General features: G+C 66.3%; 105 protein-coding genes, 1 tRNA gene and 5 pseudogenes (2 of these 111 running past the window's edge). 66 read left to right on the top strand and 45 right to left on the bottom strand.

Annotation, left to right across the window (positions count from 1 at the left end; genetic code table 11):
• A protein-coding gene (gene queE, locus B9N43_RS14950; RefSeq protein ID WP_186453849.1) for a 7-carboxy-7-deazaguanine synthase QueE crosses the window boundary here: on the top strand, positions 1–460 show its 3' portion. 209 nt of this gene lie to the left of the window's left edge; only the last 460 of its 669 coding nucleotides appear in the window; its start codon lies beyond the left edge, outside the window; it ends in the stop codon at positions 458–460.
• Between the two features lie 485 nt (positions 461–945).
• On the top strand, positions 946–1,659 hold the full coding sequence (gene queC / locus B9N43_RS14945) for a 7-cyano-7-deazaguanine synthase QueC (protein ID WP_145842988.1): 714 nt from the start codon (positions 946–948) through the stop codon (positions 1,657–1,659).
• A 147-nt stretch (positions 1,660–1,806) separates the two neighbouring features.
• Here queC and trmB read toward each other — a convergent pair whose 3' ends face one another.
• From trmB to thiS, 4 genes are read right to left on the bottom strand one after another with little or no spacing between them, the layout of a single operon-like run.
• Positions 1,807–2,499, bottom strand: coding sequence for a tRNA (guanosine(46)-N7)-methyltransferase TrmB (gene trmB, locus B9N43_RS14940; protein WP_145842987.1), 693 nt, complete (start codon positions 2,497–2,499; stop codon positions 1,807–1,809).
• The gene (locus B9N43_RS14935) at positions 2,496–3,290 is read right to left on the bottom strand and encodes a hypothetical protein (RefSeq protein ID WP_145842986.1); all 795 of its coding nucleotides are present in this window, start codon (positions 3,288–3,290) and stop codon (positions 2,496–2,498) included. The genes trmB and B9N43_RS14935 overlap by 4 nt, the downstream gene beginning before the upstream one ends.
• Entirely contained in the window at positions 3,283–4,074 is a 792-nt protein-coding gene (locus B9N43_RS14930) for a thiazole synthase (protein WP_145842985.1), read from the bottom strand. Before B9N43_RS14930 ends, B9N43_RS14935 begins: the two co-directional genes overlap by 8 nt.
• A 7-nt stretch (positions 4,075–4,081) precedes the next feature.
• On the bottom strand, positions 4,082–4,285 hold the full coding sequence (gene thiS / locus B9N43_RS14925; RefSeq protein WP_145842984.1) for a sulfur carrier protein ThiS: 204 nt from the start codon (positions 4,283–4,285) through the stop codon (positions 4,082–4,084).
• A gap of 66 nt (positions 4,286–4,351) precedes the next feature.
• Here thiS and B9N43_RS14920 point away from each other — a divergent pair.
• Positions 4,352–4,425 (top strand) — tRNA-Gly (locus B9N43_RS14920).
• Positions 4,426–4,499: 74 nt separating this feature from the next.
• On the opposite strand, the gene B9N43_RS14915 is transcribed toward B9N43_RS14920, so the two are convergent.
• The 3 genes from B9N43_RS14915 to B9N43_RS14905 are packed head-to-tail and all read right to left on the bottom strand — an operon-like array spanning position 4,500 to position 6,776.
• A complete protein-coding gene (locus B9N43_RS14915) occupies positions 4,500–5,138 on the bottom strand; it encodes a nuclear transport factor 2 family protein (protein ID WP_145842982.1) in 639 nt (212 codons plus the stop codon).
• On the bottom strand, positions 5,131–5,784 hold the full coding sequence (locus B9N43_RS14910; RefSeq protein ID WP_186453848.1) for a TetR/AcrR family transcriptional regulator: 654 nt from the start codon (positions 5,782–5,784) through the stop codon (positions 5,131–5,133). Before B9N43_RS14910 ends, B9N43_RS14915 begins: the two co-directional genes overlap by 8 nt.
• Positions 5,785–5,786: 2 nt before the next feature.
• Positions 5,787–6,776: an LLM class flavin-dependent oxidoreductase gene (locus B9N43_RS14905; RefSeq protein ID WP_145842980.1), complete on the bottom strand. Its 990-nt coding sequence runs from the start codon at positions 6,774–6,776 to the stop codon at positions 5,787–5,789.
• A 194-nt stretch (positions 6,777–6,970) separates the two neighbouring features.
• On the opposite strand from B9N43_RS14905, the gene B9N43_RS14900 reads away from it, so the two are divergent.
• From B9N43_RS14900 to B9N43_RS14890, 3 genes are all read left to right on the top strand, one after another.
• Positions 6,971–7,381 carry an Hsp20/alpha crystallin family protein gene (locus tag B9N43_RS14900; RefSeq protein ID WP_145842979.1) on the top strand — a complete coding sequence of 137 codons (411 nt, stop codon included), beginning with the start codon at positions 6,971–6,973 and terminating at the stop codon, positions 7,379–7,381.
• Between the two features lie 122 nt (positions 7,382–7,503).
• Positions 7,504–8,388: an acetylglutamate kinase gene (gene argB, locus B9N43_RS14895; RefSeq protein WP_145842978.1), complete on the top strand. Its 885-nt coding sequence runs from the start codon at positions 7,504–7,506 to the stop codon at positions 8,386–8,388.
• Between the two features lie 2 nt (positions 8,389–8,390).
• Positions 8,391–9,035, top strand: coding sequence for a pyrimidine 5'-nucleotidase (locus B9N43_RS14890; protein ID WP_145843600.1), 645 nt, complete (start codon positions 8,391–8,393; stop codon positions 9,033–9,035).
• A gap of 24 nt (positions 9,036–9,059) precedes the next feature.
• Here the strand turns inward: B9N43_RS14890 and hemB are convergent, their stop codons facing one another.
• Together hemB and yihA are read right to left on the bottom strand one after the other, a co-directional pair.
• The gene (hemB, locus tag B9N43_RS14885) at positions 9,060–10,073 is read right to left on the bottom strand and encodes a porphobilinogen synthase (protein WP_145842977.1); all 1,014 of its coding nucleotides are present in this window, start codon (positions 10,071–10,073) and stop codon (positions 9,060–9,062) included.
• Positions 10,074–10,291: 218 nt separating this feature from the next.
• Positions 10,292–10,945, bottom strand: a complete 654-nt coding sequence (yihA, locus tag B9N43_RS14880) for a ribosome biogenesis GTP-binding protein YihA/YsxC (RefSeq protein ID WP_145842976.1) — start codon at positions 10,943–10,945, stop codon at positions 10,292–10,294.
• Positions 10,946–11,059: 114 nt separating this feature from the next.
• Here yihA and B9N43_RS14875 point away from each other — a divergent pair, with 114 nt between their 5' ends.
• From B9N43_RS14875 to B9N43_RS14835, 10 genes are all read left to right on the top strand, one after another.
• Positions 11,060–11,704, top strand: a complete 645-nt coding sequence (locus B9N43_RS14875) for a c-type cytochrome (RefSeq protein ID WP_145842975.1) — start codon at positions 11,060–11,062, stop codon at positions 11,702–11,704.
• A 326-nt stretch (positions 11,705–12,030) separates the two neighbouring features.
• Complete coding sequence (locus tag B9N43_RS14870) at positions 12,031–12,846, top strand: SDR family NAD(P)-dependent oxidoreductase (RefSeq protein ID WP_145842973.1); 816 nt, start codon at positions 12,031–12,033, stop codon at positions 12,844–12,846.
• A gap of 75 nt (positions 12,847–12,921) precedes the next feature.
• Complete coding sequence (locus B9N43_RS14865) at positions 12,922–14,661, top strand: thiamine pyrophosphate-binding protein (protein ID WP_145842972.1); 1,740 nt, start codon at positions 12,922–12,924, stop codon at positions 14,659–14,661.
• Between the two features lie 4 nt (positions 14,662–14,665).
• The gene (locus B9N43_RS14860; protein WP_145842971.1) at positions 14,666–15,676 is read left to right on the top strand and encodes a zinc-dependent alcohol dehydrogenase; all 1,011 of its coding nucleotides are present in this window, start codon (positions 14,666–14,668) and stop codon (positions 15,674–15,676) included.
• A gap of 39 nt (positions 15,677–15,715) precedes the next feature.
• On the top strand, positions 15,716–17,071 hold the full coding sequence (locus tag B9N43_RS14855) for a serine/threonine protein phosphatase (protein ID WP_145842970.1): 1,356 nt from the start codon (positions 15,716–15,718) through the stop codon (positions 17,069–17,071).
• A gap of 106 nt (positions 17,072–17,177) precedes the next feature.
• On the top strand, positions 17,178–17,810 hold the full coding sequence (gene gstA / locus B9N43_RS14850; protein WP_145842969.1) for a glutathione transferase GstA: 633 nt from the start codon (positions 17,178–17,180) through the stop codon (positions 17,808–17,810).
• A gap of 160 nt (positions 17,811–17,970) precedes the next feature.
• The gene (locus tag B9N43_RS17235) at positions 17,971–19,080 is read left to right on the top strand and encodes an NAD-dependent dehydratase (protein ID WP_186453847.1); all 1,110 of its coding nucleotides are present in this window, start codon (positions 17,971–17,973) and stop codon (positions 19,078–19,080) included.
• A gap of 29 nt (positions 19,081–19,109) precedes the next feature.
• Complete coding sequence (locus tag B9N43_RS14845; RefSeq protein WP_186453846.1) at positions 19,110–20,306, top strand: CaiB/BaiF CoA transferase family protein; 1,197 nt, start codon at positions 19,110–19,112, stop codon at positions 20,304–20,306.
• 242 nt (positions 20,307–20,548) lie between these two features.
• A complete protein-coding gene (locus B9N43_RS14840) occupies positions 20,549–20,965 on the top strand; it encodes a Zn-ribbon domain-containing OB-fold protein (RefSeq protein ID WP_186453845.1) in 417 nt (138 codons plus the stop codon).
• A 2-nt stretch (positions 20,966–20,967) separates the two neighbouring features.
• Positions 20,968–22,137: a lipid-transfer protein gene (locus tag B9N43_RS14835; protein WP_145842967.1), complete on the top strand. Its 1,170-nt coding sequence runs from the start codon at positions 20,968–20,970 to the stop codon at positions 22,135–22,137.
• Between the two features lie 45 nt (positions 22,138–22,182).
• Here the strand turns inward: B9N43_RS14835 and hemW are convergent, their stop codons facing one another.
• From hemW to rph, 3 genes are read right to left on the bottom strand one after another with little or no spacing between them, the layout of a single operon-like run.
• Positions 22,183–23,397, bottom strand: coding sequence for a radical SAM family heme chaperone HemW (gene hemW / locus B9N43_RS14830; protein WP_222428751.1), 1,215 nt, complete (start codon positions 23,395–23,397; stop codon positions 22,183–22,185).
• Positions 23,394–23,984 carry an RdgB/HAM1 family non-canonical purine NTP pyrophosphatase gene (rdgB, locus tag B9N43_RS17435; protein WP_222428905.1) on the bottom strand — a complete coding sequence of 197 codons (591 nt, stop codon included), beginning with the start codon at positions 23,982–23,984 and terminating at the stop codon, positions 23,394–23,396. Before rdgB ends, hemW begins: the two co-directional genes overlap by 4 nt.
• Positions 23,984–24,703 (bottom strand): ribonuclease PH, encoded by a 720-nt coding sequence (gene rph, locus B9N43_RS14820; RefSeq protein ID WP_145842963.1) that lies wholly within the window; start codon positions 24,701–24,703, stop codon positions 23,984–23,986. The genes rdgB and rph overlap by 1 nt, the downstream gene beginning before the upstream one ends.
• 176 nt (positions 24,704–24,879) lie before the next feature.
• Between rph and B9N43_RS14815 the strand changes: the two genes are divergently transcribed.
• From B9N43_RS14815 to B9N43_RS14795, 5 genes are all read left to right on the top strand, one after another.
• Entirely contained in the window at positions 24,880–25,203 is a 324-nt protein-coding gene (locus tag B9N43_RS14815) for a chaperone NapD (protein WP_145842962.1), read from the top strand.
• Positions 25,184–27,733, top strand: a complete 2,550-nt coding sequence (gene napA / locus B9N43_RS14810; RefSeq protein WP_145842961.1) for a nitrate reductase catalytic subunit NapA — start codon at positions 25,184–25,186, stop codon at positions 27,731–27,733. Before B9N43_RS14815 ends, napA begins: the two co-directional genes overlap by 20 nt.
• A gap of 107 nt (positions 27,734–27,840) precedes the next feature.
• Positions 27,841–28,752: a ferredoxin-type protein NapG gene (gene napG / locus B9N43_RS14805; protein ID WP_145842960.1), complete on the top strand. Its 912-nt coding sequence runs from the start codon at positions 27,841–27,843 to the stop codon at positions 28,750–28,752.
• Positions 28,753–28,758: 6 nt separating this feature from the next.
• On the top strand, positions 28,759–29,661 hold the full coding sequence (gene napH / locus B9N43_RS14800; RefSeq protein WP_145842959.1) for a quinol dehydrogenase ferredoxin subunit NapH: 903 nt from the start codon (positions 28,759–28,761) through the stop codon (positions 29,659–29,661).
• Between the two features lie 13 nt (positions 29,662–29,674).
• Positions 29,675–30,118 carry a nitrate reductase cytochrome c-type subunit gene (locus tag B9N43_RS14795; RefSeq protein ID WP_145842958.1) on the top strand — a complete coding sequence of 148 codons (444 nt, stop codon included), beginning with the start codon at positions 29,675–29,677 and terminating at the stop codon, positions 30,116–30,118.
• A gap of 181 nt (positions 30,119–30,299) precedes the next feature.
• Here B9N43_RS14795 and napF read toward each other — a convergent pair whose 3' ends face one another.
• Positions 30,300–30,779: a ferredoxin-type protein NapF gene (gene napF, locus B9N43_RS14790; protein WP_145842957.1), complete on the bottom strand. Its 480-nt coding sequence runs from the start codon at positions 30,777–30,779 to the stop codon at positions 30,300–30,302.
• 50 nt (positions 30,780–30,829) lie between these two features.
• The gene (locus tag B9N43_RS14785) at positions 30,830–31,762 is read right to left on the bottom strand and encodes a serine/threonine protein kinase (protein WP_145842956.1); all 933 of its coding nucleotides are present in this window, start codon (positions 31,760–31,762) and stop codon (positions 30,830–30,832) included.
• 75 nt (positions 31,763–31,837) lie between these two features.
• On the opposite strand from B9N43_RS14785, the gene B9N43_RS14780 reads away from it, so the two are divergent.
• From B9N43_RS14780 to B9N43_RS14760, 5 genes are read left to right on the top strand one after another with little or no spacing between them, the layout of a single operon-like run.
• Positions 31,838–32,704 (top strand): YicC/YloC family endoribonuclease, encoded by an 867-nt coding sequence (locus tag B9N43_RS14780; protein WP_145842954.1) that lies wholly within the window; start codon positions 31,838–31,840, stop codon positions 32,702–32,704.
• A gap of 6 nt (positions 32,705–32,710) precedes the next feature.
• Entirely contained in the window at positions 32,711–33,328 is a 618-nt protein-coding gene (gene gmk / locus B9N43_RS14775; protein ID WP_145842953.1) for a guanylate kinase, read from the top strand.
• A gap of 14 nt (positions 33,329–33,342) precedes the next feature.
• Positions 33,343–33,549: a DNA-directed RNA polymerase subunit omega gene (gene rpoZ, locus B9N43_RS14770; RefSeq protein WP_145842952.1), complete on the top strand. Its 207-nt coding sequence runs from the start codon at positions 33,343–33,345 to the stop codon at positions 33,547–33,549.
• Between the two features lie 29 nt (positions 33,550–33,578).
• On the top strand, positions 33,579–35,762 hold the full coding sequence (locus B9N43_RS14765; RefSeq protein ID WP_145842951.1) for a RelA/SpoT family protein: 2,184 nt from the start codon (positions 33,579–33,581) through the stop codon (positions 35,760–35,762).
• A 36-nt stretch (positions 35,763–35,798) separates the two neighbouring features.
• The gene (locus B9N43_RS14760) at positions 35,799–35,987 is read left to right on the top strand and encodes a DUF3460 family protein (protein WP_145842950.1); all 189 of its coding nucleotides are present in this window, start codon (positions 35,799–35,801) and stop codon (positions 35,985–35,987) included.
• A gap of 16 nt (positions 35,988–36,003) precedes the next feature.
• Here the strand turns inward: B9N43_RS14760 and xerC are convergent, their stop codons facing one another.
• The 10 genes from xerC to B9N43_RS14715 form a co-directional block, all read right to left on the bottom strand.
• Positions 36,004–36,891, bottom strand: a complete 888-nt coding sequence (gene xerC / locus B9N43_RS14755) for a tyrosine recombinase XerC (protein ID WP_261379345.1) — start codon at positions 36,889–36,891, stop codon at positions 36,004–36,006.
• A gap of 2 nt (positions 36,892–36,893) precedes the next feature.
• Complete coding sequence (locus B9N43_RS14750; protein WP_145842948.1) at positions 36,894–37,568, bottom strand: DUF484 family protein; 675 nt, start codon at positions 37,566–37,568, stop codon at positions 36,894–36,896.
• Positions 37,565–38,410, bottom strand: coding sequence for a diaminopimelate epimerase (gene dapF / locus B9N43_RS14745; RefSeq protein ID WP_145842946.1), 846 nt, complete (start codon positions 38,408–38,410; stop codon positions 37,565–37,567). The genes B9N43_RS14750 and dapF overlap by 4 nt, the downstream gene beginning before the upstream one ends.
• A 19-nt stretch (positions 38,411–38,429) precedes the next feature.
• A complete protein-coding gene (locus tag B9N43_RS14740; RefSeq protein WP_145842945.1) occupies positions 38,430–38,840 on the bottom strand; it encodes a CoA-binding protein in 411 nt (136 codons plus the stop codon).
• A gap of 50 nt (positions 38,841–38,890) precedes the next feature.
• Positions 38,891–39,754, bottom strand: a complete 864-nt coding sequence (locus tag B9N43_RS14735) for a lysophospholipid acyltransferase family protein (protein WP_145842944.1) — start codon at positions 39,752–39,754, stop codon at positions 38,891–38,893.
• 2 nt (positions 39,755–39,756) lie between these two features.
• Positions 39,757–40,602 carry a lysophospholipid acyltransferase family protein gene (locus tag B9N43_RS14730; protein ID WP_145842943.1) on the bottom strand — a complete coding sequence of 282 codons (846 nt, stop codon included), beginning with the start codon at positions 40,600–40,602 and terminating at the stop codon, positions 39,757–39,759.
• A 151-nt stretch (positions 40,603–40,753) separates the two neighbouring features.
• Positions 40,754–41,287 carry a flagellar transcriptional regulator FlhC gene (gene flhC, locus B9N43_RS14725; protein ID WP_145842942.1) on the bottom strand — a complete coding sequence of 178 codons (534 nt, stop codon included), beginning with the start codon at positions 41,285–41,287 and terminating at the stop codon, positions 40,754–40,756.
• Between the two features lie 8 nt (positions 41,288–41,295).
• Positions 41,296–41,613: a flagellar transcriptional regulator FlhD gene (flhD, locus tag B9N43_RS14720; protein ID WP_145843598.1), complete on the bottom strand. Its 318-nt coding sequence runs from the start codon at positions 41,611–41,613 to the stop codon at positions 41,296–41,298.
• Between the two features lie 299 nt (positions 41,614–41,912).
• Positions 41,913–42,041, bottom strand: coding sequence for a diguanylate cyclase domain-containing protein (locus tag B9N43_RS17635; protein WP_261379344.1), 129 nt, complete (start codon positions 42,039–42,041; stop codon positions 41,913–41,915).
• Positions 42,038–43,807 (bottom strand): HDOD domain-containing protein, encoded by a 1,770-nt coding sequence (locus B9N43_RS14715; protein WP_261379343.1) that lies wholly within the window; start codon positions 43,805–43,807, stop codon positions 42,038–42,040. Before B9N43_RS14715 ends, B9N43_RS17635 begins: the two co-directional genes overlap by 4 nt.
• Before the next feature lie 135 nt (positions 43,808–43,942).
• Here B9N43_RS14715 and B9N43_RS14710 point away from each other — a divergent pair, with 135 nt between their 5' ends.
• From B9N43_RS14710 to B9N43_RS14685, 6 genes are all read left to right on the top strand, one after another.
• Positions 43,943–44,476 carry an NUDIX hydrolase gene (locus B9N43_RS14710; protein WP_145843597.1) on the top strand — a complete coding sequence of 178 codons (534 nt, stop codon included), beginning with the start codon at positions 43,943–43,945 and terminating at the stop codon, positions 44,474–44,476.
• A gap of 75 nt (positions 44,477–44,551) precedes the next feature.
• Positions 44,552–45,130: an HNH endonuclease gene (locus B9N43_RS14705; protein WP_145842941.1), complete on the top strand. Its 579-nt coding sequence runs from the start codon at positions 44,552–44,554 to the stop codon at positions 45,128–45,130.
• 16 nt (positions 45,131–45,146) lie between these two features.
• Positions 45,147–45,908: an SDR family NAD(P)-dependent oxidoreductase gene (locus tag B9N43_RS14700; protein WP_145842940.1), complete on the top strand. Its 762-nt coding sequence runs from the start codon at positions 45,147–45,149 to the stop codon at positions 45,906–45,908.
• A gap of 224 nt (positions 45,909–46,132) precedes the next feature.
• Positions 46,133–48,265 (top strand): YgiQ family radical SAM protein, encoded by a 2,133-nt coding sequence (locus B9N43_RS14695; RefSeq protein WP_145842939.1) that lies wholly within the window; start codon positions 46,133–46,135, stop codon positions 48,263–48,265.
• A gap of 159 nt (positions 48,266–48,424) precedes the next feature.
• Entirely contained in the window at positions 48,425–48,784 is a 360-nt protein-coding gene (locus B9N43_RS14690) for a hypothetical protein (protein WP_145842937.1), read from the top strand.
• On the top strand, positions 48,778–49,608 hold the full coding sequence (locus tag B9N43_RS14685) for an HDOD domain-containing protein (RefSeq protein WP_145842936.1): 831 nt from the start codon (positions 48,778–48,780) through the stop codon (positions 49,606–49,608). Before B9N43_RS14690 ends, B9N43_RS14685 begins: the two co-directional genes overlap by 7 nt.
• A 19-nt stretch (positions 49,609–49,627) precedes the next feature.
• On the opposite strand, the gene B9N43_RS14680 is transcribed toward B9N43_RS14685, so the two are convergent.
• Positions 49,628–49,969 carry a zinc ribbon domain-containing protein YjdM gene (locus B9N43_RS14680; RefSeq protein ID WP_145842935.1) on the bottom strand — a complete coding sequence of 114 codons (342 nt, stop codon included), beginning with the start codon at positions 49,967–49,969 and terminating at the stop codon, positions 49,628–49,630.
• A 263-nt stretch (positions 49,970–50,232) separates the two neighbouring features.
• On the opposite strand from B9N43_RS14680, the gene B9N43_RS14675 reads away from it, so the two are divergent.
• From B9N43_RS14675 to B9N43_RS14660, 4 genes are all read left to right on the top strand, one after another.
• Positions 50,233–52,080 (top strand): potassium transporter Kup, encoded by a 1,848-nt coding sequence (locus B9N43_RS14675; protein ID WP_145843596.1) that lies wholly within the window; start codon positions 50,233–50,235, stop codon positions 52,078–52,080.
• A 91-nt stretch (positions 52,081–52,171) separates the two neighbouring features.
• On the top strand, positions 52,172–53,950 hold the full coding sequence (locus B9N43_RS14670) for an FAD-dependent oxidoreductase (RefSeq protein ID WP_145842934.1): 1,779 nt from the start codon (positions 52,172–52,174) through the stop codon (positions 53,948–53,950).
• Entirely contained in the window at positions 53,947–55,797 is a 1,851-nt protein-coding gene (locus B9N43_RS14665; RefSeq protein ID WP_145842933.1) for a 2-oxoacid:acceptor oxidoreductase subunit alpha, read from the top strand. Before B9N43_RS14670 ends, B9N43_RS14665 begins: the two co-directional genes overlap by 4 nt.
• Complete coding sequence (locus tag B9N43_RS14660; RefSeq protein WP_145842932.1) at positions 55,794–56,849, top strand: 2-oxoacid:ferredoxin oxidoreductase subunit beta; 1,056 nt, start codon at positions 55,794–55,796, stop codon at positions 56,847–56,849. Before B9N43_RS14665 ends, B9N43_RS14660 begins: the two co-directional genes overlap by 4 nt.
• A gap of 65 nt (positions 56,850–56,914) precedes the next feature.
• Here the strand turns inward: B9N43_RS14660 and B9N43_RS14655 are convergent, their stop codons facing one another.
• Entirely contained in the window at positions 56,915–57,460 is a 546-nt protein-coding gene (locus B9N43_RS14655) for a helix-turn-helix domain-containing protein (protein WP_145842931.1), read from the bottom strand.
• Between the two features lie 144 nt (positions 57,461–57,604).
• Here B9N43_RS14655 and B9N43_RS14650 point away from each other — a divergent pair, with 144 nt between their 5' ends.
• From B9N43_RS14650 to B9N43_RS14625, 6 genes and pseudogenes are all read left to right on the top strand, one after another.
• Entirely contained in the window at positions 57,605–57,928 is a 324-nt protein-coding gene (locus tag B9N43_RS14650; protein WP_145842930.1) for a helix-turn-helix domain-containing protein, read from the top strand.
• Between the two features lie 102 nt (positions 57,929–58,030).
• Entirely contained in the window at positions 58,031–59,035 is a 1,005-nt protein-coding gene (locus tag B9N43_RS14645) for an HD domain-containing phosphohydrolase (RefSeq protein ID WP_145842929.1), read from the top strand.
• A 52-nt stretch (positions 59,036–59,087) separates the two neighbouring features.
• Complete coding sequence (locus B9N43_RS14640) at positions 59,088–60,281, top strand: PleD family two-component system response regulator (protein WP_186453844.1); 1,194 nt, start codon at positions 59,088–59,090, stop codon at positions 60,279–60,281.
• A 44-nt stretch (positions 60,282–60,325) separates the two neighbouring features.
• On the top strand, positions 60,326–63,028 hold the full coding sequence (locus B9N43_RS14635; RefSeq protein ID WP_186453843.1) for a PAS domain S-box protein: 2,703 nt from the start codon (positions 60,326–60,328) through the stop codon (positions 63,026–63,028).
• A gap of 104 nt (positions 63,029–63,132) precedes the next feature.
• Complete coding sequence (locus B9N43_RS14630) at positions 63,133–63,798, top strand: OmpW/AlkL family protein (protein ID WP_315904548.1); 666 nt, start codon at positions 63,133–63,135, stop codon at positions 63,796–63,798.
• A 352-nt stretch (positions 63,799–64,150) separates the two neighbouring features.
• Positions 64,151–64,545: pseudogene (locus B9N43_RS14625) on the top strand (Arm DNA-binding domain-containing protein); the annotation flags it as partial.
• Positions 64,546–64,594: 49 nt separating this feature from the next.
• Here B9N43_RS14625 and B9N43_RS17805 read toward each other — a convergent pair.
• The 7 genes and pseudogenes from B9N43_RS17805 to B9N43_RS14590 form a co-directional block, all read right to left on the bottom strand.
• Positions 64,595–64,741 (bottom strand): annotated as a pseudogene (locus B9N43_RS17805) (arsenical resistance protein ArsH); the annotation flags it as partial.
• Positions 64,742–64,805: 64 nt separating this feature from the next.
• Positions 64,806–65,228: an arsenate reductase (glutaredoxin) gene (gene arsC, locus B9N43_RS14615; RefSeq protein ID WP_145842925.1), complete on the bottom strand. Its 423-nt coding sequence runs from the start codon at positions 65,226–65,228 to the stop codon at positions 64,806–64,808.
• Between the two features lie 14 nt (positions 65,229–65,242).
• Entirely contained in the window at positions 65,243–66,322 is a 1,080-nt protein-coding gene (arsB, locus tag B9N43_RS14610; RefSeq protein WP_021204056.1) for an ACR3 family arsenite efflux transporter, read from the bottom strand.
• A gap of 29 nt (positions 66,323–66,351) precedes the next feature.
• A complete protein-coding gene (gene arsA, locus B9N43_RS14605) occupies positions 66,352–68,118 on the bottom strand; it encodes an arsenical pump-driving ATPase (RefSeq protein WP_145842924.1) in 1,767 nt (588 codons plus the stop codon).
• Positions 68,119–68,131: 13 nt separating this feature from the next.
• Entirely contained in the window at positions 68,132–68,491 is a 360-nt protein-coding gene (gene arsD / locus B9N43_RS14600) for an arsenite efflux transporter metallochaperone ArsD (protein WP_145842923.1), read from the bottom strand.
• Positions 68,492–68,539: 48 nt separating this feature from the next.
• Positions 68,540–68,605, bottom strand: a pseudogene (locus B9N43_RS14595) (glyoxalase/bleomycin resistance/dioxygenase family protein); the annotation flags it as partial.
• A 12-nt stretch (positions 68,606–68,617) separates the two neighbouring features.
• Positions 68,618–68,947 (bottom strand): ArsR/SmtB family transcription factor, encoded by a 330-nt coding sequence (locus B9N43_RS14590; RefSeq protein WP_145842922.1) that lies wholly within the window; start codon positions 68,945–68,947, stop codon positions 68,618–68,620.
• Positions 68,948–69,320: 373 nt separating this feature from the next.
• On the opposite strand from B9N43_RS14590, the pseudogene B9N43_RS14585 reads away from it, so the two are divergent.
• From B9N43_RS14585 to B9N43_RS17430, 4 genes and pseudogenes are all read left to right on the top strand, one after another.
• Positions 69,321–69,672 (top strand): annotated as a pseudogene (locus B9N43_RS14585) (DUF2958 domain-containing protein).
• A 65-nt stretch (positions 69,673–69,737) separates the two neighbouring features.
• Positions 69,738–70,015, top strand: a pseudogene (locus B9N43_RS14580) (hypothetical protein).
• 21 nt (positions 70,016–70,036) lie between these two features.
• Positions 70,037–70,513, top strand: coding sequence for a group II intron maturase-specific domain-containing protein (locus B9N43_RS14575; RefSeq protein ID WP_222428750.1), 477 nt, complete (start codon positions 70,037–70,039; stop codon positions 70,511–70,513).
• Positions 70,514–70,537: 24 nt separating this feature from the next.
• On the top strand, positions 70,538–70,684 hold the full coding sequence (locus tag B9N43_RS17430; protein ID WP_222428749.1) for a hypothetical protein: 147 nt from the start codon (positions 70,538–70,540) through the stop codon (positions 70,682–70,684).
• A gap of 78 nt (positions 70,685–70,762) precedes the next feature.
• Here the strand turns inward: B9N43_RS17430 and ribD are convergent, their stop codons facing one another.
• The 3 genes from ribD to glyA all read right to left on the bottom strand — a co-directional run bounded on the left by ribD (position 70,763) and on the right by glyA (position 73,986).
• On the bottom strand, positions 70,763–71,863 hold the full coding sequence (gene ribD / locus B9N43_RS14570; RefSeq protein ID WP_222428748.1) for a bifunctional diaminohydroxyphosphoribosylaminopyrimidine deaminase/5-amino-6-(5-phosphoribosylamino)uracil reductase RibD: 1,101 nt from the start codon (positions 71,861–71,863) through the stop codon (positions 70,763–70,765).
• A gap of 192 nt (positions 71,864–72,055) precedes the next feature.
• The gene (gene nrdR / locus B9N43_RS14565; RefSeq protein WP_145842920.1) at positions 72,056–72,520 is read right to left on the bottom strand and encodes a transcriptional regulator NrdR; all 465 of its coding nucleotides are present in this window, start codon (positions 72,518–72,520) and stop codon (positions 72,056–72,058) included.
• A gap of 221 nt (positions 72,521–72,741) precedes the next feature.
• Positions 72,742–73,986: a serine hydroxymethyltransferase gene (glyA, locus tag B9N43_RS14560; protein ID WP_145842918.1), complete on the bottom strand. Its 1,245-nt coding sequence runs from the start codon at positions 73,984–73,986 to the stop codon at positions 72,742–72,744.
• 107 nt (positions 73,987–74,093) lie between these two features.
• Between glyA and B9N43_RS14555 the strand changes: the two genes are divergently transcribed.
• Positions 74,094–74,657 (top strand): TRAP transporter small permease subunit, encoded by a 564-nt coding sequence (locus tag B9N43_RS14555; protein WP_145842917.1) that lies wholly within the window; start codon positions 74,094–74,096, stop codon positions 74,655–74,657.
• Entirely contained in the window at positions 74,654–76,111 is a 1,458-nt protein-coding gene (locus B9N43_RS14550; protein ID WP_145842916.1) for a TRAP transporter large permease subunit, read from the top strand. The genes B9N43_RS14555 and B9N43_RS14550 overlap by 4 nt, the downstream gene beginning before the upstream one ends.
• Before the next feature lie 4 nt (positions 76,112–76,115).
• Here the strand turns inward: B9N43_RS14550 and B9N43_RS14545 are convergent, their stop codons facing one another.
• Complete coding sequence (locus B9N43_RS14545) at positions 76,116–77,201, bottom strand: TRAP transporter substrate-binding protein (RefSeq protein ID WP_145842915.1); 1,086 nt, start codon at positions 77,199–77,201, stop codon at positions 76,116–76,118.
• A 6-nt stretch (positions 77,202–77,207) separates the two neighbouring features.
• Entirely contained in the window at positions 77,208–78,545 is a 1,338-nt protein-coding gene (pmbA, locus tag B9N43_RS14540; protein WP_145842914.1) for a metalloprotease PmbA, read from the bottom strand.
• A 41-nt stretch (positions 78,546–78,586) separates the two neighbouring features.
• Here pmbA and yjgA point away from each other — a divergent pair, with 41 nt between their 5' ends.
• Complete coding sequence (gene yjgA, locus B9N43_RS14535; RefSeq protein ID WP_261379341.1) at positions 78,587–79,138, top strand: ribosome biogenesis factor YjgA; 552 nt, start codon at positions 78,587–78,589, stop codon at positions 79,136–79,138.
• Positions 79,131–79,712 (top strand): molybdopterin adenylyltransferase, encoded by a 582-nt coding sequence (gene mog / locus B9N43_RS14530; RefSeq protein WP_145842912.1) that lies wholly within the window; start codon positions 79,131–79,133, stop codon positions 79,710–79,712. Before yjgA ends, mog begins: the two co-directional genes overlap by 8 nt.
• 194 nt (positions 79,713–79,906) lie before the next feature.
• Here the strand turns inward: mog and B9N43_RS14525 are convergent, their stop codons facing one another.
• A complete protein-coding gene (locus B9N43_RS14525) occupies positions 79,907–81,367 on the bottom strand; it encodes a M17 family metallopeptidase (protein ID WP_145842911.1) in 1,461 nt (486 codons plus the stop codon).
• 58 nt (positions 81,368–81,425) lie between these two features.
• Here B9N43_RS14525 and B9N43_RS14520 point away from each other — a divergent pair, with 58 nt between their 5' ends.
• From B9N43_RS14520 to B9N43_RS14510, 3 genes are all read left to right on the top strand, one after another.
• Positions 81,426–82,241, top strand: coding sequence for a thymidylate synthase (locus tag B9N43_RS14520; protein WP_145842909.1), 816 nt, complete (start codon positions 81,426–81,428; stop codon positions 82,239–82,241).
• 265 nt (positions 82,242–82,506) lie between these two features.
• Positions 82,507–83,451, top strand: coding sequence for a glucokinase (gene glk / locus B9N43_RS14515; RefSeq protein ID WP_186453842.1), 945 nt, complete (start codon positions 82,507–82,509; stop codon positions 83,449–83,451).
• 149 nt (positions 83,452–83,600) lie between these two features.
• Positions 83,601–83,906: a DUF2934 domain-containing protein gene (locus B9N43_RS14510; protein WP_145842907.1), complete on the top strand. Its 306-nt coding sequence runs from the start codon at positions 83,601–83,603 to the stop codon at positions 83,904–83,906.
• Here B9N43_RS14510 and glgB read toward each other — a convergent pair.
• Positions 83,896–86,055 (bottom strand): 1,4-alpha-glucan branching protein GlgB, encoded by a 2,160-nt coding sequence (gene glgB, locus B9N43_RS14505; RefSeq protein ID WP_261379340.1) that lies wholly within the window; start codon positions 86,053–86,055, stop codon positions 83,896–83,898. The two genes, B9N43_RS14510 and glgB, sit on opposite strands and share 11 nt — an antisense overlap.
• 266 nt (positions 86,056–86,321) lie before the next feature.
• Here glgB and glgC point away from each other — a divergent pair, with 266 nt between their 5' ends.
• The 8 genes from glgC to B9N43_RS14465 all read left to right on the top strand — a co-directional run bounded on the left by glgC (position 86,322) and on the right by B9N43_RS14465 (position 98,560).
• Positions 86,322–87,629, top strand: coding sequence for a glucose-1-phosphate adenylyltransferase (glgC, locus tag B9N43_RS14500; protein WP_409994720.1), 1,308 nt, complete (start codon positions 86,322–86,324; stop codon positions 87,627–87,629).
• Positions 87,630–87,764: 135 nt separating this feature from the next.
• Positions 87,765–89,444, top strand: coding sequence for a glycoside hydrolase family 57 protein (locus B9N43_RS14495; RefSeq protein WP_145842905.1), 1,680 nt, complete (start codon positions 87,765–87,767; stop codon positions 89,442–89,444).
• The gene (locus tag B9N43_RS14490; RefSeq protein WP_145842904.1) at positions 89,441–91,489 is read left to right on the top strand and encodes an alpha-amylase/4-alpha-glucanotransferase domain-containing protein; all 2,049 of its coding nucleotides are present in this window, start codon (positions 89,441–89,443) and stop codon (positions 91,487–91,489) included. The genes B9N43_RS14495 and B9N43_RS14490 overlap by 4 nt, the downstream gene beginning before the upstream one ends.
• Positions 91,490–91,512: 23 nt before the next feature.
• Complete coding sequence (gene glgP, locus B9N43_RS14485; RefSeq protein ID WP_145842903.1) at positions 91,513–94,071, top strand: alpha-glucan family phosphorylase; 2,559 nt, start codon at positions 91,513–91,515, stop codon at positions 94,069–94,071.
• Complete coding sequence (pgi, locus tag B9N43_RS14480) at positions 94,068–95,705, top strand: glucose-6-phosphate isomerase (RefSeq protein WP_145842902.1); 1,638 nt, start codon at positions 94,068–94,070, stop codon at positions 95,703–95,705. Before glgP ends, pgi begins: the two co-directional genes overlap by 4 nt.
• Before the next feature lie 93 nt (positions 95,706–95,798).
• Positions 95,799–96,530 carry a hypothetical protein gene (locus B9N43_RS14475; RefSeq protein WP_145842900.1) on the top strand — a complete coding sequence of 244 codons (732 nt, stop codon included), beginning with the start codon at positions 95,799–95,801 and terminating at the stop codon, positions 96,528–96,530.
• 25 nt (positions 96,531–96,555) lie between these two features.
• Positions 96,556–98,025, top strand: coding sequence for a glycogen synthase GlgA (gene glgA, locus B9N43_RS14470; RefSeq protein ID WP_145842899.1), 1,470 nt, complete (start codon positions 96,556–96,558; stop codon positions 98,023–98,025).
• Between the two features lie 16 nt (positions 98,026–98,041).
• Positions 98,042–98,560 (top strand): dihydrofolate reductase, encoded by a 519-nt coding sequence (locus tag B9N43_RS14465; protein ID WP_145842898.1) that lies wholly within the window; start codon positions 98,042–98,044, stop codon positions 98,558–98,560.
• Here the strand turns inward: B9N43_RS14465 and B9N43_RS14460 are convergent.
• The 3 genes from B9N43_RS14460 to apbC form a co-directional block, all read right to left on the bottom strand.
• Positions 98,533–100,776, bottom strand: a complete 2,244-nt coding sequence (locus B9N43_RS14460; protein ID WP_145842897.1) for an arginine/lysine/ornithine decarboxylase — start codon at positions 100,774–100,776, stop codon at positions 98,533–98,535. The two genes, B9N43_RS14465 and B9N43_RS14460, sit on opposite strands and share 28 nt — an antisense overlap.
• Positions 100,777–100,919: 143 nt before the next feature.
• Positions 100,920–101,486: a dCTP deaminase gene (gene dcd, locus B9N43_RS14455; RefSeq protein ID WP_145842896.1), complete on the bottom strand. Its 567-nt coding sequence runs from the start codon at positions 101,484–101,486 to the stop codon at positions 100,920–100,922.
• A 91-nt stretch (positions 101,487–101,577) separates the two neighbouring features.
• The gene (gene apbC / locus B9N43_RS14450) at positions 101,578–102,666 is read right to left on the bottom strand and encodes an iron-sulfur cluster carrier protein ApbC (protein ID WP_145842895.1); all 1,089 of its coding nucleotides are present in this window, start codon (positions 102,664–102,666) and stop codon (positions 101,578–101,580) included.
• A 117-nt stretch (positions 102,667–102,783) separates the two neighbouring features.
• Between apbC and metG the strand changes: the two genes are divergently transcribed.
• The 5 genes from metG (at position 102,784) to B9N43_RS14425 (ending at position 110,666) form a co-directional block, all read left to right on the top strand.
• Positions 102,784–104,967 (top strand): methionine--tRNA ligase, encoded by a 2,184-nt coding sequence (gene metG / locus B9N43_RS14445; protein WP_145842894.1) that lies wholly within the window; start codon positions 102,784–102,786, stop codon positions 104,965–104,967.
• Between the two features lie 97 nt (positions 104,968–105,064).
• Positions 105,065–107,998 carry an EAL domain-containing protein gene (locus B9N43_RS14440; protein ID WP_145842893.1) on the top strand — a complete coding sequence of 978 codons (2,934 nt, stop codon included), beginning with the start codon at positions 105,065–105,067 and terminating at the stop codon, positions 107,996–107,998.
• Between the two features lie 185 nt (positions 107,999–108,183).
• The gene (locus B9N43_RS14435) at positions 108,184–108,468 is read left to right on the top strand and encodes an acylphosphatase (RefSeq protein WP_145842892.1); all 285 of its coding nucleotides are present in this window, start codon (positions 108,184–108,186) and stop codon (positions 108,466–108,468) included.
• 162 nt (positions 108,469–108,630) lie between these two features.
• Positions 108,631–109,230 (top strand): peroxiredoxin, encoded by a 600-nt coding sequence (locus B9N43_RS14430; protein ID WP_145842891.1) that lies wholly within the window; start codon positions 108,631–108,633, stop codon positions 109,228–109,230.
• Between the two features lie 287 nt (positions 109,231–109,517).
• Entirely contained in the window at positions 109,518–110,666 is a 1,149-nt protein-coding gene (locus B9N43_RS14425; RefSeq protein ID WP_186453841.1) for a porin, read from the top strand.
• 127 nt (positions 110,667–110,793) lie between these two features.
• Here B9N43_RS14425 and B9N43_RS14420 read toward each other — a convergent pair whose 3' ends face one another.
• Entirely contained in the window at positions 110,794–111,261 is a 468-nt protein-coding gene (locus B9N43_RS14420) for a WbuC family cupin fold metalloprotein (protein ID WP_145842888.1), read from the bottom strand.
• Positions 111,258–112,689, bottom strand: the 3' portion of a protein-coding gene (dnaE, locus tag B9N43_RS14415) for a DNA polymerase III subunit alpha (RefSeq protein ID WP_145842887.1). It continues 2,036 nt past the right edge of the window; the window shows 1,432 of its 3,468 coding nt (coding positions 2,037–3,468); its start codon lies off the right edge, out of view; its stop codon occupies positions 111,258–111,260. Before dnaE ends, B9N43_RS14420 begins: the two co-directional genes overlap by 4 nt.

Below are 112,689 nucleotides of genomic sequence, written 5' to 3'. Positions count from 1 at the left end.
CGTCGCGGCCTGCCCCACGGTCTGCGTCACCGGCGGCGAACCGCTGGCCCAGAAGGGCTGTCCGGATCTTTTGAGCGCGCTTTGCGACGCGGGCTACTCGGTGTCCCTGGAGACCAGCGGCGCGCTGGACATCGCCGCAGTGGATGCACGGGTCTCCCGCATCATGGACCTCAAGGCGCCGGGCTCCGGCGAGGCGGCGCGCAACCGCTGGGAGAATCTCGAATCGCTCACCCCGCGCGACGAGCTGAAACTGGTGCTGGCCTCGCGCGAGGATTACGACTGGGCCAAGCGGCAGCTGGCCGAACATCGGCTGGCGACCCGCTGCCCGGTGCTGTTCTCGCCGGTCCAGGGTCGATTGGCGCCCGCGCAACTGGCCCAGTGGATACTCGACGACCGGCTGCCGGTGCGCTTCCAGCTGCAATTGCACAAGATTCTCTGGCAAGACGCCAAGGGCCGCTGACGCATGAAGACTCGCCCCCCTTCGCCCCCCTCCGGGGGGTTCGATACAGCTCGCTGCGCTCGGATGTTTGGGGGCGCTTCGTGGGAACACCGATGCGTTGCGGCTTCACCGCGTGCCGCTTTTCCTTGGGACGGCCCGGCGGAAAAGCTTTGTTGGGCTCGCTCACCTTCGCTCCCCTCCGGGGGGTTCGATACGGCCCGCTGCGCTCGGATGTTTGGGGGCGCTTCGTGGGAACACCGATACGTTGCGGCTTCGCCGCGTGCCGCTTTTCCTTGGGACGGCCCGGCGGAAAAGCTTTGTTGGGCTCGCTCACCTTCGCTCCCCTCCGGGGGGTTCGATACGGCCCGCTGCGCTCGGATGTTTGGGGGCGCTTCGTGGGAACACCGATGCGTTGCGGCTTCGCCGCGTGCCGCTTTTCCCCATCGTGGCCATCGTGGGAGAGGCGGCCCGGCGGAAAAGCTTCATTTTCACGTCAAGGCATCGTCATGAAACCTGCCGTCATCCTGCTGTCCGGCGGACTCGACTCCGCCACCGTGCTGGCCATCGCCCGCCAGCAGGGTTTCGTCTGCCACTGCCTGTCGGTCGATTACGGCCAGCGCCACAGTGTCGAGCTGGCCGCCGCGCGGCGTGTGGCCGACGCCCTGGGCGCGCGGGAGCATCGGGTGCTGCATCTGGACATGAACCAGTTCGGCGGCTCCGCGCTGACCGATCCCGGCATCGGCGTGCCCACCGACGGCGTCGAGGCCGCGGGCATCCCGATCACCTATGTGCCTGCGCGCAACACCATCATGCTGGCGCTGGCCATGGGCTGGGCCGAAGTGCTGGGCGCGGACGACCTGTTCGTCGGCGTCAATGCGGTGGACTACTCCGGCTACCCGGACTGCCGGCCGGAATTCATCCGCGCCTTCGAGACCATGGCCAATCTGGCCACCAGGGCCGGCGTCGAAGGCCGGCGCCTGCACATCCACGCGCCGCTGATCGACATGACCAAGGCGGAGATCATCCGCGCCGGCCACGACCTGGGCGTCGACTACGCCCTCACCGTTTCCTGCTACCAGGCCGACGATCAGGGGCGGGCCTGCGGCCTGTGCGACTCCTGCCGGCTGCGCCGCGCCGGTTTCACCGCCGCCGGCCTGCCCGACCCGACGCCCTATGCCGGCCAAGCCGGAACCCTCCAGGAAAGCTCCGATAAGAGATAGCACCGGTTGGCCGGAAAAGCAGCAGGAAGGCCCGCCCCCTCCCTGCCTCCCCCTCTCCGGGGGAGGTGACTGAACCGGGCTCGCTTCGCTCGCAGAGCCTGCCAAAATTCCGGCCAGGGACGGCCGCTAGCGCTGGCCGCTGTGGCGTCAAGCCTTGCGCCGGAACACCACGTCCCAGACGCCGTGCCCCAAGCGCAGGCCGCGCTGCTCGAACTTGGTCAGCGGCCGGTACTCGGGGCGGGGCGCGAAGCCCGGCGCCGTGTTTTCCAGCAGCGCTTCGCCGGACAGCACCTCCAGCATCTGCTGGGCATATTCCTCCCAGTCGGTGGCGCAGTGGAAATAGCCGCCCGGCGCCAGGCGCTGGCTCAATAGATGGACGAAGGCCGGCTGGATCAGGCGCCGCTTGTGATGGCGCTTCTTGGGCCAGGGGTCGGGAAAGAACACGTGGATGCCGGCCAGGCTGGCGGGAGCGATCATCCGGCTCACCACTTCCACGGCATCGTGCTGGATCAGACGCACGTTGCTCAGTCCCCGCTCGGCGATCTGCTTCAACAGCGCGCCGACGCCGGGCGTGTGCACCTCGATGCCGAGGTAGTCGTTTTCCGGGTGGGCGGCGGCGATGGCGGCCGTGGTCTCGCCCATGCCGAAGCCGATCTCCAGGATCTTCGGCGCTGCGCGGCCGAACACCGCCGCCAGGTCGACCGGGCCGGGGGCGTAGGGCAGGCTCCAGCGCGGCATGCCTTCGTCGTAGTAACGCTGCTGCGCCGCCGACACGCGGCCCTGGCGCAACACGAAACTGCGGATATGGCCCGACTGCGGGCTTTGCTGTTCTTCGCTCATGGATTCACTTTGAAAGGTTGGTCGGGATCGGCCGCAGCGGTCGACAGCCAGGTTTCCAGCCCGGCGCACTCCCCGGCCAGCGTCGAGCGCGCCACCGCCTTGCGGATGCCTTGCAGCCAATCCTCCAGCGGGCGGTCGAGGCCGGCCTCCTGCCAGCGCGGCGCAACGGCGGCGCGGGCTTCGGCCAGGCCCGCCAGATGCTCGGTCTGCCACTTCGTCAGCGCGGCATCCAGCGCCTGCGCGGCGGGCCGCTCCAGCCGCCGGCGGCAATAGGCAGCCCGCCCCTCTGTCGCGGCCGCGCTGGAGAGGCGATTCAGCAGAGCCTGCATGCGGAATTGGGCCTTGAGATCGTAGCGCGGCTTGTCCAGCGCCTCCGGCAAGGTCGCGCAGGCGGCATCGAGTTCGCCCGGCGCGACATCCAGCGCCGGCTTCAGGCCGAGGGCCTGGACCAGTTGCTCGTCGCTGGCCTCCGCGCCGAAGCCGCCGAAGTAATGGCGCCCCACATCGGCACGGGCCGCGGCGATCGCCTCTTCCTGCGTCTCGCGCCAGTGGCGGTAGGCGTCGCCCGCCGCCGCCGTGCCGGCATTCTCTCTTTCCGCGCAGGCCCGGGCGAGCAGGGTCACGCCGTGATAGAGGCCGAACAGGCGCTGCTGCAACAACACGCGCGGCTTGTCGAAGGCATAGCCGCTACGGCCCGGAAACTTGGGCAGCGCCGTGACGCCCGCCTTGACGTCCCCTGCCAGCGCCAGCGGTGCCGCCAGCAGGCAGGTCAGCGCCAGCAGCCTACGCACGGGGGGCGATGAGCCCTTCGGCGGGGGAACTGGGCGACGCCGAGTAATACTTGCGCGGCATCCGCCCCGCCAGGAAGGCCTCGCGTCCCGCCTCGACCGCCTTTTTCATCGCGCCGGCCATCAGCACCGGATCCTGCGCCTGGGCGATGGCGGTGTTCATCAGCACGCCGTCGCAGCCCAGTTCCATCGCCACGGCGGCGTCCGACGCGGTGCCCACGCCGGCATCCACCAGCACCGGCACCTTGGCCTGATCGACGATCAGGCGCAGGTTCCACGGGTTGAGGATGCCCATGCCGGAACCGATCAGGGACGCCAGGGGCATGATCGCGACGCAGCCGATCTCTTCGAGCAGCTTGGCCTGGATCGGGTCATCGGAACAATAGACCATCACCTTGAAGCCGTCCTTCACCAGGGTCTCGGCCGCCTTCAGGGTTTCCGGCATCTGCGGGAACAGGGTGTGGGGATCGCCCAGCACCTCCAGCTTGACCAGATCGTGGCCGTCGAGCAGTTCCCGCGCCAGGCGCAGCGTGCGCACCGCGTCGTCCGCCGTGTAGCAGCCGGCCGTGTTGGGCAGATAAGTGAATTCGGCGGGCGGCAGCGCGTCCAGCAGCGAAGGCTGGCCCGGCTCCTGGCCGATGTTGGTGCGGCGGATGGCGACGGTGACGATCTCGGCGCCGGACGCCACGATCGCCTCGCGGGTCTGGGCGAAATCCTTGTACTTGCCGGTGCCCACCAGCAGCCGGGAACGGTAGGCCTTGCCTGCGATAACGAGGGAGTCTGTCATGATCTTCTCAGCCGCCGCCGACGGCGGACACAATTTCAACAACGTCGCCCGGCGCCAGCCGGGTCTCGCCATGCAGGCTGCGCGGCACGATCGCGCCGTTGCGTTCGATGGCGACGCGCTTGCCCGCCAGGCCCATGCTGGCCAACAGGTCGGAGAGGGTGGCGCCGGGCGCCAGTTCTCGGGCCGCGCCATTCAGATTGATGGTGATCATCGGGCCGAATTTTATCACGCGAGGAATTGCCAGCCCGGCAACGACCGCCTACAATCCGGGCCTCCTGCGGGCGTCGTATAACGGCATTACCCTTGCTTCCCAAGCAAGAGACGAGGGTTCGACTCCCTTCGCCCGCTCCAGTTTCGAGAAGCCCAGCGCCTTCGCGTTGGGCTTTTTGTTTGGGTGCGGCGCCAATTGACCGCAGCCCGTGGACTCAGCGCACCCGGATCTTCGGGATCGGCGCGCCGCGGCGCATGGTTTCCAGGAACTTGTCCAGCGGCGCGGGCTCGGCCACCTCGGGCAGGCCCTCGGAAGGATTGGCCCAGAACTCCTTCCACGACGGCCACAGCTCGTGCCAGGCACCGCTGTAGGGCTCGCGCCCCGGCCAGCGCATCTTCATGTCGCCGATCGGCGGTTTGTTCAAGTCGCTGGCATACCAGTAGCAGGGCAGGCGGCGGCGGAAGTACCAGCGGCCGTCGATGCGCTCGTAGTCGTCCCAGTAGAGCATCTGCATGATCACCCACTCGGGACCGGTCTCGTGTTCGTTCTTGGAATAAACGACGCCGCTGGCGTGGTCGAGGTCCTTGAACTCGATGATGTGGCCGCCGATGTGATGCGAGGTGCCGGTGAACTGGTTGCGCAGGGTGTCGTCCACCCAGGCCTTCATGTGCTGGCGGCCCGCCTTGTCCTTGCTGATGCGGATGTCGGGTGCAAAGAGGTTCACATGCGCGTCGAGATCCCGCATATCCAGGGACAGCGCGTATTTCGCCGGCAACTGGCGAATCGCGTCGAGGGACTCGAGGCGGTCGATGCGGGCGGCCAGGCTGGCCAGGTCGAGGTTTTGCTCAGTCATGGGTCGGGCTTCCTGTGACGAAAATTTTCGGGCTGAACGCGCCGGTCCCGCGGTGCCACTGCTCCAGATCCAGGAGCACCTGCTCGCAGGCCTGGATCAGGTAGCGCCGGTTGTAGAGCCGGGGCGACAGCAGGGCGTTGATGCTGACGCCGGTGGCGAAATGGACCAGCATCTGTCCCGCCTGGGTGACGTCCAGTTCGGGCGCCGCCTGCCCCAGCGCGATCGCCTCCTGGAGATCGCGAGCAAAGCGCCGGTAGGTCGCCTGGGAGCGCTGTTCCAGCAAAGCCTGCCAGTCGGGGCGGGTGGTGGCCAGGCCCCAGTAGTTCAGGCGCACCTTCCAGTGCAGCGTCGCCGCGGGACTCAGCGGCAGCGTGCAGGTCAGTCGGGCGCAAACGGCGTCCAGCCCCTGCTTGCCGCGGGTCAGGCGCTGCTCGTGCTTCAGGTAGCGCTCATCCACCCAGTCCAGGGCTTTGCTGACGATGTGCTCCTTGTCGTCGAAATAATGCTCGATGACGCCCTTGGAGAATCCGGTATGGGCGGCGATCTCGCGGAAGGTGGCGGCCGCCAGGCCTTTCTCCGCGATCAGTTCTGCGGCGGCGCGGGCAATCACCTCGCGGCGCTGGTCATGGTCAACTATTTTGGGCACGATCAGATCAGATTGAGTTTCACATGGGGAGCGATCCGCTCGAAGAATACCCGCAGTCCCTCCCAGCTCAAATCCTTGTCCAGTCCCGACATCAGCGGATGCAGCACAAAGGCGTCGTTGTCGGCCATCGTCGCCGCCCCCGCCAATACCCGCTCCGGTGTGACCACCTGGTAGATGCCGGTGGCGCGCAGTGCGTCCGCGTCGGTGGCTTCCTGGTACATGGCGTCCAGGGCGGCGCTGGCCTGCCAGCGGGCATAGGTGTTGGTCTCGTAGAGGCAATAGGGCGCGATGCCCTGCCAGGTGCGCTCGGGGTCCTCGCTGGCGAACAGGTAGGAAAACGGCATGCGTCCCTGGAACCGCGGCGTCTTGCCCTGGGCTTGGCATTCCCGCACGTAAATGTCATTCAGCTCGGGCAGGCCGCCGATGAAGGCGTCGCCCAGCCGAGCCGCGCGCCGGGCGGCGGGGGCGCTGGTGCCGCCCATGAAGATGGGTGGATGGGGCTGCTGCAAGGGGCGTGGCCGGATGCGGCAGGGGCGGCCCCGATGCTGGAAGGGTTCGCCGCTCCAGGCCGCCTTCAGGGTGGTCACGCACTCCTCCATCAGCACGCCGCGGCGGTGCGGATCGACGCCGAACATGGCCATCTCGTCGGGCACGTAGCCGCCCAGCAAAAGCACCTCGGCCCGGCCGCCGCTCAACTGGTCCAGCACCGCCACGTCTTCGGCGATGCGCAGCGGGTCGTGGAAGGGAACGATGACGTTGACCTGAATGCGCACATTGCGGGTCATCCGCGCGGCGGCGGCGGCCAGGATGATGGGACTGGGCAGGTAGTCGTCGGTCGAGCCGTGGTGCTCGCAGAAATTGACGGTGATCGGATAGCCCAGGGTATCCAGCCAGGCCACCTGAGCCAGCGCGGTATCGTAGATCTCCGCCAGGGACATCGGAGAAACACCCGCGGGAGCACGGCAGTCGTATTTGATCGAAATGTAGGCCATCGGCTTTCTCGTTGCTCAGCGACAGATCGACATCACTATACCGGACGAACGTCCCATTTCAGCGCCGTGGCCATCATGCGCGGGGTGGCCGGAGGGCAAGCGGCAGCCCCTTGAAATCCCCGGCACCCCCACCTATATACGGGTCATGGCGGATGGACCGCCCGGCAAAATACCCACCACACAAGGAGAAAAGCATGGCCAATGTCACGCGTTACGACCCGTTCGATGACTTTTTCCGCGGCTTCCTGGTACGCCCGGTGGAAATGGGGCAAGGGGACGTGCCCTCGGTCAAGATCGACGTCAAGGAACAGGAAAAGGCTTACCTGGTTCACGCCGAACTGCCCGGCATGAAGAAGGAGGACATCCACGTCAATATCGACGGCCCGATGGTTTCCATCACCGCCGAGCGCAAGCAGGAAAAGGAGGTCAAGGAGGGTGAGCGGGTACTGCGCACCGAACGCTACTTCGGCAAGGTATCACGCAGCTTCCAACTGGGGCAGGACGTCGACGACGAGAAGGCGAGCGCCAAGTTCACGGACGGCGTACTGGAACTGACCCTGCCCAAGAAGGCCGCCACCCAGGCCAAGCGCCTGACGATCGACTGAAGCGCAGCATCCCGGTCCCGTAAGGTTTCGAACGAAAGGGCGCCGTTTCTCCGAAACGGCGCCCTTTCGCCTTCCTGGATCGCTAAAATGCGCGCGTTCATTCACTTACCGCCCCCACCCCCATGAGCGACAAGCCCTCACCCCACCTGAAGGCCGGCATCCTGGCCGAGGCCCTGCCCTACATCAAGCGTTTCCACGGCCGCACCATCGTCGTCAAGTACGGCGGCAACGCGATGACCGACGAGCATCTGAAACAGTGCTTCGCCCGCGACGTGGTGCTGCTGAAGCTGGTGGGCATGAACGTGGTGGTGGTCCACGGCGGCGGGCCGCAGATCGAGAACCTGCTGACCCGGGTGGGCAAGAAGGGCGAGTTCATCCAGGGGATGCGCGTCACCGATGCCGAGACCATGGAACTGGTGGAGATGGTGCTGGGCGGCCAGGTCAACAAGGACGTGGTGAACCTGATCAACCAGGCCGGCGGCAAGGCGGTCGGCCTCACCGGCAAGGACGGCAACTTCATCCGCGCCAAGAAGTTGATGATGGCAGATCTCAGCAAACCCGGCGATCTGATCGACGTCGGCCAGGTGGGCGACATCGTCTCCATCGACCCCTCGCTGATCGCGCTGCTCGACACCGGCGCCTTCATTCCGGTGATCGCCCCGATCGGCGTGGGCAGCGAAGGCGAGACCTACAACATCAACGCCGACGTGGTGGCGGGCAAGATCGCCGAGGTGCTGAAGGCCGAAAAGCTGGTGCTGCTCACCAACACGCCGGGCGTGCTGGACAAGGACGGCAGGCTGCTGACCGGCATCACGCCGCACGACATCGACGACATGGTGGCCGACGGCACCCTCTCCGGCGGCATGCTGCCCAAGATCGGCTCGGCGCTGGACGCGGCCCGCAGCGGGGTGAAGAGCGTGCATATCATCGACGGCCGGGTGGAGCACGCGCTGCTGCTGGAGATCCTGACCGACGAGGGCGTCGGCACCCTGATCAAGTCCAAGTGACCATGAACCAGGGCGGACGCGTCTGGCTGTTCGATCTCGACAACACGCTCCACGACGCCACGCCCCACATCTTCCCCCACATCAACCGGGCCATGACGACCTATGTGGCGGGGACCCTGGACCTGCCCGAGGACGAGGCGAGCCGCTTGCGGGTGGATTACTGGCAGCGCTACGGCGCCACCCTGAGCGGCATGATGCGCCACCACGACACGAATCCGCATCATTTCCTCTGGCACACCCACCAGTTCCCGGACCTGGGACGCATGGTGGTGTTCCGCCGCGCGCTCGGCGCCGCGCTGGACGCGCTGCCGGGCCGCAAGATCGTGTTCTCCAACGCGCCCGCCCACTACGCGGCCGCGGTGCTGGACATCATGGGCGTGCATCGGCACTTCGACGCGATCTGGTCGATCGAGCGCCTGCGTTTCACCCCCAAGCCATTCCGGGCCGGTTTCCAGCGCCTGCTGCAGCAGGAGGGATTGCGGCCGGCCCAGTGCGTGATGGTCGAGGACAGCGCGGAAAACCTGCGCACCGCCAAGCGCCTGGGCATGACGACGGTGCTGATCTCGCGCCGGCTGCGCACCCCGGCCTTCGTCGACGTGCGTCTCGATTCGGTGCTGCATCTGCCGCGGCGCTTCGGACGGCGCTGAGCCGCCCGCAGCGCATCCGGCGGGTCAGCCCCGCCGCAGCAGTTCCGCCGCCTCCAGGGCGAAATAGGTCAGGATGCCGTCGGCGCCGGCCCGCTTGAAGGCCAGCAGCGCTTCCAGGGTGCAGGTGTCGCGGTCCAGCCAGCCGTTGGCGAAGGCCGCCTGGAGCATCGCGTATTCGCCGCTGACCTGATAGGCATAGGTCGGCACGCCGAATTCGTCCTTCACCCGGCGCACGATGTCCAGATAGGGCATGCCGGGCTTGACCATCACCATGTCCGCACCCTCTTCGAGGTCGAGCGCCACTTCCCGCAAGGCCTCGTCGCTGTTGGCCGGGTCCATCTGGTAGGTGTACTTGTTGCCCTTGCCCAGATTGCCGGCGGAGCCGACCGCATCGCGGAAAGGCCCGTAGAAGGAGGAGGCGTACTTGGCCGAGTAGGCCAGGATGCGGGTGTGGATCAGGCGCTCGGCATCGAGCGTCTGGCGGATGCGGCCGATGCGGCCGTCCATCATGTCGGACGGCGCCACCACGTCGGCCCCGGCCCGCGCGTGACACAGCGCCTGCTTGGCCAGCGCCTCCAGGGTCTCGTCGTTCATGACGTAGCCGCGTGGATCGGCCGGATCGATCAGGCCGTCCTGGCCGTGGCTGGTGTAGGGGTCCAGCGCCACGTCGGTGATCACCCCCAATTCGGGGAATTCCCGCTTCAGCCGCGCCACCACCGTCGGCACCAGGCCTTCCGGATTCCATGCCTCCTCGGCCGTGTCGGACTTCTTGTCCGCACCGATCACCGGAAACAGCGCCAGCGCCGGAACCCCCAGATTCAGCGCGCGCTCGGCCACCGGCAGCAAGCGGTCGAGGGTCACCCGCTCCACGCCGGGCATCGAGGCCACCTGCTCGGTGCGCCCCTGGCCTTCCAGGACGAAGACCGGGTAAATCAGATCGTCCGCGGAAAGACGGGTTTCCCGCATCAGGCGCCGCGAAAAATCGTCCCGACGCATCCGCCGCATTCGACTCGAGGGGAATTGGCCTTTCAAGTTCATGATCTCGCTCGCAAAAATATTTACTGGAACTTTCCCACGGGTTGCCTATCTTAGGTTTTAGGCGGCGTTCTGCTGCCTCCCGCTTCACCTCCCTAAGCGGGTGCCTTAATCCCCTTAAGGCGTTTCGCCCTCGGCTTCCTCCCCTTGGCCGAGGGCTTTTTCTTTTTTTCGGCTTATAAGCCGAAAAAAAGAAAAAGCCCTGAGGGCAATTAAAAAACCTACCCCCCGGCCCCCTTCCCGGGGAAGGGGGTGACTGGATCAGAAACCGGGGCCTGATCTTCGGAACTCAGCCAGCCGCCCACGACCTTTTCCACTTCCTCGATGCCCTTCTTCTTCAAACTGGAGAAAAGCTGCAGGCTGATGTCGCCCGTCAGGGACGCCGCCTCGGCCTTGGCGGCCCGCAGCACCTTGATCTGCTCCTGATTCGTCAGCTTGTCGGATTTGGTCAGCAGGCAGTGGATCGGCTTGCCGGTCGACGCGAACCAGGCGATCATCTGCCGATCGAGATCGGTGAACGGACGGCGGGCGTCCATGATCAGCACCAGCCCGGCCAGATTCTCGCGCTGGGTCAGGTAATGCTCCAGCAGTCCCTGCCACTGGCGGCGCACCGCCGCCGGCACTTCCGCATAACCGTAGCCGGGCAGATCCACCAGCGCGGCGCCGTTCTTGAGGCGGAACAGATTGATCAACTGGGTGCGCCCGGGGGTCTTGGAGACGTAGGCAAGCCGCGTATGGCCCGCCAACGTATTGATCGCCGAAGACTTGCCCGCATTGGAGCGTCCGGCGAAAGCCACTTCCGGCGCATTGGAAAAAGGCAGACCCGCCGGACTGGCGACCGAAATTTCAAAAACCGCGTGGCGGAACAGGGACATGATTCGGGGGAGGGGAATTCGCTGCAGGTCGCTACCTGGGCCGATATGGGCGAGAACTGGCCGGCTGATATAGAATAACAGGCTTTTGCGATCCCTCGCTCCAAGGAGTTCCCGATGAAGCGTTTCCTGCTGCCGCTGTTCTTCTTGCTTGCCACCGGTGCGGTACAGGCGGCCGACCATGCCGCTCCCCAAGCCGATGCCGCCAAGGGCCAACAAATCGCCGCGGGCATTTGCGTCGCCTGTCACAACGCCGACGGCAACAGCGTGATTCCGGTGAATCCCAAGCTGGCCGGCCAACATGCCGACTACCTCGCCAAGCAGTTGCGCGAATTCAAGAGCGGCGCCCGCCCCAGCCCGGTGATGATGGGCATGTCCGCCGGCCTGTCCGACGACGACATGCGCAACGTCGCCGCCTGGTTCGCCGCCCAGAAGCCGAGCGGTGGTGAAACCAAGGATCGGGAAACGTTGGCGCAAGCGCAGAAACTGTATCGCGGCGGCGACCAGGCCAAGGGCCTGCCCGCCTGCGCCGGCTGCCATGGCCCGGCGGGCGCCGGCATCCCCGCCCAGTATCCGCGCCTGGCCGGGCAGCACGCCGACTATATCGAGGCCCAGTTGAAGTCTTTCCGTGCCGCCGGCGCCGATCCCAAGGACACCAGCGCCCGCGCCAACGACCCCAACAAGATGATGCGCATGGTGGCGGTCAAGATGACCGACCCGGAGATCAAGGCCGTGGCCGACTACATCGCCGGCCTGCACTGATCGGCCGATCGGCCTGCATACCCTGCGAGGGCGGCTTCGGGCCGCCCTTTTCCGTTTTGGGAGACCCCTCTCCTCCAGGGTTTTCCGCCGACCAGGCGACCATCGTCCGTCCGCGCGGCGGCTGCCCCCCCAAAACCCCATTTCGGGCACGCAGTGTTACACAGCCGCGGACACGCGGGGAATTACAGGTGTTAATCTAAATACGTCGAGCCCACCCCGAAATCGAAATCGTCGCTTCGCGCCGATCGCCCCTCAAGGGGCAGGAAAACTCGGGACGGCCCTTCGTTTTCTCAAGCAACACGGATTGTCCAAGGAGTCCCCACAAAATGTCCCCACCTTCCCCAACGCCCGGGCTCGCCGGGCGTGTTGCACTGGTCACCGGCGGAACCTCCGGTATCGGCGCCGCCACGGTGCGTGAGTTCATCGCCCACGGCGCCCGGGTCATGATCGCCGGCATCGAAGATCAAGCCGGCGCCGCCATGGTTGCGGAACTGTGCGCCGCCCACGGTGCCGAGGCCGCCCGCTATGTCCACGCCGATGTCGGCGACCTCGCCGCGGTGGAGGCCATGCTGGCCGCCACCGACCAGGCCTACGGCCGCCTGGACATCCTGGTGAACAACGCCGGCGTCGGCAATTACGGCGAGACGCCGGATCTGGCGCCCGAGCAGTGGCATCGGGTGCTGGACATCAACCTGAACTCGATTTTCTACAGTTGCAAGTTCGCCATCCCGCTGATGCGGCGCCAGGGCGGCGGCGCCATCGTCAATATCGCCTCGATTTCCGGCATGGCGGCCGATTACGGCTTCACCGCCTACGCCGCGTCCAAGGGCGCCGCGATCAACTACACCCGCGCCCTGGCCCTGGACCATGCGCGCGACAATATCCGGGTCAACGCGGTATGTCCCGGCCTGATCGAAACGCCGTTGACGACGGCCACGCTCGCGGCGCCGTCGGTCCGGGAGACCTGGTCGGGCAACATCCCGCTGAACCGCCCCGGCAGGCCCGAGGAAATCGCCAGACTGGTGCGCTTCCTCGCCTCCGACGACGCCAGCTACATGACCGGCGCGATCGTTCCGGTGGATGGCGGCCTGACGGCCTGGAGCGGCCAGCCCAACATGCCCAAGGTGCTGGGCCTGGTCTGAACCCCCACGTAATCGCTAAACAATTGGCGGAACCCGTGGATCCCCGGACGACCGCCTGCCACCGAGGAAAAAGACATGACTAAGAACGAGAGCCGCCCCGACGGGGGCGAATTGCTGGTACGGACCCTGAAGGCCGCCGGCGTCGAGGAAATCTTCGCCCTGCACGGCGGCCACCTGGAATCCTTCTGGCAGGGCTGCGTCCGCCACGGCCTGCGCCTGACCGACTTCCGCCACGAATCATCCGCCGGCCACGCCGCCGATGCCTACGCCCGCACCACGGGGCGGCTCGGCGTCTGTGTGGTGACCTCCGGCCCCGGCTTCACCAACGTCATCTCCGCCATCGCCAACGCCTATCTGGACGCCGTGCCGGTGCTGTTCATCGTCAGTTCGCCCCCCCTGCGCGACGTGGAGACCAATCCGCTGCAAGGCGGCATCGACCAGGTGGCGATGGCGCTGCCCACCACCAAGTGGGCCCACCGCGTCACCCATACCGAACGCATTCCCGAACTCGCCGCCCAGGCCATCCGCACCTGCATGAACGGCCGCCCCGGCCCGGTGCTGCTGGACGTGCCCATCGACGTGCTGCACATCCCCGTGGACGAGGCGAAGGTACGCCCGGCCACGGGCCTCAACGTGCGCACCGCGCCCGCCCCGGCGGCGGAGGACGTGGCGGCGATCATCGAGATGCTGAAGGCGGCGCAACGCCCGGCGATCTTCGTCGGCAACGGCATCCGCTTCGCCAAGGCCGAAGGCGAGCTGCGGCGTTTCGCCGAAGCCGCCGGCATCCCCGTGTTCTGCGGCGGCCACGGCTACGGCGCGCTGCCCTACGATCATCCGCTCTGGGGCAAGGATCTGGCGCTGCTCGGCGCCCTGGGCATGATGGGCCAGCCGCCGCTCGACGCGCTGCTGGTGGTGGGCGCCCGCCTCGGCCTGTTCACCGGCGGCCGCAACGAAACCATCGTGCCCAACGGCACCCCGATCGCCCACGTGGACCTGCATCCGGCCGAACTGGGCCGCCTGCGTGAAGTGAAGGTGCCGGTATTGGCCGATGCGCGCGAAACCTTCCGCGCCCTGGCCGACGCCGCACAGACGGTGGATTGGCCGGACTGGGCCGCCTGGACCGCCACCGCCACCGCCATCAAATCCATGACCGGGGCGATGTTCGGCCCGGCGCAGCCGGAGCAGTCGCCGGCCCATCCCCACCACGTGATGGAGACCCTCTCGGCGGCGATGCCCCGCGACGCGATCTACGTCCTCGATGGCGGCGAGGTCTCCGCCTGGAGCCACATGGCGCTGAAGGCGGACGCCAGCTGCCAGATCATCGGCGCCGGCTACCACGGCTGCCTCGGGACCGGCCCCGGGATGTCCATCGGCGCCCAGATCGCCCATCCGGACAAGCGGGTGGTGCAGGTCACCGGCGACGGCGCCATGGGCTTCCACATCCAGGAATTCGACACCCAGGTGCGCCACAAGCTGCCGGTGCTGACGGTGATCCTCAACAACCAGTTGTGGGGCATGTCGGCCCACGGCCAGGATCTGATCTACGGCCGCTCCAAACGCGTCATCGCCGATCTCTCCGGCACCCGCTACGCCGACATCGCGCAAGCCTTCGGCTGTCACGCCGAGCGGGTGGAGCGCCTGGCCGACCTGGCGCCGGCCCTGGCCCGCGCCCTGGCCGCCGGCAAGCCGGCCTGCGTCGAGGTGATGATCGATCCCGACGTGATGCACCCCACCATGCCCGCCATGGTCGGCGCCGACAACCCGGGGCCGAACGAAATCATGATTCCCTATTACGACAACATCGTGATGGACTGAGACGATGAAACAAGTTCAAGTCTTCAACTGCGACGACGTGCGCCTCGCCGAGGCGGCCGATCCCGAATGCGGCCCCGACGACGTGCTGGTCGAGGTCGCCGCCTGCGGCATCTGCGGCAGCGACCTCGGTTACATCCACAGTGGCGGCCCGATGGGGCCGACCGGACAGCCGATGCCCCTGGGCCACGAGTTCGCCGGGCGCATCGCCGCCGCCGGCGCGCAGGTGAACACCTGGCGCGTGGGCCAGGCGGTGGTGGTGAATCCGCTCTCCGCCGCCAACATGATCGGCAACGGCGGTCCCGAGGGCGCCTTCGCGCCGATGGTGCGGGTACGGGCGGCGGAAGCGCCGGGTACCCTGTTCGCCCTGCCGGACACGGTACCCCTGGAACGGGGCGCTCTGGCCGAGCCCCTGGCCGTGGCCTTCCACGCCGTCAGCCAGGGCGCGGCCGGACCGCAGACGCGGGCCGTGGTGCTGGGCGCCGGCCCCATCGGCCTGGGCTGCGTGATCGGCCTGAAGCGGGCCGGCGTACAGGACGTGGTGGTGCTGGACCGCACCGCCCACCGGCGCGAGATCGCCCGCCAGCTGGGCGCCGACGCCACCTTCGCCGACATGGACGAAACCTTCTGGGCGAGCCTCACCGAACGCCACGGCAGCGCCCCCTTCTACGGCATGCCGCTGCCGGCGACCGACCTGTTCATCGACTGCTCCGGCGCGCCGGCGCTGGTGGAGGCCGTGATACAGCGCGCCGCCCCCCGCGCCCGGCTGGTGCTGGTGGCGGTCTACAAGCAGCCGGCGGCCCTGGATCTGACCCTGATGATGGCCAAGGAACTGCAGCTGCGGGGCGCCTTCTCCTACGGCGACAGCTTCCCCGACGCCATCGACCATCTGACTCGCCACGGCGACGCGGTGGCGCCCTACGCCAGCCACCGCCTGCCCCTGTCGCAGTTCCACGAGGCCCTGGCCCTCGCGGCCGATCCGGAACGCGCGGCCAAGGTGCTGGTGATTCCCGACTGAGCCGGACAGTCCGGCAGACTGGTACATAGGAGACAATCGATGAAAAAACCATTTGACATTCACCGGCTGCTGCGCCGCCTGGCCGTCGCGGCGGTCCTGCCGATCCTGGCCGGCTGCGGCGCCCTGCCGCCGGCGCCGACCGCGGAGCGGGATTTCATTCTGGCGGTGATTCCCGACACCCAGAACATGGTGGACTATCGCCACCAGAAAGCCGCGGGCTTCAAGTTCGACGCCAACGACCTGTTCGTCGGCCAGATGCGCTATCTCGCCGACAACGCACGCTCGGCCGGCGGCAAGGTGGCGTTCGTCGCCGCGGTGGGTGACGTCTGGCAGCACCAGACCGCCGAAATGGATGCGGACCATGCCGCCCGCGGCCACCGCGCCGTGCCCAACCCCTATTTCTCCATGGAACTGGAGGTCACGCCCAAGGCCAAGACCGTGGAGATGCCCGCCGCCCTGGCCGGCTACCGCCTGCTCGACGGCCGTGTCCCCTTCGGCGTGGCGCCCGGCAACCACGACTACGACACGATGTGGGCCGATGCCCGCTTCCCGCCCGTGCAGCCTCAGGAGCTGGGCAGGTTCATGGCGGCCCATCCGCAGGCGCAGGTGGAATTCCGTCCCGACCTGATCGGCATGCTGCATATCGGCGGGTTGGACAACTTCCGCAGCGTGTTCGGCGCCGACAGCGCCTTCTTCAAGGGCAAGGACTGGTACGTCGCCAGCTACCACGGCGGCGCCGACAGCGCCCAGATCTTCAGCGCCGGCGGCTACACCTTCCTTCATCTCGCCCTGGAAATGCAGCCGGGCGACGACGTGCTGGCCTGGGCGGACAGCGTGATCGCGGCCCATCCGGGGTTGCCCACCATCGTCACCACCCACGACTACCTCAACGGCGCGGGCGAACGGCGCGGCAACCCGATCGTGGATCTGAAGCGCATCGACGACCGCCACAACGACCCCGAGGATCTGTGGCAGAAGCTGATCCGCCGCCACGACCAGATTTTCCTGGTGCTCTGCGGCCACCAGCGCGGCCAGGCCATGCGCGTCGACGCCAATGCGGCGGGCCATCAGGTGGTGCAGGTCCTGGCCGACTACCAGGACCGGGGCCAGTCCTCCGTCGATGCCGGCGTGCCGCCCGGCTTGCGCGGCCACCCGGTGCCCATCGGCGACGGCTGGCTGCGCCTGATGCATTTCGATTTCGCCGGCGCGGAGCCCAGCGTCCAGGTCAAGACCTATTCCCCCCATTACCGGCGCTATTCGGGAGAAACACCCGACTACGCCAAGTGGTACAAGGCGATCGAACAGCCGGCGATGAGTGACGCGGACTTCTTTGCCGCCGACGACTATCGCTTCACGCTGCCGGATTTCCGGAAGCGCTTCGGCCCGCCGCGCTGAATCCGGACCCGCCACAAAAGGACGCGGCCATCCAGGCTGGCGATTCCGGATTGAAGGCCCGCGCCGAAGCGGGCCTACTTTTTTCAAACTCGGGAAAGCACGTGCGATGAAACTTTTTTATATCCCGGGATCCTGTTCTCTGGCGCCCCATATCCTCGCGCGGGAAGCCGGAGTTGACCTGGCGTTGATTCGCGTCGAACGTGGCCAGTCCAGGACAGAATCCGGCGCGGATTTCAAGGCGCTCAATCCCAGCGGCTATGTGCCCTTCCTGCAACTGGAGGATGGGCGCGGATTGTCGGAGTGCGCCGTGATTCTGCAATATCTGGCGGACCAGGCGCCGACCAAGGGCTTGATCCCGCCGGCGGGCCACCATGAACGCTACCTGGCGCAGCAGTGGCTGAATTACATCGCCGCCGAGCTGCACACGGGGTGCTACACCATCCTGCTGCGGCCGGCGTATGGAGCCGAGGTCAAACCCTTTGTCCTCGGCTTGCTCCAGACACGCTTAGCCTATGTGGATCGTCATTTGTCTGACCATGATTTTCTCTTGGGCCCGAATTATTCGGTCGCGGACATCTATTTGTGGGTGACCTGCAACTGGGCGCAATATGTCGGCCTGGATCTGACATCGCTGCCCGCGCTTCATGCCTGGCACCAGCGTATTGGCGCGCGGCCGGCGGTACAGACCGCCTTGCGGACGGAAGGGCTGAATTTTAAAGCGGCGGCCGGGAGAACCTGATACGCCGTTGTCGCGCCCATCCGCTACGTTTGTTGAAAGGCGTTCCGGTGGCAGCCGTGTTGCAGTTCGCCACGGACGACGGTCGCTTCATGCTGCCGGGCTTTCGGAGTCGATTCGGCTTTTCGCTCTGAGCCCGGACGTACAAGAGGAGAATGCCCCCATGCAAGCATTGGTCATCGGCGGTACCGGGCCCACCGGCCCCTTCATCGTGAATGGGTTGCTCGCCCGCGGCTGGCGGGTCGAGATACTCCACACCGGTCATCACGAGGTGGACGAAATCCCGCCCGAGGTGGCCCACATCCACGTCAGCCCCCACGATCCGGTGGCCCTGGCGGCGGCCATCGGCGATCGGCGCTGGGATCTGTGCATCGCCACCTACGGCCGCCTGCGGACCATCGCCGAGATTTTCGCGGGGCGCGTCGGGCGCTTCATCTCCGTCGGTGGCGGCCCGGCCTATCTGGGCTACATGAACCCCTTTCTGCACACGCCCGAAGGCCTGCCCGCACCGCTCGCCGAGGACGCGCCCTTGGTGACGGACCCGGCCCAGGACGAGAAGGGCTGGCGCATCGTGTGCACCGAAGAGGCGGTGTTCCGCCATCATCCTGAAGCCACCCACTTCCGCTATCCCTACGTGTATGGCCCCTACCAGCCTGCCCCCCGGGAATGGATGGTGGTTCGCCGCGTGCTGGACGGCCGCCGCCGCATCATCCTGCCCGACGGCGGGCTGACTCTGGATGCCTACGGCTACGCCGAGAATCTCGCCCATGCCGTGCTGCTGGCGGTAACCCAACCGGAGCGGGCCTGCGGCGAAATCTTCAACGCCGCGGACAGCCATGCCCTGAGCCTGCGGGAAGTGGTGTTCCACGCGGCTCGGGCGCTGGACTGGGAATTCGAGATCATCGACCTGCCCGCGGCCCTGGCGCTGCCGGCGCGTCCCTTGCTGGGCCGGCCGACCACCAGCCATCGACTCTACGACCTGACCAAGATCCGCTCACGGCTCGGCTACCGCGACGTGGTCGCGCCGGCCGAGGCCGTGGCGCGCACCGCCCGTTGGCTGGCAGGCCATCCACCGCCGCCGATGAGCGGCATCCCGGTGGAAACCGTATTGCAGGACCCGTTCGACTACGCGGCGGAAGACCGGTTGATCGAACGCTGGCAGCAGGCCCTCGCCACCCTCGCCATACCCGACTGGTCAACGCCGCCGGGCTACGGCATGGCCTACAGCGGCCCCGGCGGACGAGCCCGCAGCCAGGCGACATTCGAGGAGTAGCTCAACAATTCACCCGACGGAGGCAGACCATGAACGGCAAGGGACCTTTCCACGGCATCCGCGTCATCGAGCTGGCCAGTGCCCTGGCCGCGCCCGGCGCCAGCGCCATCCTGGCCGACCAGGGGGCCGACGTGATCAAGATCGAGCCGCCGGGCATGGGCGACATCCTGCGCTACATGGGCGCGTCGAGACACGGCGTCTCCAATCTGTTCCAACACTACAACCGGGGCAAGCGTTCGCTGGCCCTGAACCTCAAGCACCCGGATGGTCTGGCCATCGTCCGCCGACTGGCGGCCGGCGCCGACGTGCTGCTGCACAACTTCCGCCCGGGCGTCGCCGAGCGGCTGGGCGTCGACTATGCCGCGCTGCGGGCCGTCCAGCCGAAGCTGATCTACGTCACCGTGACCGGCTTCGGCCATGAGGGACCTTATGCGCAAAAACCGGCCTGGGACAACGTAGTTCAAGCGTTCGCCGGCGTCGCCCATTCCCAGGCCGATACCGGGACCGGTGAACCGACCCAGTACTACCAGATCTTCGCCGACAAACTGACCGCGCTGACCGCCGCCCAGGCCATCGGCGCCGCACTGTTCGCCCGCGAACGGAGCGGCGGCGGCCAGGAAATCCGGCTGGCGATGATCGACGCGGTAGCCGCCTTCCTCTGGCCCGACACCTGCGGCAGCGCGGCTTTCCTGGAACCGGACGGCATCCTTGACGGCCAGTCCTTGGCGAAAGGCAATCGGCTGCTGCGCTTTCGCGACGGCTGGGCGCAGGTCGCGCCGACCGACGACGCCTCGTTCCTCGCGACCTGCCGCATCCTCGGCGAGGACGTCGCCGGCGATCCGCGCTTCGCGACCATCCGCGCCCGCAACGAGAATGCGCAGGAAGTCCGGACCCTTTTCGGGCGCCTCTACGCGCGTGCCCGGGAAATGGCGGTGGACGAAACCCTGGCGCAGTTGGAGGCCGCCGACGTGCCCTGCGCCAAGGCGCTGCGGGTGGACGAGTTGCCGACCCATCCGCAGTTCCAGGCCAACGGCCTGTTCTCCGTCACCGACCATCCCCGCGCCGGCCCGATCCGCGGCCCCAGAACGCCGGCACGCTTCGGCGCGACGCCGGATGTCGTCGGACTCAAGGCACCCGAACTGGGGGAGCACAGCGAGCAGATCCTCGCCGAACTGGGCTGGGAAACGCCGGCCGCCGTGCTGCGGGAACAGGGCGTGATCGCCTGAGCGTTCAGGACGGCGGGCCACCGCACCCGTCTCACGACGGAGTGGAAACAGTCGTCGATCCTAGGCACTGACCATCCATGCGGCCCACTGCCTTACTATGCGAACAAAAATAACGATCGTTCTATATATAATATCCAACGTAGCCGCACGCGAAAGGCGCTCGCCGCGACAGCATCACGGGCACCGCCCGTAAATGTGAATGCCGCCTGGGCCGTGCTCAAACTGAAATGGAGGAAAGACTGATGGCCGGACATGGTCGGATCAAGCCCCCGATGGGGCGTGACAACGGATGGTGGTGGGAGCAGGCGGCGCAAGGCGTAGTGGCGATCCAGCGGTGCTCCGGTTGCGGAACCCTGCGGCATCCGCCGCGCCCGATGTGCAGCGAATGCCGCTCCCTGGAGTGGGATTTCATTCCCGCCGGCGGCCAGGGCACGGTGCTCAGCTACACCGTGCTCTACCACCCTCAGTTCCCAGGGTATGAATATCCATTGACCACCGTCCTGGTGGACCTCGAGGAGGGCGTCCGGATGACGGCCACCTTGAAGGATTGCGACCCCGCCGATGTCAAGTTCGGCATGAAGGTCAGCGCATTCATTCACGAAGACCCGGACGGTTTCAAGATCCCGATGTTCCGCCCCGCCGCCCAGGAGAAGGTTTGATCATGCCCACCACCTTGAAGAACGAAGCTGCGATCGCCGGCATCGGCGCGACGAAATTCAGCAAGAACTCCGGCGTCTCGGAGTATTCCCTGGCCTGCGAGGCCGTGCGCAACTGCCTGGATGACGCGGGACTCGACCCCAGGGAAGTTGACGGCCTGGTGACCTACACCATGGACTCCAACGACGAGGTCGAAGTGGCCAACGCCGTGGGCCTGGGCGATCTCACCATGTACGCCAAGATCAACTACGGCGGCGGCGCCGCCGTGGGCCTGATCCACCAGGCCGCCATGGCAGTCGCCACCGGCGCGGCCAAGAACGTGGTGGTCTGGCGGGCGATGAACGGCCGCTCCGGCCAGCGCATGGGCCAGGGGGTTTCCGGCAACATCATCACCGCCGATCTGATCCACTGGTCCTGGTACATGGCCCACGGCATGGTAACGCCGGCCTCCTGGGTGACGATGATTTCCAACAAGTACATGCACGAATTCGGCGTGACCTCGGAGCACCTGGCGGAAGTGGCCATGGCCCAGCGCGAATTCGCTCAGAAGAATCCGGTGGCGGCGGGCTATGGCAAGCCCCTGACGCTGGATGAGTACATGAACGCCAAGAAAATCACCGACCGCCTCAACATCTACGACTGCTGTCAGGAAACCGACGGCGCCATCGCGCTGCTGATCACCAGCCCCGAGCGGGCGCGCGACCTGAAACACAAGCCGGCAATGATCCGGGCGGTGACCCAGGCCGCGAGCCGCGGCCAGGAGCAGATGACCAGCTTCTACCGGGCGGAGATGGACAGCCTGCCGGAGATGGAACTGGCGGCGCGCCGCGTCTACGCCATGTCCGGCCTCGGCCCCGACGACATCGACGCCAGCTGCTTCTACGACGCATTCACGCCGGAAGTGCTGATGCAGCTGGAGTCCTTCGGCTTCTGCAAGCGCGGCGAAGCCAAGGATTTCGTCGCCGCCGGCAATCTGCGCCTGAATGGACGCCTGCCCAACAACACCCACGGCGGGTTGCTCTCCGAGTGCTACATCCACGGCATGAACAACGTCGCCGAAGGCGTGCGGCTGATCCGCGGCACGTCCTGCAATCAGCCCAGGAAGAGCGATCACGTGCTGGTGTCCAGCGGCGTCGGCGTGCCGACCGGCGCTTTGATCCTCGGTCAGCCGTAAACCGGCCATGGCCGTCCCCGGTCACGGGGACGGTCGTTCCCTGCCTCAGTCGCTCAGGAACCGTTGCAGCAGGGTATTGAGGTAGCGCCGCCCCATGGCCGTGGGGCGGATGCGGTCCGTTGCCAAATGCAATAGCCCTTCGGCTTGGGCGGCCCGCAGCGGTGCCTCGATCACGGCCAGCGGCAGGCCGGTGCGCTCGGCGAACAGCGCGGGCGCGAAGCCGTCGGAGAGGCGCAACGCATTCATCAGGAACTCGAAGGGCAATTCCGTGCGCGACACTTCGCGCCGCTCCTGGACGAAATCGCCGCGTTGCGCCGCCTCCAGGTATTCACGGGGATGGCGGCGACGGGTTTCACGCACGATGTTGAACGCCGAACTGAGCTTGCCGTGGGCGCCGGCGCCGATCCCCAGATAGTCGCCGAAGTTCCAGTAGTTGAGGTTGTGGGCGCAGCGTTGGCCAGGGCGGGCATAGGCCGAGGTCTCGTAATGCTCGAAGCCCGCGCCGACGAGCGCCTCCTCCACCATCTCCTGCATGTCGGCGGCCAGGTCCTCGTCGGGCAGCGGCGGCGGGCTGTGGTGGAAGGCCGTGTTCGGCTCCAGGGTCAGATGGTAGGCGGAGAGATGTCCGGTACCGAAGGCGACCGCCGTTTCCAGGTCGTGCCGTGCCTCCTCCAGTGTCTGCTCGGGCAGGGCGTACATCAGATCGAGGTTCACCCGCTCGAAATGCGCCAGCGCCAGGTCGATCGCACGCCGGGCCTCGTTCCCGCTGTGGATACGGCCCAAGGCGGCGAGCTTGGCATCGTCGAAGCTCTGGATGCCCAGGGAGACGCGGGTCACACCCGCATCGCGGAAGCCGGCGAACTTCCCGGCCTCCACCGTGCCGGGATTGGCCTCCAGCGTGATCTCGGCGCCGGGTGCCAGCGGCAGGCGGGCGCGCAGCGCCGCCAGCAGCGTATCGATCGCCGCCACCGACAGCAGGCTGGGCGTGCCGCCGCCGATGAACACGCTGTGCACCGGCCGGTTCCAGATCTGCGGCAGGGCCGACTCCAGATCGGCAATCAGCGCGGCGACGTAGTCGTCCTCTGGAATCGCGCCCACGCCGCCTTTGGCTTCATGGGAGTTGAAATCGCAATAGGGACATTTGCGCACGCACCAGGGCACATGGATGTAGAGCGACAGCGGCGGCGGCGCCGGCAGGCCGGAAGGCACCGCGCTACTCGATGCGGCCGGCGCGGCGGCGATGGGGATGATGCGTTTCACCGCGGCGGCCGCAGACGCTCGATCAGCCTCGCCACGGCCTGTCCCCGGTGGGAGCGAGCGTTCTTGGCGTCGTGGTCCAGTTCGGCGGCGGTGAGGTCCAGTTCCGGCACCAGGAACAGCGGGTCGTAGCCGAAGCCTTCGGTACCGCGCGGGGCGGTGAGGATTTCGCCCTGCCATTCGCCTTCGGCGAGCAGCGGCTGGGGATCGTCGGCATGTCGCACCAGGGCCAGCACGCAGGTGAAATGGGCGCGGCGGTCGGCCTGTCCGGCCAGTGCCTCCAGCAGTTTCTGGTTATTACGCGCATCCGACTTCGGTTCACCGGCGTAGCGCGCCGATTTCACACCGGGCGCGCCGCCCAGGACCTCCACGCAGAGGCCCGAATCGTCGGCCAGAGCCGGCAGGCCGGTGACGCGGGCGCAATGGCGGGCCTTGGCGATGGCGTTTTCGACGAAGCTGGGATGAGGCTCCTCCGCTTCGCTGACATTGAAGGCGGACTGGGGCAGCACCTCGATGCCCAGGGGCGCCAGCAGGCGGGCGAATTCCTTGAGCTTGCCGGCGTTGTTGGAGGCGAGGACGAGTTTTTCCATCATGCCGCCAATGCCGCTTTTTGCGCCGCGACGATCTCGGTGATGCCCTTTGATGCCAGATCCACCAGGGCGTCCAGCTCGGTACGGGTGAAGGGCGTGCCTTCCGCCGTGCCCTGGATCTCGACGATGCCGCCGCTGCCGGTGATCACCACGTTCATGTCGGTGTCGCAGGACGAATCCTCGGCGTAGTCCAGGTCGAGCACCGGCTGGCCGTCGACGATGCCGACCGAGACCGCGGCGACGAAATCCTTCAGGGGGTTGGTCTTCAGCTTGCCGGCCGCCAGCAGGCCATTCACCGCGTCGTAGAGGGCGACGCAGGCGCCGCTGATCGAAGCACAGCGGGTGCCGCCGTCGGCCTGCAGCACGTCGCAGTCGAGGGTGATCTGGCGCTCGCCCAGCGCCTTCAGATCGGTGACCGCGCGCAGGCTGCGGCCGATCAGACGCTGGATTTCCTGGGTGCGGCCGGACTGCTTGCCACGGGCCGCCTCGCGGTCGCCGCGCGTGTGGGTGGCGCGAGGCAGCATGCCGTACTCTGCGGTGACCCAGCCCTCGCCCTTGCCTTTCATGAAGCCCGGCACCTTCTCCTCGACGCTGGCGGTGCACAGCACCTTGGTGTTGCCGAACTCCACCAGTACGCTGCCTTCCGCATGGATGGTGTATTGGCGGGTGATGGTGAGCTGGCGCAGTTGATCGGGGCGGCGGCCGCTGGGTCGGGTCATGGGATGTCCTCGGGTTTGAAAATTCGCAGGGAGCGAATGATGCCCGGAATTTCTCCCATGCGGAGTCTTGACGGATTCGCACTGCACCGCTCAATCCAGTCGGTATCCGAGAGGAATACTCAAGAATCCAAATTGTTGATGCCCGTCAATTCCCTCCCCATGTCCATGGGACTAGCATGGACTTAGTTAATCGCAGCGCAGCATTTCCCGTCATTCCGGAAAGGCAGACCGTGAATCTATTGAGCGCCATACTCCTCGCACATCCCAGCGGACTGGAGTCCTTGCGAACGGCATTGATGGCATTGCCCGGCGTTGAAGTCCATGCCGCATCGCCACAAGGCAAGCTGATCATCACCCTCGAAACCACGGACGACGCCGAGACGATGAGCATGTTCGAAGCCATCGGCAAGATGGACGAAGTGCTCTCGGCCACCATGGTCTATCACCAAACCGAATCCGATCCAGACAAGGAGTTCAGCTATGAAACTGACGCGGCGTGACTTCATCAAGACTCAGGCGGTTGCGGCCGCCGCCGGCGTGGCGGGCATTTCCCTGCCCGGTGCCCAGGCGCTGGCCAAGCCCCCGGCCAAGGGCAACGACGGCATCCGCTGGGACAAGGGCGTCTGTCGTTACTGCGGCACCGGCTGCGGCGTGCTGGTCGGCGTCAAGGACGGGCGGGTGGTGGCGACCCAGGGCGACCCCGACGCGCCGGTAAACAAGGGTTTGAACTGCATCAAGGGCTACTTCCTGTCGAAGATCATGTACGGCAAGGACCGCCTGACCACGCCGCTCCTGCGCAAGAAGGACGGCAAGTACGACAAGAACGGGGAGTTCGCCCCGGTGTCGTGGAAGGAAGCCTTCGACATCATGGAGGAGAAGTGCAAGGCGGCGCTGAAGGCGGGCGGGCCGCGCAACATCGCGATGTTCGGCTCCGGCCAATGGACCATCTGGGAGGGCTACGCCGCCGCCAAGCTGATGAAGGCCGGCTTCCGTTCCAACAACCTCGATCCCAACGCCCGCCACTGCATGGCTTCCGCCGTGGCCGGCTTCATGCGCACTTTCGGCATCGACGAGCCGATGGGCTGCTACGACGACGCGGAACATGCCGATGCCTTCGTGCTGTGGGGCTCGAACATGGCCGAGATGCATCCGATCCTCTGGTCGCGCATCACCGACCGGCGGCTCACCGCCAAGCACGTCAAGCTCCACGTGCTGTCCACCTTCAGCCATCGCAGCTGCGAACTGGCCGACAACGAACTGATCTTCAAGCCGCAGTCCGACCTGGCGATCCTCAACTACATCTGCAACCACATCATCCAGTCGGGCGCGGTGAACCAGGCTTTCGTCGGCAAGCACGTGAAGTTCAAGAAGGGCGTCACCGACATCGGCTACGGCCTGCGCCCCAACCACCCGCTGGAGCAGGTCGCCGGCAACAACGGCTATCCCGGCGCCGACGGCAAGCCCAAGGGCGATCCGGGCAAGGCCGCCGACATCAGCTTCGACGAGTTCAAGGCCTTCGTCGCCGAATACACCCTGGATAAAACGCATGAAATCTCCGGCGTGCCCAAGGACCGGCTCGAAGCGCTGGCCAGAACCTACGCCGACCCGAAGACCAAGGTGGTCTCCTACTGGACCATGGGCTTCAACCAGCACACCCGCGGCACCTGGGTGAACAACATGATCTACAACGTCCACCTGCTGGTGGGCAAGATCTCCGAACCGGGCAACGGCCCCTTCTCGCTCACCGGCCAGCCCTCGGCCTGCGGCACGGCGCGGGAGGTGGGCACCTTCTCCCACCGCCTGCCGGCGGACATGGTGGTCGGCAACCCGAAGCACCGGGAGGTCTCCGAGAAGTTGTGGAAACTGCCGGCCGGCACCATCCCCGACTGGGTGGGGCTGCACGCGGTGGCCCAGTCCCGCGCGCTGAAGGACGGCAAGCTCGGCTTCTTCTGGTCCACCACCACCAACAACATGCAGGCCGGCCCCAACATCAACGGCGAAATCTATCCGGGCTGGCGCAACCCGGCGGTCTTCGTCGTGCATTCCGACGTGTATCCCACCGTCTCGGCGATGTCCGCCGACCTGATCCTGCCGTCCGCGATGTGGATGGAAAAGGAAGGCGCCTACGGCAACGCCGAGCGCCGCGGCCAGTTCTGGCGCCAGCAGGTGAGGCCGCAGGGCGAGTGCAAATCCGACGTCTGGCAGTACGTGGAATTCTCCAAACGCTTCAAGACCGACGAAGTGTGGCCGGCGGAATTGCTGGACAAGAACCCCGAGTACAAGGGCAAGACCCTCTACGAGGTGCTCTACGCCAACGGCCAGGTGAATAAATTCACGCCCGAGGACGCCAGGAAGACCAATGCCCACGCCTGGAAGGACTACACCAACGAGGAAATCCAGGCATTCGGCTTCTATCTGCAAAAGGGCCTGTTCGAGGAATACGCCGCCTTCGGCCGCGGCAAGGCCCACGATCTGGCACCCTTCGACACTTATCACAAGGCGCGCGGTCTGCGCTGGCCGGTGGTGGACGGCAAGGAAACCCTGTGGCGCTTCCGCGAAGGCTACGATTCCTACGTCCCCAAAGGTGAGGGGGTGCGCTTCTACGGTTACCCGGACGGCAAGGCGGTGATCTTCGCACTGCCCTATCAGCCCGCGGCGGAAATGCCGGACAAGGACTACGACCTCTGGCTATGCACCGGCCGCGTGCTGGAGCACTGGCACACCGGCTCCATGACCCGGCGCGTGCCCGAGCTCTACCGCGCGATGCCGGATGCCTGGATCTACATGAATCCGGAAGACGCGGAAAAGCGCGGCCTGAAGCGGGGCGACACGGTCAAGATGGCCACGCGGCGCGGCGAGGTCATCACCCGGGTGGAAACCCGTGGCCGCAACAAACCTCCCGCCGGTCTGGTGTTCATGCCCTTCTTCGATGAAATGCGGCTGGTGAACAAGCTGACCCTGGACGCCACCTGCCCGATCTCGAAGGAGACGGACTTCAAGAAATGCGCCTGCAAGATCGTCAAAGTCTGAGTCCGCAGCAGCCCGCGTGAGGGGCGTCGACGCCGCGCCCCTCACGCTCGAATCCTTTAGCTCGAACCCCTTACGCCCGCACCCCTGACGCTCGCGCCACCGCAATCATGGCCAACAGCCCACGCCGCCAGTTCCTCTTCGACGCCGCCCGCTCCGCTTGCGGCGTGGCGGCCCTCGGCCTGGGCCTGGGGCTCTTCGCCAGGCAGAGCCGGGCGCTGCCGCCGGCGGCGGTGCGCCCACCCGGCGCGCTGGCCGAGGCCGATTTCCTCGGTGCCTGCATCCGCTGCGGCCTGTGCGTACGCGACTGTCCTTACGGCATCCTCGATCTGGCCCGACCGGAACAACCCGTCGCCACCGGCACGCCGTATTTCGTGGCGCGCCGCGGGCCTTGCGAGATGTGCGAGGACATCCCCTGCGTCAAGGCCTGTCCGACCGGCGCCCTGGATCATGGCCTGACCGACATCGCCAAGGCCAAAATGGGCTTGGCGGTGCTGGTGGACCACGAGACCTGCCTCAATTTCCTCGGCCTGCGCTGCGACGTCTGTTACCGGGTCTGCCCGCTGATCGACAAGGCCATCACCCTGGAGCCGCGCCACAACGAACGCACCGGCCGCCACACGATTTTCGAGCCCGTGGTGCATTCCGACCAATGTACCGGCTGCGGCAAATGCGAGCATGGCTGCGTGCTGGAAACCGCCGCCATCAAGGTTCTCCCCCTCGCCCTGGCCAAGGGCGAACTGGGCGCCCATTACCGGCTGGGCTGGGAAGAGCAGAAAAAAACCGGCCACTCGCTGATCGACGACCAGCAGATCATCGATCTGCCCGACCGGCTGCCGGAAGGCACCCAGTTGCCCGGCCACTGGGATCCGGGCAGCGCACCGCCGCTACCTGCCGGCGCCGCCGGCGTGGATAGTGTTCCCCGCACGCTGCCGGCGGCGCCGGCCCCCGCTCCGGCGCCGCATGCCACACTGCCCGGCGGCGGTCTGGCCGACCGGCTCTCCGACGATGCGCCACGCTGAACGGCCATGAATACCGTGCCCGCCACTGCCCTATCGTCCCCGCGCTCCTGGTGGCGCGCCCGGCGCTGGCTGCTGTTGCGACGCCTGAGCCAGGCAGGCGTGCTGTCGTTGTTCCTGGCCGGCCCCTGGCTGGGCTGGTGGCTGGTCAAGGGCAACCTGAATTTCAGCCTGACCCTGGGCACCCTGCCCCTGGCCGACCCCTATGTGCTGCTGCAATCCCTGCTGAGCGGCCATGCGCCGGAACGACTGGCGCTGATCGGCGCCGCCATCGTGCTCGTCTTCTATCTGCTGGTGGGCGGGCGCGCCTATTGTTCCTGGGTCTGCCCGCTCAATCCAGTCACCGATGCGGCCCACTGGCTGCGGCGGCGCCTGGGCATCAAGGGCGGCGCCCAGCTCGGGCGGCAGGTGCGCTACTGGATACTTGGGATGACCCTGCTGCTGGCGATCGCGACCGGCAGCCTGGCGTGGGAATTGATTAACCCCGTGTCGATGCTGCACCGCGGCCTGATCTTCGGCATGGGCGCGGCCTGGCTGGTGGTGTTGGCGGTGTTCCTGTTCGATCTGTTCGTGGCGGACCGCGGCTGGTGCGGCCACCTGTGTCCGGTGGGCGCCTTCTACAGCCTGCCGGGACGATTCAGCCTGCTGCGCGTCAATGCGAGCCGGCGCGGCGATTGCGACGACTGCATGGACTGCTACGCCGTCTGCCCCGAACCGCGCGTGCTGCGCGCACCGCTCAAGGACATGCGCACCGCGCCGCTGATCCTCGCCCCCAGTTGCACCAATTGCGGCCGCTGCATCGACGTCTGCGCCAAGGACGTCTTCAGCTTCGGCAGCCGCTTTCACAATTCTCATGCTTCATCCGCCGCCGGCCGACCCTCCATCGCGCCCGACGACCAAAATCCATCCTGAAGGGGAGCTCATCATGAAAAGGACCATCACCATCACTCTGGCGGCACTCCTGACCAGCATCTCTGGCTGGGCGGTGGCGCAGCAGGTCGCCTCGCTGCGCGGAGAAGGCGTCGCCAGCGACGACAAGGCGCCCGTGGAAATGAGCTACCAGGGCAGGAAGCCCGGCCTGCAAAAACCGATTGCCCGCACCTTCGAGCAGCAGCCGCCGCTGATTCCGCACATGATCACCAATTTCGACGACATCAACCTGGAGGAAAACCAGTGCCTCAGTTGCCATAGCGTCGAGAAGCACAAGGAAAAGCGGGCGCCGAAGATCGGCGACAGCCACCTGACCAACAACGAGGTGAGCATGACGCGCTATCAGTGCAACAACTGTCACGTGCCCCAGGTGGATGCCAAGCCCCTGGTCGAAAACAACTTCGTCGCCAAGCCCGGCAAGACCGCGGCCAAGCGCTGAGCCGACCGCTAGCTAGAGGCTCGCCCCCCTTCGCTCCCCTCCGGGGGGGTCGAGTTACGGCTCGCTGCGCTCGGGCGTTTGGGGGAGCTTCGTGGCGGCACCGATGCGTTGCGGCTTCGCCGCGTGCCGCTTTTCCCCATCGTGGGAAATAGCGGCCCGGCGGAAAAGCTTGTTTTTCGCGCTAGAGTGCCCGGACCGTCACGGCCCGTTGCGGACAGACGCCGACGCAGGCACCACAGCCGGTACAGGCCGCTGCGGCCACGACGGGCAATGACACGGCGCCCGCAAGCGGGGGGAAGCCGATGGCCCCGAGCAGGCAGGCGTCGCCGCAACTGCGGCAGACCACGCCGTGGCGGGCCAGGCAGTCGGCGCCGATCTGCGCCACCCGATGGGCGGGGGCGCCGCTGCCGTCGGCCCGCAACGCCCCGGTTGGACAGGCGCGCTGGCAGGCGCCGCAAAAGCTGCAAGCACCGAGCGCGAAATCCAGCGCCGGATATCCTCCCGGACCCGGGATCAGGATGCGCTCCGGGCACGCCTGCAGGCAGTCGCCGCAGCGCCGGCAGGCCGTGACGAACTCGGTCTCGGCCAAGGCCCCGGGGGGCCGCAGGGGCGACGTCTTGCCCGCCAGGTCGCCGCGCAGAAATTGTCGTCTCGATACCATGCCCGGCAGCCTACTGGAAAGCCGCTTGCCCCACCATGGCGGGGATCAAGTCAGGATCCGAGCATCCCCTTCAGGCGCGACAGCACGCCACGCACCGGTCGCCGATAATCCTCCCGGCTCAATTCCCGCTGCAGGGCGAAGACGCTCTGGGGCCGGGCCAGGGGGTCCAGTTGCAGGCAGAGGTCGATGATTTCCAGCAGATGTCGCGAGTATTTTTTCGCCCCGACCTCGACGGCGGCCGGCAGCGGCTCGCCCTCGCGCCGCCGATTGGCGGCGGGAGGCGCCTTACCCGCCACGCAGGCATAGATCGTCGCGCCGACGCCGTAGATGTCGGTCCACGGGCCGCACCGGTCGATGCTCTCGTACTGTTCCGGGGCGGCGAAGCCCGGCGTGTGCATGGTCTTGAGGCGCGGCGCCTCGCTGCCGATCACTTGCCGCGCCGCGCCGAAATCCAGCAGCACCGGCATGGCGTCGGTGCGCAGGTAGATGTTGCCGGGCTTGAGATCCAGATGCAGCAGCTTGTGGCCGTGCACTTCGCGCAGGCCGTTGAGCAGGCGCGCGAACATCGTGCGCAGGAATTCCTCGCCGATCTGGCCCGAATGCTTCTGGATGTGCTCCTGCAAGGTGCGCCCGCGTTCGTAGCGCATCACCAGATAGGCGGTGCCGTTGGCGCGAAAGAAGTTCAGCACGCCCACCACGTTGGGATGGCTGAGCCGAGCCAGGGTGCGGCCCTCCTCGAAGAAACACTTCATGCCGTGGTTGAAGGCCGTCCGATGGATTTCCGCCACCACCGGCTCGGGGTTCTCGCCGGCGCGCAGGGCCAGGGAACTTGGCAGATATTCCTTGATCGCCACCGGCGTCTCCTGGGTGTCATAGGCCAGATAGACGATCGAGAACCCACCCAGGGAAATCTGTCGCTCGATGCGATATTGCTCAAGCAGGAATCCGGAAGGCAGCGGCTGATTGGCCTGAGCGGGCGACATGAGCGGGACAGGATAGAATTCCCGGCATTCTCCGTTCCCCGCCGGATGGTGTAAAGCCGTCAGGCCATCGATACCATGATCTACAGCATGACTGGCTACGCCGCCGGCGCCCGCGATCTGGGCCTCGCGGTCCTCAACCTGGAACTGAAAAGCGTCAATTCCCGCTACCTGGATCTCGGCTTTCGCATCAGCGAGGAGTTGCGACCCCTGGAAATGCCGCTGCGCGAACAGATCGGCGCCCGGCTGCAGCGCGGCAAGGTCGAATGCCGCGCCTATCTACAGTCGCAGGCCGGCCGCCGCCGCGACATCGCGCCCGACGCGGACCTGCTGGCGCAACTGGCGGCGCTCGAGGCGGCGGTGCGCCGGACCCTGCCCCAGGCCCAGGCCCTGTCGGTCGCGGAGGTCCTTGCCTGGCCGGGCGTCCTTGCCAGCCAGGAACTGCCCGCCGACCAGTTGCAGGCCGAATGCATGGCCCTGATGGGCGAACTGCTCGACGAATTCCTCGCCACCCGCGCCCGTGAAGGCGAAAAACTGGCCGCCACCCTGCGCCAACGCACCGCCCGCATGCGAGAACTGGTGACCCAGGTCGGCCCGCTGCTGCCGCGGGTACTGGGCGACTACCAGGAACGACTGGCGACCAAGCTGCGGGAGGCCGTGGCGAATCTGGACGAGGACCGCATCCGCCAGGAGGTGGGTGTGTTCGCCGCCCGCGTGGACGTCGCCGAGGAATTGGCGCGGCTCTCCACCCACCTGGACGAAGTGGACCGGGTGCTGAAAAAAGGCGGCGCGGTCGGCAAGCGCCTCGACTTCCTGATGCAGGAGCTGAACCGCGAAGCCAACACCCTGGCCTCGAAGTCGGTCTGCGCCGAGATCACCGGCATCGCGCTGGAACTGAAGCTGCTGATCGAGCAGATGCGGGAACAAGTGCAGAACCTGGAGTAGAACCTCATGAGCGGCGGAAGCCTTTTCATCGTCGCGGCGCCTTCCGGCGCCGGCAAGACCACTCTGGTCGGGATGCTGCTGGAGCGCGACCCCCAGGTGCGGCTGTCCATTTCCCACACCACCCGTCCGCCGCGGCCGGGAGAGCAGGACGGCGTGCAGTATCACTTCGTCGATGTGCCGACCTTTCAGGCGATGCGCGAGCGCGGCGACTTCGTCGAATGGGCCGAAGTCCATGGCAATTTCTACGGAACCTCCCGCCCCTGGCTGGCGCAGCGCATGGCCGCCGGCGAGGACGTGCTGCTGGAAATCGACTGGCAGGGCGCCCAGCAAGTGCGCAAGCAGTTTCCCGACGCCGTCGGCATTTTCGTCCTGCCGCCGTCGGTCGAGGAACTGGAGCGCCGTCTGCGCGGCCGCGGTCAGGATGGCGACGACGTCATCGCGCGCCGGGTGGCCGCCGCCCTGGGGGAAATGCGTCATGTCGGCGAGTTCGACTTTGTTATAATCAACGCCGATTTGCGGGTTGCACTGGAAGACCTGCTGGCAGCAGTGCGCAGCACGCGCCTTCGTCTGTCCCGCCAGCGGGAGCGTCATGGAGACGTTTTCCGCTTTCTCGAATCCCACTGACCAGGAATCCAAACATGGCCCGCGTTACCGTCGACGACTGCCTCAAGCGCATCCCCAACCGTTTCCAACTGACCCTGGCCGCGACCTATCGGGCCCGGCAGATCGCCATGGGCAGCACGCCCCAGGTCGAGGCCGAGCGCGACAAGCCGACGGTACTGGCCCTGCGCGAAATGGCCGCCGGCCTCATCGGCCTGGAACTCCTCAACCGGGGCCAGGCCTGACGCTGTGAACCGGCGGGAGGATTTTTGCCATGGCCGCACGGCGTCCGCACCCTCCCGCCCAGGCCGCCCAACCCCCGCGCTCGCCCGACCAGGCCCTGGCGAGTCAGCTGGAACGCTTCAACGCCCGTCTCGGCACCTACCTCAAGCCTGAAGAAATCGCCCGCGTCGGCGCCGCCTTCGTCTTCGGCGACGCCGCCCACCGCGGACAGTTCCGCGTCAGCGGCGCACCCTACATTTCCCACCCCCTCTCCGTCGCCGAAACCCTGGTGGGCTGGCACCTGGATGCCCATGCCGTCATCGCCGCCCTGCTCCATGACGTGATGGAGGACACCGCCATCACCAAGACGCAGATCGCCGATCAGTTCGGCAAGACCGCGGCGGAACTGGTGGATGGCGTCTCGAAGCTGGATCGTCTGGAAAACCAGACCCTGGAGGAGGCCCAGGCGGAGAATTTCAGCAAGATGCTGCTGGCGATGGCGCGCGACGTGCGCGTCATCCTGATCAAGCTGGCCGACCGCCTGCACAACATGCAGACCCTGGACGCGGTCCGTCCGGAAAAGCGGCGCCGGATCGCCCGCGAGACCCTGGAAATCTACGCGCCCATCGCCAATCGCCTGGGGCTGAACTTCCTGTTCCGCGAACTCCAGGAGCTGTCCTTCAAGCACATCAATCCGATGCGCTACCGGGTGCTCGAGAAGGCTGTCAAGGCGGCGCGCGGCAATCGGCGTGGCGTGGTGGACAAGATCCGCGAGGCCGTCGAGACCCATCTGCCCACCTGGGGCATCAAGGCCGAAATCATGGGCCGGGAGAAGCACCTGTTCGGCATCTACCGCAAGATGCGGGAGAAACACCTGACCTTTTCCCAGGTGCTGGACATCTATGGCCTGCGCATCGTGGTCAAGGACGTGCCCACCTGCTACCTGGCCCTGGGCGCGCTGCACGCGCTCTACAACCCGGTGCCCGGGAAGTTCAAGGACTACATCGCCATCCCCAAGGCCAATGGCTACCAATCGCTGCACACCACGCTGATCGGTCCCTACGGCATGCCGGTCGAGATCCAGATCCGCACCCAGGAGATGCACAACGTCGCCGAATCCGGCGTCGCCTCGCACTGGCTGTACAAGGACGATCCGGCGATCTCGGAGCTCCAGCGCAAGACCCACATGTGGCTGCAGTCCCTGCTGGAACTGCAGTCCACCGCGGACAGTTCCTCGGAATTCCTCGAGCACGTCAAGGTGGATTTGTTCATCGGCGAGGTCTATGTGTTCACGCCCAAGGGCAAGATCATCGCCCTGCCCAAGGGTTCCACTCCGGTGGATTTCGCCTATGCCGTGCACACGGACATCGGCAACCGCTGCGTGGCCTGCCGCATCAACCTGGAACCGATGTCCCTGCGCACCGAGCTGCGCAACGGCGACCGCGTGGAGATCATCACCGCGCCACATGCCAGCCCCAACCCGGCCTGGCTGACCTATGTCAGGAGCGCGCGGGCGCGCTCCCGCATCCGCCATTTTCTCAAGACCCAGCAGACCGAGGCGGCCACCCACCTGGGCGAGCGCCTGCTGGCCCGCGCCCTGGACGAAATCGGCCAGGCCCTGTCCAAGATGGACAAGGCCACATGGGACAAATTCCTCAAGACCGAAGGCACCCGCTCGCGCAAGGAGATCTACACCGACATCGGCATCGGCAAGCGCCTGGCCGCCGTCGTCGCGCGGCGCCTGCTGGCCAAGGAAACCTCGGCGCCGGAAGCCGGAAAGGCCGGCTCCATCACGATCCGCGGCACCGAGGGCATGGCGGTGCAGATCGCCGGTTGTTGCAACCCCATTCCAGGTGACCCCATCGTCGGCCTGATCCACAAGGGCCAGGGCCTGGTGGTGCACACCCACGACTGTCCCAACCTGGCGAAGCTGCGGGGCGATCGCGTGGACTGGATCAACGTCGAATGGGAAGCCGACATCGACCGCCTGTTCGAGGTCTCGATCCAGGCGCTGGTGCAGAACAGGCGCGGAGTGCTGGCCAAGCTGGCCGCAGCGATCGCCGAAGCCCAGTCCAACATCATCGACGTGCGGGTCGCCGACAAGCAGGATACGACCACCACGGTCTCGTTCACCCTGGAAGTTTCCAACCGCGTGCACCTGGCCAGGGTGCTGCGCAATCTGCGGACGGTCCCCGAGGTCATGCGCATCGCGCGGCTCAAGGACCGGAAGGCTTAAGGACCGGAAATCCGTTCCCTCACGAAAGGCGACATCATGGCCCACTACGAATCCGAGCACACCCTGTTCATCCGCGAATGGCTCAAGCAGCATCCGGAAGAACTGACGGAGCAGAAAAAGGGGCGCGCCCTGTGGTGGGACAAGGGCCCCCAGGACCCCGAGGCGGAGCGTCTGCTGGCCGAAATCGAAGTGCCGCAGAAGGCTTACTACTACGACGCCAACTGAGCGGCGCCTGCCCCGCTCATTTCTTCCGCGCCCGCGGATGGGCGGCGTCGTAAACCTGTGCCAGGCGCTGGAAGTCCAGATGGGTGTAGATCTGCGTGGTGCGGATGCTGGCGTGGCCGAGCAGCTCCTGCACCGCGCGCAGGTCGCCCGAGGACTGCAACAGGTGCGAGGCGAAGGAATGGCGCAGCATGTGCGGATGGACGTGTTGTCCCAGCCCCTGCTGTCGGGCCCAGCGCGCCAGGCGGCGCTCCACTTGCCCGGCTGACAGGCGGCCGCCGCGACGGCTGACGAACAGCGCCGCCTCGTCGGCCGCCGCCAGCGTCGCCCGCTGCCGCAGCCAGGCGGCCAGGGCCTCGGCCGCCTGTCGCCCGAGCGGCACGGTCCGCGTCTTGCCGCGCTTGCCGGTGACGGTGACTTCCCGCTCCGCCAGATCGAGATGGGGGGCCACGTCGAGGCCCGCCAGTTCCGCCAGGCGCAGGCCGGAGGAATAGAAAAGTTCGAACATCGCGCGGTCGCGCAGCTCCAGCAGATCGTTGGCCGGCGCATCGAGCAGGGCCTGCACCTGATCCACCGGCAGCGCCTTGGGCAGCGTGCGCGGCGCCCGCGGCGCGCGCACGCCCTCCACCGGATTGCGGGAAATCAGGCCGCGCCGCGCCAGCCAGCGGTAATAGGCCCGCCACGCCGAGAGTGTCCGCGCCAGGCTGCGCGGCGCCAGGCCGCGGCCATGGAGCTGCATCGCGAAACGCCGTATTTGCTGCGGCGGCACCGCCGCCAGCGGCGCGGCGCCAGTCAGCTCGGTCAACAGGCGCAGATCGCGGCGATAGGCGGCTATCGTATGCGGGCTGGCGCGCCGCTGATGCGCCAGCTCGTCGAGGAACGCGTCGGGCGTGTCCCCCGTCGGCACGTTCAATCGACCACGCGCAGCAGGGTCGAGGCCGCCAGATCGCCGATGCGGGTGAGGAACATCACGCCCATGTCCGGGTAGAAGCGTTCCACTTCCTCGCTGGCCAGCACCAGCACGCCGAAGCAGGCGCCGCCCTCGACGCCGTCCTCGCGCAGCGGAATCTGCGCCAGGGAGCGGACATGCCCACCCTGCTCGCCGAACAGGGCCGCCGCTTCCTGGCCGTTGGCCGAACCGCAATAGGGACGATGGAGGCTGCCGGCAAGCGCCTTCAACGTATCGGACACCGGCAGGAACTCGTTCGGCACCCCCTCGCCGTCAAGGCCGCCGCCCACGCCCCAGATGCGCACCGCCACATGGGGGACGGCGAAGGAACCGGAAAGATGGGTGTTGAGCACATGCACCGCGCCGGCCAGGCTGTCGACGCCCAACAGGGCCATGGCCAGTCGATGCACCTTCTCGGCGATCACATCGTTCTCCTCGCCGTAGCCGATCAGTTCCGCCAGCTTGCTTTCCAGCACCCGCGCCTTGTCCCGCAACAGCGTCACCTGGCGCTCGGCCAGCGAGATGGCGGCGCCGCCATGGGGGTCGGGAATGCGGATCTGCGTCAGCAGGTCGCCGTGCTGTTCGAAAAACTCGGGATGGGTCTTGAGATAGAGGGCAATTTCTTCTGCGTTCATCGGAGGTCCTCGGGAAGTTCGATTTCGCCTTGAAACACGGTCACCGCCGGGCCGGTCATCAGCACCGGCGCGCCGGCGCCGGCCCAGGCGATCGACAGCGCGCCGCCCCGGGTATCGACCCGCACCGGCGAATCCAGGAGGCCGCGCCGAATCCCCGCCACCACGGCGGCACAAGCGCCGGTTCCGCAGGCCAGGGTTTCGCCGCTGCCGCGCTCATGGACCCGCAAGCGGATGGCATGGCGATCGACGACCGCCATGAAACCGGCATTCACGCGCAAGGGAAAGCGCGGGTGGTGCTCGATCAAGGGACCGTCCTCGGCCACCGGCGCCAGGTCCACGTCGTCGACCACCTGCACCGCATGGGGATTGCCCATCGACACCACGGTGATCAGCCACTCCCGCCCCGCCGCGGCCAGAGGCTGGATCACCGCGTCGCTGTCGCTGGCGAAGGGGATCTCGGCCGGTGCGAAACGCGGCTCGCCCATGTCCACGGTGACCTGGCCGTCGGCCTCCAGGCGCGGCGCGATCACGCCGCTCTTGGTCTCGACCCGGATTTCGCGCTTGTCGGTGAGGCCGGCGTCGGCGACGAAGCGGGCGAAGCAGCGCGCGCCGTTGCCGCACTGCTCGACCTCGCCGCCATCGGCGTTGAAGATGCGGTAGCGGAAATCCACCCCGGGCGCCGTCGCCTTCTCGACGATCAGGATCTGGTCGCAGCCCACGCCGAAATGACGATCGGCCAGGAAGCGGGCCTGGGCCGGCGTCGGCACGAAGCTGCCGGTGACGGCGTCGAGCACCACGAAATCGTTGCCCAGCCCCTGCATCTTGGTGAAACGGATCTTCATCGGCCGCCCTCCATCCCGCTCATGCCAGCAAGCCCTGGTCGCGCAGCATGCACCGGTCCATCACCACCGTCAGGCCCGCGGCCCGCGCCCGTTCGGCGGCGGCCTCGTTGATCACGCCGTCCTGGAGCCAGAGCCGGGTGACGCCGCGGGCGATGCATTCGTCGACGATGGCGTCGACGGCATCGGGCGCGCGGAACACATCCACCACGTCCGGCACCTCGGGCAGGTCGCGCACCGATGCATAGGCCTTCTCCCCCAGTCCCTCGTCCAGGCCGGGCCGCACCGGGATCACCCGGTAGCCGGCAAGACGCAGGGCCAGGGCCACGCGATGACTGGGGCGGTCGGGCTGGGGGGAGAATCCCACCACGGCGACCGTTTTCACCGTGCGCAGCAGGTGGCGGATTTCATCTTCGTTGGGATTGGCGAACATCGTTTTATGTTACTCACTCGGGCAAGGGACGGGGCCGGCGAATAGATATCTCAATAAAGCCCTTTTTCGCCCGGAGGCCGGGTCTTGAACCGCTTGTGCGACCACAGGTATTCAGCCGGGTCGCCGGCGCGGATCTCGGCTTCGATGAAAGCGTTCATCCTGGCCGCGTCGGCGCCGGGATCGTCGCCGGGGTAATCGCTCCAGGGGGCACCGAGGCTCACCCGGTAGCCATCGCCGTCGCGGCGGCTGATCACCGGCACCACCGCGGCCCCCGTGAGCCGGGCCAGGCGCGACAGCCCGGTGATGGTGGCCGCCGGCACGCCGAAAAAGGGCGCGAACACCGCGTCGCGGGCACCGTAGTCGAGATCCGGCAGATAGTAGAAGGGCTTGCCGGCGCGGATCTCGGCCACCACGCGGCGCAGTCCGTCCTGGCGCGAAAGCAGGGTCTGCTGGCCGAAACGGGTGCGACCGCGGCGGATGGCGGCGTCGAAGAACGGATTCTTCACCCGCGCGTACATGGTGACCATGTCCAGTTCCATGCACAGGCGCGACCAGCCCATGTCGAGCCCGACGAAATGCGGCGCCAGCAGGATCAGCGGCCGCCCTTGCAGCGCCGCCAGCCGCTCCAGCCCCTCGATCCGGATCAGGCGCCGCAGCCGCGCCGGCGCCGACCACCAGAGCACGCCCCGCTCCAGGGCGGTGGCGGCGAAGCGGCCGAAGTGGCGCCGCGCCAGGTTCCGCCGCGCCCGCGCGTCCAGTTTCGGCAGGCACAGCCCGAGGTTGATCAGCGTCGCCTGCCGCCGCTCCCGGTTCGCCAGCCAGAGCGCGGCGCCCAGCAGCCGGCCCAGCCGGTCCTGCCAGGACAGCGGCAACCCGTGCAGCAGCCAGATCAGCGCCAGACCGAGGCGTCCCATCGCTAGACCGCCTCCGGCGGAGGCGGCGCCCCGCGCGGCCGCTTGTAGCGGTTGTAGCCCCACAGATACTGCTCGGGGCACTGCCGGATCAGATCCTCCAGCGCCCGGTTGAGCGCGGCGGCTTTCCGCGCCGGCTCGCCTTCCAGGGGCGCGGGCAGCGGGAACAGCCGCAGGTGGTAGCCGCGCCCCCCGGGCAGGCGTTCGGCATAGGCCAGCAACACGGTGGCGCCGCTGTCCGCCAGGCGCGCGGCGAGCGTCATGGTGTAGGCCGGGCGGCCGAAGAAAGGCACCCAGACGCCTTCCCCGCTGCCCGGCACCTGGTCCGGCAACATCCCCACCGCCTCGCCCTGACGCAGCGCGCGCAGCAGGGTCCGCACGCCGGAGAGATCGGCCGGTGCCAGCTTGAGATTGGCGCCGCGCCCCCGCTCGATCAGCGGCGCCAAGGCGGCACGCTTGGGGCGCCGATAGAGCACGGTCATCGGCCGCCGGCTGGCGTAGTACTGCGCGGTGATCTCGAAGCAGCCCAGGTGCGGGGTCAGGAACAGCACGCCGTGCCCAGCCGCCCAGGCCTGCTCGACGAGGGACCAGCCGCTCACCTGCACCACCCGGCCCACGACTTCCGCCTGGGGGCGCAGCCACAGCTTGGGCAGTTCCAGCAGAGCGCGGCCGGCCTGGACCGCTGCGCCGAGGGCGCGCCCGGGGGCGTCCAGTCCGGCCTGCATCAAGTTCTGCCGCAGCAGGCGCCGATAGCGCGGTACCAGGAAATAGGCGAGCCACCCCGCCACCCCGCCCATGCCGTGGAGCCAGGAGAGCGGCAGCAAGGAAAGCAGACGGAACAGAAACACCATGGGCAGGTTTGGAAGCGACGCAAAGTGCGCCATTGTCCGCGATCGGCGGCCGCAAACAAAATCTTCTCGCGTCCCAAAAGATTTTGTCGGGCCTGAAAGCAAACATCCCGCCGCGGCGGGATGTTTGCTTTCAGGCGCTACAGGGGGCCTTTCAGGCTACCGAAGCCGCCGCCTTGCGGGTCTTGCCGGCCCGCGCCGGCATGTGGCACAGGCCGCAGGTATACCCTTTCTTCGGATCATGGGCATGGGCGACGAACTGGCCGCTGCATTCCTCGCAAGCCACCATCTGCAGCATGTCCGCCTCGAAGAAGCGCACCATGGTCCATGCCCGGGTCAGGGAGAGGACCGCCTCCATGCCGCCGCGCTTGATCTGCCCCAGATACATGCGATAGGCGCTGATGATCAGCTCCAGGCCGCGCAACTGGGTGTTCTTCTCGAAAAAGCGGTAGTAGCCCATGAACAGCGAGGCATGGATGTTGGGCTGCCAGGTCATGAACCAGTCGGTGGAAAAAGGCAGCATGCCCTTCGGCGGCGACTCGCCCTTGACTTCCTTGTAGAGCTTCAGCAGACGCTCGCGGGAGAGCTTGGTTTCCGCCTCCAGCAGCTGCAGGCGGGCGCCCAGTTCAATCAGCTCGATGGCCAGGCGAATGTCCCGTGCCTCGAGGATCACGGATTTATTGCGCATACGCATGCTCAGGAGAGCGTCTCGACGGGTTTGCCGGTGGCGAGGATGGCGGCGTGGATATGGCCGACCCCGCGCTCCCGCTCATGGTTGGCGAGGAGGTTGAGCAGCAGGCTGTCCTCGAAACGAAAGCTGCACAACAGCATGTCGGAACTGGCCATTTTGAGAATCTGGCCCGGCGTCAAGCGATCCAGGACGTCGGCGATCTCCTCGCTGACGCCCAGGCGGAAAATGGCCGATTCCCGGTCGGAACGGACCATGCTCTGCGCCAGCATCAGGTAGGCGAGATTGACTTCCTTTATATCGTTGTAGGTGTCGGTCGATTTCATCATGCGCTCCTTGAAATTCCGCCCCAAACCCGCTGGGACCGCGTGCGCATTGTCGGCATATCCACCGAGAACGACCATAGGTGGACGGAGGGAATTCGCGTCGGAAAAATACACGACCCCTGTAGGACGGTTCCTACAGGGGTCGCAGCCGATCGACCCGGGGGAGTCTAGCCGCCCCCACCTGGTCCGATCGCTCGATATCCGGCAAAAGAGTCCCTGAGTTTCCCTGAAACCGACATCCGCGCCTCAGCTAGTGGCGCGCGGAATCAAGACCCGGCACGACCTGTACGAGCCATCGGCTAAACGACCGCCACCCGGTTGCGCCCCAGCTCCTTGGCCTTGTAGGCGCCCTGATCGGCGCGCTTGATCAAGGCATCCACATCCGCCAGGGAGCCGTCGCGCATCGCCACACCGATGCTCACGCTCATCTGGATCTTGTCCCCCCCAGCATCAAGGCCGCATGTTCCAACGACTGCCGCACCCGTTCGGCGCACTTCATGGCGGGTTCCAGAGAGGTGTCCGGGCAGATGATCAGGAACTCGTCGCCGCCGGTGCGGCAGATCACGTCCTGCGCCCGCAAGCCCTCCTTCAGCACCGCCGCGGCATGCCTCAAGGCGGCGTCGCCCACGTCATGGCCGTAACGGTCGTTGATCTGCTTGAAGCAATCCACATCCACAACCATGCAGCACAAAGCGCGCTGATTGCGCTCGGCCGCCTTCCATTCCTGCTGGATGCGCTCCATGGCGTAACGCCGGTTGGGGAAGCTGGTCAGCGAATCGGTGCGCGCCACCTGCTGCAGACGACGATTCGCGATCGCCAGATCCGCCGCGAAACGCCGAATCTCCTCGCGGTCCCGTTCCACCTCCCGTTGCAGGTTGACCATCCGCTGCCCCCCGCGCAGACGGGCGAGCAGCACCTCGGACTTGACCGGCTTGGCCATGAAGTCGTCGGCGCCGCCCTCGAAGGCATCCACCACGGCGTCATCCGACTCGCCGGAACCCAGGATCAGGATGTAGGTGGTCCGCCCGACGGCGGTCTCCCGCAAGGCCCGGGTCAGTTCGACGCCGCTCAACTGCGGCAGCAGCCAATCCGCGATCACGATCTGCGGGTGCGATTCCAGCACCCGTTCGAAGGCCCGCTGCCCGTCCTCCGCCTCATCGACGAGGTAGCCCGCCGCCACCAGCGTCGAATGCAGCGCGCTGCGCGCGGCGGCATCGGTATCGACCAGCAGGATGCTCATCGAGGCGCTCTCCCCGCCGGGAATCGCCTTTTCACTCTCGGTTGCGGCTGGATGCGCCAGCGCATCGAACGACGGGATGTCGCGCGTTTCGACCTGGAGTATCACCCCCCAATCCAGCCAGTCCTTGGTCACCTTGTCGCAAAGCGTCATCAGCACTTCCCCGTCCAGGGAAAGCATGCCGCCCAACGCGAACAGCTCGGGCATCATGGCCTGCCACTTCGCCTCGGACGCCAGGCAGATGTCGGCGATATAGTCGGCGAGGCGCAGCGCATGGACGAGCTTGAACAGCCGCGACCCCTCCTCGAAGTGGCTGGCGGACACATCCTCGTGAAACAGCACGGGTTCGACGAAGACGGATGGGAAGCCCCAGTCCTTGAGCATCGCCGCCGTCAACTCGCTATGGGTCATGGCGAAGGCGGCACGCTCCAAGGCGCTCAGTTGCGCACGATCGGAGGCCTGATCCAGCAGCCGGGAATAATCGACGGAAAACAGCGTGGCCAGGGCCAAATCGCCGATTCTGGCCAGGAGTCCCACGCTGAAGGCCTCGTCGGGAGGAATCGTGCGGGACTGCATCATCAGCGTCTGCAAGGCGATGCCGCGCACCAGCGAATGCGACCAGAAACCCGGGTAGTCGAAATTTCGACACTTGCCCGTGCGGAAATTCGACAGCAGCGAGAGACCCAGCGCCAGGGTTCGCACCGCCGACACCCCCACCACCTTCAGGGCGTCCGACACCGATGCCACCGGCCGCTGCCCCGCGTTGGCGGCGCCATTGGCCGCCTTGATCAGGCGTCCGACGAATGCGGGGTCGGAACTGACCACGTGGGCGAGTTCCGCCATCGAGAAGTCCTCCCGCTGGGTCAGACGCATGATGGCCAAAGCCACCCCCTTGGGTGACGGAATGTCGCCGGTGGCCTTGAGTTGTTCAAATTTTGCAATATCGATGGGTGCCATGCCGTCCATTCGCCGCTGATCAAGAGATGCGCATCGAGGTGCCGCCAGGATGGGCTCCGGAGCGCCATTTTTATAGCACATCCCGCTGCCGCGACACTTGCCGTAGAGCTAGAATCGGCCATCATGGACCCTGCCATCAACTACTGTTGCACCTGCGGCGCCACCATCGCCATCCGGACGCCTCCCGGCGACGCCCTGCCCCGTCACGTATGCGATGCCTGCGGCGCCATTCACTATCGCAACCCCCGCATGGTGGTGGGCGCCCTGGCCGAATGGGACGGACGCATTCTGCTCTGCCGCCGCGCCATCGAGCCGCGACTCGGCAAATGGACCCTGCCCGCCGGCTTCATGGAAATCGGCGAAACCGTCGCCCAGGCGGCGGCCCGGGAGACATTGGAAGAAGCCAACGCCCGCCTGGAACTGCACGACATGTACACCGTGATCAGCGTGCCCCAGGCCAACCAGGTGCACCTGTTCTATCGCGCCCGGCTGCTGGACCTGGATTTCTCCCCCGGCGAGGAAAGCCTGGAAACCGCGCTGTTCGGCGAGCATGAAATCCCCTGGGAGGAAATCGCCTTCCGCACGGTCGCCATGACCCTGCGCCATTTCTTCACCGACCGGATCAGCGGCGCTTTCCGCTTCCACGCCGGGGAGATTCCCCCACCCTAGCAAATTACTGTCAAAAGCCGGCCAGCTTTGTTACGCTTATGACCGATCCCTTCTTCGGAAACATGCACGCTGGCCATGAGCGCCTATCCGCTGATCCTGACGTTGGACCAACATGGTGCCCCCCACCGCTGGGTGAGTTGGCAGCATGCCTGCTTCTATTACGCCAAGGATCTGGTGGCCTGGGCCATCGGCGACCACAGCTTCGTCTTCCATGGGGGCATCAGCCGGATCACCGGCGAGCGCTCCGCGATCTGCGCCAACAGCATCATCGCGATCCGCGGCAAGGCCCTGGTCGGCCGCGCGCTGCGCCAGATTCCGCCGCTGACCAACCGCGAGCTGTTCAACCGTGACCGGCACATCTGCGCCTACTGCGGCGAGGAGCTGCCCGGTAGTCGCCTGACCCGGGACCACGTGCAACCGGTCTCTCAGGGCGGTCGCGACAACTGGATGAACGTGGTGGCCGCCTGCCGCGGCTGCAACCAGCAGAAAAGCGGCCGCACGCCGGAACAGGCGCGGATGGAACTGCTCTACGCGCCCTACGTACCCAACAAGGCCGAGTACCTGATCCTCTGCAACCGCAACATCCTGGCCGATCAGATGGACTTCCTCGCCCGGCAGCTGCCCAGCCAGAGCCGCTGGCGGCCCGCCGCGTAACCGCCCCTCCCGCCCCATGACACGACTCCTCGAGGCCAAGACCGCCCTCATCACCGGAGCGGCCAGCGGCATCGGCGCCGCCACGGCCCGCCTGTTCGCCAGGGAAGGCGCCCGCCTGCTGCTCACGGATTGCAATGCCGCGGCCGGAGAAGCCCTGGCCGACGCCCTGCGCGGTGCCGGCGGCGATGCCGTCTTCCAAGCGGCCGACGTGGCCGACGAGCACCAGGTGGCGGCCCTGCTGGAAACCGCCCGGCACCGCTTCGGCCGCCTCGACTGCGCTTTCAACAACGCGGGCGTCAACGGCCGCGCCGCCCTCCTCGAAGACATGGACCTCGCCGAGTGGCAGCGGACCCTGGCGGTCAATCTCAGCGGCGTCTTCCTCTGCCTGAAGCACGAACTGCGGTTGATGCAGACCCAGGGCCACGGCGCCATCGTCAACAACGCCTCCGGCGGCGGCCTGATCGCCGTGCCGCAGATGGCGGCCTACTGCGCCAGCAAGCACGGCGTGCTGGGGCTGACCAAGACCGCCGCCCAGGAGAACGCCCGCCGCGGCATCCGCGTCAACGCAGTGCTGCCGGGCAGCACCGACACGCCGATGCTGCGGGCCGCCATGGGCGGCTCCGCCGACGCCGAGCGCATGATCCTCGCCAGCGTGCCCGGGGGCCGCCTCGGGCGCCCCGAGGAAGTGGCCGAAGCCGTGGCCTGGCTCTGCTCCGACCGGGCCAGCTACGTCAGCGGCGAATCGCTGCTGGTGGACATGGCCACCGTCGCCCGCTGAGGCCAGTGGCTCGCCCCCCTCCGGGGGGTTCGATACGGCTCGCTGCGCTCGATTTCACGGGGAACGCTGTAGCAGCACCGATAGGTCGCGGCTTCGCCGATGAGGAAAATCCGGAGATCGAGAGTTTTCGCCGTGCCCGCCGTGTCGCCGTGGTTTGAACCGGGGTCCTTGCGGGGCGCGGATTCCAATTGGGGCTATAGAAAAGCGGGCGGTAAAATGCGCGGATGAACACATCCGCAACGCTCGCCTCCCCCGCGCCGCCCAAGCTCCTCACCGCCTACCGCCCCTACTGGGCCAAGCGCTTCGGCACCGCGCCCTTCCTGCCCATGTCCCGCGCGGAGATGGAAGCGTTGGGCTGGGACGCCTGCGACATCATCCTGGTCACCGGCGACGCCTACATCGATCACCCCAGTTTCGGCATGGCGCTGATCGGCAGGCTGCTCGAGGCGCAAGGCTTCCGCGTGGGCATCATCAGCCAGCCCGACTGGCATTCGGCGGAGGACTTCCGCCGCCTGGGCAAACCCAACCTGTTCTACGGCATCACCGCGGGAAACATGGATTCCATGGTCAACCGCTACACCGCCGACCGCAAGCTGCGCTCCGACGACGCCTATACCGCCGACGCCGAGCCCAACCGCCGCCCCGACCGGGCCGTGATCGTCTATGCGCAGCGCGCCCGCGAAGCCTTCCCCGGCAGCGCCGTGGTGATCGGCAGCATCGAGGCAAGCCTGCGCCGCATCGCCCATTACGACTACTGGTCGGACAAGGTGCGGCGTTCCGTGCTGGCCGACAGCAAGGCCGACCTGCTGCTGTTCGGCAACGCCGAGCGGGCGCTGGTGGAACTCGCCCACCGCCTGGCGCGGGGCGAGTCCATCGACACCGTGCGCGACCTGCGCGGCAGCGCCTTCATGGTGCCGCGCGACTGGAAGCCCGATGCCGAGTGGACCGAGGTGGACTCCACCACGGTGGATACGCCGGGACGGGTGGACAAGCATCCCGATCCCTACGCGATGGAACCGGCCGGCACGGCCAGCGCCGGCGCGGAACACTCGCCGGTACGCGTCGTCAGCGCCGCCGAGCGGGTCGCCTCCTTCAAGGCGCTGCGCGCCAAGACCGTGGTGCGCCTGCCGTCGTTCGAGCGGGTGAGCGAGGACCCGGTGCGCTACGCCCACGCCAGCCGCACCTTCCATCTGGAGTCCAACCCCGGCAACGCCCGCGCCCTGGTGCAGGGCCACGGCGACCGCGACGTCTGGCTGAACCCGCCGCCGATCCCGCTCAGCACGGCGGAGATGGACCACGTCTATGGCCTGCCCTACGCGCGCCGGCCCCACCCGACCTATGGCGAGGCGAAGATTCCGGCCTGGGAAATGATCCGCTTCTCCATCAACATCATGCGCGGCTGCTTCGGCGGCTGCACCTTCTGCTCCATCACCGAGCACGAGGGCCGCATCGTCCAGAGTCGCTCGGAAGCCTCGATCCTGCATGAGATCGAGGAAATCCGCGACAAGACGCCGGGCTTCACCGGCGTCATTTCCGACCTGGGCGGCCCCACCGCCAACATGTACCGCATGGCCTGCAAGGACAAGAAGATCGAGTCTTCCTGCCGGCGCCTGTCCTGCGTCTATCCGGACATTTGCCCGAACATGGGCACCGACCACGGTCCGCTGATCCAGCTCTACCGCAAGGCGCGCCAACTGCCCGGCGTGAAGAAGATCCTGATCGGCTCCGGCCTGCGCTACGACCTGGCGGTGCGCTCCCCCGAATACGTGAAGGAACTGGTCAGCCACCACGTCGGCGGCTACTTGAAGATCGCCCCCGAGCACACCGAGGAAGGGCCGCTGTCGAAGATGATGAAGCCGGGCATCGGCACCTACGACCGCTTCAAGGCGATGTTCGAGAAGGCCTCGAAGGAAGCGGGCAAGGAACAGTACCTGATCCCCTATTTCATCGCCGCCCATCCCGGCACCACCGACGAGGACATGCTGGAACTGGCGCTCTGGCTCAAGCGCAACGACTTCCGTCTCGATCAGGTGCAGACCTTCCTGCCCACGCCGCTGGCCCTGGCCTCGGCCATGTGGCACACGGGGAAAAATCCGCTGAAGAAGGTGGCGCGGGATTCCGAGTCCGTCGCCGTGGTCCGCGGCGAGCGCCAGCGCCGCCTGCACAAGGCATTCCTGCGCTACCACGACCCGGCCAACTGGCCGCTGCTGCGGGAAACCCTGAAAGCCATGGGCCGCGCCGACCTGATCGGCAACGGCAAGCGGCACCTGATCCCGGCCTGGCAGCCGAAGGATCGGCGCACGCCGTCCGGTGGTACCCGCCGGCCAAGGGGGGACTGCGCCAAGGGCGGCCGGTAACGAACAATCGTTCGCGTGAAAAACGGGCTTTTCGCGCCATAACATCGCGGCTCCGGCGCAATACCTCATTTGGGTTCCCCCGCCCTGGCAACGGATCGCCAAGGAGCGGAAAATCCTCTAACCTGTCGGCAAACACGAGGATCCATGGATCGGACGGACATGCACGAAACGAATGTTTCCCGGCCGGAGAAGCGGAAGCGGACCTATTGCTGGATTCCAACGGGGAGGCTGGAGCCGGGAATGGTCTTGGCGCGGCCGGTGTTCGCCGGTCCCGGCAAGCGGATCATCCTGCATCTGGCGGAGGGCAGCACCGTCACGGCCGATACCATCGTCCAGCTCATGAGCCAGAGCGTGGAGTGCGTGGCGGTGTTGCGGAATTCACCCCTGGATGAGCCGGTCTGCGCAGAGATCACCCGGCAGTACGAGGCCCGGCTGCGCGAGATATTCGGCCCCGCCCCCAACGAAAGCTGCCAGGTCCTGCTGGATGCCCTCATCGCCGATGGACCCAGCCTATGCTGACGCCCCAAAACCTCGCCGCCGAGGTCGCCCGTCTGGCCCAGGACCTGCCTCCCTTTCCCAAGGTGGTCATGCGGCTGCTCGACATGCTGCAGGACGACAATACCTCCCTGGAGGCCCTGGCCCACCTGGCGAGCCACGATGCGGTGATCCTGTCGGGACTCCTGGCCAAGGCCAACCAGATCCGCCACATCAATGCCCAACCGGACGTCCACGACCCCTTCGTCGCCGCGTCCCTGATCGGCTTCGACCAGGTACGGAGCATCGTCGCCACCGCCGGCATGCACAAGTTCCTCGCCGAGGAAAAAGGCGCGACCTTCCTTTTCCTGCACTCCCGGGCCGTCGCCATCGTCGCCCAGGAACTCGCCACGATGTGCGGGATATCGTCCGAGAAAGCCTACGTGGCCTCGATCCTGCACGACATAGGACAGTTGTGCCTGCACATCCTGGACCCCGGCGCTTTCGAGGAGATCTATCAGCAATCGGCCATCGACGGCCGGCTCGTCGAAAGGGAGGCCGCCGTCTTCGGGCAGGACCATACGGAAATCGGCGCCGCCCTGGCCCGGCACTGGCAGTTGCCGGAGGACTTCGTCGAGGCGATCCGTGCCCATCACGACGACGACGGCGTCACGGGCAGTCCGCTGCAGGCGGTGGTCAATGTCGCGGAAAGCCTGGTGCGCGCCCTGGACATCCCGCCATCGCCGAAGAACCGGCTCACCCGCCTGAACTCACGGGCCGTGGCGGCCCTGGGCATCGATTGGCATTCCCAGGAAATGAGCGACTGCTTCGGGCGCTGCCGGGCCCGGTTCCATCAGACCCTGGATTGACGGGGCCGCACGGGCGGGGTCAAGCCTTCTTGACGAATTCCGACTTCAACTGCATGGCGCCGATGCCGTCGATCTTGCAGTCGATGTCATGATCGCCCTCGACCAGCCGGATGTTCTTGACCTTGGTGCCCACCTTGACCACCAGCGACGAGCCCTTCACTTTCAGATCCTTGATCACGGTGACGCTGTCGCCGTCGTTGAGCACGTTGCCGACGGCATCGCGCACGGCGGCCCGGGTTTCCGTGCCTTCCCCCGCCGGGGCGGCGGACCATTCGTGGGCGCACTCGGGACAGATGTAGAGGCCGCCATCCTCATAGGTGAATTCGGAGCCGCATTCGGGGCATTTGGGCAGGTCGCTCATCGTATTCTCGCCGCTGAATTGAATCGGGCCCGGAGTTTAGCGTGGAAAACGGGCTTTGCCGCGGGGCCGCCCTCGCGCTGGGCCGGCTGGACAACGACGGGCGCCGGGAATCGATCCCGCCGGTGGCGTTCCGCCTGCGTTGAAATTACCCATCCGGGTAATTCCCTGAAACCGGACCTGCCCCTATAATCCCGAATTCCTTTGTGCACGGCAATAATCCCGTGGCCACCGCAACCTCCGAAAATCATCCGCAACCCCGCCTGATGGCCATGTCCCTGGCCGCGATGGGCGTCGTGTACGGCGACATCGGCACCAGCCCGCTGTACACCATGAAAGAGGTTTTCAACGGCCACCACCCGGTGCCGGCGACGCCGGAAAACCTGCTGGGCATCCTGTCCCTGGTGTTCTGGGCGATGACCATCACCGTCTCCCTCAAGTACGTGCTGTTCATCATGCGCGCCGACAACCGCGGCGAGGGCGGCATCATGGCCCTGACCGCGCTGGCCTTGCGCACTCCCGGCGCCAGCCCTCGCCTGCTGTGGGGCCTGTCGGTGCTGGGGATATTCGGCGCCGCCCTGTTTTATGGCGATGCGGTGATCACCCCGGCGATGTCGGTGCTCTCCGCCGTCGAGGGCCTGGAAGTGGTGACGCCCGTGTTCAAGCCTTATCTGGTGCCGATCACCCTGACGATCCTGACCGGCCTGTTCCTGTTCCAGCCCAAGGGGACGGCCAGCGTCGCCGCCCTGTTCGGACCGGTGATGGCCTTCTGGTTCGCCACCGTGGGCGCGCTCGGCCTGTGGAATGTGATCCAGCATCCGGGCGTCCTGGTGGCGATCAACCCCTGGTACGCCTTCCAGTTCATGACGCAGCACGGCGGCCTGGCCTTCCTGGCGCTGGGCGCCGTGGTGCTGGCGATCACCGGCGGCGAGGCGCTGTATGCCGACATGGGGCATTTCGGGCGGCGGCCGATCATGTGGGCCTGGGTCACCTTCGTGTTTCCCGCCCTGTATCTGAACTACCTGGGCCAGGGCGCCCTGATCCTGGCCAACCCCGAGGCGATCCAGAATCCCTTTTTCCACATGGCGCCCGACGCCCTGCAGATTCCCCTGGTGGTGCTGGCCACGGTCGCCGCGGTGATCGCCTCCCAGGCGGTGATTTCCGGCGCCTACTCCCTGACCAGCCAGGCGATCCAGCTCGGCTACTGTCCCCGCATCCAGATCCGCTTCACTTCGGAGCGGGAAAAGGGCCAGATCTACATTCCCAACATCAACTGGCTGCTGCTGCTGGCGGTGATCGTGCTGGTGCTCGGCTTCCGCTCCTCCTCCAACCTGGCCTCGGCCTACGGCATCGCCGTGACCCTGACCATGATGATCGACACCATCCTGGCCTTCGTCGTGGTCCGCGCGCTGTGGGGGTGGAGCTGGTTCCACGCCGGATTGTTCCTGGCCTTCTTCGTGGTGGTGGACTTCGCCTTCTTCTCCGCCAACGTCATCAAGATTTTCGACGGCGGCTGGTTTCCGCTGGTGCTGGGACTTTCGATCTTCGCCCTGCTGTCCACCTGGAAGTACGGCCGCGCCCTGCTGTATGAAAAACTGCTCCAGGACTCGATGCCCCTGGACGCCTTCATCCAGAGCCTGAACTACGGTGGGCCGCACCGGGTCGAGGGCATGGGGATCTTCATGACCCCCGATCCCCACAGCGTGCCCCGCGCCATGCTGCACAACCTGCTGCACAACAAGGTGCTGCACGAACGGGTGGTGCTGCTCAATGTGCGCATGGAGGACGTGCCCCATGTCGCCGAGGCGGAGAGGCTGACGATCACGCCCCTGGAACAGGGCTTCGTCCAGGTCATCGTCCGCTACGGCTTCAAGGACGACCCGGACATCCCGGCCGCCCTGGCGGCCTGCGCCCCCCACGGCCTGAATTACGAACCGATGGAATCGTCCTTTTTCCTCGGCCGCGAGACCATCGTGCCGCGGCGGATGCCCTCGATGCCGCTGTGGCGGCAGATTCTGTTCACCTGGATGTTCCGCAATGCGGACACGGCCACCGCCTTTTTCAAGATCCCCACCAATCGGGTGGTTGAGCTGGGCACCCAGATCGAACTCTAAGGATGGAAACGGCCGGTGGTCCCTTGTTTGCATTAAAATTTCTGCTTGCTCGAGTGAACAACTCGGGTATCGATAACACACTGGAGGAGCTGTGAATCCGACTGACATCCGCAATCCCGACTACTTCCACAAGGTCGTCGATTGCCAATGGGCCTGCCCGGCCCACACGCCGGTACCCGAATACATCCGCCTGATCGCCGCTGGCCGTTACGACGACGCCTACATGATCAACTGGGATGCCAACGTATTCCCCGGCATCCTGGGCCGCGTCTGCGACCGTCCTTGTGAGCCGGCCTGTCGTCGGAGCCGCGTGGAAGCCGAGCCGGTGGCCATTTGCCGCTTGAAGCGCGTGGCCGCCGACTACAAGAGCGACATCAAGGCGCGCCTGCCCCAGCCCGCCAGCACGAAGAACGGCAAGCGGGTCGCCTGCATCGGCGGCGGCCCGGCCTCCCTGACCGTGGCCCGCGACCTGCTGCCGCTGGGTTACGAAGTCGTGGTCTACGACGGCGCCAGCAAGGCCGGCGGCATGGTGCGCAGCCAGATTCCCAAGTTCCGTCTGCCCGAGTCGGTGCTCGACGAGGAAACCGATTACATCCTGGAAATGGGCGCCACGCGCCGCTTCGATACCTGGGTCAACAGCCTGAAGGACATCCTGGCCGAGAACTACGACGCGGTGTTCGTCGGCACCGGCGCGCCGCGCGGCCGCGAGGCCGACGTGCCGGGCCGCAAGGAGGCCGGCGCGCACATCCACATCGGCATCGACTGGCTGGCCAACGTGGCTTTCGGCCACATCGACAAGATCGCCTTCCGCGTCATCGTGCTGGGCGGCGGCAACACCGCGATGGACTGCTGCCGCACCGCGAAGCGCCTCGGCGGCACCGACGTCAAGGTGGTGGTGCGCAGCGGCTTCGACGAGATGAAGGCCTCCCCCTGGGAGCGCGAGGACGCGCTGCACGAGGGCATCGAGATCCACAACTTCCTGGTGCCCAAGGAATTCAAGCACACCGACGGCAAGCTCACCGGCGTGCTGTTCGAGAAGGTCAAGGCCGAATACGACGCCAAGGGCCGGCGCAACCTGGTGCCCACCGGCGAACCCGACGTGCTGATGGAATGCGACGCGGTGCTGGTCGCCATCGGCCAGGAGAACGCCTTCCCCTGGATCGAGCGCGATCTGGGCATCGAGTTCGACAAGTGGGACATGCCGGTGCTGGACCCGGCCACGCTGCAATCCTCCCTGCCCCGCGTCTTCTTCGGCGGCGACGCCGCCCTCGGTCCGAAGAACATCATCACCGCCGTGGCCCAGGCCCACGAGGCCGCGATCTCGGTCGATCTGTTCTGCCAGGGCAAGGATCTGAAACAGCGTCCCGCGCCGCGCACCAACCTGGCCAGCCAGAAGATGGGCATCCACGAGTGGAGCTACGGCAACAACGTCACGCTGGATCACCGCCACAAGGTGCCCACGCTGGACCTGCAAAAGTCGCTGGCGAACCTGAGGAACGAATTCGAACTGGGTTACGACGCCAAGCTGGCCTTCGCCGAAGCCGAGCGCTGCCTGAACTGCGACGTGCAGACGGTATTCACTTCCAAGCTGTGCATCGAGTGCGACGCCTGCGCCGACATCTGCCCGATGGACTGCATCACCTTCACCCAGAACGGCGAGGAGGCGGATCTGCGGAGCCGCCTGAAAGCGCCGGCGACGAACGTCGAGCAGGCCATCTACGTATCCGACGGGCTACAGACCGGCCGCGTCGCCGTCAAGGACGAGGACGTCTGTCTGCATTGCGGCCTCTGCGCCGAGCGTTGTCCGACCGGCGCATGGGACATGCAGAAATTCTTCCTTGAAAACAGTCACGCGGGGCAGCAGTCATGAGCACGATCACCCAACCCCTCCAGCGCACCAACGACTTCGTCGTCAAGTTCGCCAACGTCAACGGCTCCGGCTCCGCCTCGGCCAACAGCCTGTTCGCCCGCTCCATCCTGCGCATGGGCGTGCCGGCCTCGGCACGGAACATCTTCCCTTCCAACATCCAGGGCCTGCCCACCTGGTACGAAGTCCGCGTCAGCGGCTCGGGCTGGCTGGCCCGGCGCGGCGGCGTCGACCTGATGGTGGCGATGAACCCCCAGACCTGGGACAGGGACGTGGCGGAAGTGGAACCCGGCGGCTACCTGTTCTACGACAGCACCCGTTTCATCCCGCGCGGCAAGTTCCGCGACGACATCACGGTGCTGGGCCTGCCCCTGACCGAGATCTGCAACCGGGAGTTCACCAGCCCGCGCGAGCGCCAGCTGTTCAAGAACATCATGTACCTGGGCGCCCTGGCGGCGCTGCTGGGCATCGACCTGACCGAGATCGACAAGCTGATCCAGGAGCAGTACGGTTCCAAGCAGAAGCTGATCGACTCCAACCTGAAGGTGCTGCGCCTCGGCCACGACGCGGCCACGGAAAGCCTGCCCTGCCCCATCGGCCTGCGCGTCGAGCGTTCCGACCAGGTGGGCAAGCGCATCTTCATCGACGGCAACACGGCCGCCGGCCTGGGCTGCGTCTATGGCGGCGCCACCGTCGCCGGCTGGTACCCAATCACCCCCTCCACCTCGGTGATCGAAGCCTTCACCTCCTATTGCAAGCAGTTGCGCCACGACCCGGAGACCGGCAAGGCCAACTACGCCATCGTCCAGGCCGAGGACGAACTGGCCTCGATCGGCATGGTGGTCGGCGCCGGCTGGAACGGCGCCCGCGCCTTCACCGCGACTTCCGGCCCCGGCATCTCGCTGATGCAGGAATTCTTCGGTCTGGCCTACTTCGCCGAGATTCCGGCGATGGTGGTCAACGTGCAGCGCGGCGGTCCCTCCACCGGCATGCCCACCCGCACCCAGCAGTCCGACGTGCTGGCCTGCGCCTACGCCTCCCACGGCGACACCAAGCACGTGCTGCTGTTCCCCCAGGATCCTCACGAGACCTTCGAATACTCGGCTCTGGGCCTGGACCTGGCCGAACGCCTGCAGACCCCGGTGTTCGTCATGATCGACCTGGACATCGGCATGAACGAATGGCTGGTCGATCCCTTCGAGTGGGACGATTCCCGCGAGTACGACCGCGGCAAGGTGATGACCGCCGAAGAGCTGGAAGCCGGCAAGGACTTCGGCCGCTACCTGGAAGTCGATGGCGACGGCATTCCCTACCGCACCCTGCCGGGTACCCACCCCAAGCGCGGCGCCTACTTCACCCGCGGCACCACCCGCGACCCCTACGCCAAGTACAGCGAAGTGGGCTCGGTCTACATCGGCAACATGGAGCGCCTGCTGAAGAAATTCGACACCGCGCGCACGCTGGTGCCGGCACCGGTGGTGCAGAAAGCCAGGCAGCGCGCCGACTTCGGCGTCATCTACTATGGCTCGACGTCCGAAGCCATGCGCGAAGCCCTGGCCCAACTGGAAGCCCAGGGCCTCCATGTGGATGCCATGCGCGTGCGCGGCTTCCCCTTCGCCGACGAGGTCTATCGCTTCGTCGAGGACCATCCGGTGACCTTCGTCGTCGAACAGAACCGCGATGCCCAGTTGAAGACCCTGCTGGTGACCGAAGGCCAGCTCAATCCCGCGCAACTGGTGGAGGTGCTGCACTACGACGGCACGCCGATCACCGCCAGGTTCATCAGCCGTGAAATCGCCGCCCGCATGGATGCGGCCAAGGTGACCCCGATCAAGAAGGTGGCGTCATGACCTACATCATCAAACCCAAGCTGCACCACCCCACCCTCACCCCCAACGCGCTGGGCTACACCCGGCGCGACTACGAGGGCGCCATCTCCACCATGTGCGCCGGCTGCGGCCACGACTCCATCTCCGCCGCGGTGATCCAGGCCTGCTACGAGCTGGACATCGAGCCCCACCGGGTCGCCAAGCTCTCCGGCATCGGCTGCTCCTCCAAGTCGCCGGACTACTTCCTCGGCAACGCCCACGGCTTCAACACCGTGCACGGCCGCATGCCCTCGGTGCTGACCGGCGCCAACATGGCCAACAAGGACCTGCTCTACCTGGGCATCTCCGGCGACGGCGACACCGCGTCGATCGGCCTGGGCCAGTTCGCCCACGCCATCCGGCGCGGCGTGAAGATGGTGTATCTGGTGGAGAACAACGGCGTCTATGGCCTCACCAAGGGGCAGTTCTCCGCCACCGCCGATGCCGGCTCCAAGAGCAAGGGCGGCGTGGTCAATGAGGACTCTCCGATCGACCTCTGCGCCCTGGCGCTGCAACTGGGCGCCACCTTCGTCGCCCGCAGCTTCTCCGGCGACAAGGAACAGCTGGTGCCCCTGTTGAAGGCCGCCTTCACCCACGGCGGCACGGCGATGATCGATGTGCTGAGTCCCTGCGTGACCTTCAACAACCACGCCGGCTCCACCAAGAGCTACGACTACGTGCGGGAACACAACGACGCGCTGAACCGCCTGGACATCTTCTTCGGCCGCGACGAGATCACCGCCGACTACGCGCCCGGCTCGACCGTGGAAGTGACCCAGCACGACGGTTCCATCCTGCGCCTGCACAAGCTTCACGACAGCTATACGCCGACCGACCGCTTGCACGCGATGCGCTATCTGGAAGAACGCAAGGCCATCGGCGAGATCGTCACCGGCCTGCTCTACGTCGATCAGCAGCCCACCACGCTCCACGACCACCTGAAGACCGCGGACCAGCCGCTGAATCGCCTGGACGCCAAGACGCTCAGTCCCGGCCGCGCCAAACTGGAGGAAATCAACGCCTCGCTGCGTTGAGCCTGCGGGCGGACCGTCGTCCAAAAACCCGGCCCGTCAGGGCCGGGTTTTTTATGCGGAAACGGTCATGACACCAACCGCACCAGATGCAACACCCGATTCCGCCTGGATTCCGCATCCTCGATCTCGGCAATCTCCTGGTAGAGCAAGGCAATGACCTCGGCCTTCTTGGCGGGCGGCAAGACGCGTCCAGCGTCTGAAAGAACCTTTTCAAGCCCTTGAACGACGTCCTCCAGGACTGCGGGGCTGAAAACCTGGACTTGAGGCTCTGTGGCCTTCAAGGGGCGGCCAGCATCGGTGGAGTAGCCCCGTTTTGGCGCATTCGTCCCCAGGTCGGCAAGCAGCATCGAGCCTTCGCCCGTCAATACCCAATTCACATTGATGCCGGCTTTCACAAAGCCGAACAACACCTTGCCTCCAGGCAGGGTCTTCCCCTTCTCGTTGTCCTGAATCCCGGGCTTTGAGCCGCCTACGGCCTTGCCAAACTCGTCCTGGGTGAGGCCGATAGCCTTGCGGGCCTGCGCCATGCGCTGGCCGATCTCACGATTGACGCTTTCCTTACCCAAAGCGTCAACTGAAAGCGTCAACTCGCCTGCCGCTTGACGCTTCACGCAACGCCCTGACCAAAAAGAAAAAGCATGTAATTACATCAACCCGACTGGAGCGACGGCGCACAAGCCATGTTTATCCGGTTGACATGGCATGTTTAACCATATCTAATTCATCCATCGCAACCCGACAACGGATGCAGAAAGATGAACAAGACACCCGCAAAAAAAGCCAGTCGAGAAGACTGGCACCCGGCCGACATCAAGGCGGCCCTGCACAAAGCCGGCTGGACGCTGAAGAACCTTGCCCTGGCATACGGACTGAAAGACTCGACCTCCATGTCCGCCGCCCTGGTCCGGAGCCTTCCGGCCAACGAAAAGCGCATTGCGGATGCCTTGGGACTGCACCCAATGGAAATCTGGCCCAGCCGCTACAACGAGGACGGCAGCCTGAAGCCCCGTGGAATCCGCGCCTTGCAGTGTAACGCCCCGTCGCGGCCCGTCAATGGCAATCTGATCCTCACGATTTAGACATCATGCGCCGCGCTGCGGAGGATCCGTCCGCCGCACCGCCGCGAGATCGCGGCGCGGCAAACACGATAGAACCGGCCGATCGTCCATTCACGAGTTCGCATGGCTTACACCATTCTGGTCGTCGATGACGAGCCCGGCAATCTGGCCTTGCTGCGTGGCGTACTTGCCGCGGAGTACTCACTGGTCTTCGCGCGCAGCGGCAGCGAGGCGCTGGCGGCAACGGCCAAGCATCACCCCGACCTGATCCTGCTCGACGTCCTGATGCCGGACATGGACGGCTACACGGTATGCCGCAAGCTCAAGGAAAATCCGGAGAGCGCGAATATTCCGGTGATCTTCGTCACCGGCCTGTCGGAAGTGGGCGACGAAACGACCGGATTTTCGGCGGGCGCGGTGGATTACATCACCAAGCCGATATCTCCCGTCATCGTCCGCGCCAGGGTGCGCGCCCATATCTCTCTGGTGAGCGCGAAACAACTGGAGCAAAGCTATCTCGACGCCATCAACATGCTGGGCCAGGCCGGAGAATTCAAGGACAGCCATACGGGACTCCACATCTGGCGCATGGCCGCCTACAGCGCGGAACTGGCGTCTGCATCCGGCTGGGACGAAACGAGTTGCGAACACATCAGGCTCGCGGCGCCGATGCACGATATCGGCAAGATCGGCATTCCCGACGCCATCCTGTGCAAACCCGGAAAGCTGGATGCAGAGGAGTGGAGCACCATGCAGACCCACTCCACCATCGGCCACAAAATCCTGTCTCGAAGCCAGGTGCCCATCCTTCAACTGGCGGCGACGATCGTGCACTGCCATCACGAGAAATGGGACGGCAACGGCTACCCGCGGCATCTGGCCGGAGAGGCCATTCCGGAAGTGGCACGCATCGTCGCAATCGCGGACGTTTTCGATGCGCTGACCATGAGACGTCCCTACAAGGAGGCGTGGCATGTCGATCGCGTCTTCGAAACCATGATTGCCGAGACGGGCACGCATTTCGAGCCGCGTCTGATGAATCTCTTCGTGGATATCACGCCGCGGATTCTCGCCATCAAAGATGAATGGGGCGCGCGCGAGTCGCGGTTGCAGCACCGCACGGCCTGAGTTTCTTGTTGTCCATCGAAGACCCCACGATCAACCTTTATCGGATGCCGCCATGAATGACGGTCAATTTCACATCTGCATCATCGACGACGACGAAATTTGCCGCATGGCTGTCGTGGCGGCCTTGCAGGACGAAGGTGCCGGTTTCCAGCCCGCCGAGTGCGTCTCCGGCGAGGAATGCCTGGCGCGATACGCCGAGGGCGGCGAAGCGCTGCCGGATCTGCTGTTGCTCGATATCGAAATGGGCGGCATGAACGGTTACGAGGTATGCCGGCGCATTCGCGCGGCAGGCCATGCCGAGGTCCAGATCATGTTCGTTTCGAGCCACAACGATCTCGACTCCCGTCTCGCCAGCTACGACGCGGGCGGCAACGACTTCATCACCAAGCCCCTGGTGCCGGAGGAACTCGTCCGCAAGGTGGCGCTTGCCATGCGTGCCCGGAAAAACCTGCTGACGCTCAGGCACGACCTGACCGCTGCGGAGGAAATGTCATCACTGGCCCTGACCAGTCTCGATGAAATGGGGTCGATACAGAAGTATCTGCGCAGTCTGCTGGGCAGCCACAGCCTCGAATCATTGGGCAAGCGGGTGATCGCGATGCTCGCGCCCTATGGCTACGACAGCGTGGCGCAGTTGCGCACGGCCCATGCAAGCCTGACCCTGAAGCAGTCCGGGCCCGCGAGCCCGCTCGAACAATCCATCCTCGATCAGTCGCGTTCGATGGAGCGGATCTTCCAGTTTCGCAGCCGGTTGATCGTCAATTACGAACGGATCTCGATTTTCGTCGCCAACATGCCGCTTCAGGACGAAGTGCTCGCCGGCCGCATCCGCGACTACGTCGCCGTGGTGGCGGAGGCCGCGGATGCCGCCATCGAATCCATCGCCATCCGCCAGGGCATCATCGGCCAGGCGCGGGAAGTGCAGGCGCTCACGCATCACAGCCGCACCGCGGTGACGATGCTGAGGGAGCAGTATCGCCATCAGCAACTGGAAGCCCGCCGCGAGCTTGGCCTCATGGTGGAAAACCTCGAAAACGAGTATTACAAGCTCGGCCTGACGCAGGATCAGGAACAGATGATCAGCGACCTCGTTCGCTCCTCGACCGACAAGGTCCTGGCGCTGTTTGCCGCCGGTCTCGAACTGGAAGGGCAATTCGAACGGATCCTCGATGGCCTGAACAAAGCCGGCGACACCGTGATCGAGACCGATGCGGAAGAAGTCACGACGACCGAGGTATGGGTTTGAGCGGAATCTGGTCCAGACCGTCCATTTCGAGGGGCGCGCAACCCATGCATTTCCGCTTCGAGCCCGAACGCAGACAGGCCGAGCAGGCGCTGATCGAAAGCGAGGAGCGGTTCCGGCTGCTGCTGGATTCCGTTTCCGAAGCGATTCACGGAATCGACCTGGAAGGGAGGTTCACCTTCTGCAATCCGGCCTGCGTGCGAATGCTGGGCTACGGCGCCGAGGAACTGACGCGGATGACGCTGCTGGACATCACGCCGGAATTCACCCGGGAACGATTCATCGATCTGGTACGCCCGCTGCGCGAGGACGCACAGCCGGCACTGACCTTCGAGACCGTTCATCGCCACAAGCGCGGACACGACATTCCCGTGGAGATCCTGCTTCAACGGGTGCACAAGAAGGGTACGGAATCGGGTTTCATGGCCGTTGTTCGCAACATCGGCGACATCGGCAACCGAGGGTGGCACGATGCCCAGTTGTCCAGGTTGATGCAGGCCGTCGAACAAAGCCCCAACACCATCGTCATCACCGACCTGGCCGGCCGTATCGAATATGCCAATCCGAGCTTCGAGAAATCGAGCGGCTATACGCTTGCCGAAGCCCGGGGCAAGAATCCGCGCCTGTTGCAGTCCGGCAAGACCCCCAGGGCGACCTACGAGGACATGTGGGCGCATCTCACCCGCGGCGACGCGTGGAAAGGCGAATTCATCAACCGGCGCAAGGACGGCAGCGAATACGTCGAGTTGGTCCATACCTCGCCCGTGCGCCGGCCGGACGGCAAGATTGTCAATTACCTCGGCATCAAGGAGGACATCACCGAAATCAAGGCCACGCAACGAACGCTGGCCGAACTCAATCAGCATCTGGAGCTCAAGGTATTGGAGCGCACCGCGGAACTGGAAAGAGCCAGGGCCGAAGCCGAGCAGGCCAATCGCGCCAAGAGCGCTTTTCTGGCCAACATGAGCCACGAAATCCGCACGCCGATGAATGCCATCCTGGGATTCGCGCATGTGCTGCGCCGCAATGGACTGACCTCGGAGCAGTTCGCGCAGTTGCAGAAAATCGATTCCGCCGCGCAGCATCTCCTGTCCATCATCAACGATATTCTCGATCTGTCCAAGATCGAGGCGGGCCATCTGGAACTCGACCAGACGGATTTCCATCTGGATGCGCTGTTCGACGATGTCGGCTCCATACTCGCCGGTCAACTGCGCACGAAGCAACTCGAACTGAGAATGGACGTGGGCGACGTTCCCGCCTGGCTGCATGGCGACCCGGTGCGGCTCCGGCAGGCATTGCTCAACTACGCCAGCAACGCCGTCAAGTTCACCGAGCGCGGCGGCATCACGATGCGGGCGCGTCTCCTCGAAGAAGGAATCGACGCCCTGAAAATTCGCTTCGAGGTCGAAGACAGCGGGATCGGCATTCCCGCCGACAAGCTGGACAAGCTCTTCGTCGCCTTTGAACAGACGGACTCCTCCACCACCCGGAAATATGGCGGCACCGGCCTGGGCTTGGCCATCACCCGGCACCTGGCGCACCTGATGGGCGGCGGCGCCGGCGTGGACAGCAAGCCCGGCAAAGGCTCGACCTTCTGGTTTACGGCCTGTCTACAGCATGGCCGAGGCACCGTGCTGGATATCGAGACCAAGGTGAGAGCGGAAGAAACCGACGTTCTGGCCGAGCTTTCCCGCCATACCGGCACAAGAATTCTGGTGGTGGACGACGTCGCCACCAATCGCGATGTGGTTTGGCACCTGCTCAAGGAAACGGGGCTCTCGATCGACACCGCGGAAAACGGCCGTGAAGCCGTGGACAAGACGCGTACCGGACATTACGACCTGATCCTGATGGACGTGCAAATGCCGGAAATGGACGGACTGGAGGCGACCCGCATCATTCGCCATCTGCCCGGATTTGAAGAAAAGCCCATTCTGGCGATGACCGCCAATGTTTTCGTCGAGGATCGCCAGGCCTGTACGGAAGCGGGCATGACGGACTTCATCGCCAAACCCGTGGAACCCCACCATCTCTACACCACCCTGCTGCGATGGCTGCCGCCCCCTTCCGTTGCCGCGCCCGTGCCGCGACCCCGACGAGGATCGAGCGCGGAAGCGCCACCGGCGGCCGGAGCAAGGGACGGGGACGGGGAGGAAACATTGCCGGGAATCGATGTCCGGCAAGGCTTGTCAATCTGGCGCAAACCGGCGCTGTACCGCAGGATTCTGCAAAAGTTCGCCGCTGAATACGCGGACAGCGCCCGCACCCTCGCGGACATCCTGGGCACCGCGGGCACCGGTGCCGCCGCGGCGCAGGCGCACAAGCTCAAGGGCGCCGCCGCGAATCTGGCGTTGGTCGATGTGGCGCGCCAGGCCGCTGCAATCGAGCGAACACTGAAGGCGGGCCATGACGCCGACGACCTGCTCTCCCAGCTGCGGCACGCCCTGGAAACCGCGCTGCGGTCGATTGCACGCTATGCCCCTCCCACGGAGGCCGTGCCGGACCACGCCATCGATACCGCTCCAGTGCCAGCGGAACAGGTGGCGCCTTTATTGATGGCACTTTTGCAGGCGTTGGACACGGACAATCCGGACAACGCCGAACCGGTATTGAAGCGGCTATCGACCTTGCTGCCGGCGGCGCGCCTGGCGGCCCTGAATGCGTTGATCGATGACTTCGACTTCCGTACCGCCGAAAACGCCGTACGCGAATTGGCCGAAGAAATCGGCATTCCCATGCGCTCCTGACGCCCGTCGCACCCCTGATCATCCGTCATTCCATCTGAAATATGATATGAATCAAATTTGACTTACATCAAGAACACCCTTCATCTTGCGACGCACAATAAACCATGGTCTTTGACATGGTTTTTCTACTAACGGAGCGCATGATGAAAAAAACCAAGCTTTTTACTCTGGCAATTGCTGCTGCTCTTGGCAGTTCCTCCGCGATCGCCGGCCAAGAGGAAGGAAACTGGATGTTCCGCGTTCGCGCCGTCGACATCCAGCCCGTCAAGGACTGGTCCGACGCCGGTGTGCTCGGTCTGTCAAAGAGTGATGTTTATGTGAAGGACAAGGCCATTCCAGAGGTGGATTTCACCTACTTCTTCACCAAGAACATCGCTGCCGAGCTGATTCTCACCTATCCGCAAAAACTCGACGTCACCTCGAAGACCCTCGGCAACCTCGGTTCCTTCGACGCCCTGCCGCCGACGCTGACGTTGCAGTACCACTTCATGCCCGACGCCAACTTCCGTCCCTACGTGGGCGCGGGCGTCAACTACACCTCGATCTCCTCCAAGAAGGTGAACAAGGTCGTCCCCCTGAGCATCGAGAACGACAGCTGGGGCGGTGCGCTGCAACTGGGTTTCGACTACAAGATCGGCGCCAACAGCTTCATCAACGTCGACCTGAAGAAGGTCTACATCGCCTCCGACGTGAAACTGAACGGCACCAAGCTGGGCAAGGTGAATCTGGACCCGATCCTGTTCGGCATCGGCTACGGCTTCCGCTTCTAATTTTAGGCTCGCCCCCCTTCGCCCCCCTCCGGGGGGGGGTCGATACGGCTCGCGGCGCTCGGATGTTTGAGGGAACGTTGTAGCAGCACCGATGGATTGCGGCTGGCGCTGCGTGCCGCTTTTCCCCATCGTGGGAAAGGCGGCGCGGCGGAAAAGCTTTATAGATTGTCAGCAAACCCGAGCCTTGGCTCGGGTTTTTTATTTCACCATGACTCCAGCCCGGTAGTTCGCTAGACTGCGCCGCAGCTCGATACAGCAGGTTTATCAAAAACTTACGCGCGTCCATCATATGCCGGTGCTTTCTGAAACTTGACCCGGTTCTCCCTCGCGCCGCTCCTATCTGGCTCCTGGAATCCGGGTCGTTCCAAGGAGTCATCATGGCAAAGACAAGCTCACCAAGACCGCCGTGGAGGCGGCCCAACCCCAGGCCAAGGATGTTGAACTGCGGGATACCGTGGTGCCCGGCTTCCTGTGCAAGATTACCCCGACAGGCCGCCGGGTGTTCATGCTCCAGTACCGCACGAACTCCGGCCAACCCCGCAAGCCCTCACTGGGGCTTTACGGGGAACTGACCGTCGAACAGGCACGGGTCAAGGCGCAGGACTGGCTGGCCGAGGTTCGCCGGGGCGGCGACCCCGGCGGTGCCAAGACCGAGGCACGCAAGGCGCCCACGATGGCCGAGTTGTGCAAGAAATTCTGGAGGACTACTCCAAGAAGCGCAACAAGCCCAGCACGCAGGACGGCTATCCCTAACCTTTGGGTGATCGTGAGGTGCGTCATCCACCAACGGCAGGCCCGAGGGGTTGAACATCCGTGTCTCACCGCCGAGCGCGCTCAGGATGCGCACCGCTTCTTCGACAGCCAGGCGGCTGAACGAGCGTTCGCGCAGCGAGCCGTAGAGCAGCAGGAAGCGCGGCGCGTGGGTGGCACGCTCGGGCGCCATCAGCCGCTGGGCATCGGGTTGCTGGAGCAGCGCGGTGTCGATATTGGGCAGGTCGATTCTGGATTCAGACACGGCGGCCTTCCGCATTCACGACGGCTTCGCCGTCTTCCTTGCTGAATGCACCGCGCTGCGGCTGGGGCAGGATGTCCAGCACCGCTTCCGAAGGTCGGCACAGCAGTGTGCCCAACGGCGTGACCACGATGGGGCGGTTGATGAGGATGGGGTGCTGGAGCATGAAGTCGATCAACTGCTCGTTGCTCCACTTGGGATCATCCAGGCCCAATTCCGCATAAGGTGCGCCTTTCTCGCGCAGCACCGCACGCACTGGCACGCCCATCGCGGCGATCAGCGTTTTCAGCGTCTCGCGGTCGGGGGGTGTTTTCAAGTATTCGATGACGGTCGGCTCTTCGCCGCTGTTGCGAATCAAGCCCAGCACGTTGCGCGACGTACCGCAGTCGGGGTTGTGATAGATGGTGATCTGGCTCATGCCATTGCCTCGGTTCAGGGATTCGTGGGGTTGGCGGAATACATGCTGGCGCCCTTGAGCCGCCACCGGCGGCCCAGCCGCAAGGCGACATGCACCAGCAGGATGAGCACCGGCACTTCCACCAGCGGCCCGATCACCGTGGTGAAGGCGACAGGCGAAGCCAGGCCGAACGACGCGATAGCCACGGCGATGGCCAGCTCGAAGTTGTTGCCTGCGGCAGTGAAGGCGATGGCGGTGGTGCGTGGGTAGTCGGCCTGGATCAGCCGACCCATGAAAAAACTGATGAGGAACTGGATCACGAAGTAGAGTGTCAGCGGCACGGCAATCTTCAGCGCGTCCATCGGCAGGCGCACCACGTCGGCACCTTTGAGGCTAAACATGGCCACGATGGTGAACAGTAGCGCCGCCAGCGTGATGGGACTGATCCGCGGCAGGAATGCACGCTCGTACCAGTCCTGGCCCTTGCGTCGAATCAGCGAGCGCCGGGTCAGGTAGCCGGCCAGGAACGGGATGCCCAGGTAAATCAGTACCGCCTCGGTGATCGTCCAAAAGCCCACGTCGATGACGCTGCCTTGCAGGCCGAACACAGGCGGCAGCACCGACAGGAAGAACCAGGCATAGGTCGAGAAGAACAGGATCTGGAAGATCGAATTGAAGGCGACCAGGCCCGCGACGTACTGGTTATCACCACGCGCCAACTGGTTCCACACAAGCACCATAGCGATGCAGCGTGCCAGTCCAATCAGGATCAGGCCGGTCATGTATTCCGGTTGGTCGCGTAGGAAAATCACCGCCAGCACGAACATCAGCACCGGCCCGATGATCCAGTTCTGCACCAGTGACAGCAGCAGCACGCGCCGGTCGGCGAAGACCTCGTGCAGCGTCTCGTAGCGCACCTTGGCCAGCGGCGGGTACATCATCAGGATCAGGCCGATGGCGATCGGGACGTTGGTCGTGCCGATCGAGAGCGCATTGAGCGCATCGGGCAAACCGTCGAAGAACGTGCCCAATGCAACACCCAGCGCCATCGCGGCGAAAATCCAGACGGTGAGATAGCGATCCAGGAAGGACAGGCGCGAGGGCGTGTTCAGCATCGAATGCCCGCTTTGGGGGCTGTCGTGATTCATGAGGTTTTCCTGTTTGCCAAAGCCCGCAGACGCTCCACTCCCACCGGCTCTTCGGTCAGAAGCGGCACGACAGCATGGCGTCGGGCATGTTGTGTGGCCACGGCGTCGATTTCCCGCAACTCGTTGCGTGCGCGCTGGCGCAGCAGCGGGGAATGCGGATGTGCGGCCGCCACGCTGTTGTTAACGATCCAGGCCCACGGCTCGATGCCCGCGCGGCGCAGGTCGTCTTGCAGGTTGGCCGCTTCCAGCACGGGCGTGGTTTCGGCCAGGGTGACAATGAGCACCTTGGTCTGCTTCGGGTCTTGCAACTGCATCATCGGCGTCGTGAAGTGAACGCCCGTCTCACCCATCTGCCGGGCGATATCGCGGTGGTATGCGCCGGTGGCGTCGAGCAGCAGCAAGGTGTGGCCCGTGGGCGCGGTGTCCATCACCACGAACTTTCTGCCCCCTTCGCGGATGGCACGGGAGAATGCCTGGAACACCGCGATTTCCTCGGTGCAGGGCGAGCGCAGGTCTTCTTCCAGCAAGGCGCGGCCTTCGGCATCGAGCTGCGCGCCCTTGGTGTCCATCACATGCTGGCGATAGCGCGCCGTGGCCTCCTGCGGGTCGATGCGGCTGAGCGCCAGATTGGGAAGCGAACCTTCCAGCGTGTCGGCCAGATGCGCAGCCGGGTCGGAGGTGGTGAGATGCACTGGCAGGCCCCGGCCCGCCAGCTCCACGGCAATGGCGGCGGCCAGCGTGGTCTTGCCCACGCCCCCCTTGCCCATCACCATGACCAGACCGTGCCCATCGGCAGCGACTTCATCGACCAGGGCGGACAAGTCCGGTGCATTGATCTGGTCGGGCAGCTCGATGGCATCGGCGCCATACATGGCGTCGGTATCGACCAGCAGGTGGCGCAGGGCGTCGAGGCCCACGAGGTTGAACGGCTTGAGCGCGATCTGATCCCGAGGCAACGCCTGGAGGACAGACGGAATGGCGGTCAGCGTAGCCTGCTCTTTTTCGTAGATGGCAGCGGCAAGCGTATCGGTTTCGGCCTCGCTGGCAGGAAATACGCCGTTGATGACCAGGTACTGCTGTGACAGGCCGATAGCGGCCAGTTCTTCATGGGTGCGGGCCGCCTCGCGCAGCGTGGGGCGCTGCGCACGGGCAACCAGCACCAGGCGAGTGCGCAAGGGATCGGCCAACGCATCTACCGCAGCCTTGTACTGACTGCGCTGTTTTTCCAGGCCCGCCAGCGGCCCCAGGCACGACGCATCGCCTTTGCCTGCTTCCAGAAAGCCACTCCATGCGCCCGGCAGTTGCAGCAGGCGGATGGTGTGGCCGGTAGGGGCTGTGTCGAAAATGATGTGCGCGTAATCCTGCGTCAGCGCCGCATCGGTCAGCAGGGCCGTGAACTCGTCGAAGGCGGCGATCTCGGTGGTGCAGGCACCCGACAGGGATTCTTCGATGCCATCCACTACCGCGTCGGGCAACACGCCTCGCACTGGGCCGACTATGCGGTCACGGTACGCTTGCGCGGCTGCCTGCGGGTCGATTTCCAGTGCCCATAGATTCGGCACGGCGGCAATCGTCGTGATGTGGTTTCCGATGCGTTCTCCGAAAACCTGCCCCACGTTGGAAGCCGGGTCGGTACTGACGAGCAGGACACGCTTGCCCTGGGTCGCCAGTTGCACGGCCGTTGCGCAGGCGATGGAGGTCTTGCCGACGCCCCCTTTGCCGGTGAAAAACAGGAAGCGAGGCGGCTGGGTCAGGAAGTGCATGGAATCTCCTCGTTCAGCAGCAGCGGCCGCCAGAGCAGCAGTCGTTTTGGGCTGGAGAGGCTTCGGGCGCCTCGATGCCAGCCCAGCGGGTCAATTCGCTTCGGCTGGGGTAGCGGCCGGCCAAGGCCACCTCACCATCGACCAGAACCAGGGGCAGAGCCTCTTGGCCCGAGCGTTGCAAAAAGCCTTTCACAGTCGGGTTTTCGGCGAAAGCGAGGGGTTGCTGCGCCAGGTTGAAGCGTTCGACCTGAGCACCGTTTTGCTTGGCCCAATCCACATCGACGGCGAAGTTCACCAAGTTTTGATCCACTTCAACGCCACATACGCCGGTGCTGCAACACAGCGCCGGGTCGAAAATCTGGATGTTTGGCATGGGGTGTCCTTTCAAATTTGGTTGTTGATGAAGTGACGCTCTTCACTCTTGGGAATAGAAGCCGATGCTGCGGTTCAAGTCATCGACGCGCAGGTGGACGTGGAAGCGCTTCATGGAGAGTTCCTTTCAGCAGGAGGCACAGGTGGAGGGAGATTCAGTGACTTCGCATACGCCGCCCTGGCAGCAGTGCTCGGTCATGTAGCCAAGCAAACTGTTCATCTGCGCGAAGTCGGCGCGGTAGATCAGGTTGCGCCCTTGCTGCTCGATGGTGACGAGGCCAGCGTGAGCCAGCTCCTTCAGATGGAAGGACAGGGAGTTGCGGGCGACGTCGAGGTGGTCGGCCAGTACGCTGGGCGTCAGCCCCTCGGGGCCGGCGACGACAAGGGCGCGGAATACGCGCAGACGCTGGGTGTGAGCCAAGGCACCGAGGGCGGAAACAGCTTTATTTTCGTTCATGGTTCGATAGTACAACATTTGTTGAATCAATGAGCAAGTAACCATCAGAAAAAGCTCCTCGCATCCAGGCATACCGCCGTCGGGTTCGCGGGCTGTGCCCCGCGCTTCGTGTCGAATCACGGCCATCCGGCTTTGCCCCCCCCCCTGACGCCTCCGACCTGCGTGCTCCGCTCGCCTAAAACCGACGCATATGGAGGTGCAAGGGAGGCGGTCTTGCTGTTTCCTTCATCGTGCCACGGCGTGCTCACCGTCAAGGGCTGCGCGCCGATGGCGCTTGCGTCCTGGCGGCCGTCGTTGACCCCTGACTGCTTGCGCTGCGCCGTGCCCCGAAAGGGTCGGGCAATTCCGCCCGGCAACCTTTCAGGAGTTCACCATGAACTGCGCATTCATCACCGACGAGCAGCGTGCGCTGCTGCTGGCCAACGGCCGCGAATCCTTGGAGAACCCGGACTTCGATCCGGCACCCGTGGTCAAGCTGTTCACGCCGGATGGCGGCGCGACCTGGCTGCTGAACCGAGATTGATCCCGACGACCACGACCACGCCTTTGGTCTTTGCGGCCTGGGCCTGGGGATGCCGGAAATCGGCTGGGTCAGCCTGGGCGAGCTGGCGACCGTGCGCGGCGGGCTGGGCCTGCCGATCGAGCGTGACCTGTCTTTCCGGGCCGAAAAGCGGTTGAGCGCCTATGCGCGCGATGCGCGTCTGGCCGGGCGGATCGCTGTCTGACCTGGCCTTGGGAGCGCCGCAAGGCGCTCCTTGTGCTTTCTCAACCTTTGCAGGAGATCAATGCCATGAGCAGCCATCACGACTACATCATCGAAATCACGGCGCAGCACGATGCGCTCAAGCCGTTCGCGCCGGAGAACGGCCAGCCCCTGCGCTTCAAGGTCGGCGACGCAGTGATCTACACCAACGAGTTTGGCGCGCAGTTCCGGCGCGCGTTACCGGGCTCTACCAGACCACCGAGCCTTCGGGGCTGTATGCGCGTGGCAGGCGCTACTACCTGAACTCGACTTCGCCGTGGATGCCGGTTGCGGAATCCAGCCTGCACCCTGACGACTCGGCGTGATGCCTTCGCGCCCCTGACGGGGTGCTGCGCGCTGCGCTTGCCTCCAGGGGAAAGCCCTGCGGTCTATCCCCGCCGCGCGATGCTTGCTTCGTACGCTACGCCGACGACTGCAACGTCTATGCGCACAGCCGCCGTGCAGACGAGCGGGCGATGGCTCTGCTGCGCAAGAGCTACGCCAAGCTGCGGCTCAAGGTCAATGAGACCAAGAGTGCAGTGGCGAGCGTCACGGAAAGGCAGTTCCTGGGCTACAGCTTCTGGTTTGCCAAGGAAGGAGTGAAACGCAAGGTGGCGGCGAAGCCGCTGGCGACGTTCAAGCAGCGGGTGCGGCAACTGACCCGGCGCTCGGGCGGGCGCAGTATGGCGGAAGTCATCGAGCGGTTGCGACCTTACCTCTTGGGATGGAAGGCCTACTTTGGGTTGGCGCAAACGCCGGGCGTCTGGCGCACGCTGGACGAATGGTTGCGGCACCGGCTACGGGCAATACAACTCAAGCACTAGAAGCGCGGTAGTACGATCTACCGGGTGCTGACCAACCTCGGCGCCGCCGAGCCTGTAGCCGCACGCGTGGCAGGGAATTCCCGATGCGGGTGGCGAAACAGCGATGGCGACATCAAACGGGTGCTCACCATTGCTTATTTCGACAAACTCGGCGTACCCCGTCTCTCATGACCTCAACTTCTCGAACCGCCCGGTGCGGACCCGCATGCCGGGTGCTGTGGGAGGGGCGCAGCCTATAATGGCCGCCCCCTATCCCGATTGGGGCTGACGCAGCCGCGCCAGAAAGCGCAGGTCGCGTCCCACCTTGCGCAGGTCGCGGATGTCCAGCTCGCGCCGGTCGGCGAGTTGCCGCAGTTCGGGCAGGTCGAACATGCCGCGGGCCGCGTCGCCGATCAGGATCGGCGCCTGGTAGATCAGCAGTTCGTCCACGCAGTCCTCCCGCAGCAGGGAGCCGTTGAGCTTGAAGCCGGCCTCGGCCAGCACTTCATTGACGCCGCGGCGCGCCAGTTCCGCCAGCAGCGCCGGCAGATCCACCTTGCCGGCGGCATTGGGCACGACGACGATCTCGGCGCCCCTGGCCCGCAAGGCGTCGGCGCGCGCGGCATCGGCGTCGGCGCAGGCGATCAACACCGCGCCGCCATCCAGGATCTTCGCCTCGGCGGGCGTCTCCAGACGGCTGTCGACCACCACCCGCAACGGCTGGCGCGTGGTGGGCACATCGCGCACCGTCAGGCGCGGATCGTCGTCCCGCACCGTGCCGATGCCGGTCAGCACCGCGCAACTGCGGGCACGCCAGCGGTGGGCGTCGCGCCGTGCCTCGGGGCCGGTGATCCACTGCGACTGGCCGTTGTTGAGCGCGGTCTTGCCGTCCAGGCTGGCGGCGACCTTGAGCCGCAGCCAGGGCCGCTGCCGGGTCATGCGGGAATGGAAGCCGATGTTCAATTCCCGCGCCTCGGCCTCCAGCAGACCCGCCGCCGTCTCGACGCCGGCCTGGCGCAGCAGGGTCAGCCCCTGGCCCGCCACCTGCGGATTGGGGTCTTGCATGGCGGCCACCACCCGCCCCACGCCGGCGGCGAGCAGCGCCTCCGCGCAGGGCGGCGTGCGGCCGTGATGGGAACAGGGCTCCAGGGTCACGTAGGCGGTGGCGCCGCGGGCCAGTTCGCCGGCCGCGCGCAGGGCGTGCACCTCGGCATGGGGCGCGCCGGCCTTTTCATGCCAGCCCTCGCCCACCACCCGGCCTTCCCGCACCAGCACGCAGCCCACGCGCGGGTTCGGCGTGGTGGTCCACAGGCCGCGCCAGGCCAGGCGCAGGGCCTGGGCCATGTATCGATGATCGCTGTCGGAAAACATCAATTATCCTAAATCGGCCAAATCGGAAGCAAACAGTGAAAGCTTCGGTGAAGAACTTTGCCGTTTGGCCGGAAAAACATCAGAAGGCCCGCCCCCTCCCAACCTCCCCCTCTCCGGGGGAGGTGACGATGTCGGCTCGCTACGCTCGAATAGTAAACCTGCCGTTCCAATCGGCGATTCCACCGCAACGTTTCAGCCGCCGACGCGCGGCGCCTGCACTTCGCGGATGGCGTCGGAGAACTCGTCGACGTCCTCGAAGTTGCGATACACGGAGGCGAAGCGGATGTAGGCCACCTTGTCGAGTTTCTTGAGTTCCCGCATCACCAGTTCGCCGATGCGCCCGGACGGAATCTCCCGCTCGCCCAGGGCCACCAGTTTTTCCTCGATCCGGTCCAGCGCCGCGTCGATGCTCTCGGTGGTCACCGGACGCTTGCGCAGGGCCAGCGCCATGCTGCCTTCGAGTTTTTCCCGGTCGTAGGCCGCGCGGCTGCCGTTCTTCTTGACGATCTGCGGCAGCTGCAATTCCACCCGTTCGTAGGTGGTGAAACGCTTGTCGCACGCCGGACAGCGCCGGCGGCGACGGATGGTGTCGCCGTCCTCATTGACCCGGGAGTCCACCACCTGGGTATCGCCGCCGGCGCAGTAGGGACACTTCATATGTGGAAATCGACCGCCCTGGATTGTTGCCTAAACAGAAACAATAAGATACGCCCGGTCAGAGAGCAATGACCCGACCCGCACCCCGACTGACACTCAATTTTCAGGCCCTGCCCGCCATCCTGGATTGTAGTTCACCAGGAACCAATCAATCCAGGACCAACATTCACCAACGTACCCGACGGCCAGGCCGTCGGGATGGGTTTCCTCCGTTCCCGGCGTCAGCCATACACCGGGAATTTCCTGCACAGGGCGGCAACGTCGCCCCGCACCCGGGCCAGCACGGTCTCGTCCTCGGGGGCGTCGAGCACGTCGGCGATCAGGTGCGCCACCTGCTCGGCCTCGATCTCGGTGAAGCCGCGGGTGGTCATGGCCGGCGAGCCGATGCGGATGCCGGAAGTGACGAAGGGCTTCTCCGGATCGTTGGGAATCGCGTTCTTGTTGACCGTGATGTGGGCCCGGCCCAGGGCCGCCTCGGCGGCCTTGCCGGTGATCTTCTTGGCTTGCAGGTCAACCAGGAACACGTGCGACTCGGTGCGGCCGGAGACGATGCGCAAGCCGCGGGCGATCAGCACCTTGGCCATCACCTGGGCATTCTGGATCACCTGCTCCTGGTAGCTCTTGAATTCCGGCGACATCGCCTCCTTGAGCGCCACCGCCTTGGCGGCGATCACGTGCATCAGGGGGCCGCCCTGCAAGCCGGGGAAGATCGCGGAGTTGATCGCCTTCTCGTGCTCGGCCTTCATCAGAATCAGGCCGCCGCGCGGGCCGCGCAGGGTCTTGTGGGTGGTCGTCGTCACCACGTCGGCATGAGGCACCGGGTTGGGATAGAAGCCGGCGGCGACCAGGCCGGCGTAGTGGGCCATGTCCACCATGAAAATGGCGCCGACTTCCTTGGCGACCTTGGCGAAACGCGGAAAGTCGATCTTCAGCGCATAGGCCGAGGCGCCGGCGATGATCAGCTTGGGTTTGTGCTCGCGGGCCAGGCGCTCCATCTCGACGTAGTCGATTTCCTCCTTGGCGTCGAGGCCGTAGGGCACCACGTTGAACCACTTGCCGGACATGTTCACCGGCGAGCCGTGGGTCAGATGGCCGCCCATCGCCAGGTTCATGCCGAGGATGGTGTCGCCGGGCTTGAGGAAAGCCATGAACACCGCCTGATTGGCCTGGGAGCCGGAGTTGGGCTGGACGTTGGCGGCTTCGGCGCCGAACAGCTTCTTGGCGCGGTCGATCGCCAATTGCTCGGCCACGTCGACATGTTCGCAGCCGCCGTAATAGCGCTTGCCCGGATAACCCTCGGCGTACTTGTTGGTGAGCTGGGAGCCCTGGGCCTCCATCACCGCGCAGGAAACGTAGTTCTCCGAGGCGATCAGTTCGATGTGATCTTCCTGGCGGCGATTCTCGTCCTGAATCGAGGCCCACAGCTCGGGATCGGTCTTGGCAAGGGAGTTCTGCTTGGAAAACATGGCGCTATCCGTGGAATGAGGGGAAACGGCGAATTTTATCATGGGGGCGGGCGCCGACTCCGGCCCCCGCGGCCATCCATGGCGCACAATGCGCCGCCGGAGGAACCATGAAAACCCTGCTCGCGCCCTTGCTCGCCATCTCCCGCCTGATCGACGCCCTCAACCAGCGCATCGGCCGCGCCATCCCCTGGCTGGTGCTGGCGATGGTGCTGCTGTCCGCCGGCAACGCGCTGGTGCGCAAGATCTTCGACAGCAGCTCCAACGCCTACCTGGAAGGCCAGTGGTACATGTTCGCCGCCCTGTTCCTGCTCGGCGGCGGCTACACCCTGCTGAAGCAGGAGCACGTGCGCATCGACGTGGTCTATGGCCGCTTTCCGCGCCGCGTCCAGGTCTGGATCGACATCCTCGGCACCCTGCTGTTCCTGCTGCCCTTCGCGCTGCTGCTGCTCACCCTCTGCTGGCCCTATTTCCTCGACGCCTGGCGTTCCGGCGAGGTCTCCGCCAACGCCGGCGGACTGACCCTGTGGTGGGTCAAGCTGTTCATGCCGCTGGGCTTCCTGCTGCTGGCCCTGCAAGGCGGCTCCGAACTGATCAAACGGGCGGCCTTCCTCGCCGGACTGGCGCCCGATCCGGCCCGGTCCGCGAATCCCTCGGACGAGGAACGGACATGATGGAATTTCTTGCCGCCAACCTGGCGCCGGTCATTTTCGCCTCCCTGATCCTGTTCCTGCTCGCCGGCTATCCAGTGGCCTTCGCCCTGGCCGCCAACGGCATCTTCTTCGGCCTGATCGGCATCGCCCTCGACGTGCTGCCGCCGGCCCTGTTCCAGGCCCTGCCGGAGCGGGTGTTCGGCGTGATGAACAACGAAACCCTGCTGGCGGTGCCGTTCTTCACCTTCATGGGACTGATCCTGGAACGCTCCGGCATGGCCGAGGACCTGCTCGACACCATCGGCCAACTGTTCGGCCCGGTGCGCGGCGGACTGGCCTACGCGGTGATCCTGGTGGGCGCGATGCTGGCCGCCACCACCGGCGTCGTCGCCGCCTCGGTGATCTCCATGGGGCTGATCTCGCTGCCCATCATGCTGCGCCACGGCTACGACCATCGCCTGGCCGCCGGCGTCATCACGGCCTCCGGCACCCTGGCGCAGATCATCCCGCCCTCGCTGGTGCTGATCATCCTGGCCGATCAGCTGGGACGCTCGGTGGGCGACCTGTATGCCGCCGCGCTGCTGCCCGGTCTGCTGCTGACCGGCTGCTACGCCCTGTTCGTGCTGGCGGTGTCCATCGTCCGCCCCGACTGGGCGCCGGCCCTGCCGCCGGCGGCGCGCAGCCTGGGCGGCCGGCGCATGGCGCTGAAGGTGGTCACGGTGCTGGTGCCGCCGCTGGGGCTGATCTTCCTGGTGCTGGGCACCATTTTCCTCGGCCTGGCGACGCCCACCGAGGGCGGCGCGATGGGCGCCACCGGCGCCCTGGCGCTGGCCATCCTGCGCCGCCGCCTGTCCTGGGCGCTGCTGCGCCAGGCGATGGACAGCACGGCGCGGCTGACCACCTTCGTGGTCTTCATCCTGCTCGGCGCGCGGGTCTTCAGCCTCACCTTCTACGGCGTCAACGGCCACGTCTGGGTGGAGGACCTGCTGCACCACCTGCCCGGCGGGCAACTGGGCTTCCTGATCGCCGTCAACCTGCTGGTCTTCGTGCTGGCCTTCTTCCTCGACTTCTTCGAGCTGTCCTTCATCCTGGTGCCCCTGCTCGCCCCCGTGGCGCACAAGCTCGGCATCGACCTGGTCTGGTTCGGCGTGCTGCTGGCGATCAACATGCAGACCTCCTTCATGCATCCGCCCTTCGGCTTCGCCCTGTTCTTCCTGCGCTCGGTCGCGCCGCCGACGATCCGCAGCAGCGACATCTACTGGGGCGCGGTGCCGTTCGTGCTGATCCAGCTGCTGATGGTGGGACTGGTGATCGCCTTCCCGCATCTGGCGAGCAGCACCAAGCCCGCCCAGGCCCCGGCGGGAGAAGTCGGCGTGGAATCGTTCGAACCGGGCGGCGCGGGGTCGGGCCAGGCGATGGACGTCGACGATCCCGGACAGGTGTTCCTGCGGCAGATGCGGGGCGAGCGCCCCTGAGCCTTCAGCGGGGGCCGGCGCGCCCCGCCACGGCCATGAAATTGTCGTAGGGCCGTTCGGCGATGCCGAACCAGGCCACCTGCTCGTTGCGGAACCGCTGCCAGGCGTCGTAGACCTTGCGGAACTCCGGGTTCCTGGCGGCGTTCTCCTGGTAGATGGCGGTCGCCGCCTGGTATCCGGCCTGCATGATCTCGTCGGAAAACCGCCGCAACCGGGTGCCGGACTCGATCAGGCGCTTCAGCGCCGGCGGGTTCTTCACGTCGTAGGCGGCCTGCATGTCGGCGTGGGCGTACAGGCAGGCGTCCTCGAGGATGGTCTGGTACTCGGCCGGCAGCCTGGCCCACTCCTGGAGATTGACGTAGATGCTGAGCTGGGGGCCGCCTTCCCACCAGCCGGGGAAGTAGTAATAGCGCGCCACCTTGTTGAACCCCAGCTTCTCGTCGTCGTAGGGGCCGACCCACTCGGCGGCGTCGATGGCGCCCTTCTCCAGGGCCGGATAGATCTCGCTGCCGGGAATCTGCTGCGGCACCACGCCCAGCCGCGCCAGCACCTGGCCGGTGAGGCCGCCGACGCGGAACTTGAGGCCCTTCAGGTCGGCCAGCGTCCTGATCTCCTTGCGGTACCAGCCGCCCATCTGGGCGCCGGTGTTGCCGCAGGGAATGCAGAGGATGTTGTGGGGGCGGAACAGCTCCCGCATCAGGGCGAGCCCCCCGCCCTGCATCATCCAGGCGGTCTGCTGACGGCTGTTGAGGCCGAAGGGCATCGCGGTGTCGAAGGCGAAGGCCGGGTTCTTGCCGATGTAGTAGTAGCTCGACGTGTGGCCGATGGGCACGGTGCCCTCCCTCACCGCGTCGAACACGCCCGGCCCCGGCACCAGCTCGCCGGCGGCGAAGACCTGGATCTGGAAGCGCCCGCCGGTGGCCGCGGCCACCCGGCGCGCCACGGTGTTGGCGGCGTCGAAGATGGTGTCCAGGCTCTTGGGGAAGCTCGACGCCAGACGCCACTTGATCCGTGGACCATCGGCCAACACAGGCGCCGGCAGCGTCGCCGCCGCGAGTCCGGCGCCTTGCAGGAAACGACGACGCTCCATGAGCGGTCAGTTTCCGGCAATGGTCATGCCATCGACCAGGATCGAGCCCACCTGCTTGGAGCCCCGCACCAGCACGTCGTTGCCCACCGCCACGATGCCGCGCAGCATCTGTTTCAGATTGCCGGCGATGGTGATCTCATGCACCGGATAGGCGATCTCGCCGTTCTCCACCCAGTAGCCGGCGGCGCCGCGGGAGTAGTCGCCGGTCACGTAATTCACGCCCTGGCCCAGCAGTTCCGTCACCAGCAGGCCGGTGCCCATCCGCCGGATCAGACCGGTGAAATCCACGCTGCCGGGAACGATCAGGTTGTGCGCGCCGCCGGCGTTGCCGGTGGTCTGCATCCCCAGCTTGCGGGCGGTGTAGCAGGAAAGCAGGTAGCCCTGCAGCACGCCGTCGGCCACCAGATCGCGGTCGCGGGTCGCCACCCCCTCGTCGTCGAAAGGGCTGGAGGCCAGCCCCCCGGGAATGTGGGGACGCTCGACGATCTGCATGAAGCTGGGGAACACCTGCTGGCCCAGCGCATCGAGCAGGAAGGACGACTTGCGGTAGAGGCTGCCGCCGCTGATCGCATGGGTGAAGTTGCCGATCAGCGCGGCCGCCAGCGGCGCCTCGAACAGCACCGGTGCCTTGCGCGTCTTCAGCTTGCGGGCGCCGAGTCGGGCCAGGGCGCGCCGTGCCGCATAGTCGCCGATGGCTTCCGGCGCCGCCAGCGCCAGCGGGTCACGCTGTCCGGAATACCAGTCGTCGCGCTGCATGTCGTCGCCCTCGCCGGCGATCACCGAGCAGGAAACGTAGTGGCGCGAAGAGGCATAGCCGCCCATGAAGCCCAGGCTGTTGGCGGAAACGAAGTGGGACTGCTGGATCGAGACGCTGGCGCCCTCGGAGTTCTTCACCAGGGGACTGACGTCGAACGCCGCCTGCTCGCAGCGCCGGGCGATGTCGATGGCCTCGTCCATCGTCAGATACCAGGGATGGTAGAGATCCGGATCCCGCCATTCACGCGCCAGCAGGGCTGCGTCGGGCAGGCCGGCGCAGTCGTCGGCCGCCGTGAAGCGGGCGATGGAGAGCGCCGCGTCCACCGTGGAGCGCAACGCCTCGGCGGAAAAATCCGAAGTGGACGCGTGGCCCCGCCGCTGCCCCAGGTACACCGTGACGCCGATGCCCTTGTCGCGGTTGTATTCGATGGTCTCCACTTCCTGGCGGCGCACCGACACCGATTGGCCGAAGCCTTCCGAGACATCCACCTCGCAGGCGCTGGCGCCGCCGGCACGGGCGTAGTCGAGGGCGTCCTGAGCCAGTTGGCGCAGACTTTCCTGGGAATTGCTGAAGGTGGAGCCGGACATGATCGGGACGGTTGGAAGGACGGAAAGCTATAATCATACCCGTGGAAACCTTCGATACCGACCCCGAACGGCCCAGCAAATCCCAGAAGAAGCGCGAAATGAACGCGCTGCAGGATCTGGGGGAAGCGCTGGTCGCCCTCTCTACCGATCAACTGAAAAAGATCGATCTCCCCGACGACCTGCGCGCCGCGGTGCGCGACGCCCAGCGCTTCGGCAGCCACGGCGCGCGCCGGCGCCAGATGCAGTACATCGGCAAGCTGATGCGGGCGGTCGAGCCGGCGCCGATCCAGGCCGCGCTGGACGAGATCAACGGCGTCTCCGCCGCCGCCAACGCCCGCCTGCACGGGCTGGAGCGCCAGCGCCAGCGCTTGCTGGAGAACGAGAACGTGATCGGCGAGATCGCGCGCGAATATCCCGGCACCGACATCCAGTATCTGCGCCAGTTGCGCCGCAACGCCCTGAAGGAGCAGGAACTGGGCAAGCCGCCGCGGGCCTTCCGCGAAATTTTCCAGGTGCTGAAAAATCTGGTGGACGCCGGTGCCGCCGACACACCCGACGTTATGACGGAAGAGCGGGAAGACACGTATGACTGACGAACTGCTGATCGGCCTGGTCTCGATTTCCGACCGGGCCTCCGCCGGCGACTACCAGGACCAGGGCATCCCCGCGCTGCGGGAGTGGTTCGGCGCCGCGCTGGCCAGCCCCTGGCGCATGGAGACGCGGCTGATTCCCGACGAACAGGCGCTGATCGAAAAGACCCTGATCGAACTGTGCGACGAGGTCGGCTGCCACCTGGTGCTGACCACCGGCGGCACCGGCCCGGCGCCGCGCGACGTGACGCCCGAGGCCACCCTGGCCGTGGCCCACAAGGTGATGCCCGGCTTCGGCGAGCAGATGCGGCAGATCTCGCTGCGGTTCGTGCCCACCGCCATCCTCTCGCGCCAGGTCGGCGTGATCCGTGGCAAAACCCTGATCCTGAATCTGCCCGGCCAGCCCAAGTCGATCAAGGAGACGCTGGAAGACGTCAAGGACGCCGAGGGCAAGCAGGTCGTGCCCGGCATCTTCGCCGCCGTGCCGTACTGCATCGACCTGATCGGCGGACCTTACGCCGAGACCCACGAAGCGGTAGTGAAGGCCTTCCGCCCGAAATCAGCGCTGCGGCGCTGATTTGGCTCGCCCCTCTTCGGCTCGCCCCCCTTCGCCCCCGGAGGGGGTTCGATACGGCTCGCTGCGCTCGGATGTTTGGGGGAACGTTGTAGCGGCACCGATAGGTTGCGGCTGGCGCCGCGTGGCGCTTTTCCTTGCGGCGGCCCGGCGGAAAAGCTCCGTCGGACTCCCCCTTGGTACCTCCCCTCCGGCCGTCAGGCCGCCCAGCCGTTCAACAGATGCAGGCCCCAGGCCACGCCGAAGCCGGTCAGGTCGCTGGCCGTGGCGCCCAGGCCGCCGCTGCAACTGGAGGCGGAGAGGTCCACGTGCAGCCAGGGCCGCTCGCCGGTGAAGCGTTTGAGGAAGCGGGCGGCGAGGATGTGGTCGGCTTCGCCTTCCATCGTGCATTGCTTGATGTCGGCGACCTTGGAGTCGAGGGCCGGCTCGTAGTCCTCGTCCATCGGGAACGCGCAGACCCGTTCCCCGCTGGCGCGGCCGGCCGTCACGGCGAGCGCCGCCAGCGCCTCGTCGCTGGCGAAGACGCCGGAATAGCGGCTGCCGAGCGCGGCGTGCATGCTGCCGGTGAGGGTGGCGAAATCGACGATCAGGTCCGGGCGCTGCCTGCCGTCGCCGCGGCTGGCCAGGGTCAGGGCATCGGCCAGCACCATGCGTCCCTCGGCATCGGTATGCACCACCTCGATGCTGGTGCCGTCCAGCGCGGTGACGATGTCGTTCTGCTTGTAGGCGCCGGGCGACAGATGGTTGTGGGCGATCGCCAGCCAGGCATCCACGGCGATGGGCAGCCTGAGTTCGGTAATGGCCTGGAACAGGCCGAGGACCACGGCGGAGCCGTTCATGTCCTCGTGCATCCCCTGCATGTAGCGGGCCGGCTTCAGGTTGTGGCCGCCGGTATCGAAGCAGATGCCCTTGCCCACCAGGGCGACGCTGCGCCCCTTCGCGTTGCGCGGACGATGGCGCAGGCGCACGATGGCCGCGTCCTGATGATCCGAGCCCTGGGCGACCGCGCAGAACGCGCCGGCCCCCAGTTTCTTCAGACGCCTGAAGTCGTACTCCTCGATCTGCCAGCCCTGGGCCGCGGCCAGTTGGCGGATGCGGCGGCGATAGTCGGCCGGGGTCAGTTCGTTGGGCGGCAGGGCGGTCAGTTCGCGGGCCAGGGTGTTGGCACGGGCCAGCGCGGCGACCGGAGCGAAGCTCCCCGCGTTGCCGGCGCCGAAATAGTCGATACGGCCCAGCGCGCGCGGCGCCTTTTTTTTCCGCGCCGGCAGCGACACGCCGTTGAGCCAGGCGACATACACGGCGTCGCGCGCCAGATCGGGGTCCGGCGTCCGCGCCACGATGGCGAGCGCCGCCGGTTTTTCCTCCAGCAACGGCAGCAGTGCCTTGCGCAGCAGACTCAGACGCTCGAAGCGCGACTGTGCGGCGTCGGCCATCGCCAGCACCATCCGGCCGCCGCCCGGCAGGTCCATTGCCTGCGGCGTCTTGGCCAGATCCGCGACCTTGGTCTCGCGCCGGGCCAGCACCGCCCGCCATTGTTCCCGCGCCGGCAGATCGGCGGGCAGATCCTTCAGCGGGGGCAGCAGCCAGAGCTGGTGCTGGGGAGCGGATGCGCCGGGCAGACCGGCATGGCAGCGGAGTTGGGCGAGGTTTATGGGCATTGGGCGGGCCATCCATTAGAATTTGGGTCAAGATTTTATCCTGCCGTCCCACTCTCCCATGCGCCAGTACCTCGACCTGATGAAGCACGTGCTCGAACATGGGCATGAAAAATCCGACCGCACCGGCACCGGCACCCGCTCGGTCTTCGGCTGGCAGATGCGTTTCGACCTGGCCGCCGGCTTCCCGCTGCTGACCACCAAGAAGCTGCACACCCGCTCCATCATCCACGAACTGCTCTGGTTCCTGATGGGCGAGACCAACATCCGCTACCTGAAGGACCACGGAGTCTCGATCTGGGACGAATGGGCCGACGCCAACGGCGATCTGGGGCCCGTCTATGGCCACCAGTGGCGCCACTGGCCTGACGGCAAGGGCGGCGAGATCGACCAGATTGCGCAACTGATCGAGGGCCTGAAAAAGAATCCGGACTCGCGCCGCCACATCGTCAGCGCCTGGAATCCCGGCGACATCCCGCGCATGAAACTGCCGCCCTGCCATGCGCTGTTCCAGTTCTACGTGGCTCCTTCGACCGGCTCAGGACAGGCGGCGAAATTGAGCTGCCAGCTCTACCAGCGCAGCGCCGACATCTTCCTCGGCGTGCCGTTCAACATCGCCTCCTATGCGCTGTTCACCCACATGGTGGCCCAGGTTTGCGGCTACCAGGCGGGCGACTTCGTCTGGACCGGAGGCGACTGCCACCTCTACTCCAATCATCTGGAGCAGGCCCGGCTGCAACTCGCGCGCGAACCGCGCGCCCTGCCGACGCTGCGCATCGATCCGGCGGTGCGCGACATCTTCGCCTTCCGCTTCGAGGACTTCGCCCTGGAAGGCTACGACCCCCACCCCCACATCGCGGCGCCGGTCGCCGTATAGGAAATGGAGCTTTTCCGCCGCGCCGCCCCGGATGATGGCGAAGGGATGGAATGCCGAAAAAGCTTTTCCGCCGCGCCGCCGCAAGGAAAAGCGCCACGCGGCGCCAGCCGCAACCTATCGGTGCCGCTACAACGTTCCCCCAAACATCCGAGCGCAGCGAGCCGTATCGAACCCCCTCCGGGGGCGAAGGGGGGAGCCATACTCTCCCCCCCGGAGGGGGGCGAAGGGGGGCGAGCCTCATGATGCAGAGTGCTCTTTCCGCATCATGAAACTCTGCGGCGACATCGGCGGCACCAAGGCCCTGCTGGCGCTGACGGACGATGAGGGTGCGCTCCACGCCCGGTGCCGGCTGGAGTGCGCCGACTTCGCCGACTTCCCCGCCTTGCTGGCCGACTACCTGGAGCGCAGCGGGATCGCGCCCGGCGCCCTGGCCGGCGGTTGCCTGGCGGTGGCGGGCCCGGTCGCCGACGATGGCGGCAGCGCCCGGCTCACCAACCTGCCGTGGACCCTCGATGCCGGCGAACTCCGCCGGCGCTTCGGCCTGCCCGCGCTGACCCTGATCAACGACTTCGCCGCGGCGGCCCTGGGCGTCACGACCATCGGGGCGGGTTCCCTGGTCACCCTGCAAGCGGGCGCGCCCCTCGCGCAGGGCGTGAAGCTGGTGGTGGGGGCCGGCACCGGCCTGGGCATGGCGGTGCTGGTGCCGACCGCGGCCGGCTGGCGGGTATTGCCCGGCGAGGGCGGCCACGCCGCCTTCGCGCCGGCCGACGAGGCGCAGCTGGCGCTGTGGCGCCATCTCCACGCCCGCCACGGCCGCGTCGGTTGGGAGCATGTGGTTTCGGGCATGGGCATCGCCGCGATACATCGCTTTCTCGGCGGCGCCGACCTGGAGCCGCAAGCCATCGCCGCGGCGGCGCTGGCCGCTTCCCCCGGCGCCCCCGAGGGCGTCGAACAGCGCACGCTGGATCTGTTTCTCGCCGCCTACGGCGCCTTCGCCGGCGACATGGCCCTGGCCCTGATGGCCCGCGGCGGCGTCTATCTCGCCGGCGGCATCGCCGCGAAAATCCTGCCGCTGCTGCGATCCGGCGGTTTCATGGCGGCCTTCAACGCCAAGGATGGGCACAGCGAGCTGGCCGCCCGCATGCCGGTGCATGTCGTCACCGACGCGGAACTGGGCCTCAAGGGCGCGGCCGCGGCAATCGAATTTTGACGCAGGACAAAAACGCCAAGCCGCTCACCGGCCGTCGTCGATCGGCCGCCATCGATCACAATGGAATGGCCTTTGCGGGGTGCCGGACCGGGTGCTAAAAAGAATATCCAGTGTCTTCCGGGACACTGTTGTTTTTTTGTGGAGGAAACATGATGTCCACTGCAAGCGCCTCAGTCAGCCGCGCCCGTCCCGCCAGCGCATCCGCAAAAACCGTCCCGGCCGCCAGGCCGGTTGCCGCCGCCCCCAAAGCTCCGGAGAAAACCACCGCCGCGAGAAAATCGCCGCGCCGCAAGGCACCCGCGCTCTCCACCGAGCAACGTCAGCAGTATGTGGAAGTGGCCGCCTACTACATTGCCGAGCAGCGGGGTTTCGATGGCAGCAAAGCGCTGGAGGACTGGCTCCAGGCCGAGATCGAGGTCGACCACCTGCTGCGCAAGGGGCTGATCAGTCCCTGAGCGGCAGCAAGACGATCCCCGCCAGGGGCGGCAAGGTCAGCGCAAGGCTCGCCGGATAGCCCCCCCAGGGATCGGCGCCTGCATGGAGCCCCTCGCCGTTGCCGACGTTGCCGCCGCCGTAATGAGATGAGTCGCTGTTGAAGATTTCCCGATAGCCGCCGGCCCGGGGAACGCCGATGCGATAGCCGGTGCGCGGCACCGGGGTGAGGTTCAGCACCACCACGGCATGACTGCCGTCCCGGGCCAGGCGCAGCCAGGACAGCACGGACTGGTCCGCATCGTGACAGTCGATCCAGGAGAATCCCCGAGGCTCGAAGTCCAGTTCATGAAAAGGTGGCAGTTCCCGATGAAGCCGGTTCAAGTCCCGCACCAGCCGCTGCACACCGTCATGCAACGGGTGTCGCAGCAGGTTCCAGGGCAGTTCTCCGCCCTCGCTCCATTCCCAGGGCTGGGCCAGTTCGCCGCCCATGAACATGAGCTTCTTGCCGGGGCTGGTCATCTGGTAGGTCAGCAGCGCCCGCAGGTTGGCGAAGCGCTGCCACTCGTCCCCCGGCATCTTGCCGAGCAGCGAGCCCTTGCCATGGACCACCTCGTCGTGGGACAGCGGCAGGACGAAATTCTCCGTGTAGGCATAGAGCTGGCCGAACGTCAGGCGGTCGTGGTGGTAGCGCCGATGCACCGGGTCCTGCCTCATGTAGTCGAGGGTGTCGTTCATCCAGCCCATGTTCCATTTCATCGAGAAGCCCAGCCCCCCGAGATACACCGGCCGCGACACCATCGGCCAGGCGGTGGATTCCTCGGCGATGGTGAGCGCGCCGGGGAATTCCCGATGCACCATTTCGTTCAGCGCCTGCAGGAAGGCGATCGCCTCCAGGTTCTCCCGTCCGCCATGGCGGTTGGGCCGCCACTCGCCGGCCTTGCGCGAGTAGTCGAGGTAGATCATCGACGCCACCGCATCCACCCGCAGCCCGTCGATGTGGAACTCGGACAGCCACCAGTGGGCGCTCGACATCAGGAAGCTCTTCACTTCGTTGCGGCCGTAGTTGAAGACGTGCGTGCCCCAGTCGGGATGGATCTTCTGGCCCGGGTCCTCGTGCTCGTAGAGCGCCGAGCCGTCGAAATGCGCCAGCGCCCACTCATCCGCGGGGAAGTGGCCCGGCACCCAGTCCAGGATCACGCCGATGCCGGCCTGATGGCAGGCATCCACCAGGAAGCGGAAGTCGTCCGGCGTGCCGAAGCGGGAACTCGGCGCGAAGAAACCGGTGCATTGGTAGCCCCAGGATTCGTCCAGCGGATGCTCCATCACCGGCATCAGTTCGAGATGGGTATAACCCATGTCCTTGACATAAGACACGAGATGCTCGGCCAATTCCCGGTAACTGTAGAAGCGGCCGTCGGGATGGCGCATCCAGGAGCCGGGATGCACCTCGTAGATCGACAGCGGACTGCCCAGCCAGTCCCAGGACCGCCGCGCCGCCATCCAGGCGTCGTCCCGCCACGCATGCGAGGAGGCCGCCACCCGCGCCGCCGTCGCCGGCCGCCGCTCGAACCAGCGCGCGTAGGGGTCCGCCTTGGTCATCACCGCCCCGCTGTGGCGGTTGCGGATCTCGAACTTGTAGAGCGTGCCCGGCGCCAGGTCCGGAATGAACAATTCCCAGCAGCCCGAGCCGCCGAGCGCGGCCATCGGGTGCGTGCGTCCGTCCCAGCGGTTGAAGTCGCCCACCACCGATACCCGCCCCGCGTTGGGCGCCCAGGCGCGGAAACACACCCCCGCGACGCCGCCCCGCGCCTCGCCGAACGCGCCGAGCAGGCGATAGGCCTGGCAGTTGCTGCCTTCGGCGAACAGGAACAGGTCGTGCTCCGAAGCGCGCGGCGGATGCGCGTAGGGGTCGCGCAAGCGCAGCCGCTGCCCCTGCTCCTCGATCAACAGCCAATAGGACTCGGGACGCGCCGCGCCGCGCCATTCGAACAGGGCGGAGCCCCCCACCCTGGCCATCGGTGCCGCATGGCCGTCGATCTCGAGCTCGATCCGAATGGCATGGGGACGCAGTACCCGCAGGCACCAGCCGCTGCCCTCGGCATGGACGCCGAGCAGCGCGAAGGGGTCGTGCTCGCGGGCTTCCAGCAGGGCTTTGAACTTTTTTTCCATCGCGCCATCCATCTCATGTTGGGGTATTGTAGCGGCAGCCATAGCGTGAAACGGCGAATCGGAATGGCTGGTCGAACAGTCGAGCACAGCGAGCCAGGCGGCAGTCGTCTTCCCCGCGAGGGAGGCGAAGGCGGGGTTGCGCGGCGGTCTGCGCGAAGATCGCCGTGGGTGGAAGGAAGGGGGCGGGCCGATTCACCTGTGCCCGCTTCGTCCTCCACGCCCGCCACGAGTGTGGCCTGGCATCATGGGCGTCAGGAGGACTTCTTGTGATTCCAAACGATCCACACGTCGGCGATTTCCTCGCCGAGTCTGGCCGCTTCGTCAGCCATCTCACGCGCAGCACCTTCGCCATGGTGCTGGCCGGCGGTCGCGGCAGCCGCCTGATGCAGATGACCGACTGGCGCGCCAAACCGGCGGTGCCGTTCGGCGGCAAGTTCCGCATCATCGACTTCACGCTGTCCAACTGCGTCAATTCCGGCATCCGCCGCATCGGCGTCGCCACCCAGTACAAGGCCCAGAGCCTGATCCATCATCTACAGCGGGGCTGGAGCTTCCTCGACGGCCGCTTCGACGAATACATCGAACTGCTGCCGGCCCAGCAGCAGTTGGGGGAAAACTGGTACCTGGGCACCGCCGACGCGGTGTACCAGAATCTGCATGTCCTGCGCCGGGCCCATCCGCGCTTCGTGATGATCCTCTCCGGCGACCACATCTACAAGATGGACTACGGCCGCATGCTGGCACAGCATGCGCAAAACGGCGCCGACCTGACCGTCGCCTGCATGGAAGTGCCGATCGAGGAAGCGTCGGCCTTCGGCATCATGGCCATCGACGAACGGCAGCGGATCACCCAGTTCGTCGAAAAGCCGGCCGACCCGCCCTGCATCCCCGGCCGGCCGCAACGGGCGCTGGCCAGCATGGGCGTCTACATCTTCGACGCCGACTATCTGTTCGAGCAACTGGTGCGGGACGCGGACACCCCCGGCTCCGGCCATGACTTCGGCAACGATCTGATTCCCCATGCCGTCGCCCACCACAAGGTGTACGCCCACAACTTCCGCGAGAGCTGCGTCGGCACCGGCGCCTCGGGCCAGCCCTACTGGCGCGACGTGGGCACGGTGGATGCCTATTGGGAAGCCAGCCTGGAACTGACCAAGGTCACGCCGGAACTCGACATGTACGAATCGCAATGGCCGATCTGGACCTACCAGGAACAACTGCCGCCCGCCAAGTTCGTCTTCGACGACGACAATCGCCGCGGCATGGCGGTGGATTCCCTGGTCTCCGGCGGCGACATCATCAGCGGCGCCACGGTGCGCCGCTCCCTGCTGTTCTCGCGGGTCTTCGTCCATAGCTACAGCGAGATCGAGGACTCGGTGATCCTGCCCAAGGTCGACATCGGCCGGCACTCCAGGCTGCGCCGCGTGGTGGTGGACAAGCACTGCGTCATCCCGCCGGGGAGCGTGATCGGCTTCGACCCGGAGCAGGACCGGCAGCGTTTCCACGTCACCAAAAAAGGCGTCACCCTGGTCACCCCGGAGATGCTGGGACAGCGGCGTCTCCATATTCGCTGACGGATATGACTTCGACGAAGGCGCCCGAAACATGAACGCCATATCCGCCCCCCTCACCCCCCACCCCTCTCCCGCAAGGGGGGGAGGTGAGCTTTCAGAAGTCGCTACGCGCCTTCCACGTTAAGGACGGCCGCCATGTCCCTCGACCTCGTCTTCCTCTGGCACATGCATCAGCCGGACTACCGCAACCATGACAGCGGGGAGCACGTGCTGCCCTGGGTCTATCTGCACGCGCTGAAGGACTACGCCGACATGGCGGCGCATCTGGAGCGCCACCCGGCGATTCGCGCGGTGGTGAATTTCGTGCCGGTGCTGGTGGAGCAGATCGAGGACTATTGCCGGCAGTTCGAGTTGGGGCGTTTTCGCGATCCGCTGCTGCGCCTGCTGGCCGAACCGGACCTGGACGATTTGAGCACGGCGGACCGCGCATTGCTGCTGAACGCATGTTTCCGCAGCAACCACGCCACCATGCTGACCCCATTCCCCCGCTACCAGCGGCTTCACGACCTTTACAACCTGCTGGACCGGGAAGGCGAGGTGGCGCTGCACTACCTCTCCGGCAGCTATCTCGCCGACCTGGTCACCTGGTACCACCTGGTCTGGTGCGGCGAGTCGGAGCGTCGCCAGCATCAGCTGCTGGCGGAACTGATGAGCAAAGGCGAGGGCTACAGCCTGGAAAACCGCCAACAGCTGCTGGCCCTGATCGGCCGTATCCTGCAAGGCCTGATTCCCCGTTACCGCGCGCTGCAGGAGCGGGGGCAGATCGAGCTCTCCGCCACGCCGCAGACCCACCCGCTGGCGCCGCTGCTGCTCGATTTCCAGGCCGCGCGCGAAAGCCTGCCCGAAGCGCCGCTGCCGCTGGCCGTCGAGTACCCCGGCGGCCGCACGCGGGTGGCGACGCAGATCGAACAGGGCCGTCAATCGCACCAGCGCTATTTCGGCGCCGCGCCGGCGGGCATGTGGCCGGCGGAGGGCGCGATCTCCACGCCGCTGCTGCCGCTCCTGGCGGCCGGCGGCTGCCGCTGGATCGCCAGCGGCCAGGGCGTGCTCAGGCACAGCCTGAGAACCCAGGGCATCCGCGACGAACAGGCGCCCTACCATCCCTGGCGTTGCGGCGCGGCGCCGACGCTGACCCTGTTCTTCCGCGATGAACGGCTCTCCGACCTGATCGGCTTCGAATACGCGAAATGGCATGGCCGCGACGCCGCGCGCCATTTCGTCGCCCAGCTCGAAGCCATCGAGGCCGCCGCGCCGGAGGGCGCGACGCCCGTGGTCAGCGTCATCCTCGATGGCGAGAACGCCTGGGAACACTACCCCTACAACGCCTACTATTTCTTCGACGACCTCTACGCCCTGCTCGAGCAGCACCCCACGATCCGCACCGCCACCTACCGCGAACTGCTCGACCGCGATCCGCCGCCGGCCGCCGCCACGCTGCCGGCGATCACCGCCGGCAGCTGGGTGTTCGGCACGCTGTCGACCTGGATCGGCGATGCCGACAAGAACCGGGCGTGGGACCTGCTGTGTTCCGCCAAGCGCAGCTACGACCTGGTCCTCTCCAGCGGCCGCCTGTCGGCCGAGGAACGGGCGCGGGCCGAGGCCCAACTGGCGATCTGCGAAAGCTCCGACTGGTTCTGGTGGTTCGGCGACTACAACCCGCAAGGCGCAGTCGCCAGCTTCGACCATCTCTACCGCGACAATCTGCGCCGGCTTTACCGGCTGCTGCAGATCCAGCCGCCGCCCCAGCTCGACGTGCCGATCTCGGCGGGCAGCGAATCGGCCCAGGGCGGCGGCGCCATGAGGAGGGTCGCGTGAGCGGCGCCAGCGGTCCCATCTCCCTGCTGCTCGGCGTCCACGCCCACCAGCCGGTGGGTAATTTCCCGGCCGTCATCGACGACGCGCACCTGCGCTGCTACGGGATGTTCCTGCGCACCCTGGCGAACTACCCGGACTTCCATTTCACGGTGCATTTTTCCGGCTGGCTGCTGGACGTGCTGCTCGCACGCTTCCCCGACGACATGGCGCTGCTGGCAGCCATGACCCGGCGCGGCCAGGTGGAGTGGTTCGGCTCCGGCGACTGCGAGCCGGTACTGGCGGCGATTCCCCACCGCGACAGGGTCAGCCAGTTGTTGGCCCTGTCCGACAAGATCGAGCATCGCTTCGGCCAGCGCCCCCAGGGCGCCTGGCTCACCGAGCGGGTCTGGGAAGCCGGCGTGGTGCCGGCGCTGGTCGAGTCGGGCATCCGTTACGTGGCGGTGGACGACTACCATTTCCTGTGCACCGGCCAGCCGGCGGACAGGCTCGACGGCTACTGGAGCACCGAGGAGGACGGCCAGCGCCTGGATCTGTTCCCCATTTCCGAGCAGGCCCGCTACCGCCTGCCCTTCTCACCGGCCCATGAGGCCGTGGCCTGGCTGGAAGACCTGGCGCGGCAGGGGCGGCAGGGCGCGATCTATTTCGACGACATCGAGAAGTTCGGCATCTGGCCGGAAACCTATCGCTGGGTCTACGAACAGGGCTGGCTGACCCAGTTCATCGAGGGCGTGCTGGCCTCGCCCCTGATCCGCACCGCCCACTTCGGCGCGTTCCATCGGCGGCAGCCGACGCGGGGCGTGATCTACCTGCCGACGGTGTCCTACATCGAGATGAACGAATGGACCCTGCCCGCCTCCGGCGCGCGCGGCTACCACGCATTGGTGGAAGTGGAGAAGCGGCAGGGGCGCTACGAGAACTCCAAGCCCTTCCTGCGCGGCGGCATCTGGCGCAATTTCTTTTCCCGCTACGCGGAATCCAACTGGCTGCACAAGCGCATGCTGAGCGCCTCCCGGCGTCTGGCGGCCCTGCCCGCGCCGGCGCGGACGCCGGAGATGCGGCGGATGCTGCACCAGGCGCAGGCCAACGACGCCTATTGGCACGGCCTGTTCGGCGGCATCTACCTGCCTCACCTGCGTCGTGCCGTCTGGCACAACCTGCTGCGGCTGGAAGCGGCGCTGGACGCCATCGCACCGCGCCCGCCGCGGGAGCGGCTGGATGCCGACCTGGATGGCCACGACGAGACCTTCCTGCGCTCCGCCGCGCTGCAGGCCGTCTGCCGCGACGACGGCCGCGCCGCCCTGATCGAACTGGCCGCCTACGCGCCCGGCCACAATTTCGGCGACACCCTGCGCCGCTACGACGAGGCCTATTACGACAAGATCGCGCAGGCGCTCCAGTCCAGCCAGGCGAGCGCCGAGCCGGACAGCGGCATCGCCTCGGCCCACGACCGGGTGGCCTTCCGCCACGACATCGGCATCGAGGACACGCGCCCCGACGCGGAGCCGCGCGTGCTGTTCCTCGACACCTGGATCGCCGCCGACGGCACGCGCCACGCACTCGACCACTACCAGCCACTGGACCCGCCACGGGACCATGAATGCGCCGCCTTCGGCGTCGCGGGGCCGGGCTGGCGGATCGAGAAGCGCTATGCCGTCGACGGCGCCCGGTTGCGCGTCACCTACCACGCGCAGGGCATGGGCAAGGACTCGGGCGGCCGCCTGGAAACCCGGCTCAACCTGGCCATGCCCAGCTGCGACGGCTATGGCGGTCGCTACATCCTCGCCGACGGCGGCATCCCCTGCGGCTTCGGCCAGGAACTGGAGCTCGCGGCGCTCACCAGCCTCACCCTCGACGACGACGAACTGGGCGGCGCGCTGCTGCTCCAGTGCCCGCCCGCGACGCTGCGCGCCCGGCCGCACCACACCGTGTCGCAATCGGAAGCCGGCTTCGAGCGCGTGATGCAGGCCGCGGAACTGACGCTGGACTGGCCCCTGGAGGACGGCGAGTTCTCCGTCAGCCTGGAATACCGGCCCCGCACATCCTGATTCTTATTTTCAAGAGGTACGCCATGCCTGGAACGCCCTACCTGTTGGAGGTCAACCCGCGTCTGCCGGCCAATCTGGCCCGGCTCGACGAACTGGCCAACGATCTCTGGTATAGCTGGGACCGCCCCACCCGCTCGCTCTTCGTGCGCCTCGGGCACAAGCTCTGGAACGCGGCGGGCCACAGCCCCAAGGCCTTTCTCAAACGCGTGGACCAGCACCGCCTCGACGCCGCGGCGGAAGACCCGGTCTACCTGGGCATGTTGGCGCGGGTGCTGTCCGCCTACGACAACTACCACAACACCACGCCCTCGCGGCATCACGTCGCCCACATGGGGGACGGCGATTGCATCGCCTATTTCTGCGCCGAGTTCGGCTTCCACGAGAGCCTGCCGATCTACTCCGGCGGCCTGGGCATCCTCGCCGGCGACCATTGCAAGACCGCCAGCGACATGCGCCTGCCCTTCGTCGGCATCGGGCTGCTCTATCGCCAGGGCTATTTCCTGCAAACCATCGACGGCGAAGGCCACCAGGCGGCCACCTATCACGACTCGGATTTCGACGACCTGCCGATCACCCCGGTGTGCCGCAGCGACGGCAGCGAACTGCACATCCGGCTCGTCCTCGCCGGACGCAACGTGGAGGTCAAGGTATGGCAGGTCAAGGTCGGCCACGTCCGGCTCTATCTGCTGGACACCGACCTGGAGGTCAACAGCGTCCACGACCGCGACATCGGCCACCGGCTCTACGGCGGCGACCGCACCACGCGGCTGGAGCAGGAAATCATCCTCGGCACCGGCGGCGTCAAGGTCCTCGGCGAGCTCGGCATCAAACCCACCGTCTGGCACATCAACGAAGGCCACGCCGCGTTCCTGATCCTGGAGCGGATGCGCGAACTGGCCGCGGGCGGCCTGGACATCGCCAGCGCCCTCGAAGCGGTGGCCTGCAACACGGTATTCACCACCCACACCGCGGTGCCGGCCGGCCACGACCATTTCGCCGAGGACATGATCCGCCAGTATTTCGCCGCCTACTGTCAGGAGCTGGGCTGCGACATCGGCACCATCCTGGCGCTGGGACGGATGCCGGGCCACAACGAGTTCAACATGACCGCCCTGGCCGTGCGCGGCTCCCGTTTCCAGAACGGCGTGTCGAAGGTGCATGGCGAGGTCTCGGCGCGGATGCTCTCGGGGCTCTGGCCCCAGATCAGATCCAGCGACAATCCGATGGACTACGTCACCAACGGCGTGCATGTCCCGACCTTCCTCTCCGACCTCTGGCACGACACCATGGACCGGCAACTGGGGGTCGGCTGGAACCAGCGCCTCACCGATTCCCGTTGCTGGGAGGGCATCCAGCACGTCCCCGACCACGTGTTCTGGAGCATGCGCCTGGCGATCAAATCGCAGATGCTGTACCTGCTGCGCCACCGGATCGGCCAGCAGCATGCGCGCAACCAGGGTTCCCAGGCGCACCTCGACCGGCTGCTGAAATACGCCGACCCGAACAACCCCAACGTACTGACCATCGGCTTCGCCCGCCGCTTCGCCACCTACAAGCGCGCCACGCTGCTGTTCAACGACCTGGACTGGCTGCGCCAGATCGTTTCCGACCCGGAGCGCCCGGTGCTGTTCGTCTTCGCCGGCAAGGCCCACCCCGCCGACGAACCGGGGCAGGCGCTGATCCGGCGCATCGCCGAGGTCGCCGCGATGCCCGATTTCGAGGGCCGCATCCTGCTGGCCGAAGGCTACGACCTGCACCTGGGGCGGCGCCTGGTGGCCGGCGTGGATGTCTGGCTCAACAACCCGGTCTTTCCGCTCGAGGCGTCGGGCACCTCGGGCATGAAGGCGGCCATCAACGGCGTGATCAACCTCTCCGTGCTGGACGGCTGGTGGGCGGAAGGCTTCAAGGGCGCCAAGGGCGAGGAGAACGGCTGGGCGGTGAAACCGGTTTCCGACAATTACGACGAGATCCGGCGCAATCACGAGGAGGCGAGAAATCTGTACGAAGTGCTCCAGGACCAGATCATTCCCCTCTACTACGACCGCGGTCCGATGGGTTACTCGCCGGGCTGGGTGGCGATGGCCAAGCGCTCGATCGCTTCGGTGACGCCCAATTTCAGTTCCCAGCGCATGGTCAGCGACTATGTCAACAAGTTCTACCAGGCGGCCTCGCGCCAATGGCGGCTGTATCAGCACAACGGTTTTTCCGGAGCGCGCAGCATCGCCGCCTGGAAAACCAAGGTGAACCAGGCCTGGCCCGGAGTGACGCTGCAACGCCTGGACACGGCGCCGCGCCGGCTCGGTTTCGGCGAAAGCGTCCGATTCGAGGTGGCGGTGCAGCTCAACGGCCTCGATCCGACCGACATCCAGGTGGAGCTGCTGCTCGGCCGGCCCAACGGCAGCGGCCGCACCTCGCGCCGCATGCGGCTGGAGCACCAGGGCCGCCGCGAGGATGGCAGCAATCTTTATACTCTCGCGCTGACGCCGGATGTCTGCGGCAGAATCGAATATCGCATCCGGGCTTTTCCGCGCCACGAGTTGCTGACCCACCCCTTTGAAATGGGCATGATGCTCTGGTTATGACCACATCGACCACCCGGACCGATCTCTGGAAGGACCTGCGAACCCAGGCCGCTCGACTGCACAGCGCCCATCTGCGCGAGTTGTTCGCCGCCGATCCGCAGCGGTTCGCCGCCTTTTCCGTGACGGCCGAGGGGTTGCTGCTGGACTACTCCAAGCAGCGGATCGACGGGTCGGCGCTGGCGCTGCTGCGAGCCCTCTGGCAGGCGTGCGACGGGCCGTCCTGGACGGCGCGGATGTTCGCCGGCGAACCCATCAACCACACCGAGCGGCGCGCGGTCCTGCACACCGCGCTGCGCCGGGCGCCGGACCAGCCGGTGTTCTGCGCCGGGTGCGACGTGATGCCCGAGGTGGCGGCGGTCCTGGCGCAGATGCGGTCCTTCTGCCAGCGCGTGCACCAGGGCCAGTGGCGCGGCGCCAGCGGCGCGGCGGTCCGCGACGTGGTGAACATCGGCATCGGCGGCTCCGACCTCGGCCCCAGGATGGCGACCCAGGCCCTCGGCGCCTGCCGCGTGCCGGGCCTGAAGCTGCACTACGTCTCGAACGTGGATGGCGCCCACCTGGCCGCCACGCTGGCGGACCTGGAGCCGGCCAGCACCCTGTTCATCGTCGCCAGCAAGACCTTCGCCACCCAGGAGACCATGCAGAACGCCGTCTCGGCCCGGCGCTGGCTGACGGCGGCGCTCGGCGAGGCGGCCGTGGCGCGCCATTTCGTCGCCGTCTCCACCAATCTCCCGGCCGTGGCGGAATTCGGCATCGACCCCGCCAACGCCTTCGCCTTCTGGGACTGGGTCGGCGGCCGTTTCTCGCTCTGGTCGGCGATCGGTCTGCCGCTGGCGCTGGCGGTCGGCTTCGACAATTTCGAACGGATGCTGGCCGGCGGCCGGGCGATGGACCGGCATTTCCTGACCGCCCCCGTGGACGCCAATCTGCCGCTGACGCTGGCGCTGCTGGAGGTCTGGAACACCGACTTCCTCGGCGCGCCGACCCGGGCGCTGCTGCCCTACAGCCAGTCGCTGGAGTTCCTGCCGCGTTATCTGCAGCAATTGGAAATGGAGTCCAACGGCAAGCGGGTGGATCGCGACGGCCGGGCGCTGGACCATCCCGCGGCGCCCATCCTCTGGGGCGAGGTCGGCACCAACGGCCAGCACGCCTTCTTCCAATTGCTCCATCAGGGCGGCCGCCTGGTCCCCTGCGACTTCATCGCCTGCCGCGAGCCCGACCAGCCCCTGCCCGGCCATCACGCCAAGCTGCTGGCGAACTGCCTGGCCCAGAGCCAGGCCCTGATGCTGGGCAAGACCCTGACGGAAGCGCGGGCCGAACTGCTCGCCGAGGGCATCGACGCCGCGCGCGCGGACACCCTGGCGCCCTACCGGGTGTTCCCGGGCAACCAACCCTCCACCACCCTGCTGCTGCCCCGCCTCACGCCCTACACCCTGGGCCAGTTGATCGCGCTGTTCGAGCACAAGGTGTTCGCCCTGGGCGTGCTCTGGAACATCGACAGCTTCGACCAGTGGGGTGTCGAATATGGCAAGCAGCTGGCGGGACGACTGCTGCCGATGATCGAGGGCAAGGCCGCGGTCGCCGGCCTGGACGCGTCGACGGCGGGCCTGATCTCCGCTTGCCGCGCGTGCTAGGCGCGCCGCGATCGAGGCACTTCGCGCCATGGCGAACGAATGCGCCCAGGTTTCCGGAATAATCCAGCCATCCCATTCCCCAGGAAAGCATCGATGAAATTTGCAGTCCTCATTCCCGGCGCCGCGCTCGCCCTCCTGGCCGGCATCGCCAATGCCCAGGGCATCACCGCGCGCAATGCCGACGCCGTGCAACCGCGCAATGCCGGGACCATCCAGCCCCGTGCGGCCACGGCCGTGCCCGTGGCATCGCAGGCGGATGCGGTGTCGCCGCGCTATGCGCCGATGGTGGCCAGCACGGCGGTGCAGGGGCAGCGCCCGAGCGCGTGGCGCTGGCAGACGCTCGGCAACACCGAGGTGGCCGGCGAGGGCGTCGCACGCGGTTCGCAACTGACCGACATCCGCTGCGCCGGCCTCGCATGCCGCGCCTATCAGGACAGCGCCGGCGCCTGGGTCATCCGCGCCGAAGGCGGCTTTCCCGAGGCCGCCGGCCGCACACTCGAAGTGCGGCTGATGAACACCCGCACCCGGCAGCCGCAAGCCGACAGCCGCAATCGCGGAATCTTCAGCGACGGCAGCTTCCGGGACCAGATCGACACCGACCGCCTGCCGCCCGGCAGCTACGCGGTGTTCTATCTCTGGAACGAAAAGGATCACGTCTTCGCCAGCGTCACTTTCGACGTGCTGCGCCATGCCGGCACCAGCACCGGCGAGCGGAGCGGAACCGGCATGACGAGCGACAATCGGCGGGCGCTGCGCGAGACCGCGCTGCAAAACCAGCGCTGCCTGACGCTGGCCATCAATTCGGACATCCGCTGCACGCCGTAACCGCACCGGCCGCCCGCATTTCGCCATGAAAGTCCTGTTCGCCACTTCCGAACTCGCACCCTGGGTCAAGACCGGCGGCCTCGGGGACGTCGCCGCGGCCCTGCCTCCCGCCCTGCGCCAGACCGGCGCCGACGTGCGCGTGCTGGTGCCGTTCTATCCGGCCCTGCGCCAGGCCTTTCCCGATGCCGCTCCCTGGGCGGCCGTCCCGCCGCTGGGCGGACGCCTGGGCGGCGCGCTGCTGCGCTCGGCCCGCACCCCGGACGGCACGCCCCTGTTGCTGCTGGAACACAACGATCATTACGACCGGCCAGGCAACCCCTATCTGGGCGCGGACAACCGCGACTGGCCCGACAACCGCCTGCGCTTCGGCCTGCTCTCGCGGGTCGCGGCCTGGCTCGGCAGCGAGGCCTGTCCCGGCGACTGGCGCTGCGACCTGATCCACTGCAACGACTGGCAGACCGGCCTCGCGCCCGCCTATCTGCGCTACCTGGACGAGCTGCCGGGGTCCGCGGCGCGGGCGAAGTCCCTGATCACCATCCACAACCTGGCCTTCCAGGGGCTGTTCGGCGCCGACGCCCTGCCCGAGCTGGGCCTGCCGCCGGAGAGCTGGGCGCTCGACGGCGTCGAATACCACGGCTATCTTTCCTTCCTCAAGGCCGGGTTGCAGCACGCCGACGCCATCACCACGGTCAGCCCCAGCTATGCGCGGGAAATCCAGACCCCGGCCGAGGGCATGGGTCTGGACGGGCTGCTGCGCCACCGCGGCGAGCGGCTCACCGGCATCCTCAACGGCATCGACACCGAACTCTGGAACCCGGCCACCGACGCCTGCCTGCACGGCCATTACGACGTCCTGCGCCTGCCGCAAAAGGTGCGCAACAAGTCCGAACTGCGGCGGGAACTGGGGCTGCGGCCGGCGGAGGACCGGCCTCTGCTCGGCGTGGTGAGCCGGCTCACCGAGCAGAAGGGCCTCGACCTGCTGGCCCGCACGGCCGAGGAGATCCTCGCCCTGCCGGCCCAGCTGGTGGTCCTGGGGCACGGCGACCGCGCGCTGGAGCAGCACTTCCGCAATCTGGCGCTGAGCCATCCGCAACAGGTGGCGGTACACATCGGCTTCAACGAAGTCCTGGCGCACCGCATCGAGGCCGGCATCGACCTGTTCCTGATGCCCTCCCGCTTCGAGCCCTGCGGCCTGAACCAGATGTACAGCCAGCGTTACGGCACCCCGCCGCTGGTGCGGGCGACCGGCGGCCTGGCCGACACGGTGGTCGACTGCACGCCCGCCACCCTGGCCGCGGGCCGCGCCAGCGGCTTCGTCTTCCAGGCGGCGGAGGCCAGCGCCTTCCTCGACTGCGTGCGGCGCGCGGTGGCCGCCTGGCACGACCGCCGCCTCTGGCGGCAACTGCAAATCAACGGCATGACGCGGGACTGGAGCTGGCAAGCCCCGGCCCGGGCCTATCACACCCTTTACCAACAGCTCATCGGCACCCTCTGACGCGGCCGCCTACCCCATGACACCCGACGCCACCCAACCTCGTCCCCGCATCGTCCTGGTCGCCGCCCTGGCGCGAAACGGCGTGATCGGCGCCGACAACCGCATGCCCTGGCGGCTGCCGGAGGATCTGCGCCACTTCAAGGCCCTCACGCTCGGCAAGCCGGTGCTGATGGGCCGCAAGACCTGGGAATCCCTGGGCCGGCCCCTGCCCGGCCGCAACAACATCGTGATCACCCGCGACCCGCGGTATCGGCCCGAGGGCGCCCAGGTGGCCCACTCGGTCGCCGAGGCCCTGACCCTGGCCGGCGCGGTGGAGGAGATCTGCGTCATCGGCGGCGCCGAGATCTACGCCCTGACCCTGCCGCTGGCCGACTGCCTGGAGCTGACCGAAATCGCGCAGGATTTCGCCGGCGATACGCATTTCCCGGCGTGGGAACCGCGCGAATGGCGCGAGCTCCGGCGCGAGGCGCACCAGTCCGAATCCGGACTGGCCTATGCCTTCGTCACCTATCGGCGCGCCACGCAATCCACGTAGTAACGCACCTTGCCCTCGGTCACGTCCTTCACCAGGCCGTGGATGTCGGTTTCGAAGCCCGGGAAGTGCTCGTTGAAATCGCGCGCGAACTGCAGGTAGCGCATGATGGTCCGGTTGAAGCGCTCGCCCGGGATCAGCAGCGGAATGCCGGGCGGATAGGGGGTGAGCAGCACCGCCGTGACACGCCCTTCCAGTTCGTCGATGGGCACCCGGTCGATCTCGCGGTGGGCCATCTTGGCGAAGGCGTCGGAGGGGCGCATGGCCGGCTCCATGGCGGACAGGTACATCTCGGTGGTCAGGCGGGCCACGTCGTTGGCCTTGTACACCTCGTGGATCTGGGTGCATAGCTCGCGCAGGCCGACGCGCTCGTAGCGCGGGTTCTTGGCGACGAACTCGGGCAGCACCTTCCACAGGGGCTGGTTCTTGTCGTAGTCGTCCTTGAACTGCTGCAAGGCGGTGACCAGGGTGTTCCAGCGGCCCTTGGTGATGCCGATGGTGAACATGATGAAGAAGCTGTAGAGGCCGCACTTCTCGACGATCACGCCGTGCTCGGCCAGATACTTGGTGACGATGGCGGCGGGAATGCCGAAGTCGGCGGCGAAGTCGCCATCCACGTCGAGGCCCGGGGTGATGATGGTGGCCTTGATCGGGTCGAGCATGTTGAAGCCCTCGGCCAGGTTGCCGAAGCCGTGCCAGCGCTCGCCGGCCTTGAGCATCCAGGCGTCGCGCTCCTCGATGCCCTCCTCCGAGAGGTCGTCCGGTCCCCAGACCCTGAACCACCAGCCGGCGCCCCATTCCTCATCCACCTTGCGCATCGCGCGGCGGAAGTCGAGCGCCTCGGCGATCGACTCCTCCACCAGGGCGGTGCCGCCGGGCTCCTCCATCATCGCCGCCGCCACGTCGCAGGAAGCGATGATCGAATACTGCGGCGAGGTCGAGGTGTGCATCAGGTAGGCCTCGTTGAACACGTCGCGGTCGAGCTTGTTGTTCTCGGCGTCCTGCACCAGGATCTGGGAGGCCTGGGACAGGCCCGCCAGCAGCTTGTGGGTGGACTGGGTGGAGAACACCATCGACTCCTTGCAGCGCGGCCGGTCGGCGCCCATCGCGTGGTAGTCGCCGTAGAAGTCGTGGAACGCGGCATGGGGCAGCCAGGCCTCGTCGAAATGCAGGGTGTCGATCTTGCCGTCCAGCTCCGCCTTGATGTCCTCGACGTTGTAGAGCACGCCGTCGTAGGTGGACTGGGTGATGGTCAGCACCCGCGGCTTGCCCTTGACCTGGCTGGCGAAGGGATGGGCGTCGATCTTTTTCCGGATGTTCTCCCACTTGAACTCGCTCTTCGGGATCGGGCCGATGATGCCGTAGTTGTTGCGGGTGGGCATCAGGAACACGGGGATCGCCCCGGTCATCATGATGGCGTGCAGCACCGACTTGTGGCAGTTGCGGTCCACCACCACGATGTCGCCCGGCGCGACGGTGGAGTGCCAGACGATCTTGTTGGAGGTGGAGGTGCCGTTGGTGACGAAGAACAGGTGGTCGGCGTTGAAGATGCGCGCGGCGTTGCGCTCGGAGGCCGCCACCGGACCGGTGTGATCGAGCAGCTGGCCGAGTTCCTCGACCGCGTTGCAGACGTCGGCGCGCAGCATGTTCTCGCCGAAGAACTGGTGGAACATCTGGCCCACCGGGCTCTTGAGGAAGGCGACGCCGCCGGAGTGGCCGGGACAGTGCCAGGAGTAGGAGCCGTCGGCGGCGTAGTGGGTCAGCGCGCGGAAGAAGGGCGGCGGCAGCGAATCCAGGTAGGCCGTGGCCTCGCGCTTGACGTTGCGGGCGATGAATTCCGGCGTGTCCTCGTACATGTGGATGAAACCATGCAGCTCCCGCAGCACGTCGTTGGGGATGTGGCGCGAGGTGCGGGTCTCGCCGTGCAGGAAGATCGGGATGTCGGCATTGCGGTTGCGGATCTCGGTGACGAAGGCGCGCAGCTCGGCCAGGGTTTCCTCCGGCTCGTTGGCCAGCTCCTCGTCGTCCACCGAAAGGATGAAGGCCGAGGCGCGGCTCTGCTGCTGGGCGAAGGAGGCCATGTCGCCGTAGCTGGTGACGCCAAGCACTTCCAGGCCCTCGTCCTCCATGGCCTTGGCCAGGGCGCGGATGCCGAGGCCCGAGGCGTTCTCGGAGCGGAAGTCCTCGTCGATGATGATGACCGGAAAGTGGAAGCGCATTTTTTACCTACCCCCTAGCCCCCTTCCCGAGGAAGGGGGTAACGGTTGTTCGTCCGCGAACGCGGACTCCGGATGATGGCTGGCCCCGCCTTGGGGCGGCCCGGCGGCGGGGCCTCGACTCCGACGGCCGCCCATGGTGATTGCTAGATCTTGGGCAGGGTGACGCCCACCTGGCCCTGGTACTTGCCGCCGCGGTCCTTGTAGGAGGTCTCGCAGACCTCGTCGGACTCGAAGAACAGCACCTGGGCGCAGCCCTCGCCGGCGTAGATCTTGGCCGGCAGCGGGGTGGTGTTGGAGAACTCCAGGGTCACGTAGCCTTCCCATTCGGGCTCGAAGGGCGTGACGTTCACGATGATGCCGCAGCGGGCGTAGGTGCTCTTGCCCAGGCAGACGGTGAGCACGTTGCGCGGAATGCGGAAGTATTCGACGGTGCGGGCCAGGGCGAAGGAGTTGGGCGGGATGATGCAGGAGTCGCCCTCCATCTCGACGAAGGAATTCGGGTCGAAGTTCTTCGGGTCGACGATGGTGGAGTTGATGTTGGTGAACACCCGGAATTCACGCGCGCAGCGGATATCGTAGCCGTAGCTGGAGGTGCCGTAGGAGACGATCTTCTTGCCATCGACCTCGCGCACCAGGCCGGGCTCGAAGGGTTCGATCATGCCGTGCTGCTCCGCCATGCGGCGAATCCATTTGTCCGATTTGATGGCCATGCCTTGCAGTTTCCCCTGAAACACGGCGCCCCCGGCAAGCGGGGGCGCGAAGTGGATTTGGGGCGAATTAGATCACAACTCCCCGGTCGTTTCAGGTGTTTTGAACGACGATATTGGGAAACCGGGAAGTCATGTCCTTGGCCTGCTCGGCGACGCGCACCGCCACGCGGCGGGCGATGTCCTTGTACATGGCGGCAATCTGGCCGTTGGGCTCGGCGGCCACCGTCGGCTTGCCGCCGTCGGCCTGCTGGCGGATGTGGATGTCGAGGGGCAGGGCGCCCAGCACCTGGACGCCGTAGTCCGCGGCCATCCGCTCCGCGCCGCCCTTGCCGAAGATGTGCTCGGGATGGCCGCAGTTGCTGCAGATGTGGATGCTCATGTTCTCCACCAGGCCGAGGATGGGCACGCCCACCTTCTCGAACATCTTCAGGCCCTTGCGCGCGTCGAGCAGCGCCAGGTCCTGCGGCGTGGTGACGATCACGGCGCCGGTCACGGGCACTTTCTGGGCCAGGGTGAGCTGCACGTCGCCGGTGCCCGGGGGCATGTCCACCACCAGATAATCCAGATCCCGCCAGCGGGTCTCGTTGAGCAGCTGCTGCAGGGCGGTGGTCACCATCGGTCCGCGCCAGACCATCGGCGTTTCCACATCCACCAGGAAGCCGATCGACATGGCCTGGAGCCCGAGGGCCTCCATCGGCTCCATCGACTTGCCGTCGAGCGAAGCCGGCTGGGCGCCGTGCAGTCCCAGCAACTGCGGGATGGAGGGGCCGTAGATGTCGGCGTCGAGAATGCCCACGCTGGCCCCTTCGGCGGCCAGCGCCAGCGCCAGATTCACCGCGGTGGTGGACTTGCCGACGCCGCCCTTGCCCGAGGCCACGGCAATGATGTTCTTCACGCCGGGGAGCAGCTTGACGCCCTTTTGCACGGCGTGGCTGACGATCCTGTGGCGTACCTCCACCTTGACCTTGGCGGCCCCGAGGGCCGTCAGCCGATCCACCACCCGCTGGCGGATCAGTTCCAGCTGGCTGTTGGCCGGATAGCCCAGTTCCACGTCGAGGCTCACTTCGTCGCCGGAGACCTTGAGATTGCGGATGTTGCGGGCGGACACCAGGTCCTTGCCGGTGTTGGGGTCGATCACTTCTTTCAGGGCGGCCTGAACCAGGCTGTCGGTCATGCTCATGGCGTCGGGAATCCTTGTCTTGTCGGGGTTGGCAAATAGTCGAGTGCAGGCGTCAAGTATAGCCGAGCAAGCCCCTTTGCTAGAATCGCGGCTTTCCAGAATGCCCCTTCCTCCGTCATGACTCCCCGCCAGATTCTCGTCACCAGCGCCCTGCCCTACGCCAACGGCGCCATCCATCTCGGCCATCTGGTCGAGTACATCCAGACCGACATCTGGGTGCGCTTCCAGAAGATGCGGGGCCACGAGTGCCACTACGTCTGCGCCGACGACACCCACGGCACGCCGATCATGCTGCGGGCCGAGAAGGAGGGCGTCACGCCGGAGCAGCTGATCGCCCGCGTCCATGGCGAGCATCTGCGCGATTTCACGGGGTTCCACGTCGCCTTCGACAACTACCACACCACCCACTCGGACGAGACCCGCCATTACGCCGAGGACATCTACGGCAAGCTCAAGGCCGCCGGCCTGATCGAAGTGCGCTCCATCGAGCAGTACTACGATCCGGTCAAGCAGATGTTCCTGCCCGACCGCTTCATCAAGGGCGAGTGCCCCAAGTGCGGCGCCGCCGACCAGTACGGCGACTCCTGCGAGTCCTGCGGCGCCGCCTATGCGCCGACCGACCTGAAGAACCCCTATTCGGCGGTTTCCGGCGCCAAGCCGGAACTGCGCCATTCCGACCATTATTTCTTCAAGCTGTCGGACGCCCGCTGCCAGGCCTTCCTGCGCCAATGGACGCGCCAGGAGGGCCGGCTCCAGGCCGAGGCCGCCAACAAGATGCAGGAGTGGCTGGGCACCGAGGGCGAGAACAAACTCACCGACTGGGACATTTCCCGCGACGCGCCGTATTTCGGCTTCGAGATCCCCGGCGAGAATGGGGAAAGAAACACGGGTAAATACTTCTACGTCTGGCTCGACGCGCCGATCGGCTACATGGGCTCGTTCCGCAATCTCTGCGCGAAAAAGGGCCTCGACTTCGACGTCTATTGGCGCCGCGACTCGCAGGCCGAGCTCTACCACTTCATCGGCAAGGACATCCTCTACTTCCACGCCCTGTTCTGGCCCGCCGAGCTGGAGCAGGCCGGCTACCGCACCCCGACCAGCATCTTCGCCCACGGTTTCCTCACCGTGGATGGCGCCAAGATGTCCAAGTCGCGCGGCACCTTCATCACCGCCGAGAGCTATCTGGCCCAGGGACTGAACCCCGAGTGGCTGCGCTACTACTTCGCCGCCAAGCTGAACGGCACCCTGGAGGACATCGACCTCAACCTGGAGGACTTCGTCCAGCGGGTGAATGCCGACCTGGTGGGCAAGTACATCAACATCGCCAGCCGCGCCGCCGGCTTCATCCAGAAACGCTTCGGCGGCCAACTGCTGCATGCGCCGCTCGACGACCGGTTCCGCGGCGACCTGCCGGGCCTGATGGAAGCGGCCGCGGAGATCGCCGCCCATTACGAGGCCCGCGACTACGGCCGCGCCCTGCGCCGCATCATGGCCCTGGCCGACCAGGTGAACCAGTTCGTGGACAAGCACCAACCCTGGCAACTGGCCAAGGACACGGAGCAGGAAGCCTTGCTGCATTATGTGTGCACGGTGCTGGTCAACGCCTTCCGCCTGCTGACCCTCTATCTGAAACCCGTGCTGCCCAGGCTCGCCGAGCAGGCCGAGTCCTTCCTCGACATCCCCCCGCTGCACTGGGCCGATGCCGCGCAACTGCTGCCGGTGAGCCATGCGATCAAGCCCTACGCGCACCTGATGACCCGCATCGATCCGAAGCAGGTCGAGGCGCTGGTGGCCGCCAACAAGGAGTCCCTGGAGCCCAAGCCGGAGCAGCACTCGCCGCAGCGCCACGCCCAGCACCAGCAGCGGAGCGAGGACAAGCAGCAGGCAGCGCAGGGCAAGGCGCCCCCCTCACCCCAGCCCTCTCCCGCGAGGGGAGAGGGGGCGAATGGCGACGCCGGGGCGCCGACCATAGGGATTGAAGACTTCGCCAAGGTGGACCTGCGCGTCGCCCGCATCGTCGGTGCCGCCCACGTCGAGGGCGCCGACAAGTTGATCCGACTGGAACTGGACATCGGCGAGGAAAAACCGCGCCAGGTCTTCGCCGGCATCAAGTCGGCCTACGATCCCGCCGCCCTGGTGGGCCGGCTGACGGTGATGGTGGCCAACCTGGCGCCGCGCAAGATGAAATTCGGCATGTCCGAGGGCATGGTGCTGGCCGCTTCCGACGAATCCGGCAACACCCCGGGGTTGTTCATCCTGTCCCCGGATTCCGGCGCCACGCCGGGCATGAAGGTCAAGTGACGCGATAGCCGCGGGCGGCGGCCAGGAACGACCGCCGCCCGTACCGGTGCCGGCATTGGCTATATTGGCACTGACGCATTTCGTCAAAGGCCGGCCAATGTCCCGTCTGAGGGCCTTCTTCTCCTTCGCGCCCTTGCGCGCCCGTTTGCTGCTGCTGGTACTGCTCGCCGTGGTGCCGGCATGGGGTCTGATGTTGTATTCGGCCGGCGAGCAGCGCCGCACGGCGACCGAGGGAATCCAGCAGAATGCGTTGCGGCTGGCGCGCCTGGTGGCCGCCAGCCATGACGGGCTCATCGAGGGTGCGCACCAGATCCTGATGACGCTGGCGCAGGTGCCGTCGATTCGCGAGACGGAGCCGCGCACCTGCAATGCCCTGCTGGCGCAACTGCTCAAGCAGTACTCGAGCTATGCCAATTTCGGCGTGGCCAGCCCCCGCGGCGACGTGATCTGCAGCGCCCTGCCCCTGGCCCGGACGGTGAACCTGGCCGATCGCGCCTACGTGCGCGACGCCCTGCGGAGTCGGGCGTTCGCCATCGGCGAGTATCAGATCGGGCGCATCTCCGGCAAGCCCTCGGTGAACTTCGGCTACCCCATCCTGGATGCGGCGGGCAACGTGCGGGCCGTGGTGTTCGCCGCCCTGGATCTGGCCTCGATCAATCATGTCGCCGCCCGCACCGAGTTGCCCGAGGGCGCGGCGCTGACCGTGATCGATCGCAACGGCGTGATTCTGGCGCGCCATCCGGCGCCGGCCGCGTGGATCGGCAAGGTGCTGCCGGAAGCCCCCCTGGTCAAGGCCATCCAGGCGCGGGGCGGAGAGGGCACCACCGAGGCGCAGGACGTGGATGGCGTGTTGCGGCTGTATGGCTTCACCCCGCTTGCCGCCAGCGGCTCGGGACTGGGGGTGTTCCTCAGCGTCGGCATGCCGAAAACCCTGGTGTTCGCGCAGGTGGATCGGGTCTTCCGCCACAGCCTGATCGCGCTGGCCATCGTGGCGTTGCTCGCGCTGGCGGCCGCCTGGATCGGCAGCGATGCATTCATTCTGCGCCAGGTGCGCGCCCTGGTGGCGGCCACCGGACGCCTCGCCGCGGGCGACCTGCACGCACGCACCGGCATGGGCGGCGGGAGCGGGGAGCTGAACCGGCTCGCGCTCGCCTTCGACGCCATGGCCGGGAGCTTGCAGGCACGGGACGCGGAAGCGCGGCGCGCGGCGGAAGAAATCTGGCTGCTGCAGACCATGACGTTGGCGATCAGCACCGCGCCGGATCTGCATGCGGCGCTGGCGGTCGCGCTGCAGAAAATTTGCGAAACCACCGGCTGGAGCCTGGGCCAGGCCTGGACGCCGGGCCGCGACGGCCGGACCCTAGCGTGCAGCCCGGGCTGGTTTGCCGGCGTTGCCGGGCTGGACGAATTCCGCCGACTGAGCGGCGGCTTCACCTTCGCGGCGGGCGAGGGTCTGCCGGGGCGGGTCTGGCGCGAAAAGGCCCCGCTGTGGCTGCAGGACGCCACGCAGGACGCCAATTTCCCGCGCGCCGCGGCGGCACGTACCGCGGGCCTCAAGGCCGCCCTGGCGGTGCCGGTGCTGGCGGACGAGGAGGTGGTGGCGGTGATGGAGTTCTTCATGCTCGAACCGCGCCCCGAGGATGTCCGGCTGGAGCAGTTGGTTTCCGCCGTCGCCGCGCAATTGGGTGCGGTGATCCAGCGCAAGCATGCCGAGGACAGGGTGCGGCACCTGGCCTACTTCGATGCGCTCACCGATCTGCCCAACCGCGCACAGCTCCAGGAGCGGCTGCAGAACGCGCTGATCGCCGCGCGCCGCGACAGCCAGCCGCTGGCGCTGTTGATGTTCGCGCTGGAGCGCTTCCAGGAGATCAATTACACGCTCGGCCAGGACAATGGCGACCAACTGCTGCGCCAGATCGGGCCGAGGGTTCACGCTTTGCTGCGCGAGCGCGACACCCTGGCCCACTTCGGTGGCAGGCATTTCGCGGTCCTGCTGCCCGACGTTGGCGCCCAGCAGGCAGCCGAGACAGGCATCCGCATACTCAAGGGCTTCGAGCAGCCGTTTGAAAACGCCGGCATCACCGTGGAAGTCGGCGCCATCATCGGCATCGCCGTCTTTCCCGGCCATGGCGAGGACGCCGCGGTGCTCATGCGCCACGCCGAGGTCGCGCTCTACAAGGCCCAGCAGGATGGCAGGGCCTATGCCCTCTACAACGCCGAACAGGATTTCTACAACCCACGCCGCCTGCAATTGATGGGGGAACTGCGCTCGGCCATCGCGGAGCGCCAACTGGTGCTTTATTGCCAGCCCAAGCTCGATCTCCGGAGCGGGGAGATCGTGGCGATGGAAAGCCTGCTGCGTTGGCAGCATCCCGCCTTCGGCCTGGTATCCCCCGACGCGTTCGTGCCCCTGATCGAAAGCACCGGCCTGATCGGTCCGCTCACCCAATGGGTGCTGGACGCCGCGCTGATCCACTGCCACGCCTGGCAGCAAGCCGACATGCGCGTACCGGTCGCCGTCAATCTTTCCGCGCACAATCTGGCCGATCCCCGGCTCATCGACACCATCCGCAACGCCCTGGCGACGTGGGGCGCGGCGCCGGACTGGCTCGATCTGGAAATCACCGAGAGCGCCATCATGGGCGACCCCGCGGCCGCGCTGGAGCAGCTGAAACAGCTCAAGGACATCGGTTTCCGCCTGTTCATCGACGATTTCGGCACCGGCCAATCGTCGCTGGCGTATCTGCAGAAGCTGCCGGTCGATGCCATCAAGATCGACAAGTCGTTCATCCAGCCGCTGCTCACGGACCGCGACGCCGAGCTGATCGTGCGTTCGACGACGGAACTGGGGCACAACCTGGGCCTGAAGGTGGTCGTCGAGGGCGTCGAGAACCAGGCGCTCTGCGAACGCCTCAAGACCCTGGGATGCGATGAGGCGCAGGGTTATTACGTCAGCCCGCCCATCCCGACGGACCAGTTCATCGACTGGAGCAAGACGGTGCCCTGGCCACTGCGGACGGCGCATGCATAGACGCATACCGTGTCCGCTTGCATTTGCACGGCGCCTGTGCAAATCTGCGCCGCCCGCACGCCGGGCCATTCCAAGACCGTGGTGAGATGAATGAAATCGCCTGATCCCGTCGCTGCCCCAACCTTTGCTCAAGGCGCCAGCCCCACGGCGGCGGCGCGCGTCCCGCTTGCCGGAGCGCGCCGCTGATGTCGTCCGCCACGGAAGTCCGCCACCTGCTCGTCACCGGCCGCGTGCAGGGCGTCTATTACCGTGTCAGCCTGCGCGAGGAGGCCCTGCGCCTGGGCGTCACCGGCTGGGTGCGCAATCGCCATGACGGCAGCGTCGAGGCCATGATCGCCGGCGCACCGGAAGCCGTCGCCGCCCTGATCGCCTGGTCAAGAAGCGGTCCGCCCGCCGCCCGGGTGGAGCAGGTGGCGGTGGAACTGGGCGAAGGCGAGTTCGCAAGCTTCGAACAGCACGCCACGTGCTAGCAATCCGTCGGCCGCTGGCCGGCATGAGCCGATCGCCTCATTGCATTCTTCAATCCCCCTGATAGTCTGAGTCGATTGACATTCCCCGGCCGCATCATCAACATGTCGGGCCCTCGCATCCGCAACCCCACCCCCAACCCCAACCCCAACAAGGAGAAAAACATGGCCGTTCTCGTCGGTAAGGCAGCCCCCGATTTCAGCGCCAACGCCGTTCTGGGAAACAACGAGATCAAGCAGATCCGGTTTTCCGAGCACATCAAGGGCAAATACGCCGTACTGTTCTTCTATCCCCTGGACTTCACCTTCGTCTGCCCGTCCGAGCTGATCGCCTTCGACCATCGCTACGAGGAATTCGCCAAGCGCGGCGTGGAGGTGCTGGGCTGCTCGATCGATTCCCAGTTCAGCCACCTGGCGTGGAAGAACACGCCGGTGGAAAAGGGCGGCATCGGCCAGGTCAAGTACGCGATGATCGCCGACGTCAAGCACGAGGTCTGCCAGGCTTATGACGTCGAATCCGCCGGTGGCGTGGCTTTCCGCGGCTCCTTCCTGATCGACAGGAATGGCGTGGTGCAGCATCAGGTCGTCAACAACCTGCCCCTGGGCCGCAACATCGACGAAATGCTGCGCATGGTCGATGCGCTGCAATTCACCGAGGAGCATGGCGAGGTCTGCCCCGCCGGCTGGCAGAAGGGCAAGGCCGGCATGAAGGCCAACCCGGATGGCGTCGCCAAGTACCTGGCCGAGCACTCCCAGGAACTCTGATTCCATTCGAGTAGAAGAAATTCCGACGGCCGCTCAACCGCGGCCGTTTCCATTTGGCTCATCGAATCGCCAGAAAATGCGGCGCACTCGATAAATTTGTTGCTAAAACCCAACATTTTTATTTCAGCCTGGTTACAAATCGCTCCCCGCGCCGGATTTCAATGCCGGAGAGATGCATAATTTGTCCGCTTGCAGTGCACCATCGACTCGCGGCATGGGGACGCCAGTGGTTAAACACGTGTAACCATTTGCACCACCCTCGTTTTTTCACTCAAGGAGAAAAATACATGCAAAAGAAACTGATCGCCCTGGCCATCGCCGGTCTGTCCAGCGCAGCCTTTGCCCAGTCCAACGTCGTCGTCTACGGCGTGGCCGACGTGGGCGTGGAATCTGTCACCATTGGCAACCAGCCCAACGAGATGGGCAACAAGACCCGCGTGGTCAGCAACAGCTCCTACCTCGGCTTCAAGGGTGAAGAAGACCTCGGCAACGGCCTGAAGGCACTGTTCCAGCTGGAAACCGCGCTCTCTCTCGGCACCAACGCCGACACCAACGGCGGCACCAACGGCACGACCGCCGCTGCACAATGGGGCGCCACCCGTGACTCCTTCGTCGGCCTGGGCGGCGGCTTCGGCACCATCAAGCTCGGCACCCTGACCGGCCCCTACCGCGTCCTGAGCACCACCTACACCTACGCGCCGGGCTCCTCCGGTGTGGCCTACACCGGCGCCATGTTCGGCACCATCGGCGGCATCAAGACCGGCACCGATGACCGTACCTCCAACGCCATCGCCTACACCTCCCCCACCGTCAACGGCTTCAACGCCTCCCTGCTGTACGCCGCCGCCGGCAACCGCAACGTCGACAACCAAGCGGTCTCCGTCAACGGCAAGGAATGGCAGATCGGCCTGAACTACGCCATCGGCGGTCTGAGCCTGGGCTACGCCCACGTCACCCGCACTGACGTCCAGGTCAGCGCACTGGCTGCCGGCCTGGGTGTCGTTGCCACTCCCTACGGCGACGAGCTGAAGGCCAACCGGATCGCCGCCAAGTACGATTTCGGTCAGGGCACCTCGGTCATCGCCCTGTGGGACAAGCAGAAGTATGAAAACGGCAAGGCTGTCGCCACCCCCTCCGTCGAGCGCAGCGCCTGGATGATCGGTGCCGGCCATCAGTTCGGCCGCAATCAGGTCACCTTCGAATATGCTCGTTCCAACAAGCTCGAGTTGAGTACCGGCGATGTGGCCAACTCCGATGCCAAGCAGTACACCCTGGCCTACAACTACGATCTGAGCAAGCGCACCAAGGTCCGCACCTACTTCACCAAGATCGACAACCAGTCGGCTGCCGCTTTCAACTTCTACAACAACCCCGTGGTTGGCTCGACCGGTGGCGATCCCCGCTCCATCGGCGCCTCCCTGCGCCACTCCTTCTGATATCGGCTGATCCCGATCTTGGAATTGAAACGGCCGCCCTCGGGCGGCCGTTTTTCATTGTCCTCGCGGAATCGGCGCAAGCGGCGACAGCCCGAGCCGTTACAACCCCGCCATTGCGCGTGAATCCTCAGGAAAACCGCGCCGCCAGCTCCCGCTGATAGGCAGCCGCCGCCGCATCGTTCTCGGCCGGCGCCCAGGCGGCCCGCTCGTCCGCATCCAGGGGCAGATAGGGTCCCGCCTTGGCCTCGAAGAAAACCGTGCCGGATTCCAGCGCCACCAGGGAATGCCAGGTGCCGTGCGGGATGTCGACGCCGCACACCGCGCCCGGCGTCAGCGTCGCGGTGCGGATCACCTGGCCGGCATCGTCGAAAATCAGCAGGCCCAGGCGGCCTTGCAGCACCAGCATGGTCTCGTCCTTGGTCGCCGCCAGATGGCGATGCGGCGCCACGTAGGAACCGGGCTCGATGGCGTTCAGCAGACGATGGGCGGGATGGTCGTCCGCCGCGTGGAAATTGCGGTTCCTGCGCCGGCGCGGACTGGCCGCCGCCTCGGCGCTCAGCGCGGCCAGCGCGTTGGCGTCGATCAGTTGGATCATGCGTAGATCACTTTCACATTGTCCGGCGTCAGCCAGTCCCGCAGCGCTTCCAGCAAAGCATCGTCGAGGCGCACCCGCCAGTCTTCGGGAAGGGTCATCTCGACCTCGGCCTCGCCGTTGCGGTAGGCCAGGCGCACCGGACAGGGGCCGTGGCGATGCGGCGACAACAGGCTGCGCAGCTTCTCGGCGTCGGCCTGGCCGTTCATCGACAGGCGCAACTGCCGGGCGAAGCGGCTGCGGGCCTCGGCCAGGGTCATCAGCTTGTCCGCCGTGACCCGCAAGCCGCCCATGTATTCGTCCTTCTGCACCTTGCCTTCCACCAGCAGCAGCTCGTCCTCCTTGATCTTGCTCCGCTCGGCGTCCCACAGTTCGTTGAACACCGAGACCTCCAGCTGGGCGCTGGCGTCGTCCAGCATCACGATCGCCATCTTGCCGCGCCGGGTCATCTGGGTGCGTGTGGAGACCACGACGCCGGCCATCAGCACCAGCTCCTTCTGCGGCTCCAGTTGCGCCAGGCCGCGCTTGGCGAAGCGGGTCACCTCGGCGCGGTAGCCGTTGAACGGGTGGCCGGAGAGGAAAAAACCCAGGGCCGGCTTCTCGTTCAGCAACTGCTCGCGCTCGCTCCAGCGCGGCACCTCCAGGTAGTGCAGTTCGGCGGCGGCCGTCTCCCCCGGTCCGCCGAAATCGAACAGTCCGCCCTGGTGCGCGTTGCGCTCGGCCTGTTCGGCCGCCTCCAGGGCGATGCCGACGGAAGCGAAGAGCTTGTGGCGATGGTCGTCGATGCTGTCGAAGGCGCCGGCCCGGATCAGGGCCTCGATCACGCGCCGGTTCACCACCCGCTTGTCGATGCGGCGGCAGAAGTCGAACAGGTCCGTGAATGCCCCCCCCTCGTCGCGGGCCTTGAGGATCACCGACAGCGCCGCCTCGCCGGTGCCCTTGATCGCGCCCAGGCCGTAGCGGATGGTCCCGCCGTCCACCGGCTGGAAACGGATGCCGCTGGCGTTGATGTCCGGCGGCAGGAAGACGAGGCCGTTGCTCTTGGCGTCGTTGCAGAAGAACTGCACCTTGTCGGTGTTGGCCATTTCCGACGACAGGGTGGCGGCCATGAAGGAGGCCGGGTGATGGCACTTCAGCCAGGCCGTGTGATACGCCACCAGCGAATAGGCGGCGGCGTGGGACTTGTTGAAACCGTAGCCGGCGAACTTGTCGATGTAGTCGAAGATCTCGTTGGCGGTGGCTTCGCCGATGCCGTTCCCGCCCGCGCCCTCGACGAACACGGCACGCTGCTTGGCCATCTCCTCGGGCTTCTTCTTGCCCATCGCGCGGCGCAGCATGTCGGCGCCGCCCAGCGAGTAGCCGGCGACCACCTGCGCGGTCTGCATCACCTGCTCCTGGTACACCATGATGCCGTAGGTGTTGGCCAGCACC

It is taken from the genome of Denitratisoma sp. DHT3, from assembly GCF_007833355.1.
Lineage (GTDB): Bacteria > Pseudomonadota > Gammaproteobacteria > Burkholderiales > Rhodocyclaceae > Denitratisoma.
The sequence above is the reverse complement of the archived record's forward strand: the minus strand, read 5'-3'. Positions and strand labels throughout refer to the sequence as shown.

Bases quoted from the DNA above. Each gene is read 5' to 3' on its own strand.
- B9N43_RS14890 (WP_145843600.1), top strand. From the start codon at position 8,391: ATGAACCAGGGCGGACGCGTCTGGCTGTTCGATCTCGACAACACGCTC.
- flhD (WP_145843598.1), bottom strand. From the start codon at position 41,613: ATGAAATCGACCGACACCTACAACGATATAAAGGAAGTCAATCTCGCC.
- B9N43_RS14865 (WP_145842972.1), top strand. From the start codon at position 12,922: ATGACTAAGAACGAGAGCCGCCCCGACGGGGGCGAATTGCTGGTACGG.
- B9N43_RS14440 (WP_145842893.1), top strand. From the start codon at position 105,065: ATGTCCCGTCTGAGGGCCTTCTTCTCCTTCGCGCCCTTGCGCGCCCGT.
- B9N43_RS14675 (WP_145843596.1), top strand. From the start codon at position 50,233: ATGGCCATGTCCCTGGCCGCGATGGGCGTCGTGTACGGCGACATCGGC.
- B9N43_RS14740 (WP_145842945.1), bottom strand. From the start codon at position 38,840: ATGTTCGCCAATCCCAACGAAGATGAAATCCGCCACCTGCTGCGCACG.
- hemB (WP_145842977.1), bottom strand. From the start codon at position 10,073: ATGAACTTGAAAGGCCAATTCCCCTCGAGTCGAATGCGGCGGATGCGT.
- B9N43_RS14685 (WP_145842936.1), top strand. From the start codon at position 48,778: ATGCTGACGCCCCAAAACCTCGCCGCCGAGGTCGCCCGTCTGGCCCAG.
- B9N43_RS14520 (WP_145842909.1), top strand. From the start codon at position 81,426: ATGCGCCAGTACCTCGACCTGATGAAGCACGTGCTCGAACATGGGCAT.
- glgP (WP_145842903.1), top strand. From the start codon at position 91,513: ATGCCTGGAACGCCCTACCTGTTGGAGGTCAACCCGCGTCTGCCGGCC.
- B9N43_RS14905 (WP_145842980.1), bottom strand. From the start codon at position 6,776: ATGGCCTACATTTCGATCAAATACGACTGCCGTGCTCCCGCGGGTGTT.
- napH (WP_145842959.1), top strand. From the start codon at position 28,759: ATGAATACCGTGCCCGCCACTGCCCTATCGTCCCCGCGCTCCTGGTGG.
- B9N43_RS17235 (WP_186453847.1), top strand. From the start codon at position 17,971: ATGCAAGCATTGGTCATCGGCGGTACCGGGCCCACCGGCCCCTTCATC.
- B9N43_RS14900 (WP_145842979.1), top strand. From the start codon at position 6,971: ATGGCCAATGTCACGCGTTACGACCCGTTCGATGACTTTTTCCGCGGC.
- pgi (WP_145842902.1), top strand. From the start codon at position 94,068: ATGACCACATCGACCACCCGGACCGATCTCTGGAAGGACCTGCGAACC.
- rph (WP_145842963.1), bottom strand. From the start codon at position 24,703: ATGACCCGACCCAGCGGCCGCCGCCCCGATCAACTGCGCCAGCTCACC.
- B9N43_RS14475 (WP_145842900.1), top strand. From the start codon at position 95,799: ATGAAATTTGCAGTCCTCATTCCCGGCGCCGCGCTCGCCCTCCTGGCC.
- gstA (WP_145842969.1), top strand. From the start codon at position 17,178: ATGAAACTTTTTTATATCCCGGGATCCTGTTCTCTGGCGCCCCATATC.
- trmB (WP_145842987.1), bottom strand. From the start codon at position 2,499: ATGAGCGAAGAACAGCAAAGCCCGCAGTCGGGCCATATCCGCAGTTTC.
- argB (WP_145842978.1), top strand. From the start codon at position 7,504: ATGAGCGACAAGCCCTCACCCCACCTGAAGGCCGGCATCCTGGCCGAG.
- B9N43_RS14650 (WP_145842930.1), top strand. From the start codon at position 57,605: ATGAACAAGACACCCGCAAAAAAAGCCAGTCGAGAAGACTGGCACCCG.
- B9N43_RS14705 (WP_145842941.1), top strand. From the start codon at position 44,552: ATGAGCGCCTATCCGCTGATCCTGACGTTGGACCAACATGGTGCCCCC.
- arsD (WP_145842923.1), bottom strand. From the start codon at position 68,491: ATGCCAAACATCCAGATTTTCGACCCGGCGCTGTGTTGCAGCACCGGC.
- B9N43_RS14875 (WP_145842975.1), top strand. From the start codon at position 11,060: ATGAAGCGTTTCCTGCTGCCGCTGTTCTTCTTGCTTGCCACCGGTGCG.
- B9N43_RS14700 (WP_145842940.1), top strand. From the start codon at position 45,147: ATGACACGACTCCTCGAGGCCAAGACCGCCCTCATCACCGGAGCGGCC.
- B9N43_RS14660 (WP_145842932.1), top strand. From the start codon at position 55,794: ATGACCTACATCATCAAACCCAAGCTGCACCACCCCACCCTCACCCCC.
- arsC (WP_145842925.1), bottom strand. From the start codon at position 65,228: ATGAGCCAGATCACCATCTATCACAACCCCGACTGCGGTACGTCGCGC.
- queC (WP_145842988.1), top strand. From the start codon at position 946: ATGAAACCTGCCGTCATCCTGCTGTCCGGCGGACTCGACTCCGCCACC.
- B9N43_RS14835 (WP_145842967.1), top strand. From the start codon at position 20,968: ATGCCCACCACCTTGAAGAACGAAGCTGCGATCGCCGGCATCGGCGCG.
- B9N43_RS14525 (WP_145842911.1), bottom strand. From the start codon at position 81,367: ATGCCCATAAACCTCGCCCAACTCCGCTGCCATGCCGGTCTGCCCGGC.
- B9N43_RS14545 (WP_145842915.1), bottom strand. From the start codon at position 77,201: ATGGAGCGTCGTCGTTTCCTGCAAGGCGCCGGACTCGCGGCGGCGACG.
- B9N43_RS14930 (WP_145842985.1), bottom strand. From the start codon at position 4,074: ATGACAGACTCCCTCGTTATCGCAGGCAAGGCCTACCGTTCCCGGCTG.
- metG (WP_145842894.1), top strand. From the start codon at position 102,784: ATGACTCCCCGCCAGATTCTCGTCACCAGCGCCCTGCCCTACGCCAAC.
- yihA (WP_145842976.1), bottom strand. From the start codon at position 10,945: ATGTCCCTGTTCCGCCACGCGGTTTTTGAAATTTCGGTCGCCAGTCCG.
- B9N43_RS14665 (WP_145842933.1), top strand. From the start codon at position 53,947: ATGAGCACGATCACCCAACCCCTCCAGCGCACCAACGACTTCGTCGTC.
- B9N43_RS14845 (WP_186453846.1), top strand. From the start codon at position 19,110: ATGAACGGCAAGGGACCTTTCCACGGCATCCGCGTCATCGAGCTGGCC.
- B9N43_RS14795 (WP_145842958.1), top strand. From the start codon at position 29,675: ATGAAAAGGACCATCACCATCACTCTGGCGGCACTCCTGACCAGCATC.
- B9N43_RS14680 (WP_145842935.1), bottom strand. From the start codon at position 49,969: ATGAGCGACCTGCCCAAATGCCCCGAATGCGGCTCCGAATTCACCTAT.
- B9N43_RS14555 (WP_145842917.1), top strand. From the start codon at position 74,094: ATGAAAACCCTGCTCGCGCCCTTGCTCGCCATCTCCCGCCTGATCGAC.
- B9N43_RS14435 (WP_145842892.1), top strand. From the start codon at position 108,184: ATGTCGTCCGCCACGGAAGTCCGCCACCTGCTCGTCACCGGCCGCGTG.
- nrdR (WP_145842920.1), bottom strand. From the start codon at position 72,520: ATGAAGTGTCCCTACTGCGCCGGCGGCGATACCCAGGTGGTGGACTCC.
- napF (WP_145842957.1), bottom strand. From the start codon at position 30,779: ATGGTATCGAGACGACAATTTCTGCGCGGCGACCTGGCGGGCAAGACG.
- apbC (WP_145842895.1), bottom strand. From the start codon at position 102,666: ATGAGCATGACCGACAGCCTGGTTCAGGCCGCCCTGAAAGAAGTGATC.
- B9N43_RS14430 (WP_145842891.1), top strand. From the start codon at position 108,631: ATGGCCGTTCTCGTCGGTAAGGCAGCCCCCGATTTCAGCGCCAACGCC.
- B9N43_RS14760 (WP_145842950.1), top strand. From the start codon at position 35,799: ATGGCCCACTACGAATCCGAGCACACCCTGTTCATCCGCGAATGGCTC.
- glyA (WP_145842918.1), bottom strand. From the start codon at position 73,986: ATGTTTTCCAAGCAGAACTCCCTTGCCAAGACCGATCCCGAGCTGTGG.
- napA (WP_145842961.1), top strand. From the start codon at position 25,184: ATGAAACTGACGCGGCGTGACTTCATCAAGACTCAGGCGGTTGCGGCC.
- B9N43_RS14785 (WP_145842956.1), bottom strand. From the start codon at position 31,762: ATGTCGCCCGCTCAGGCCAATCAGCCGCTGCCTTCCGGATTCCTGCTT.
- ribD (WP_222428748.1), bottom strand. From the start codon at position 71,863: ATGTTTTCCGACAGCGATCATCGATACATGGCCCAGGCCCTGCGCCTG.
- dcd (WP_145842896.1), bottom strand. From the start codon at position 101,486: ATGGCCATCAAATCGGACAAATGGATTCGCCGCATGGCGGAGCAGCAC.
- B9N43_RS14690 (WP_145842937.1), top strand. From the start codon at position 48,425: ATGCACGAAACGAATGTTTCCCGGCCGGAGAAGCGGAAGCGGACCTAT.
- B9N43_RS14855 (WP_145842970.1), top strand. From the start codon at position 15,716: ATGAAAAAACCATTTGACATTCACCGGCTGCTGCGCCGCCTGGCCGTC.
- B9N43_RS14510 (WP_145842907.1), top strand. From the start codon at position 83,601: ATGATGTCCACTGCAAGCGCCTCAGTCAGCCGCGCCCGTCCCGCCAGC.
- arsB (WP_021204056.1), bottom strand. From the start codon at position 66,322: ATGCTGAACACGCCCTCGCGCCTGTCCTTCCTGGATCGCTATCTCACC.
- B9N43_RS14465 (WP_145842898.1), top strand. From the start codon at position 98,042: ATGACACCCGACGCCACCCAACCTCGTCCCCGCATCGTCCTGGTCGCC.
- mog (WP_145842912.1), top strand. From the start codon at position 79,131: ATGACTGACGAACTGCTGATCGGCCTGGTCTCGATTTCCGACCGGGCC.
- glgA (WP_145842899.1), top strand. From the start codon at position 96,556: ATGAAAGTCCTGTTCGCCACTTCCGAACTCGCACCCTGGGTCAAGACC.
- B9N43_RS14730 (WP_145842943.1), bottom strand. From the start codon at position 40,602: ATGGTGTTTCTGTTCCGTCTGCTTTCCTTGCTGCCGCTCTCCTGGCTC.
- thiS (WP_145842984.1), bottom strand. From the start codon at position 4,285: ATGATCACCATCAATCTGAATGGCGCGGCCCGAGAACTGGCGCCCGGC.
- B9N43_RS14550 (WP_145842916.1), top strand. From the start codon at position 74,654: ATGATGGAATTTCTTGCCGCCAACCTGGCGCCGGTCATTTTCGCCTCC.
- B9N43_RS14645 (WP_145842929.1), top strand. From the start codon at position 58,031: ATGGCTTACACCATTCTGGTCGTCGATGACGAGCCCGGCAATCTGGCC.
- B9N43_RS14420 (WP_145842888.1), bottom strand. From the start codon at position 111,261: ATGATCCAACTGATCGACGCCAACGCGCTGGCCGCGCTGAGCGCCGAG.
- glgB (WP_261379340.1), bottom strand. From the start codon at position 86,055: ATGGAAAAAAAGTTCAAAGCCCTGCTGGAAGCCCGCGAGCACGACCCC.
- B9N43_RS14495 (WP_145842905.1), top strand. From the start codon at position 87,765: ATGTCCCTCGACCTCGTCTTCCTCTGGCACATGCATCAGCCGGACTAC.
- arsA (WP_145842924.1), bottom strand. From the start codon at position 68,118: ATGCACTTCCTGACCCAGCCGCCTCGCTTCCTGTTTTTCACCGGCAAA.
- B9N43_RS14915 (WP_145842982.1), bottom strand. From the start codon at position 5,138: ATGACTGAGCAAAACCTCGACCTGGCCAGCCTGGCCGCCCGCATCGAC.
- B9N43_RS14840 (WP_186453845.1), top strand. From the start codon at position 20,549: ATGGCCGGACATGGTCGGATCAAGCCCCCGATGGGGCGTGACAACGGA.
- B9N43_RS14635 (WP_186453843.1), top strand. From the start codon at position 60,326: ATGCATTTCCGCTTCGAGCCCGAACGCAGACAGGCCGAGCAGGCGCTG.
- B9N43_RS14715 (WP_261379343.1), bottom strand. From the start codon at position 43,807: ATGGCACCCATCGATATTGCAAAATTTGAACAACTCAAGGCCACCGGC.
- B9N43_RS14590 (WP_145842922.1), bottom strand. From the start codon at position 68,947: ATGAACGAAAATAAAGCTGTTTCCGCCCTCGGTGCCTTGGCTCACACC.
- B9N43_RS14765 (WP_145842951.1), top strand. From the start codon at position 33,579: ATGGCCGCACGGCGTCCGCACCCTCCCGCCCAGGCCGCCCAACCCCCG.
- B9N43_RS14735 (WP_145842944.1), bottom strand. From the start codon at position 39,754: ATGGGACGCCTCGGTCTGGCGCTGATCTGGCTGCTGCACGGGTTGCCG.
- B9N43_RS14750 (WP_145842948.1), bottom strand. From the start codon at position 37,568: ATGAACGCAGAAGAAATTGCCCTCTATCTCAAGACCCATCCCGAGTTT.
- B9N43_RS14425 (WP_186453841.1), top strand. From the start codon at position 109,518: ATGCAAAAGAAACTGATCGCCCTGGCCATCGCCGGTCTGTCCAGCGCA.
- B9N43_RS17635 (WP_261379344.1), bottom strand. From the start codon at position 42,041: ATGAGCGTGAGCATCGGTGTGGCGATGCGCGACGGCTCCCTGGCGGAT.
- glk (WP_186453842.1), top strand. From the start codon at position 82,507: ATGAAACTCTGCGGCGACATCGGCGGCACCAAGGCCCTGCTGGCGCTG.
- napG (WP_145842960.1), top strand. From the start codon at position 27,841: ATGGCCAACAGCCCACGCCGCCAGTTCCTCTTCGACGCCGCCCGCTCC.
- B9N43_RS14695 (WP_145842939.1), top strand. From the start codon at position 46,133: ATGAACACATCCGCAACGCTCGCCTCCCCCGCGCCGCCCAAGCTCCTC.
- B9N43_RS14630 (WP_315904548.1), top strand. From the start codon at position 63,133: ATGGTCTTTGACATGGTTTTTCTACTAACGGAGCGCATGATGAAAAAA.
- gmk (WP_145842953.1), top strand. From the start codon at position 32,711: ATGAGCGGCGGAAGCCTTTTCATCGTCGCGGCGCCTTCCGGCGCCGGC.
- dapF (WP_145842946.1), bottom strand. From the start codon at position 38,410: ATGAAGATCCGTTTCACCAAGATGCAGGGGCTGGGCAACGATTTCGTG.
- flhC (WP_145842942.1), bottom strand. From the start codon at position 41,287: ATGCGCAATAAATCCGTGATCCTCGAGGCACGGGACATTCGCCTGGCC.
- B9N43_RS14870 (WP_145842973.1), top strand. From the start codon at position 12,031: ATGTCCCCACCTTCCCCAACGCCCGGGCTCGCCGGGCGTGTTGCACTG.
- B9N43_RS14780 (WP_145842954.1), top strand. From the start codon at position 31,838: ATGATCTACAGCATGACTGGCTACGCCGCCGGCGCCCGCGATCTGGGC.
- B9N43_RS14460 (WP_145842897.1), bottom strand. From the start codon at position 100,776: ATGCGCTTCCACTTTCCGGTCATCATCATCGACGAGGACTTCCGCTCC.
- rdgB (WP_222428905.1), bottom strand. From the start codon at position 23,984: ATGGAAAAACTCGTCCTCGCCTCCAACAACGCCGGCAAGCTCAAGGAA.
- B9N43_RS14860 (WP_145842971.1), top strand. From the start codon at position 14,666: ATGAAACAAGTTCAAGTCTTCAACTGCGACGACGTGCGCCTCGCCGAG.
- B9N43_RS14640 (WP_186453844.1), top strand. From the start codon at position 59,088: ATGAATGACGGTCAATTTCACATCTGCATCATCGACGACGACGAAATT.
- rpoZ (WP_145842952.1), top strand. From the start codon at position 33,343: ATGGCCCGCGTTACCGTCGACGACTGCCTCAAGCGCATCCCCAACCGT.
- pmbA (WP_145842914.1), bottom strand. From the start codon at position 78,545: ATGTCCGGCTCCACCTTCAGCAATTCCCAGGAAAGTCTGCGCCAACTG.
- B9N43_RS14815 (WP_145842962.1), top strand. From the start codon at position 24,880: ATGGACTTAGTTAATCGCAGCGCAGCATTTCCCGTCATTCCGGAAAGG.